Here is a 115343-nt window from a genome sequence, read left to right on the forward strand (position 1 = left end):
TTGTTGTTGGGGTGTGTTTTCTCCCGCTCACCCCCGCTCCCCTCCCCCCCCCCCCGTGTGTGCCGCCCGCCGGCGCCCCGTCACGGTCACCGTGACGGCGCGCGGCCTCGGCGGGCAGTCCGACCCTATAGTCCCCATATGGGCCTTCTGGCATTCGGCGTCCAGTCCGACGAGAAGCCCCTCCTCGAACGCGCCTTCCGCTCCACCCCACACGACATCCGCTGCCTCGACGTCTTCCTGAACCAGGACACCGCCCCCATCGCCACCGGCTACGAGGCCGTCTCCACCAGCGTCAACGCCGGCCTCGCCGCCCCCGTCCTGGAGGTCCTCGCGGCCGGCGGCACGCGGATGATCGCCCAGCGCAGCACCGGCTACAACAACATCGACCTCACGGCGGCCGAACGCCTCGGCCTCACCGTCGCCCGCGTCTCGTCCTACTCCCCGTACTCCGTCGCCGAGTTCGCCTGGACCCTGGCCATGGCGGTGAACCGGCGTGTCGTGCGCGCGGCGACCCGCACCCGTGACTTCGACTTCCGCCTGGACGGCCTGATGGGCCGGGACATGCACGGCCGTACCGTCGGCGTCCTGGGCACCGGCAGGATCGGCGAGGCCTTCACCCGGATCGCCCACGGCTTCGGTATGAGGCTGCTCGGCTGGGACGCCGCCGAGAACCCGGCCTGCGTCGAGCTCGGCATGGAGTACGTCTCCGGGGAGCAGCTGCTCGCCGAGTCCGACCTGGTCAGCCTGCACGTCCCGCTCATGCCCGAGACAGAGCGGCTGATCGACGCCACCGCGCTGAAGGAGATGAAGGACGACGCGATCCTGGTCAACTCCAGCCGCGGCGGCCTGATCGACACCGCGGCCCTCTTCGACGAACTCCGTGCCGGCCGGTTCACCGGTGTCGGCCTGGACGTGTACGAGTCCGAGGCGGGCCTGTTCTTCCTCGACAAGTCGCTGGAGGCCATCGAGGACGACATCCTGGCCCGCCTGGTCACCTTCCCGAACGTCCTGGTCAGCTCCCACCAGGCGTACTACACCGAGGACGCCGTCGGCCAGATCATCGACGCCACGGTGCGCAACGTCCTTGACTACAGCGCCGGCCGCCGCTCGGAGAACGTGCTGGTGCCGCGCAGCTGACCGATCAGCTCGCGCACCACGGCCGCGCCGTTCAGCGAGAGGATCGACTCGGGGTGGAACTGCACCCCGGCGAATGCGTTTCTCGGCGCGCCTCCGGCACGACGCGGACCCCGCAGAGCGTGCACCTCGCCCGAAGCGCTGCGGCTCACCTCAACGCCGTCCGCCGCCAACTGCCGTGCCGCGTCCTCGTCGCAGCGGGCCACGAAGCTGTTGTAGAAGCCGACGGTCTCCGGACGCCCGAACAGGTCCACGGTCGTCTGCGCCCCCTGGTACGGCACCTCCTTCCGCACGATGTCCACGCCCAGCTCGGCCGCGATCAGCTCGTGCCCCAGGCAGACGCCCAGCACCCCGTGCCGGTGCTCCCGGAGCACGGCCGCCGTCAGCCGCCGCAGGAACCGCATCTTCGGATCGGCCGGGTCGGACGGGTCACCGGGCCCCGGGCCCAGCACGACAGGGCCCTCGTGGGCGAGCACCGCCGCCCGCAGCCCCGGCTCGTCGTAGCGCCGGACGGTCACGTCGAGCCCGGCCGCCCCCAGCACATGCGCGAGCATCGCCGTGAAGGTGTCCTCGCCGTCCACGACCAGCGCCTGCCCGGACAACTCCCCGGTCCGCTCCTGCATCCGCAGCCAGAACGGCGCCAGCGCGGCCCGGCGCCCGTCCAGCGCGGCACGCACCCGGGGGTCGTCGGCCAGCCGGGGGCGCGTCCCCTCCGCACGCGGCCGTGACGGTCGTACCCCGAGGGCCGCGAGGACCCCCGCCGCCTTCGCATGGGTCTCCGCGACCTCGCTCGCCGGGTCCGAGCCGCGCACCAGCGTGGCGCCGACGGGCACCCGCAATCGTCCGTCCGCATCGATGTCGGCTGTGCGGATCAGGATGGGGGAGTCCAGGGTCTGGGCGCCGCCGGAGTCCCGGCCGAGCAGGGCCAGCGCACCGGCGTAGTAGCCGCGCGCCACCCCGTCCCGCCCGAGGGGCTCGTACCGCTCGATCACCCGGCAGGCGTTCTGCACCGGCGAGCCCGTGACGGTCGCCGCGAACATGGTCTCCTTCAGGACCTCCCGCACGTCCAGCGAGGACCTGCCGCGCAGCTCGTACTCGGTGTGCGCGAGGTGCGCCATCTCCTTGAGCCGCGGGCCGACCACCACACCCCCCATGTCGCCGACCGTGCACATCATCTTGAGCTCCTCGTCGACGACCATCGACAGCTCCTCGATCTCCTTGCCGTCGGCGAGGAAGCCGAGCAGGTGCTCGGGGGCGGGCCCCTCGGCCGGATAGCGGTAGGTCCCGCTGATCGGGTTCATGACCACCGTGCCGCCGGACATCCGGACATGCACCTCCGGACTGGCGCCGACCAGGGTCCGGTCCCCGGTGTGCACCACGAACGTCCAGTACGCGCCCCGCTCGCCCTCCAGGAGCCGCCGGAACAGCGCGAGCGCGTCCACCCGGCCGAAGCCCGGGATCCGGCCCTCGTAGGTCCGTCGGATCACGAAGTTCGCGCCCTCGCCCCGGCCGATCTCCTCGCGCAGCACCCGGCCGACGATCTCCGCGTACTCCTCGTCGCCGACGTCGAAACCACCGCCCTCGACCCGCACCGGGTGCGCGGGCAGCTGGGCCAGGGCGTCCGCCAGGGGCAGGGTGTGGGTCTCCTCGGGGGTGAGGACCAGCAGGGGCGTGCCGTCGTCGCGGACGTCGAAGCCGCGCTCGCGGATCTGGCGGAACGGGACCAGGGCGAGCCCCTCCTCGGGCAGGTCGGCGAGCCGGTCCCGGGCGGCGACCGGGCCGAGCAGCACCTCCACCGTGTTCTCGTCATGGCCGGGGGTACGGCGCCGGAGCACGGCGAAGGGGCGTTCGTCGTGGAGCAGCTGGGTCAGGTCCATGGTTCCTCTGCCTGGTGAAGGAGGAACGACCCCGGAAACGCCGAAGGCCGCCCCTCGGGCGGCCTTCGCGAAGTGTTGCGTACGCGCAGTCAGTGGGCCGCCGGAGAAGCGGTCCACCACCAGTTCTGGTTCGAAAGCGCGAACATGCGGAAACCCTACCGCACCCCACCCTCTGTCCACAGGACAAGCACTCCGTCTCACCAGTCGAGCCAGGGAAAAAACAGGCGACACGACCCCGTAATGTTTGGGGGGTGACCGTGAACGCTAAGACCAGCCCGAGCGCTGGCAACACCTGGCGAGACCTGCCCGCGGCGCAGCAGCCCGAGTACCCCGACCCCGAGGCTCTGCGCGCAGCGATCGCGGACCTCGAGTCGTATCCGCCGCTCGTCTTCGCGGGCGAGTGCGACCAGCTGCGCGTCCGGATGGCGGCCGTCGCCAAGGGAGAGGCGTTCCTTCTCCAGGGCGGTGACTGCGCCGAGGCCTTCGACGCGGTGTCGGCCGACCACATCCGCAACAAGCTCAAGACCCTCCTCCAGATGGGCGCCGTGCTGACGTACGCGGCGTCGGTGCCCGTGGTGAAGGTGGGCCGGATCGCCGGCCAGTACAGCAAGCCGCGTTCCAAGCCGACCGAGACCCGTGACGGGGTGACGCTGCCGACCTACCGGGGCGACTCCGTCAACGGCTTCGCGTTCGACGAGGCCTCCCGTGTCCCGGACCCCGAGCGGCTGAAGCGGATGTACAACGCGTCCGCTTCCACGCTGAACCTGGTGCGTGCCTTCACCACCGGCGGTTACGCGGACCTGCGCCAGGTGCACGCCTGGAACCAGGACTTCGTGAAGTCCTCCCCGTCGGGCCAGCGCTACGAGCAGCTCGCCCGCGAGATCGACAACGCGCTGAACTTCATGCGGGCCTGCGGCGCGGAGCCCGAGGAGTTCAAGACGGTCGAGTTCTTCTCCTCGCACGAGGCGCTGCTGCTGGACTACGAGTCCGCCCTGACCCGGGTCGACTCGCGCACCGGCAAGCTGTACGACGTCTCGGCGCACATGGTTTGGATCGGTGAGCGCACCCGGCAGCTGGACGGGGCGCACATCGAGTTCGCCTCGAAGATCCGCAACCCGATCGGCCTCAAGCTCGGCCCGACGACCACGGCCGAGGACGCGCTCAGGTACATCGACCGCCTCGACCCGGACCGCGAGCCGGGCCGGCTGACCTTCGTCGTCCGGATGGGCGCGGACAAGGTCCGCGACAAGCTTCCCGAGCTGGTCGAGAAGGTCACCGCCTCGGGTGCCACCGTGGCCTGGGTGACCGACCCGATGCACGGCAACACCTTCGAGGCTGCCTCGGGTCACAAGACCCGCCGCTTCGACGACGTGCTCGACGAGGTCAAGGGCTTCTTCGAGGTCCACAAGACGCTCGGCACCCACCCGGGCGGCATCCATGTCGAGCTCACCGGTGACGATGTCACCGAGTGCGTGGGCGGCGGCGACGAGATCTTCGTCGACGACCTGCACCAGCGCTACGAGACGGCCTGCGACCCGCGCCTGAACCGCAGCCAGTCCCTCGACCTGGCGTTCCTGGTCGCGGAGATGTACAGGGACCAGTGACGGGTTCGGCTGTTACAGCGACGTGAAGTGGGGCGTGGATCACATACGATCCACGCCCCCTCCACTTTTGTTGCCTGCGAGGCGTGGGTAAGGTTAGGTAAGCCTCACCGATTATTCGGGACGGCGCCACTGGTCGATCCCGGCGGGAGGTGAATCCGCGTGTACGTCTGCAGCTGTTTCGGGGTGACCGAAGCGCAGGTCAAGCAACACGCGGAGGACGGGGCGTGCACCCCTCGCCAGGTAGCGTCCGCCTGCAAGGCGGGGACGGACTGTGGTTCGTGCGTCCGCCGGATCCAGGCGATCCTCGGCCGGGGCGCCTGCCCCCGCCGTGAGCCGGCCGACCAGGGCCGCCCGGTGCTCTCCGAGATCGACGGGCTCGGCGGGCTCGACGAGGCGGCCTAGTCTCAGCTGCTCTCGGGCTGCTCGATGATCTGCGAGATGTAGAGCGCCTCACCGAGCTTCTCCACCAGATCCAGCTGGGTGTCGAGGTAGTCGATGTGGTGCTCCTCGTCCTCGAGGATCTCCTCGAAGATGTTCGCGGACGTGATGTCGCCCTTCTCGCGCATCACCTTGATCCCGCGCCTGAGGCGGTCGATCGCCTCCACCTCGATCTGCCTGTCCGCCTCGAACATCTCCTTGACGGTCTGCCCCACCCGCACATGGAACAGCCGCTGGTAGTTGGGCAGCCCCTCCAGGAACAGGATCCGGTCGGTGAGCACCTCGGCGTGCTTCATCTCGTCGAACGACTCGTGCCGGGTGTACTTCGCGAGCTTGTACCAGCCGAGGTTCTCCTGCATCTTCGCGTGCAGGAAGTACTGGTTGATCGCGGTGAGCTCACCGGTGAGCTGCTCGTTGAGGAATTCGATGACCTCGGGGTCGCCCTGCATCGCAGAGGCTCCTTCCGCATGCGTTCCGTCGGGTTCCGTACGGGACTGGGATGTTTGCGGCGCATGATTGCACCGGCATAGAAGATCGTCCAGTAAGTGCGTACTTAGTAGGTAAGGGCATGCTTGGCGTCAGTTACCCGGTTTGTTGACCCTTGAGAAGTCTGCCTGGTCAGATGCACCGCTTGCGGTCTGTCAGGATGGAAGGCATGGGTCATCCGGTGGAGCGCGCGTCTCGAGAAGCGGCAGGGGCCGAGCTTCCGCCGGGACAGCGACTGCAGCGCGGCTGGCCGGTCACCCACTATGGCCCGGTGCCCAGGTTCCGGCCGGAACGCTGGGAGTTCAGGGTCTTCGGCGCCACCGCCGACGCGGGCGCGCACACCTGGAACCACGAGCAGTTCACGGCCCTGCCGTACACCACCGTCGTCGCCGATCTGCACTGCGTGACGAAGTTCAGCATGCTGGGCGCCGAGTGGGGCGGGATCCCGGCGTGGACCGTACTGGAACTCGCTCCGCCCGCCCCCGACGTCACCCATGTGATGGTCTGGGCGGAGTACGGCTTCAGCTCCAACCTGCGCCTCACGGACTTCGCCGCCGAGCGCACGATCTTCGCCACCCACAAGGACGGCGAACTCCTCACCGCCGAGCACGGTTTCCCCGTCCGTCTGGTCGTCCCGCATCTGTACGCCTGGAAGGGCCCCAAGTGGGTCCGCGGCATCGAGTACATGACCGCCGACCGCCGGGGCTTCTGGGAGGAACGCGGCTACCACAACCTCGGCGACCCCTGGAAGGAACAGCGCTACTCCTACCAGGAGGGGCCGGGGGACGGTCCGGAACTCTGAGCCTCCAGCCGGCTAGTGGTGGTACCTGCTGCGCCGCTCGATGGCGCTGCTCGGGGCGGGCCTGCTGCTGGCGGCGGTGCCGCTGGCGGTCGGCTGACCCGGGTGCCGTCAGCCGTCGCGGAGCCGCTTGAGGCGCTCGACGTCCGCCGCGTGCCCCTCCTTGCCGCCGGGCGTCTCGATGATCAGCGGTACGCCCGCGGTCGCCGGGTGGGTCATCAGCGCACGGAACGGATCCTCGCCGATGTGCCCGGCGCCGATGTTCTCGTGCCGGTCCTTGTGCGCGCCGACGACGTCCTTGGAGTCGTTGGCGTGGATGAGCTTCAGCCGCCCCGCGCCGACGGTCTCCACCAGCAGGTCCAGCGTCCGGTGCATCCCGCTCGGCCCGGTCAGGTCGTGCCCGGCGGCGAAGACATGGCAGGTGTCCAGGCACACGCCCAGCTTCGGATGCGCGTCCAGCGCCTCGAAGTACGGCCCGAAGTCCCAGGTCCGCGAGCAGAGCGAGGCGCCCTGCCCGGCGGTGGACTCCAGGAGCAGGAACGGGTCGTCGTCCTGGGTCAGCTCGTCCAGCAGCGGCAGCAGATGCTGCCGTACCTGCTTCAGGGCCACGTCCCTGGCCCGCCCGCCGGTGGCGCTCCCGGTGTGCACCACCACCCCGAGCGCCCCGATGTCCCGGCCGCGCCGCAGCGAGTGCCGCAGCGACTCCACCGACCTCTCCACGGTCGCCTCGGTGTCCGAACCGAAGTTGATCAGGTAGGGGGCGTGCACATACGCCGGGATCGACCCCTCCGTGCAGGCCGCGCGGAACGCCTCGTCCTGCTTCGGGCTGCCGGCCGGGGTGGCCCAGCCGCGCGGGTTGGCGACGAAGACCTGCACGGTCTCGGCCTTCAGCGCACGGGCGTACGACAGCCCCACGGAGTGCAGGCCGCCGGCCACGGGGACATGACCGCCGATGGGATTGCGGGAGGAACCGGACCACGGGGGGCCGGAGGGACGGGACGACTGCGGGGTGCAGGAGGGACGGGACGGGTGACTCTTCACCCGTCAAGGGTGTCACGCCGCGGACCGACCCCCGGTCACCGGACGGTGATCGTGATCGTCGACCCCTTCGGCGCCTGCTCTCCGGCGTCCACCGACTGTTTCTTCACGGTGTCGCCGAACAGCCCGATCAGCCCGCGGTCCTCCTTGACCTGGAAGCCGGACTGCTCAAGCAGTTTGGTCGCGTCGTCGACCGTGGCCCCGACCACGCTCGGCACCTCGACCATCTCCGGGCCCTTCGACAGGGTCAGCGTGACCATGTCGCCCTCGGCGGCCTGTGCGTCGCCCACCGGGGTCTGCCGGGCGACCTGCCCCTGGTCGTACTCGGAGTTGACCTCGCTGGCCGACACGGTCACCTTCAGCCCGGCTTCCAGAAGCTGCTGCCGGGCGTTGTCCAGGTCGTCGCCGGTGACGTCCGGGACGTCGATGGGGGATCCCCTGCTGACGACGAGCGCGATCGCCGACCCCGCGTGCCGCCTGGTCCCGGCCCCGGGATCAGTGGAGATGACCGACCCCTTGGGCACGCTGTCGCTGAACTCCCGAGTCACCATGCCCGGTTCCAGCCCGTCGGCCCTCAGCTGCGCCTTGGCCTGCGCCTGGGTCCGCCCCTGCACATCCGGCACGTTCACCGTCTCGGGACCGTCCGAGATGGTGAGCGTCACCGAGTCGTTGCTGCGGATGCGCTTGCCGGCCGCCGGGTCGGTGCTGATCACCGTGCCCCGCTTCACCGTGTCGCTGTAGGCGTGCTCGACCCTCTTGATGTCCAGCCCGGCCTCCTTCAGCCGCGCGGTGGCCTGCGCTTCGGTCTTCGACAGCAGCGGCGGGACCTTGGTGAACTGCCCGGAGTTGATGTACCAGATCCCGGCCCCGGCGCCGAAGAGGACCAGGACGCCCACGACGAGCGTCACCAGCCCGCGCCGGGACCGGCGGCGGCCCCCATGCCGCCGGTCCGGCACCGGCGGCGCCTCGAACCGGCTGGTGTGCAGGACCCGGTCGTCCGCCTCGTTGACGGGCAGCGGCCGGGGCACGGTCAGCGACCGCGCAATGACACTCGTCCGGTCCTCGGCTATGTCATGCGCCTCCGAGAGCGCCTGCGGCGGTACGGCGTCCAGCTGCTCGTCACCGAGCGCCTCCCGCGTCTCCCGCACCCGGGCCAGCAGCGCGACGGCGTCGTGCGGCCGGACCTCGGGATCACGGGCGGTGCCGAGGGCGACCAGCTCGTCCAGCTCGCAGGCCAGGCCGGGCACGGTGGCGGACGGGGGCGGCACGTCCTCGTGGAGATGCTTGTAGAGAATCACCGCGGGCGAATCCCCGCTGTGCGGCTTCTCCCCGGTCAGCATCTCGTACAGCACGACACCGCACGCGTACACGTCGACGCGCGGATCGGCGGCCCCGCTCTCGACCTGCTCGGGCGCGAGGTACGACACGGTTCCGAGCACGGCGCCCGTGGTGTCGGTGACGCTGTCCACGGACCGCACGAGCCCGAAGTCGGCGACCTTGACCCGCCCGTCGTCCCCTATCAACACGTTCTCGGGCTTCATGTCCCGGTGCACGAACCCGGCGCGGTGCGCGGCGCCCAGCGCGGCCAGGACGGGCTCCAGGATGTCCAGCGCGGCCCGCGGCTGCAGCGCGCCGCGCTCGCGCAGCACGTCACGGAGGGTGCACCCGGCGACGTACTCCATCGCGAGATACACATACGACCTGTCGGCCCCCTGATCGAAGACCTGGACGACGTTCGGGTGGGCCAGCCGGGCGACCGACTTGGCCTCCCGGATGAACCTGTCGACGAACGCCCCGTCGGCTGCGAGTGCCGGATGCATCACTTTCAGGGCGAGCACCCGGTCCAGCCGGACGTCCACGGCCCGGTAGACCGTGGCCATCCCGCCGACGGCGATCCGCGCGTCGACGCGATATCGGCCGTCGAGCACCTGCCCGACGAGAGGGTCCTGAAGGGTCGTGTCCACCCAGCGAGTGTACGAGCCCGACTGCAGCCCCACAGGTGAGACGGCTTTCCCCGCCCGACTGCAGCGCACCTGTGACGCACCGCTCACCCCCGCACACCCCCACACCTGGGGTGGGAGAGTGGGCGGGAATGGGCCGGCGTTCAGAACGCTGGGCGCTCGGGGTCCAGGGCGGCCAGGCCCTCCGTGGGGGACGACGCCTCCGCGAAGTGCCGGAACGGGATCCGCCCCGCCAGCCGGGCCAGCCTCCCCGCCTCCACCCCGGCCCGCATGGCGAACGCCATCCGCTCAGGATCCTGCGCCCGGGTGACCGCCGACGCCAGCATCACCCCCGCACACCCCAGCTCCATCGCCAGCGCCACATCCGACGCCGTACCGGCCCCCGCGTCCAGGATCACCGGCACACGCGCGTGCTCGACGATCAGCCGGAAGTTGTGCGGGTTGCGGATCCCGAGCCCCGACCCGATCGGCGACCCCAGCGGCATCACCGCGGCGCACCCGACGTCCTCCAGCTTCCGGGCCAGTACAGGATCGTCGTTTGTGTACGGCAGCACCGTGAACCCGTCGTCTACCAGCGTCTCCGCCGCGTCCAGCAGCTCGATCGGATCCGGCAGCAGCGTCCGCTCGTCGGCGATGACCTCCAGCTTGATCAGTGAGGTTCCCAGCGCCTCCCGGGCCAGCCGGGCCGTCAGCACGGCCTCGCCGGCGGTGAAGCACCCCGCCGTGTTCGGCAGCACCCGGATCCCCAGCCGCTCCAGGACCGACAGCACGGAGCCCCGTACCCCCGGATCCACCCGCCGCATCGCGACGGTCGTCAGCTCGGTCCCGGACGCGACGAGCGCCCGCTCCAGCACCTCCAGGCTGGGCGCACCCCCCGTCCCCATGATCAGCCGGGACGAGAACGTCGTACCCCCGAGGACAAACGGATCGTCGGCCATGGCTCAGCCTCCCTGCACGGCGGTCAGGACTTCCACGCGGTCACCCTCGGCGAGCCCGGTCGTCGGCCACTCCGTACGCGGTACGACGGTCTCGTTGACCGCCGCGGCCACCCCGGACGGCGCGGCCGTGAGGGACTTCACGAGCGTGTCGAGAGCGATGCCCGGCTCGATCTCCCGGCGCTCCCCGTTGACGGAGATGTTCATGCGGTCTGCTCCACGAGTACGCCAGGGACGGGGCCGAAACGCTTCGGCGAGAACGGACGGGCCTCCTCCGGCAGCTCACCGCCGACCAGCAGCTCCGCCATCACGTCTCCCGTGACCGGCGTGAGCAGCACCCCGTTGCGGTGGTGCCCGGTGGCCAGCAGCAGCCCGTCGAGGCGGGTCGGCCCGAGCAGCGGCGCGTTGTCGGGGGATCCGGGGCGCAGCCCGGCCCGGGTCTCGGTCAGCGGCAGCTCGGTGATGCCGGGCACCAACTCGTGCGCGTCGCGCAGCAGCTCGTAGACACCCCCCGCCGTGACCGTCGTGTCCCAGCCCAGCTCCTCGCTCGTCGCCCCGACGACCAGCTCGCCGTTCTCCCGGGGCACCAGGTAGAGATGGCCGCCGCGCACGACGGCCCTTACGGTCCGGCTGAGGAACGGCGCGTACCGCGCGGGCACGGTCAGCCGGAGCACCTGCCCCTTCACGGGCCGCACCGGTGGCAGCACGTCCTCGGGCACGCCCGCCAGCCGCCCGCTCAGACTGCCGGCGGCGAGCACGACCCGGTCCGCGCCCAGCAGGTCTCCCGCGCGCGTGACGGCACCGGCCGCCCCCTCCCGTACCACCTCCAGGCGCTCGGCCCAGTCGCGGTGGAAGACCACCCCGGCCCGCTCGCACGCCGCCACCAGCGCGGCCGCCAGCCGGCGCGGGTCGATCTGGTGGTCGCCGTCGACCCGCAGCCCGCCGCGCACGCCCGGCGCGAGCATCGGCTCCAGGCGCCGGCACTCCCGCCCGGACAGCCACTCGGAGTCCAGCCCCGACTGCTGCTGGAGGGCGTGCAGCTCACGCAGGTTTGCGCGGTCGTCGGCGTCCAGCGCGACCGCGAGCGTGCCGCAGCGCCGGTAGCCGAGGTCATGGCCGGTCAGCTCGGTGAGCTCGGCGGCGAAGTCGGGATAGCGGCGGGCGGAGGCCAGATTGAGCCCCAGCAGGGTCTGCTCGCCGTAGTGCAGTTCGGTGACCGCGGCCAGCATCCCCGCCGCGACCTGCGCGGCCCCGCCGCCGGGCTCGGGGTCCACCACGGCGGTGGCGAGCCCGCGCTGCGCGGACCGCCAGGCCGTGACCAGGCCGATGATTCCGCCCCCGATGACGAGGACGTCGGACATACGTGTGGACATGGGCGTCCAGCCCCTCCCTTCGCCGGCATGACCCGGATCAGGTTCGTACGGTCGGAGGCCGCCAGCCTCCCTCTCAGCCCGGTGCGTCCGGACTCCCGCGAGTGCTTGTACGTTGGCCACCCTAGTCCGTGCCGCTTTCCGCAGTAAGGGAGCCTCCTTCCGTGGCCAGTTCGCTCGACGGTCTGACACTCGCCCCCGTCGCGGACCAGGCCCCAGGTCAGGTGGGTATCGGCACCCGGTTCGCCTACCACGAGCAGGACGGCGAGATCTGGGCCGACTACGCGGGCGGCGACGTCGTGCGCGGACATCTGGTCGGCACCCGGACGGGGGACCGGCTCGACTTCCGCTACGTCCAGCTGAGGCGGGACGGGACCACCTCGTCCGGACACTGTGTGTCGACGGTGGTCGAGTTGCCGGACGGACGGGTACGGCTGGAGGAGACCTGGGAGTGGGAGTCGCAGCCCGGCGCCGGGACGAGCGTTGTGGAACAGGTCACTCAGCACGCCCCCTGACTGACTCCTTGTCAGTTGTCTATCGTTCCTGACTATGGTGATCAGGTGAGCGAGCAGACGCAGCGACGGGGCACGTCACAGGCGCGACGCGTGGTCGTCGTGGGCGCGGGCATGGCCGGGGTGCAGACCGCCGTGGCCCTGCGCGAGCAGGGGTTCGCCGGCACCGTCACACTGATCGGCGCCGAGCCGCATCAGCCGTACGACCGGCCGCCGCTGTCCAAGGCGGTGCTGCTCGGCAAGGCTGAGGGCTCCGCCTTCGAGGTCGACTTCGAGGCGCTCGGTATCGAACTGACGCTCGGCCGTGAGGCCCTCGGCGTGCGCCCCGCCGACCGTGAGCTGGACACCGAGGCCGGACCGGTGCCGTACGACGTCCTGGTGCTCGCCACCGGTGCCGAGCCGATCACGCTGCCCGGCACCGAGGGCGTGCCCGGCGTCCATCTGCTGCGCACCCTGGACGACGCCGAGCGACTGCGGCCCGTGCTCGCGCGGCAGCACGACGTCGTGGTGGTCGGCGCGGGCTGGATCGGCGCCGAGTTCGCCACCGCGGCCCGGGAGGCCGGCTGCGCGGTGACCGTCGTGGAGGCCGCCGACCGTCCGCTCGCGGGAGCGCTCCCCGCCGAGGTGGCCGCGCCGATGACCGCCTGGTACGCCGACAGCGGCGCCGAACTGCGCACGCACGCGCGCGTGGCGCATGTCGAACCCGGCGCGGTGGTGCTCGACGACGGCTCGCGGGTGCCCGCGGGCGCCGTCGTGGTCGGGATCGGCGCCCGCCCCGCCACCGCCTGGCTGGCCGGCTCCGGCATCGAACTGGGCGCGCACCGGGAAGTGGTCGCCGACGACCGGCTGTGTACCGGCGTCCCGGACGTCTACGCGGTCGGCGACTGCGCCTCCTTCCCGTCCGGCCGCTACGGCGAGCGCCTCCTGGTCCACCACTGGGACAACGCCCTGCAGGGCCCGCGTACGGTGGCCGCCAACATCCTCGGCGAGTCCGGCGCGGTCTACGACCCGGTGCCGTATTTCTGGTCGGAGCAGTTCGGCCGTTTCGTGCAGTACGCCGGCCACCATCCCGTGGCCGACCGCCTGGTCTGGCGCGGTGACCCGTCCGGCCCCGCGTGGACGGTGTGCTGGCTCCGCGAGGACCGCCTGGTAGCTCTCCTGGCCGTGGGCCGCCCGCGTGATCTGGCCCAGGGCCGCCGCCTGATCGAGGCGAACACCCGAATGGACGCCGAGGCCCTGTCCGATCCCGCCCGCCCCTTGAAGAACGCCACTGCAGCGCCCCTCTAGGGGCGCGGGGCCATGACATGTGCGGCTCCGCCAGGTGGGCGCGATCAGCCCCCACAGGGCCGCACCCGAACGACGCCCGTCCCGGCACTACCATCGCGGCCCCCCTGGCGGAACGCCTACCCTGGATCCCGTGACCGAGATTGACGCAAAGATCGATGCTCTCGTCCCCGCCTGGCTCACCCTCCCCGACATCGCAGAGATGCTGGACGTCGAGGTGACGCGCGTGCGGCAGCTGGTCAAGGAGGGCCAGCTCATCGCCGTTCGCCGTGGTGAGAACCGCGCGCTACAGGTCCCCGCCGCCTTCATCGACGGGGACAAGGTCGTCAAGGGCCTGTCCGGAACCTTGACGCTCCTGCGGGACGACGGCTTCACGGACGAAGAAATGCTGGAGTGGCTCTTCACACCTGACGCGAGCCTGCCCGGCACCCCCGCGCAGGCCCTGAGCGAGAATCGCGGCACGGAGGTGAAGCGCCGCGCCCAGGCGCTCGCCGTCTGAGTCAACCAGGACCGACACCACGGGGGACACCGATGACCGACACCGCCCACGCCCAGCTGGCCGACGCCCGTCTCTACCTCTGCACGGACGCCCGCAAGGAGCGGGGCGACCTCGCCGAGTTCCTGGACGCGGTCCTGGCGGGCGGTGTCGACATCGTGCAGCTGCGCGACAAGGGCATGGAGGCCGCCGAGGAGCTGGAGTACCTCGCGGTCTTCGCCGACGCCTGCGCCCGGCACGGCAAGCTGCTCGCGGTCAACGACCGCGCGGACGTGGCCCACGCGGCCGGCGCCGACGTGCTCCACCTCGGCCAGGGGGACCTGCCCGTCACGGCCGCCCGCGCGATCCTCGGCCCGGACGTCCTGATCGGCCGCTCCACGCACGCCGGGTCCGAGGCCGCCGCGGCCGCCGTCCAGGACGGCGTGGACTACTTCTGCACCGGCCCCTGCTGGCCCACGCCCACCAAGCCCGGCCGCCCCGCTCCCGGCCTCGACCTGGTGCGGTACACCGCCGCCCTGGGCACGGACCGCCCCTGGTTCGCCATCGGCGGCATCGACCTGGGCAACCTCGACCAGGTGCTGGACGCGGGCGCCCGCCGGGTGGTAGTCGTCCGAGCGCTCACCGACGCCGACGACCCGGGCGCGGCGGCGGCCGAGTTCGCGAAGCGACTGCGGTCCGTGTAGCTCTTCGACATGACCGTCCGGATACTTGTCCAGTATCCGGACGTGGGGCCGACAATCCGGGCAAATCACCGAGTTCGGTTGGGTGACCGTCCGCCCCTGGCTAACCTGCGAGTATGGCCCTCGGAACCGCATCCACCAGGACTGACCGCGCACGCACCGTGCGTGACATGCTCGCGAGCGGCAAGACCACGTACTCGTTCGAGTTCTCGGCGCCGAAAACCCCGAAGGGCGAGCGGAACCTGTGGAACGCGCTCCGGCGGGTCGAGGCGGTCGCCCCCGACTTCGTCTCCGTGACCTACGGCGCCGGCGGCTCGACCCGCGCGGGCACGGTCAGGGAGACCCAGCAGATCGTCGCCGACACCACGCTCACCCCGGTCGCCCACCTCACCGCGGTCGACCACTCGCTGGCCGAGCTGCGCAACATCATCGGCCAGTACGCGGACGCCGGGATCCGCAACATGCTCGCGGTGCGTGGCGACCCGCCCGGCGATCCGATGGGGGAGTGGGTGGCGCATCCGCGGGGGCTGACCTACGCGGCCGAACTCGTCCGGCTCATCAAGGAGTCGGGTGACTTCTGCGTGGGCGTAGCCGCCTTCCCGGAGATGCATCCGCGCTCCAGCGACTGGGACGCCGACGTCCGGCACTTCGTCGACAAGTGCCGCGCGGGCGCCGACTACGCCATCACGCAGATGTTCTTCCAGCCCGAGTCGTATCTTCGCCTTCGGGACCGGGTTGTCACGGCCGGCTGCGAGACTCCGGTGATTCCGGAAATCCTGCCGGTCACCAGCGTGAAGATGCTGGAACGGTTGCCCAAACTCAGCAACGCGGCCTTCCCGGACGCCCTGAAAGAGCGGATCCTCACAGCCAAGGACGATCCCGCGGCGGTACGCTCCATCGGTATCGAATTCGCCACGGAGTTCTGCGCACGGCTGCTGGCCGAGGGCGTCCCCGGACTGCACTTCATCACGCTGAACAGCTCCACGGCGACGCTGGAGATCTACGAGAACCTGGGCCTGCACCATCCCCCGCGGGCCTAGACCGGCCGCACCGGAGTAGGACACACTGCGTAGCGGTAACTGGGAGAGGGGCGTACATGGGCTGGACGGTCCTCTACGTAGCGTTCGGCATCGTCGCGCTGTGGTTGCTGGGCGAGGTCCTGCTGCAGTACAAGGCGCGGCTGCGCTGGCGCCTGCTCGCCTTCGCCGGCTTCCTCGGGGTCGTGTTCGGTGTCCTGATCCCGTCGGTGATCGTCATCGGTCTGGGCGCGATCGCGTTCGCGGTCGGGCAGACCTACGTCACACTCTCCTTCCGCCGCGGCTTCGAGGCCGGCTGGGCGGTCAAGCGTCCCGGCGCGGACGACGAGGACGGCGGCCCGAGCAAGCGCCGCCGCGGCGAGCCGGACGCGGACCTGGAGGCCACCGACCCGGACCCGGCCGACACCGGGTACGCCGACCAGCAGGCCGCCTACGCCACGGGCGGCAACCCGACCTACGGCGGCGACGACTACGACCGCGACGACGTCTTCTCCCCGGCCCGCGCCAGCGAGCCGACCGCCGCCGAGTCCACGGCGGTGTACGAGCCGCAGCCGATGCCCGACGATACCGGCTCCTACGGCATATACGGCGAGTCCGGCTACGCCACCACCGGCGACCCCGCCTACGCGACCGCCGGCCAGGACCAGGCGTACGCCGCCCAGGGCACCGACCAGAACTACGCCTACGACTACTCCGGCTACGGCCAGCAGCAGTACGGCTACGACGTCAACGGCCAGCAGCAGTACGCCAACTACTCCGACCCGTACATCGGCAACCAGACCTACGGCGGCGCCGGCTACGACCAGTCCTACGGCACCCAGCAGTACGACCAGCAGGGCTACGCCCAGGACCAGTACGGCACCGGCGGCTACGGCGAGACCCCGTCGGGCGGTGTCTGGGTCCCGCAGCAGCGCGCCGACGAGACCTACGGCGGCGAACTCCCGCAGGAGCAGCCGTACCCCTACCAGGGCGACGGGCAGGGCCAGCAGCAGGACCAGCAGCAGGGCCAGCACGGCACCGGGTACGACGAGCAGTACCGTTTCTGACTCTGCCGTTTCTGACGCTGACGTTTTTGAGGCGTCGGCCGCGCCTCACTGGGAGCCGCGGAACTCCGGTCCCTCCACGATCAGTCCGGCCACCAGCGCCCCCGACATACCGGCGTGCGGCAGTCCGCCGCCGGGGTGCGACCAGCCACCCACCGTGAACAGGCCTGACAGATCAGTGGTGTTGGCCGGATGGAGCAGCCCTCCGGCGCCGGCCGCCAGCGCCGGGGGCGGGACCGCCCCGCCGGCCGCGCCGGTCTCCGCCGCGATGTCCGCCGGACTGCGCACCTCCTGCCACAGGACCCGGTCCCGCAGCCCGGGTACGGCACGCTCGGCGACGGTGATCATGTGCTCGGCCCAGCCGGGACCGCCGCTCCCGGCGGGCACCGTCGCGACCAGCGCGACCGCCTCGTGACCCGCGTCCGGGACCAGGGCCGGGTCGTCGGGCCGCAGGACCGTCACCGTCCCGGGCAGGGCAGGCGCCGAGCCGAAGAGGCCGTCCAGCTCCGCGGCACGGTCCGCCGCGTGCACCACGGTCCGGTGAGCGGTCCCCTCCGGCCGCCCGCCCCGCAGCGCCAGCAGCACCGTCAGCCGGCTCGGCAGCCCCTGCCGGGGCGCGGGACCGGCACCGGTCCGTACCGCGGGCCGGCCGAGTGCCTCCGGCGCCATGCCCGCCACCACGAAATCGGCGTCGGCCACCCCGTCGCCGGCCAGCTCCACCCCCGCCGCCCGGCCGTCCTTCTCCAGGACCCCGGTGACCTCCGCGCCGAAGACGAACTCGACCCGGCGCTTCACGCACCGCTCGTACACCGCGCGCGCCAACTCCCTCATGCCGCCGCGCACATACCAGGTGCCGAAGGCGTGCTCCAGGTACGGCAGCACGGCCGCGCTCGCCGGAGTGTCACGGGGGTCGAGGCCGTACGCGAGCGCGTGGCTGTTCAGGAGGGCGGCGAGCCGCTCGTCGCGCAACTCCCAGGCGCCGATCTCGGCGAGCGTGGTCGCCCGGCGCGTGCGCAGCAGCTTCTTGTGCGGCACGGACGGATAGGGCTCGCGCTCGGCCAGCACGGGCCAGTTCGGCCACAGCGGCTCCTCCAGGAGCGGGCGCCTGGTGCGGTCCCAGGCCTCCCGGGCCCGCACCAGGAAGTCGCCCCAGCGCTGTCCGGCGCCCGCCCCGAGGGCCTCGTCCAGGGCGGTGACGACGCCCGCGCGGGAGGCGTTCGGCAGCGCGACGTGGGTGCCGTCCGCGAAGACATGCCGGGCCGACGGGTCGACCTGGACCAGCTCGACCTGGTCCTCCAGCGGCTGCTTGCCGGTCTTGACGAACAGATCGCGGTAGACGGCGGGCAGCGGCAGCAGACCAGGGCCGGTGTCGAAGGCGAACCCGTCGCGCTCGAACCGGCGCACCCCGCCGCCGTACGTCTCCGTACGCTCGTACACCGTCACCCGGTGGCCCGCGACGGCCAGCCGGGCGGCCGCCGCCATGGCGCCCATCCCGGCGCCGATCACCGCAATCCGTCCCATGCCCGCGACTTTATCGACCGCCACTGACAACCCCGCTCGGTGGGCCGTCAGTCCGGTGGTCTGCCCACCTGGGCCGCGAGCCGCCGTTCCTCCCGGCGCTGGGCGCGGCGGCGCCGGAAGCGGCGGATCCGGGAGATCAGGAAGACCAGCAGGATCAGACCGGTGGCCAGCAGCACCGCCGCGATGATCGCCGCCGCCAGCGGGTGGAACATCGCGAACGACACGATCGCGCCGACCCCGAGATCCTCGGCGAAGCTCAGCACGATGTTGCTGAACGGCTCCGGTGAGGTGTTGACCGCCATCCGGGTCCCGGCCTTGACCGTGTGGCTGGCCAGCGCCGTCGAACCCCCGATCAGCCCCGCCGCCACGTCCGACACAGAGCCGCTGTGCCCGGCGAGCAGCGCCCCGACCCAGGCGCCCGCCACCGGCCGGATCACCGTGTGCACGGAGTCCCACACCGAGTCGACGTACGGGATCTTGTCGGCGACCGCCTCGCACAGGAACAGCACGCCCGCGACGATCAGCACCTCGGGGCGCTGCAGCGTCTCGGGGACGTCGTCGCTCACGCCCGTCGCGCCGAAGAGGCCGAGCAGCAGCACCACCGCATAGGCGTTGATTCCGCTGGCCCAGCCGCTGGTGAAGACCAAGGGGAGTACCGACACGGACGCGATCGTAACCAGTCGGCGGCCGCGCGTCCTGGGCCTGAGCGCCCAGAGGTGAGTACGCGTACCTAGAGAGCGAGTTGAGTACGCGCGCGGATGGGCCGCGACCTGCGCGAACGACACAGTGGAGACACGGAAAGGGACGCCAGGTCCGGTACCGCCGACACGGGGCGGCGGAACGGCGAGGGCGCCCTTGACCTCTCCTTCCGCCGACTCGTCGGCGGAAGCGGGACACGGGGGAGAGGGGACCCGGGGGAACAACGGGAAACCGGGGGAACACGGGGGTGCACGGAAGGCGCCGGTCCGACGGCGGCCCGCGGGGGACGCGGCCGCTGAGGGCCGGCGCTTTCATGGGCCCACGCGCGCGTGCGGCCCTCTCGCGTCCACGCGCGCGTGCCGACATCGAAAGGGCTCAGCCCTTCTTCCCGCTCACCCGCCCCTGCAACAGCCGGGAGAGCGCCGCATGGACGTCGTCCAGGGAGCGCTCCGGCTGGAAGGACTTCCAGTCCAGCGCGGCCACCAGCACCATCCCGAACAGCGCGGCCGCCGTCAGCTGGATGTCGATCTCGTCGCTGAACTCGCCGTTCTCCACGCCCTCGCGCAGCACGCCCTCGACCACCGCGACCGCCTGCTGCCGGACCACCATCAGCGTCGACTGCCAGGCCCGGTTGGTGCGCCACAGCTCGGCCACATAGAGCTGGGTGAAGGCCGGGTAGCGGTCGATGAAGACGAGGCCCGCGCGCACCATCGCGTCCAGGGCGTCGACCCGGCTCCCGCCCTCCCGCGCGGTCCGCTCGGCGGCCTCCTTCAGGGAGGCGGTGAGGAGGCCCACGCCGTGCCGCAGCAGCTCCTCGAAGAGGACCGACTTGCTCGCGAAGTTGTAGTAGACCGTGCCCTTCGCGACCCCGGCACGCTCGGCGATCTCGTCCACGGTGGTGGCGGAGAAGCCCTGTTCGGCGATGAGGGTGACGGCCGCCTCGTAGAGCTTCTGCCGGGTGGCTTCACGGCGCGTGCTGCCGCCCGTGGTGCTGCTGCTTTCCATGGTTCTGATTCTCACAGGAACGGTGGCGCCGGCGGGCACGGAAGAGGAGGTCATGGGTGTCCTCACAGGCTCAGTTCAGGGTGCAGCCGGTCCAGCGTCCACACCTGGCGGCGCCGGGCCGACAGGGCGGTGAGCGCGAGCGCGCCCACCGTGAACGCCGTCAGGACGCCGCAGGCCTGCCACACCGGCCCCAGCCCGCCGCCCGTGATCAGCCTTCGCAGCGCTTCCACGATGTAGCTCATCGGCAGGAACGGGTGGATCGCGTTGAAGAAGCCCGGACTGGTCTGCACGGGATATGTGCCGCCCGCCGACGTCAGCTGGAGCATCAGCAGCGCCAGCACCAGGATCCGGCCGGCCGCCCCGAAGTGCGCGTTCAGCCACTGCACGATCGCCGCGAAGCACGCCGCGACCAGGGACAGGAAACCGACCGTCCCGGCCGCGCGGACCATCTGGAGCCCGATCGCCCAGTGCAGTACGGCCATCAGGGCGGCGGTCTGCAGCAACCCGACCGCGACCACCGGCAGCCAGCCCGCCAGCGCGATCCGCCAGGCCGGCGAACCGGCCGCCAGGGCACGCCGGTTGAGCGGCTGGATCAGCATGTAGGCCACCATCGCGCCGACCCACAGGGACAGCGGGATGAAGTACGGCGCGAACCCGGTGCCGTAGTTGGGCGCCTTGTGCAGGTCCTGCGAGGCGAGCTGGACCGGGTCGGCCATCACCCCGGTGCGCTGGTCGCGGTCCTTCTCGCCGTAGTCGGGGATCTTCTCCGCGCCGTCGCGCAGGCCGCCGGCGAGCTTGCCGGAGCCGTCGACGAGCTTGTACATCCCGCCGTTGAGGTCGTAGGCGCCGGTCTCGAGCCTGCCGACGCCCGTGTCCAGGCCGGTCGCGCCGGTCAGGGCGGTGCCCAGGCCGGTGTGCAGCTTCTCGGCGCCCGCGGCGACCTCGGCCGCGCCGTCGTTCAGCTTGTTGATCTTCTTGACGGCGTCGGCGACGTCCTCGGAGAGATGCGGGGCGCGCTCGGCGAGGGCCTCGGCCTGCTGCTGAAGGGTGCCGAGGTCGCCGTCGAGCGTCCTCAGGCCGCCGTGCTGGTCCGCGATCAGCGTATTGAGGTCGTCGGCGACGGCGGCCACGTCGTCGGCCGCGTCCCTGGCCTTCTTCAGGTCGGGGCAGACGGGGTCGTCGAGCAACCCGGCCGAGCAACGCGCCCGGTAGACCTCGTCCAGCGTGCCGGCGGCCGTGTGCGCGGTCTTCGCGGCCGCGGGGGCCGCCTTCACCAGAACGTCCAGGTTGTCGCGGACGGTCCGCGCCGAGTCGGCGACCAGTCGTGCCGTGTCACCGATGGTCTTCTCGTTGTCCTCCAGATACGGGCCGACCTTGCCGTAGACCCCGTTGACCTTGTCCGCGAGGGCCTGGGTGCCGCCCGCGACCTGCTGCGAACCGTCCTCCAGACGCCCCGCGCCCGCGTCCAGCTTCTTGATCCCCTTGGCGAGCTTCCCGCTGCCGGTCTTGGCATCCTTCAGCCCGTCGGCGAGGTCCTCCGAGCCCTTCTTGGCCTTCCCGATGCCACCGGTGAGCGTGTCGGCGCCGTCGGCGGCCCTGACGGTCTGCCCGTGGATGTCGGCGAACGAGATGAAGATGCGGTCCAGGAAGGACCGGGACGCCTTGGTCGACGCGGCCGAGCGCACCTCGCTGAAGACCGTGCGGGAGATCTGCCCGACGATGTAGTTGTTGGCGTCGTTCGTGCGCACCTGGAGCGCGCCAGTCTCCGGTGAGTCGCCCGCGCTGGAGGCGATGCGCGCGCTCAAGTCGGCGGGCATCGTCAGCGACAGGTAGTAGGTGCCGTCCTCGACACCCCGGCGCGCATCGGCCGCGCTCACCTGGTGCCACTCGAACGTCCTGCTGTCCCGCAGCCCGTCGACGATGTCGTCGCCCGCGGTGATCTCCTTGCCGCTCGCCGTCGCCCCCTCGTCGTTGTTCACGAGCGCCACCGGGATGCGGTCCAGCCGGCCGTACGGATCCCAGAACGACCACAGGTAGAGGGCGCCGTACAGCAGCGGCAGCACCAGCAGGGCCACCAGGGCGGCACGGGGCAGCTTCCCCCGTCCGAAGCGCCTGAGCTCAAGCGCGGCCAGTCGCGGCGAGTGCATCGCCGGCCTCCTCCCCGGTTCCGGTGCCTTCCGGCATCCCGGTCTCCTCTTGCTGAGCGGTCCCGGTGCGTACCACGACCGCCCCTTCCAGCGCCTCACCGCACACCGCCACCACGGTCGTCCCGGCCTCGGCGATCGACGCGAACAGCGCCCGCACCTCGGCCCGTTCGGCCGCCGACAGCTTCAGGTCCGCGTCGTCCACGGCCAGCAGTCGCGGCTTGCCGACCAGCGCCAGCGCCACGGACAAGCGCAGCGCCTCGATCCGCTCCAGATCGCGTACGGCGGTCCGGGCGCCCTTCGGCAGCGCCTCCAGGTCGAGCCCGGCGGCGGCCAGGGCGTCGTCGATCAGCTGCCTCGCGCGTGCGGCCCCCTCGGCCCGGGGCCGCAGCAGGGCGCGCAGCGAGTCGCCGAACCGGCGCTGCAGGAGGGCCCGTTCACGCAGGTGCTCGCCGACGGTCAGGGTGGGTTCGAGGTCGGTGACCCCGGCGACGTTGGCCACCGCGCTGATCCGGCGCACGGCCGCCGACTGCATGGGCAGCCGGGCCTCGCCGACGGTCGCGGTGCCCTCGGTGGCCCTCATCCGTCCGGTGAGCGCGAGCAGCAGACAGGTGCGGCCGGAGCCGGACGGCCCCTCGACCGCGATCAGTGCGCCGGGCCCGGCGTCCAGGGAGATCCCCCGGAACGCCCAGCCGCGCGGGCCCTTGAGCCCGAGGCGCTCGGCTGTGACAGATACGCCGTGCACAGGTCCCCCCTGCCTTCTCCGTCTTTTCCGAAATCGGCTTCTTTTTTGAACTGACTGGTCAGTGCAAAAACTAACCCGAACCTGCGATCGAAGCAAAAGCCCAGGTCAGAACGGATTGTCAGTGGCATACCTCACGATGGGCACATACGGCACCCCCGTGTGAGGGAGCCGTCACCCAGACGACAGGAGGTTCGTCATGGCCAACTCCTCAGCGGCCGCCGCCCACCGGCGCCGCGCCACCGGCCCTGCCCCCTCACTGACCGGCCCGGCGAGCGATGTGCACCCCGTGCTCCGCCGGGCCACGGCCCCGCCCGCCGCCCTCGACCTGCTCACCCAGGCCCACGCCACCCTCGACGAGGCCGAGTTGCTCCACACGCCCAACGAACGCTATGCGACCGCCCACCTGGCCGCCCTGCGCACCGCGGCCGCCGTGCTCGCCGCCCGCGCCCGCCCCGAGACCTCGCCCCGGCGCCGGGCCCGCATCCGCAGCGCCTGGGAGGTGCTCCCCGAGGTGGCGCCCGAGCTCACCGAATGGAGTGCCCTGTTCGCCTCCGGCGCCCGCCGCCGTGCCCGCGCCGAAGCGGGCATCCAGGGCGCGGCCAGCCGCCGCGACGCCGACGATCTGATACGGGACGTGGAGATGTTCGTCCGCATCGTCGAGCGGATGCTCATCCTCCAGCCGGTGCTGCCGCAGCCACGCCGACAGGACGGGGAGCGGCCGGACGGCGACCCGGACAGGGGGTTGCCCGACGTGGGGTGACCGGGACCGGAGACGCCCGGCGCGGGGTGACGGGGCCAGGCGGCGGAGGCAATGGGAAAGCAGCGGAGGCAATAGGGTGGAGAGCGCCTGAAGCCTTCCTTCCTCCCGCACCCCGGGCCGGGAAGGCGCCGAGTTCGCGCCGCCGGGCAACAGGCGGTGCCGCGCCGAGGAGTCAACTGCCGTGCCGGACCCCACACGACCCCGCGCCTCTCTTCGTACCGCCGTGGTCTGGGAGGTCCTCCAGGACGCCCTCGACCGCCGGGTCAAGGCCACCGGCCGGGAGACGCTGGACGTCCTCGACACCGGCGGCGGCAGCGGCAAATTCGCCGTACCCCTCGCCCGCCTCGGCCACCGTGTCACCGTCGTCGACCCCAGCCCGAACGCGCTGTTCGCGCTCGAGCGCCGCGCCGCCGAGGCCGGCGTCGCCGACCGGGTCAAGGGCGTCCAGGGCGACGTCCACGGCCTGTTCGACGTGGTCGAGCGCGGCGGCCACGACGTGGTGCTCTGCCACGGCGTCCTGGAGTACGTCGACGACCCGGCCGAGGGCGTGCGCAACACGGTGGCCGCGCTGCGCTCCGAGGGCGTCCTCAGCCTGCTCGCCGCCGGGCTCGGCGGGGCCGTGGTCGCCCGGGCCCTCGCCGGGCACTTCAAGGAGGCCAGGCAGGCCCTCGATGACCCCGACGGCCGCTGGGGCAGCGGGGACCCCATGCCGCGCCGCTTCACCGCCGAGCAGCTCACCGGCCTGGTCGAGGGCGCTGGTCTGGCCGTCGCCGCCGTGCACGGTGTGCGGGTCTTCGCCGACCTCGTCCCCGGCGTCCTGGTGGACACCGAGCCCGGCGCTCTCGACGCCCTGCTCAAGCTGGAGGCCGCCGCGGCCGAGCTCCCGGCCTTCCACGCCGTCGCCACCCAGCTCCATGTGCTCGGCGAGACTCCGGGTGTGGCGGGGGCCTGAGACTCTCCTGAGACGAGCCCGCTGATCAGGGGCTCGGCAGCGGATGGAGTACGCCACAGGCCCCCCGATCGAGGGGTTTGCGCCGTATGATCGAGGCAGACCGCTCGGCATGACGGGTCGGCCGCTGGGGAATGGAAGCCTCAGTGAGCCGGGACGGCCATGGCGGATTCCGGTTGGCCAACTGGCCTAGAGGGGCGGGTTTCACGGGGGCGATTCCCTGCCTATCCTGAAGGGACCCCCCGGGTCGCCCCGGCGACTGCACGATGAGGAGGACGCCGTGCCGCTCTCGGAGCACGAGCAGCGAATGCTTGAGCAGATGGAGCGAGCGCTGTACGCCGAAGACCCCAAGTTCGCGACAGCGCTTGAGGGAAGCGGGCTGCGGACGTACACCCGGCGACGGGTCTACCAGGCGGTCGCCGGCTTCCTCGTGGGTATCGCGCTCCTCATTGCCGGAATGGTCACACTGCAGATCTGGGTCAGCGTGGTGGGCTTCCTCGTCATGCTGGGCTGCACGGTCCTAGCCGTCACCGGCTGGCGCAAGGCTCCCAAGCCCGGCGAGCAGCCCGCGGGAGGCCCGCAGGCCCGCCGCCAGGGCCGGCCGAAGCGCTCCATGATGGACCGCATCGAGGAGCGCTGGCAGCGCCGCCGCGACGAGCAGGGCCACTGAAGCTTCGCCGAACAGGCCGCCGAACAGACCAGAGCGTGACTGAGGGGTGACCACCCAGCGGGTGGTCACCCCTCAGTCACGCCCAACCCCTTTCCGCGAGCCCCTTCCCGGTCAGCCCTGCTGACCCCACGGCTTCCGCAGGGTCGGCCGGACCGATGCCGCCCGCTCCCGCAGCCGTGCCCACCCGGCCGACGCCGCCCACAGCGCGCGCACGGTCGACCGTGGAGCGAACAGCGCCCTCAGCCGCGTGGGGGCGCTGACCGTGCCGCTGAGCGCGGTCGTCACCCGGCGGACGTCGTCCGCGAGCCCCGCCGTCAACCGCGGCCGCGGCGCGTACAGCACCTGTTCGACCGCGTCCGCCACCCGGTGCACCGAGGCTCCGGCGACCGGGTCGAGATGGCCGAGCCGGACGATCCGGGCCGCCGCCCCGCGCGGGGTCTGCGACTCGTCCGGAGGGATGCCGAAGTCCCAGGCCGTGTCAGCCAGTTCCTGCCAGACCGCCAGCGTGTGCGCCGCCACGCCCGCGGGGGTACGGTCGTAGGCCCCGAGCCGGTTGGCACGCACCTGCTGCCGGTAGAGCATCGGCGACAGCGGCACCGCCAGCACAGCGAGACCGGCGAGCGCCCACAGTGCCAGCTGCCACCACGGCGGCCCGCCGTCGCCCCGCTGCACCGTGCTCGCCGCCGACGGGCTCGCGCAGCCGTCCAGCCTGCGCAGCTGGGGCGTGCAGCTCTCGCTCTGCGAGGCCGAGGCCGACGGCGCCGCCGACGCGCCCTTGGAGGGCAGGGCCTCGTCCGGCACCGAGGAGCCGGGGGTGTCCGACACGGTGTAGGACGGGACGGTACCCCGGGTCGGCGTGGGCTCGAACCGGGTCCAGCCCACCCCTTCGAAGTACAGCTCCGGCCAGGCGTGCGCGTCCTTCAGCCCCACCGAGACCGTGCCGTCGGCCTGCGGGGTGCCGGGCGCGAAGCCCACCGCGACCCGGGCCGGGATGCCCAGCGTCCGGGCCATCGCGGCCATCGCGAAGGAGAAGTGCACACAGAAACCGCGCTTCTGCTTCAGGAAGTTCGCGATCGCGCCCTCGCCCCGGCCCACCTCCACCTGGGTGTCGTACTGGAAGCCGCCGTTCACCGCGAAGTAGTCCTGGAGCTTGACCGCCTCCTCGTAGTGGCTCGTCGAGCCCGCGGTGACCGCCTCTGCCGTCCGCGCCACCACCAACGGCAGCGAGGAGGGCACCTTGGTGTACTCCTTCTTCATGGCCGCCGCCGGCTCCGGCGCCGCGGCCAGCTGCTCCGCCGTCGGCCGCACGTCCAGGCTGGTGACCTGGTAGGTCTCACCGCGCGTGTTCTGCCCGTGGTCGCCGACGAGGGTCATCCCCACGGGCTCGTAGCGCCAGGTGCCGGCGACCTTCACCCCGCTCGGCGGGTACGGCATCGGCAGCCAGTCCTGGGCGTACCAGTCGGCGGCCGAGATCGTGGTCCTCACCGTCGCCCGCTTGACGTCACCGCCCAGGCCGGCCGGGGCCGGGAACGTGCCCGGCACGCCGGTGATGTGCCGCTGGGCCGGCTTCCAGGTGGTGCCGTCGAAGTCGTCCAGGGAGACGATCCGCAGATACAGGTCGGAGACGTCGGCGGTGCTGGTCCGTACGGTCAGCACCTGACGGTCCTCGTCCACGTTGAGGCTGTCCCGCAGCGACACCAGCGGGTTGACCGCGGAGATCGTGCCGCCGTTCCCGTTGCCCACGCCGACACCGGTCCCGGTGCCGTCCAGCAGGCCACCCTGGATCGAGGGCATCACGAACGGCACGAACAGGGCGACGCTCAGCACGGCGAAGCCGATCCGGCGTCCGGTGCGCACCGGGGCCACCACGCCGCTCTCCTGGCCGCCCGGGGTGCGCGAGACCCCGCCGAACACCCGGCCCCACTGCGAGAGCCGGTCCCGTCCCTCGGCGAGCAGCAGCAGCAGATAGCCGGCCGCCGCCACCAGGAACCAGAGCCAGTCCGTCGGCCCGTCGGACAGGCCAGCCGCCACCGAGTACAGCGCGAGCAGCGGAAGCCCGGCCGGGGCCGCGCTGCGGAAGGTCACCGCGAGGGTGTCCACGATCAGCCCGATGATCAGCACCCCGCCGATCACCATCAGCCGGATACCCTCCGTCAGGGGCGCGGGTATCGCATACTGGCTGACGTCCAGGGAGCCCTGCTGGAGCAGGTCGGCGAAGTACCGGAAGGTGCCCGGGCCGGGGATCAGCCCGGCGAGCGCGTGGCCCCGGGCGAAGACCAGGGTCAGCATCAGCAGCGTGACCAGGGCCTGCGCGGCCACCGTCAGCGGCCGGGCCAGTGGTACCCGGCGCGCGGCCGCGCCCACGCCCGTCTGGACCGCCACCAGGAACGCCGCCTGGAACAGCCACGTCATCGGCGAGACCAGGGGCAGCAGGGCGCAGGACGCCATCAGCGTCGCCGCCGCCGCGGTCAGGGCAAGCCGGGCCCGTCCGCTCATCACCGCGCCTCCCCGCCCACCGCGGCCTCCGAGACGCGCTCCCGGTCGGCCTGCTGCCACAGCTCGGCCAGCGGGGCGCCGCGCGGCACGCTGACCGCCGTCCAGCCGGCCTCGCGCAGCGTCCGCAGCCCTTCCTCGTGCGTGTTGCCCGGGGCGGGCACGTCGGTGGGCTCGCGCACCCAGGTGTCCGGGTCCAGGACGAAGACGACGGCACCGCCGCTGCGCTGGCGCATCTTCGTGGCCACCGCCGCCTGTTCCTCGTCCAGATCGCCCAGGAACGCCACCAGCAGCCCCTCGTTCCCGCCGCGCAGCACGTCGTAGGCCCGGGACAGGCCCGTGCCGTCCGAGTGGTCGATCACGGCCAGGGTGTCCATCATCAGCCCGGCCGCGTCCACCGTTTCCTGGCCGGAGCCCGCGAAACCGTCGGCCCCCTCGCCGGGCACCGAGCTGCCGGTGTCCGTCAGCAGCCGCACCGAGAAGCCGCGTTCGAGCATGTGGACCAGGACCGAGGCGGCGCCGGAGACCGCCCATTCGAACGCCGAGTCGGGGCCCGCGCCCTCGTAGGCGATGCCGCGGGTGTCCAGCAACACCGTGCAGCGGGCGCGCTGAGGCTGCTCCTCGCGGCGCACCATCAGCTCGCCGTAGCGGGCGGTGGAGCGCCAGTGCACGCGGCGCAGGTCGTCGCCGTACCGGTAGCCGCGCGGGATCACGTCGTCCTCGCCGGCCAGGGCCAGAGAGCGCTGCCGCCCGTCGCCGTACCCCTTCGCCTCGCCGCTGAGCCGGATCCGCGACAGCGGCTCCACGCGCGGGATGACGGTCAGGGTGTCGAACGTCGAGAAGGAGCGGGTCAGTTCGCACATCCCGAACGGGTCGGTCAGGCGCAACTGGAGCGGGCCGAGCGGATAGCGGCCGCGCAGGTCCGAGCGGACCCGGTAGGAGACCTCCCGGCGGCCGCCCGGCTCGACCCGGTCCAGGACGAAGCGGGGGCGCGGGCCGAGGACGTAGGGCACCCGGTCCTGGAGCATCAGCAGGCCGGTGGGCAGCCGCGAGACGTTGTCCATCCGCAGATGGACCCGCGCCTCGCTGCCGGCCGGCACCCGCGAGGGGGAGAGCCGGCGGCTGCCGGCCACCCGGTAGCGGGTGCGGTAGAGCACGGCCGCGCAGATCAGCGGCAGCACGGCGAGGAGCAGCCCGACCCGGCGCAGATCGCTCTGGCCGAGCACGTACGCGCAGATCACCGCCGCGATGCCGGCCGCCAGGAAGGAGCGGCCTCGGGTGGTCAGCCCGGCCAGGGCCGCGCGGACACCGCCCGTCTCCTCGCGGTCGGCCTCCGCCGGGACGCTCATCACAGACTCCGCGGCGGCTGCTGGGGATACGCGGGCACGCCCCGGCCCAGACCGCCGAAGCCGTTCTGCTGCTGAGGAGCCGCCGGCACCGGGGTCTGCTGCAGGATCTCCTGGACGACCTGCTCCGCGGTGCGCCGGTTGAGCTGGGCCTGGGCGGTGGGCAGCAGCCGGTGGGCCAGGACCGCGACGGCGAGCGCCTGCAGGTCGTCCGGCAGCGCGTACTCCCGGCCGCTCAGGGCGGCGGACGCCTTCGCCGCGCGCAGCAGATGCAGCGTGGCGCGCGGGGAGGCGCCGAGTCTGAGATCGGGGTGGGTCCGGGTGGCGGAGACCAGGTCCACCGCGTACCGCCGGACGGTCTCGGCGACATGGACTCCCCGCACGGTCTCGACGAGCTTGACGATGTCGTGCGCGTGCGCCACCGGCTGGAGGTCCTCCAGGGGGCTCGCCCCGCCGTGGATGTCGAGCATCTGCAACTCGGCCTCCACGCTGGGGTAGCCGACCGAGACGCGGGCCATGAAGCGGTCGCGCTGGGCCTCCGGCAGGGGGTAGGTGCCCTCCATCTCGACCGGGTTCTGGGTGGCCACCACCATGAACGGGCTGGGCAGTTCATAGGTCTGCCCGTCGATGGTCACCTGCCGCTCCTCCATCGACTCCAGCAGCGCCGACTGGGTCTTGGGCGAGGCGCGGTTGATCTCGTCGCCGATCACGATCTGGGCGAAGACGGCGCCCGGCTTGAACTCGAAGTCCCGGCGCTGCTGGTCCCAGATGGACACACCGGTGATGTCCGACGGCAGCAGGTCGGGCGTGAACTGGATGCGTCGCACCGAACAGTCGATGGACCGCGCCAGCGCCTTCGCCAGCATCGTCTTGCCCACGCCGGGGACGTCCTCGATCAGGAGATGTCCCTCGGCCAGCAGCACGGTCAGCGAAAGCCGTACGACCTCGGGCTTGCCCTCGATCACACCCTCCACCGAACTGCGGACCCGCTCCACAGTGGCGGTCAGATCAGTAAGGCTCGCTCGATCGTCATAGGTCGTCACCCGGCCCTCCTCGGCCCATCATTGCCCGGGCCGGCGCTCTGTCAGCGGAACCGGCCCACCCCGAAACACGGACACCACGCGTGAATAGTTCCGCGCGACGTCCCACACCGCATTCTTGCTGCCGTTACCGATTCGTGTCACTCGCCTGTGGACAACTGCCCGCACTTTGTCGGTCTTACGGCCTTTCGACCGCGTATTCGACAGCATCTCGACAGGGTGCGGAGGCGGTTTCCGGGGTGGGCGGTCCGTCGGAGCCTCGGTCTCAGGCCGCCTCGACCTCGCGCAGCAGACCGGTGCGGACGTCGAAGACGAAGCCGCGTACGTCGTCGGTGTGCAGCAGGAACGGCGAGGTGCGCACCCGCTGCATGGACTGCCGTACGTCCTGGTCGACGTCCCGGAAGGACTCCACCGCCCAGGCCGGGCGCTGGCCGACCTCCATCTCCAGGTCGGTGCGGAAGTCCTCGGTGAGGGCCTCCATGCCGCAGCCGGTGTGGTGGATCAGCACGATGCTGCGGGTGCCGAGCTTGCGCTGACTGACGGTGAGGGAGCGGATCACGTCATCGGTGACCACACCGCCGGCGTTGCGGATGGTGTGGCAGTCGCCGAGCTGCAGGCCGAGCGCCTTGTGCAGGTCGAGGCGCGCGTCCATGCAGGCCACCACGGCCACGTGCAGCACGGGCCGGGCGTCCATGCCGGGGTCGGTGAAGGCGGCGGCGTATGTGCGGTTGGCGTCGACCAGGCGGTCCGTCACGGTGCCGCCGTCGGTTATGGCGCCTTCGGATCCAGTGGGAGCTGCTGCGGAAGTCGTCATAGACACAACGGTACTGGTCACGGGCGGTCAGGGCCTGCTGTGGGAGGGGACAAAGAACGTCACTGTGGCTTGTTGTGAGCTAACCCACACGGAGGGCAAGCCAGGGCTGTACGGGTGATTCCTTTCCAATGGTGGCCCCCGCCACCATGCCGTACGCGCCGCGCAGGCCGGTTGATTGACCGGGCGACACGGTGGACTAAAGTGACGCGAAGCGGGAGGCGAGGCTCTCCCCGCTGGTGAAATCCCCTGGAGACCCCGGCACGGTGCCCGGGCCGTCTCCCCACGTGCGCGGCGCGCGTACCGAGCGGGCGGGGACCCGGGGGTGCGTATCTCCCGCGCGGACCTGAGAGGCCCCCTTGAGCCAGAGTCGACACGTCCCGGTGATGCTCCAGCGGTGCCTGGATCTGCTGGCACCCGCCCTGGAGCGGCCGGGAAGCGTGGTCGTCGACTGCACCCTCGGCCTCGGCGGCCACAGCGAGGCGCTGCTGACCCGCTTCCCCGAGGCCCGCCTCGTCGCCCTGGACCGGGACAAGGAGGCCCTGCGCCTGTCCGGCGAGCGGCTCGCGCCCTTCGGTGACCGCGCCACCCTGGTCCACGCCGTCTACGACGAGCTGCCCGGGGTACTCGAACGACTCGGCATCGCGCGCGTGCAGGGCGTGCTGTTCGACCTCGGCGTCTCCTCCATGCAGCTCGACGAGGCGGACCGCGGTTTCGCCTACGCCCAGGACGCACCGCTCGACATGCGCATGGACCAGACGACCGGCGTCAGCGCCGCCGAGGTCCTCAACACCTACCCGGCCGGTGACCTCGTGCGCATCCTGTTCGCGTACGGCGAGGAGAAGCAGGCCAAGCGGATCGTCTCGGCGATCGTCCGGGAGCGCGAGAAGGAGCCGTTCAGCAACAGCGCCCGGCTCGTCGAGCTGATCCGGGACGCGCTGCCGCAGGCCGCCAAGCGCACCGGCGGCAACCCGGCCAAGCGCACCTTCCAGGCGCTGCGCATCGAGGTCAACGGCGAACTGGCCGTCCTGGAAAGGGCGATCCCGGCCGCGGTGAAGGCCCTCGCGGTCGGCGGCCGGATCGCCGTACTGTCGTACCACTCGCTCGAAGACCGTCTCGTCAAGCAGGTGTTCGCGGCCGGTGCCGCCACCACCGCGCCGCCCGGGCTGCCGGTCGTGCCCGAGCAGTACCAGCCCCGACTCAAGCTGCTCACACGCGGTGCCGAACTTCCCACGGAGGAAGAGGTCGCCGAGAACCGCAGGGCCGCGCCCGCGCGTCTTCGAGGGGCCCAGCGCATCAGGGAGTCCATTGAATGAGCGGCGTGAGCACGCGGGGTTTCCGGACCCACCGGAGGACACGTGAGTAGGAAACCCGAGCTGAAAGGGCGGGCCGCCCGGCTCGCGCGGCTCCTTCCGACCGGCCGGGCCAACCAGGCCGCCCGCACCCCGTTCGTCCTGCTCGTCGTCCTGTTGCTCGCCGGCGGCCTGATCGGCCTGCTCGTGCTGAACTCGGCGCTCAGCGAGGGCTCGTTCAGACTCGACGACCTGCAGAAGCAGACCAAGAGCCTCACCGACGAGGAACAGGCGCTGCAGCGGGACATCGACGCCTACTCCGCTCCCGACGCCCTCCAGCGCCGGGCCCGCGAGCTCGGCATGGTCCCCGGCGGCGACCCGGCCTTCCTCGGCCCCGACGGCACCGTCAAGGGCGTCCCCAGCCCCGCCGCCCTCCAGCAGAACACCCAGCCGCGCGCTCCCGAGGTCATCGGCACCCCGTCCGTCGCCGTACCGACGCCGGACGTCTCCGCGCCGGTGAACGTACCGACACCCGCGCCGGTCACAACGCCGGTGACGACCCCGGCGCCGGCACTCCCGCCCGTGACCCCGACCACGACCCCCGGCAGGTGACGGAAGTGCCAGACACTTCTGGAGAAAGGCAATCGCCGCGCCGCCGTGTGCCCGGCCCCGCCAAGCCGCCCCGCCCCCGGGAGCCCCGGGGCGCGGTCCGGCGCGGGCCGGGCCCCGGCCCCGGCGCCCGCCCGGTCCGCCGCCCGAGCGCGCCGCGGCCCCCGGCCCAGCGCCCGCTGCTGCTCGGCAGCCCCCGCCCCCGGCTGCGCATGGTCGGCTTCGCCCTGACCCTGGTGCTGCTGGTCTTCGTCGGACGGCTGCTCCAGGTCCAGGCCGTCGACGCCAGCGCGTACGCCGCGAAGGCCGAGCAGAACCGGTACGTCGTGCACACCCTGGCCGCCGAGCGCGGCGGGATCACCGACCGCAACGGCGTGGCGCTGGCGATCAGCGAGGACGCGTACGACATCACCGCCGACCCCACGATGTTCACCAGAAAGCAGCTCAAGGTGGACGACGGCCCCGAGCAGGCCGCCGCGCTGCTCGCCCCGATCCTCGGCAAGAACCAGGCCGACCTCGTCAAGCTGCTGCTGCCCGAGAACAGGGAACTGCGCTACGTCCGGCTCGCCGCCCGGCAGACCCCGCAGGTCTGGAAGCAGATCAAGGACCTGAAGACCGCCCTCACCAACAAGGCCGGGGCCGACAAGAACACCGTCAACGTGCTGGCCGGTGTCTTCGCCGACCCCAGCAGCCAGCGCGTGTACCCGAACGGCGATCTGGCCGCCGGGATACTGGGCTGGGTCAACGCCGACGGCAAGGGCGGCGGCGGTATCGAGCAGCAGCTCGACAAGCAGCTGACCGGCAAGGACGGCAAGATCCGCTACGCCCAGTCCGGCGGGCGAGAGGTGCCCACCGCGGGCTCCACGGAGACCCCGGCCGTGGCCGGCTCCGACGTCGAGCTGACCATCGACCGCGACATCCAGTGGGCCGCGCAGAACGCCATCACCGAGCAGGTGAAGAAGTCCAGGGCGGACCGCGGCTATGTGGTCGTCCAGGACACCAGGACCGGACAGATCCTGGCGATGGCCAACTCGCCCGGCTTCGACCCGAACGACCTGTCGACGGCCGACGCGGCCGCGATGGGCAACGCGGCCCTCCAGGACGCCTACGAGCCCGGCTCCACCGCCAAGGTGATGTCGATGGCGGCCGTCCTGGAGGAGAACGCCGCCACCCCGCTCACGCATGTGGTGGTGCCCAACCGGCTGCACCGCGGCGACCGGCTCTTCAAGGACGACATCGACCACGCGACCTGGTACCTCACGCTCAACGGCGTGCTCGCCAAGTCCAGCAACATCGGCACCATTCTCGCGACCGGCCAGCTGGGCAAGACCCAGGAGCAGGCCAACCAGGTCCTCTACTCGTATCTGCGCAAGTTCGGCATCGGCGGCTATACCGGGCTCGGCTTCCCCGGCGAGACGAGGGGGATCCTGGCAGCCCCGGACAAGTGGTCGACCTCGCAGCAGTACACGATTCCTTTCGGCCAGGGTTTCTCCATCAACGCCATGCAGGCGGCCTCCGTCTACTCGACGATCGCCAACGGCGGAGTCCGTGTCGAGCCGACCCTGGTACGCGGATCCAAGGGTGCCGACGGCCGCTTCACCCCGGCCGCGCAGCCCAAGAAGACCCGCGTGGTCAGCGAGAAGACGGCCAAGACCGTCGCCCAGATGCTGGAGTCCGTCGTGGGCGACGAGCAGGGCACCGGCGCCAAGGCGGCCATCCCCGGCTACAACGTCGCGGGCAAGACCGGCACCGCCAACCGAGTGGATCCTGCCACCGGCAGATACCGCGGCTACACCTCGTCGTTCGCCGGGTTCGCGCCCGCGGACAATCCTCGCATCACCGTTTACTGCTCCATCCAGAACGCCACCGCCGGCAGCTACTTCGGCGGCCAGATCTGCGGCCCGATCTACAAGCAGGTGATGGAGTTCGCCCTCAAGACCCTCCAGATCCCTCCGACCGGCGCCAGGGCGGCGAACCTGCCCGTCGACTACAAGCCCTGATCAGCGCCTCAGCTTTTCGGAAAGACCACCAGGAACGAGCCCGTGACAACGATCACCCCCGATCCCGGGAACCACCGGGCCCCACGCCCCTCACTTCGCTCCGGAGCGGGTGCGCCGGGTACGCTCACCGCCGTGCCACACGCTGATCAGTCCCAAACCACCCAGAAGGGCGCTTCCGTGACATATCCGGGGCCGCCCAGGCCGGTTCAGGTCTCCGCCACACCCCTCGCGGAGCTCGCCGATCAGCTGGGCGCCGCCGAACCGGACATCACGGAGAACACAGCGGAGGTCACGGGCATCACCCACGACTCGCGCGCGGTCCGCCCGGGCGACCTGTACGCCGCCCTGCCGGGCGCCCGTCTGCACGGCGCCGACTTCGCCGCCCAGGCCGCAGGCCTCGGCGCGGTCGCCGTGCTGACCGATCCGACGGGCGCCGAACGCGCCGCCGCGACCGGCCTGCCGGTCCTGGTCGTCGACGACCCGCGCACGCGGATGGGCGAACTCGCGGCCACGATCTACGGCCACCCGGGCCGCGACCTGCTCCAGATCGGCATCACCGGCACGTCCGGCAAGACCACCACGGCCTACCTGGTCGAGGGCGGCCTGAAGCGCACGCGCAGCACGGGACTCATCGGCACCGTCGAGATGCGCATCGGCGACGACCGCATCAAGTCCGAGCGCACCACCCCCGAGGCAACCGACCTCCAGGCCCTGTTCGCCGTCATGCGCGAGCGTGGCGTCGAGGCGGTCGCCATGGAGGTCTCCAGCCACGCCCTGGTCCTCGGCCGGGTCGACGGCTGCGTCTTCGACATCGCCGTCTTCACCAACCTCAGCCCGGAACACATGGAGTTCCACTCCGACATGGAGGACTACTACCGGGCCAAGGCACAGCTGTTCACCCCGAAACGCAGCAAACGCGGGGTGGTCAACGTCGACGACGAGTACGGCCGCAGGCTCGCCCGGGAAGCCACCGTCCCGGTCGTCACCTACTCCGCCGAGGGCCACCCCGACGCCGACTGGCAGGCCACGGACGTCCACATCGGCCCCATGGACTCGACGTTCACCGTCATGGGGCCCGAGGGCGTCCGGATCGCCGCCAAGTCGCCGCTGCCGGGCCCATTCAACGTGGCCAACACCCTCGCCGCGATCGTCGCCCTCGCCGCCGCGGGCCTCGACCCGCAGACCGCGGCCGACGGCATCGCCGCCGTCCCGGGCGTCCCGGGCCGCCTGGAGCGCGTGGACGCCGGACAGGCCTACCTCGCGGTCGTCGACTACGCCCACAAGACGGACGCCGTCGAGTCGGTCCTCAAGGCCCTGCGCAAGGTCACCAAGGGCCGGCTGCACATCGTCCTCGGCTGCGGCGGCGACCGCGACAAGACCAAGCGGGCCCCGATGGGCGCCGCCGCGGCCCGGCTCGCCGACACGGCAGTACTGACCTCCGACAACCCCCGCTCCGAGGACCCGCTCGGCATCCTCGCCACCATGCTCGCCGGCGCGGCCTCGGTACCCGCCCACGAGCGTGGCGAGGTGGTCCTCTTCGAGGAGCGGGCCGCCGCGATCGCCGCGGCCGTCGCCCGCGCACACCCCGGCGACACCGTGCTGGTCGCCGGCAAGGGCCACGAGCAGGGCCAGGACATCGCCGGCGTGGTCCGTCCCTTCGACGACCGCCAGGTGCTTCGCGAAGCTATCCAGAAGACCCAGGGATGAACTTGTGATCGCCCTCTCCCTCGCCGAGATCGCAGCAGTCGTCGGCGGGCAGACGCATGACATACCGGATCCATCCGTCCAGGTCACCGGCGAGGTCGTCCGGGACTCCCGCGAGGCGGGCCCTGGCAGTCTGTTCGCCGCCTTCGTGGGCGAACGCGTGGACGGCCACGACTTCGCCGCCCAGGTCGTCGAGCAGGGCGCGGTCGCCGTTCTGGCGTCCCGACCCGTCGGCGTGCCCGCGATCGTCGTGGACGACGTCCAGAGCGCCCTCGGCGCCCTCGCCCGCCATGTCGTACGACGGCTCGGCGCGACCCTCGTGGCCCTGACCGGTTCGGCCGGCAAGACCAGTACCAAGGACCTCATCGCGCAGGTGCTGCGCACCAAGGCGCCGACCGTGTTCACGCCCGGCTCGCTCAACAACGAGATCGGACTGCCGCTGACCGCCCTGTCCGCCACCGGGGACACGAAGTTCCTGGTGCTGGAGATGGGCGCCCGCGGCATCGGCCACATCCGCTACCTGACGGATCTGACGCCCCCGAAGATCGGCCTGGTCCTCAACGTCGGCACCGCCCACATCGGCGAGTTCGGCGGCCGGGAGCAGATCGCCCAGGCCAAGGGCGAGTTGGTGGAGGCCCTGCCCTCGGTCGAGGACGGCGGCACCGCGATCCTCAACGCGGACGACCCGTTGGTGCGGGCCATGGCCTCCCGTACCAAGGCGAAGGTGGTCCTTTTCGGAGAGTCGGCCGAAGCGGACGTACGCGCCGAGAACGTACGACTCACGGACACGGGACAGCCCGCGTTCAGCCTTCACACACCCTCCGGTGCAAGCGATGTGACCATGCGCCTGTACGGTGAGCATCACGTGTCGAACGCGCTCGCCGCGGCCGCCGTCGCCCATGAGCTGGGCATGTCCGCGGAAGAGATCGCCACCGCGCTCTCCGAGGCTGGCTCCCTCTCCCGCTGGCGTATGGAGGTCACCGAGCGCCCGGACGGCGTGACCATCGTCAACGACGCCTACAACGCCAACCCCGAGTCCATGCGAGCCGCGCTGCGCGCGCTGGCGGCCATGGGCAAGGGGCGCCGCACGTGGGCGGTGCTCGGCAAGATGGCCGAGCTCGGGGACGAGGCGCTCGCCGAGCACGACGCGGTCGGACGGCTCGCCGTCCGGCTCAATGTCGGCAAGCTCGTCGCGGTCGGGGGCGTGGAAGCCTCCTGGCTGCAACTGGGCGCATATAACGAGGGTTCGTGGGGTGAGGAGTCGGTGCACGTGTCCGACGCACAGGCGGCGGTCGACCTGTTGCGCAGCGAGTTGCGCCCGGGGGACGTCGTCCTCGTGAAGGCGTCACGGTCAGTGGGCCTGGAGAGCGTTGCCCAGGCGCTCGTGGAGTCCGGTGCCGAGGGTGTTGATGCCCGATGATGAAGCAGATCCTCTTCTCGGGCGTCATCGGTCTCTTCCTGACGCTGATCGGCACTCCGCTGCTGATCAAGCTCCTCGCCCGCAAGGGCTACGGCCAGTACATCCGTGACGACGGCCCGCGTGAGCACGCCAGCAAGCGCGGTACACCGACGATGGGCGGTATCGCCTTCATCCTGTCGACGGTCGCCGCCTACTTCCTGTCCAAGGTGATCACCGGCTACGCCCCGACCTACTCGGGTGTGCTGGTGCTCGGCCTGATGTGCGGGATGGGCCTGGTCGGCTTCCTGGACGACTACATCAAGATCGTCAAGCGGCGTTCGCTGGGTCTGCGCGCCAAGGCGAAGATGGCCGGCCAGCTGATCGTCGGTATCGCCTTCGCGGTGCTGTCGCTGCAGTTCGCCGACGCCCGCGGCAACACCCCGGCCTCCACCAAGCTGTCGTTCATCACGGACTTCGGCTGGTCCATCGGCCCGGTGCTGTTCGTGGTCTGGGCGCTGTTCATGATCCTGGCGATGTCGAACGGCGTGAACCTGACCGACGGTCTGGACGGTCTCGCCACCGGCGCCTCCGTGCTCGTCTTCGGCGCCTACACGTTCATCGGTGTCTGGCAGTTCCAGGAGTCCTGCGCCAACGCGCAGACGCTCACCAACCCGGCCGCCTGTTACGAGGTGCGCGACCCACTGGACCTCGCGGTCATCGCCTCCGCGCTGATGGGCTCCTGCCTGGGCTTCCTGTGGTGGAACACCTCGCCGGCCAAGATCTTCATGGGCGACACCGGTTCGCTCGCGCTCGGCGGTGTCCTCACGGGCCTGGCGATCCTCTCCCGCACCGAGCTGCTCGTGGCCATCATGGGCGGTCTGTTCGTCCTCATCACCATGTCGGTCGTCATCCAGGTCGGCTCCTTCCGGCTCACCGGCAGGCGCGTCTTCCGGATGGCGCCACTCCAGCACCACTTCGAACTCAAGGGCTGGTCCGAAGTCCTCGTGGTGGTCCGCTTCTGGATCATCCAAGGTATCTGTGTGATCGTCGGGCTCGGCCTCTTCTACGCGGGATGGGCAGCGGACAAGTGACCTCCTCGGTGTCCCCGGAATTCCACGGCACGCACGTCACCGTCGCGGGGCTAGGCGTCTCCGGCGTCCCGGCGGCGAAGGTGCTGCACGCGCGTGGGGCGATCGTCACGGTCGTCAACGACGGCGACGACGCACGCGCGCGTGAACAGGCCGCGGAGCTGGAGACGCTCGGCATCACCGTGCGTCTCGGCGACGGGGCGACCCTGCCGGAGGGCACCGAGCTGATCGTCACCGCGCCCGGCTGGAAGCCGGACAAGCCGCTGTTCGCGGCGGCCCGGGCGGCCGGCATCGAGATCTGGGGCGATGTCGAACTCGCCTGGCGGCTCAGGGGCCCTGGCGCGGCCCCCTGGCTGGCCGTCACGGGTACGAACGGCAAGACCACCACCGTCCAGATGCTGGCGTCGATCCTGAAGGCGGCGGGCCTGCGCACGGCCGCCGTCGGCAACATCGGCGTCTCGCTTCTCGACGCGGTCCTCGGCGACGAGGAGTACGACGTCCTGGCTGTCGAGCTGTCGAGCTATCAGCTGCACTGGGCGCCCTCCCTGCGCGCCCACTCGGCGGCCGTGCTCAACCTCGCCCCCGACCACCTCGACTGGCACGGCTCCATGGAGGCGTACGCCAAGGACAAGGGCCGTATCTACGAGGGCAACCGGGTCGCCTGCGTCTACAACGTCGCCGACAAGCTCACCGAGGAGCTGGTGCGCGAGGCCGACGTCGAGGAGGGCTGCCGGGCCATCGGCTTCACCCTCGGCACCCCGGGACCCTCCCAACTCGGCGTCGTGGAAGGCATCCTGGTCGACCGCGCCTTCGTCGAGAACCGGCAGCAGAACGCCCAGGAGCTGGCCGAGGTCTCCGACGTCGACCCGCCCGCCCCGCACAACATCGCCAACGCCCTTGCCGCGGCGGCGCTCGCGCGCGCCTTCGGCGTGCCCCCCAGGGCCGTACGGGACGGGCTGCGCAACTTCACCCCGGACGCCCACCGCATCGCGCACGTGGCCGACGTGGACGGGGTCGCGTACATCGACGACTCCAAGGCCACCAACACACATGCGGCGGAAGCCTCGTTGGCGTCATATGAGTCGATTGTATGGATTGCGGGCGGTCTTGCGAAGGGCGCGACCTTCGACGAACTGGTCGCCAAGTCGGCAAAGCGACTTCGCGGTGTGGTGCTGATCGGCTCCGATCGCGCCCTCATCCGGGACGCCCTCGCGCGACACGCGCCGGAAGTACCCGTCGTCGACCTCGACCGGACCGACACTGGGGCGATGCTCGTGGCGGTCCAGGAGGCGCGGCGACTCGCTGTTGCCGGAGACACGGTGCTGCTGGCACCTGCTTGTGCCTCCATGGACATGTTCGCCAACTACAACAAGCGCGGTGACGCGTTCGCTCAGGCTGTACGCGAACTCGGCGCCTGACCCGGCCGCCTGCCGGGCGACCTTGGGAGGGACGCGTGGGACGGTCGACGTTCAGCGGAGGCGTTGATGCCCGGTAGCCGCACCGGCAGGCCGCCCGTACAGCGTGCAGTCCGCAGGCCCGCCGCCCCCCGCGCGTCGCGCGAGAATCCGCTGCGACAGTTCTACACGCGCGCCCACCGGGCCTGGGACCGGCCGCTGACCGCGTACTACCTGATCCTCGGCGGCAGTCTGCTGATCATCGTGCTGGGTCTGGTGATGGTCTACTCGGCCTCCCAGATCACCGCGCTGCAGATGTCGCTGCCGGGCTCCTTCTTCTTCCGCAAGCAGTTCCTGGCCGCCTGTATCGGGGGTGTGCTGCTGTTGGTCGCGTCCTGCATGCCGGTGAAACTGCACCGGGCGCTCGCCTACCCGATCCTCGCCGGTGCCGTGTTCCTGATGGTCCTGGTGCAGGTGCCGGGGATAGGGATGTCGGTCAACGGCAACCAGAACTGGATCTCCCTGGGCGGCTCCTTCCAGATCCAGCCCAGCGAGTTCGGCAAGCTCGCCCTGGTGCTCTGGGGCGCCGACCTGATGGCGCGCAAGCAGGAGAGGCGGCTGCTGACCCAGTGGAAGCACATGCTGGTGCCGCTGGTCCCGGTCAGCTTTCTGCTGCTCGGCCTGATCATGCTCGGCGGCGACATGGGGACCGCGATCATCCTGACCGCGATCCTGTTCGGTCTGCTGTGGCTGGCGGGGGCACCGACCAGGCTGTTCGCCGGGGTACTGTCGATCGCCGGCGTGCTCGGTATGATCCTCATCAAGACCAGCCCCAACCGTATGGCCCGGCTCGCCTGTATCGGCGCCACCGAGCCCAAGACCGGCGTCGCGGACTGCTGGCAGGCGGTTCACGGCATCTACGCCCTGGCCTCCGGCGGACTCTTCGGTTCCGGACTCGGTGCGAGTGTGGAAAAATGGGGCCAACTCCCCGAAGCCCACACCGACTTCATCTTCGCCGTCGCCGGTGAGGAACTGGGCTTGGCGGGGACGCTGTCGGTACTGGCCCTCTTCGCGGCTCTAGGCTATGCGGGTATCCGCGTGGCCGGACGCACGGAGGACCCCTTCGTGAGGTACGCCGCGGGAGGCGTGACCACCTGGATCACCGCACAGGCGGTGATCAACATCGGTGCGGTACTCGGCCTGCTGCCGATCGCCGGCGTCCCCCTCCCGCTGTTCTCCTACGGAGGCTCCGCCCTGCTGCCGACCATGTTCGCCATCGGGCTGCTGATCGCCTTCGCGCGCGACGAGCCCGCTGCGCGGGCGGCGCTTGCGGCGCGGCAACCTCGCTTTGGTAGAAAGCGGGGGGCTGGGAGCCCTGCGGGGCCTCGGAGATGGAACACGATGCGACGGCGCGCCTCGGCGGCGCGCTCGTCCGGAGAGCGGTGAATTTCGGTGCATGTCGTACTCGCTGGTGGGGGGACCGCCGGCCACATCGAGCCCGCGCTCGCCCTCGCGGACGCCCTGCGCAGGCAGGACCCCACCGTGGGGATCACGGCCCTGGGCACGGAACGCGGCCTTGAGACCAAGCTGGTGCCGGAGCGCGGTTACGAGCTCGCCCTGATCCCGGCGGTGCCACTGCCCCGCAGGCCCACCCCTGAACTGATCACCGTCCCGGGCCGGCTGCGTGGCACCATCAAGGCGGCCGAGCAGATCCTCGAGCGCACCAAGGCGGACTGCGTCGTCGGCTTCGGCGGCTATGTCGCCCTGCCCGGCTATCTCGCCGCCAAGCGCCTCGGCGTGCCGATCGTGATCCACGAGGCCAACGCCCGTCCGGGCCTCGCCAACAAGATCGGCTCCCGGTACGCCGCGCGGGTCGCCGTCTCCACCCCGGACAGCAAACTGCGCGACGCCCGCTACATCGGCATCCCGCTGCGCCGCTCCATTTCCGTCCTGGACCGCGCCGCTGCCCGCCCGGAGGCCCGGCACCGTTTCGGTCTCGATCCCAACCTGCCCACGCTGCTGGTCTCCGGCGGCTCCCAGGGCGCCCGCCGTCTCAACGAGGTCGTCCAGCAGGTCGCGCCCTGGCTGCAGCAGGCCGGCGTCCAGATCCTGCACGCGGTCGGCCCGAAGAACGAACTGCCGCAAGTGCACCAGATGCCGGGGATGCCCCCCTATGTCCCGGTAGGTTACCTGGACCGGATGGACCTCGCGTACGCCGCGGCCGACATGATGCTCTGCCGCGCCGGCGCGATGACCGTCGCCGAACTCTCCGCGGTCGGGCTCCCGGCCGCCTATGTCCCGCTGCCCATCGGCAACGGCGAACAGCGGCTGAACGCCCAGCCGGTGGTCAAGGCCGGCGGCGGTCTGCTGGTCGACGACGCGGAACTCACCCCGGAGTGGGTGCAGCAGAACGTCCTGCCCGTGCTCGCCGATCCGCACCGGCTGTACGAGATGTCCCGCGCGGCAAGCGAGTTCGGCCGCCGGGACGCCGACGACCTGCTCGTCGGCATGGTGTACGAGGCGATCGCCTCAAGTCGTTAGGCCGTATGACGAAAGGCAAGTGAGCAGCGTGGCCGGACCGACCACCGCCCAGCGCGGTGAACGCCAGCAGGAGTCGTCCGGCCCGCCGCCCGCCCGGCGATGGAGGAACCGCCGCTTTCGTACGATCGTCATTCTGGTCCTGGGAGTTGTGTTCCTGGGTTCCGGTTCCGTCTGGCTGCTGTACGGCTCCCCGTGGCTGCGCTTGCGGCATGTCTCCGTCTCCGGCACGGCCGTGCTGACGCCCGGGCAGGTGCGGGAGGCCGCCGACGTCCCGGTCGGAGCGCCGCTGATTTCCGTCGACACCGATGGCATCGAGGCCCGACTGCGCCGGAAACTGCCTCGAATTGACGCGATTGACGTCGTCCGTTCCTGGCCCCGTGGAATCGGGCTGAAAGTGACCGAGCGCACTCCGGTTCTGCTCATTGAAAAGGGCGGAAACTTCATCGAAGTGGACAAGGAAGGCGTCCGGTTCGCCACGGTTTCGCAGGCGCCGAAAGGCGCTCCGGCACTGGAATTGACTCTGTCCCGGTCGGGTTCGGCCACCGCGAGCCTGCGCCGTTTCGGCACCGACCGGCTGGTGCGGGAAGCGGTCGAGGTCGCGGGCGACATTCCGGCCGCCGTCCGCCGGGACACCCGAACCCTCAAGGTCCGTTCCTACGACGACATCACGCTGGAGTTGAGCGGCGGCCGCACGGTCGAGTGGGGCAGTGTCGAGAACGGCGCCGCCAAGTCGCGCACGCTCACCGCTCTCATGAAAGCCGCTTCCGGTGCGCGGCACTTCGACGTGAGCGTTCCCACCGCCCCTGCGTCATCGGCGAGTTGACGCACATCAGCGCAGGCCAGCACCCTGGTTGGGCACTGCTACGGCTGATCACATAGGGTGAAAAGAAAAACGGGAGGTTCGGCGTGTTCGTTGAACGGGCGCCACTTGTCGACTTAGTGTCCTGTTCAGAAGACTTCAGGGAACAGACACACTGGTAACCCTAAACTTCAGGGTTAGGGTTCGGGTCGGCGCTACGGACCGTCCCAATCGGCATCTGCCGTTCCACGCGGGCATCGCATGAGGACGGCAACGTAATTCGAGGCGAGAGGCCTTCGACGTGGCAGCACCGCAGAACTACCTCGCAGTCATCAAGGTCATCGGTGTCGGCGGCGGTGGTGTCAATGCCATCAACCGGATGATCGAGGTCGGTCTCAAGGGCGTCGAGTTCATCGCCATCAACACCGACGCACAGGCGCTGTTGATGAGCGACGCCGACGTCAAGCTCGACGTCGGCCGTGAACTCACCCGGGGACTCGGCGCCGGCGCCAACCCGGCCGTCGGCCGCAAGGCCGCCGAGGACCACCGCGAGGAGATCGAGGAGGTCCTCAAGGGGGCCGACATGGTCTTCGTGACGGCCGGTGAAGGCGGCGGCACCGGCACCGGCGGCGCACCCGTCGTGGCCAACATCGCGCGCACGCTGGGCGCCCTCACCATCGGCGTGGTCACGCGCCCGTTCACCTTCGAGGGCCGGCGCCGCGCCAACCAGGCCGAGGACGGCATCGCGGAGCTCCGCGAAGAGGTCGACACCCTCATCGTCATCCCGAACGACAGGCTGCTGTCCATCTCGGACCGCCAGGTCTCGGTGCTGGACGCCTTCAAGTCGGCCGACCAGGTCCTGCTCTCCGGTGTCCAGGGCATCACCGACCTCATCACCACGCCCGGTCTGATCAACCTCGACTTCGCCGACGTGAAGTCCGTCATGTCCGAGGCCGGCTCGGCCCTCATGGGCATCGGCTCGGCCCGCGGCGACGACCGCGCGGTGGCCGCCGCCGAGATGGCGATCTCCTCGCCGCTCCTGGAGGCATCCATCGACGGCGCCCGGGGCGTCCTGCTCTCCATCTCCGGCGGCTCCGACCTCGGCCTGTTCGAGATCAACGAGGCCGCCCAGCTGGTCAGCGAGGCCGCCCACCCCGAGGCCAACATCATCTTCGGCGCGGTGATCGACGACGCCCTCGGCGACGAGGTCCGCGTCACGGTCATCGCGGCCGGCTTCGACGGGGGCCAGCCCCCGGCCCGCCGGGACAACGTCCTCGGCTCGTCGTCGGCCTCCGCCCGCCGCGAGGAGCCCGCTCCGGCGCGGCAGCCCGAGTCCCGCCCGTCCTACGGCTCGCTCGGCAGCGTGACCCCGAAGGAGGAGGCGGAGCCGGTGCCCGAGCCGGTGGCCGACATCCCGGTGGCCCCGCCGGTCCCGCCGTCGCGCTCCTACACGGACAGCGCGGCCGAGGAACTGGACGTACCGGACTTCCTCAAGTGATCCTTCAGACGTGATAGGACAGCGCGAAACCGTGAGCGGCGCGCACTTCGCCTTCACCGACAGGTGGGGCGGGGTGAGCGCCGCTCCGTACGAAGAGCTCAACCTGGGCGGGGCGGTCGGCGACGACCCCGACGTGGTACGGACCAATCGAGAACTCGCCGCCAAGTCGCTCGGCCTGGAACCCGGCCGGGTCGTCTGGATGAACCAGGTCCACGGAAACGACGTGGCCGAGGTCGAGGGACCGTGGACCACCCGGCTCACGCCCGAGGTCGACGGGCTGGTGACCGCGGTCCGGGGGCTGGCCCTCGCCGTGCTGACCGCCGACTGCGTGCCGGTCCTGCTGGCCGACCCGGTGGCCGGAGTGGCCGCCGCCGCCCATGCCGGACGGCCGGGCATGGTGAAGGGGATCGTGCCCGCCGCGATCGACGCCATGGAGTCGCTCGGCGCCGACCCGGCCCGGATCGTCGCCCGCACCGGACCCGCCGTCTGCGGACGGTGCTACGAGGTGCCGGACGCGATGCGCGCCGAAGTCGCCGCCGTCGAGCCGACGGCGTACGCCGAGACCAGCTGGGGTACTCCGGCGGTCGACGTGAGCGCCGGTGTGCACGCGCAGCTCGCGCGCGCCGGGGTGCTCGACAGGGCGCAGTCGCCGGTGTGCACGCTGGAGTCGGGCGATCACTTCTCGTACCGCCGCGACCGCACCACCGGGCGGCTGGCGGGCTATGTATGGCTGGACTGATGGGGCATGACAGACCGTAAGACCGAACTCGCCGTAAATCTGGCGAAAGTGGAGGAGCGGATCGCCGCCGCGTGTGTGGCGGCCGGGCGCGAGCGGGAGGAGGTGACCCTGATCGTGGTCACCAAGACCTATCCGGCGAGCGATGTGCGGATCTTGTCAGAACTCGGCGTACGTCATGTCGCGGAGAACCGGGACCAGGACGCCGCCCCCAAGGCTGCCGAATGTGCGGATCTACCCCTGACTTGGCACTTTGTTGGTCAATTGCAGACCAACAAAGTGCGATCCGTGGTCGGTTACGCGGATCTCGTGCAGTCCGTCGATCGTTCCAAGCTCGTCGAGGCACTCTCGAAAGAGGCGGTGCGAGCCGGGCGCGAGGTGGGGTGTCTCCTCCAGGTCGCGCTCGACGCGGGTGCGAGCGGAAGAGGGGAGCGCGGTGGCGTGGCGCCGGGCGGAATCGAAGAGTTGGCCGAGCTCGTCGCCGGATCGCCGGGACTGCGGCTCGGCGGACTGATGACCGTCGCTCCGCTCACCGGGGAGTACGCGGGGCGCCAACAGGCGGCGTTCGAGCGGTTGATGGATTTGTCGACCGACCTGCGCCGAGCCCATCCGGCTGCGAACATGGTCTCGGCAGGGATGAGTGCGGACCTTGAGGATGCCGTGGCCGCCGGGGCGACACATGTGCGCGTCGGCACTGCGGTACTCGGAGTCCGCCCCAGGCTCGGGTAACGTCGCCAAGAAGTCGGACCACAGCAGAAAATATGGTCAATGTGGCCCAAGGCGGGCGCAACGACCACGTGGATCGCGGGACTTGGCAGTCGTCACCGATCCACCACAGAGCGGAGGACTCAGAGCATGGCCGGCGCGATGCGCAAGATGGCGGTCTACCTCGGCCTCGTGGAGGACGATGGTTACGACGGCCGCGGATTCGACCCCGACGACGACTTCGAGCCCGAACTGGACCCGGAGCCCGAGCGGGACCATCGACGGCATGAGCCGTCGCACCAGTCCCACAGCGCACACCAGTCCCAAAGGGACGATTCGGTACGAGTAGTACAGCCGTCGACGCCGCGCGAACCGGTGTCGCATTCCGCTTCGCTATCCGCGGAATCGGGACGCCCGGCGCGTATCGCCCCCGTGGCGTCCATCACACAAGAACGCGCAAGCCTGGAGAAGAGCGCACCGGTGATCATGCCCAAGGTCGTGTCGGAACGAGAGCCTTACCGGATCACCACGCTTCACCCTCGGACCTATAACGAGGCCCGTACCATCGGGGAACACTTCCGTGAGGGCACCCCGGTGATCATGAATCTGACTGAGATGGATGACACAGACGCGAAGCGACTTGTCGACTTTGCGGCCGGTTTGGTGTTTGGTCTTCACGGCAGCATCGAGCGGGTGACGCAGAAGGTGTTCCTGTTGTCGCCTGCTAACGTCGATGTCACGGCGGAGGACAAGGCCCGCATCGCAGAGGGCGGGTTCTTCAACCAGAGCTGAGACACAACACCGGTACGAGGCATGAAACAGGGGAGAGGGAAGCACGAACCATGAGCGTGTTCCTGGATGTGATCTACATCGCGCTGATGTGCTTCCTCATCGTGCTCATCTTCCGGTTGGTCATGGACTATGTGTTCCAGTTCGCCCGCTCATGGCAGCCCGGCAAGGCGATGGTGGTCGTACTTGAGGCCACCTACACTGTCACCGATCCACCGCTCAAGCTTCTGCGGCGGTTCATCCCGCCGCTGCGTCTCGGGGGCGTGGCGCTCGACCTGTCCTTCTTCGTACTGATGATCATCGTCTACATCCTGATCGCGATCGTTGGTCGGCTGTGATGAGCGATGTGACCTACCGTCTTGCCGATGCCGACGACTACGTTGAGGTGAAGAGATGCCGTTGACCCCCGAGGACGTGCGGAACAAGCAGTTCACGACCGTCCGCCTCCGAGAAGGCTATGACGAGGACGAGGTCGATGCCTTCCTCGATGAGGTCGAAGCCGAACTGACGCGCCTGCTCCGCGAGAACGAGGACCTGCGCGCCAAACTGGCCGCGGCCACGCGCGCTGCTGCCCAGAACCAGCAGAACATGCGCAAGCCTCCGGAGCAGCAGGACCAGCAGGGCGGTATGCCTCAGCAGGGCGGTATGCCCCAGCAAGGCGGTATGCCCCAGCAAGGCGGCATGCCCCATCAGGGTGGAATGCCTCAGCAGGGCATGCGAGGACCGGGCGCTCCGGTGCCCGCCGGCATATCGGGCCCGCCGCAGCAGCAGATGGGTGGCCCCATGGGCGGCCCCCCGCAGCTGCCGAGCGGTGCCCCACAACTGCCGGCCGGTCCCAGTGGCCAGGGCGGTCCCCAGGGCCCCGGTCCGATGGGTCAGGGCCCGATGGGTCAGGGTCCGATGGGCCAGGGCGGTCCGGGTATGGGCCAGGGCGGTCCGGGTATGGGCCAGGGCCACGGCCCCATGGGTCAGGGCATGGGCCAGGGCCCGATGGGTGGCCAGCCGCCCATGCAGCAGCAGATGGGCGGCCCCATGGGCGGTCCGATGGGCGGCCCCGGTCAGGGCCCCGGTGGCGACAGCGCCGCCCGAGTCCTCTCGCTGGCCCAGCAGACCGCCGACCAGGCGATCGCCGAGGCCCGCTCCGAGGCCAACAAGATCGTCGGCGAGGCCCGCAGCCGCGCCGAGGGTCTGGAGCGTGACGCCCGTGCCAAGGCGGACGCGCTGGAGCGGGACGCGCAGGAGAAGCACCGCGTCGCCATGGGCTCCCTGGAGTCCGCGCGCGCCACGCTGGAGCGCAAGGTCGAGGACCTGCGTGGCTTCGAGCGCGAGTACCGCACGCGTCTGAAGTCGTACCTGGAGTCGCAGCTGCGTCAGCTGGAGACCCAGGCCGACGACTCCCTGGCGCCGCCGCGCACCCCGGCCACGGCTTCCCTCCCGCCGTCCCCGGCGCCCTCCATGGCCCCGGCCGGCGCGAGCGCCCCGTCCTACGGTGGCAACCAGCCGATGGGCGGCGGTCCGTCTCCCGCTCCGCCGTCCTACGGCGGCCAGCAGCAGATGACGCCGGCGATGACCCAGCCGATGGCACCGGTACGCCCGCAGGGCCCGTCCCAGATGGGCCAGGCGCCGTCCCCGATGCGCGGCTTCCTCATCGACGAGGACGACAACTGACGGCGGGCGCATAGCACGCCGTAGGCGTCGGCAGAGCACAACAGGGCGGGCCCCGGATACATTTCCGGGGCCCCGCCCTGTTTTATGCGTGGTCGTAGACGCCCTTACGCGTGTTGAGCAGATGCCCACAGGGCCGCGGGGAACCGCGCACGGTGCGGGCTCCGACCCGCGGAGACGAGAAAGGGCCCGTTCCCCACGCGGGGAACGGGCCCTTACCTCATCCGCGGAGGCGTTACGCCTTACGCAGACGGAACGTCAGGGACAGCCCCTCGTCCACGAACGGCTCCCCATAGCTGCCGTCGGCCTCGCCCTGCCCGAAGTCGGTCGCCAGCACCTCGTCGGCGATCAGCGGCGTGTGTTCCGCGAGCGCCGCGATCACCGCCGGGTCCGTGGACACCCACCGCAGCGCGATCCGGTCGGCCACGTCCAGCCCGCTGTTCTTGCGCGCCTCCTGGATCAGCCGGATCGCGTCGCGGGCGAGCCCTGCCTGGCGCAGCTCCTCCGTGATCTCCAGGTCGAGCGCGACGGTCGCACCGGAGTCCGACGCCACCGACCAGCCCTCACGCGGCGTCTCCGTGATGATCACCTCGTCCGGCGCCAGCGTCACGGTCTCGCCGTCGACCTCCACCGACGCCGTGCCCTCGCGCAGCGCCAGCGACAGCGCGGCCGCGTCCGCCGCGGCGACCGCCTTCGCCACGTCCTGCACCCGCTTGCCGAACCGCTTGCCCAGCGCCCGGAAGTTGGCCTTGGCCGTGGTGTCCACCAGCGAGCCGCCCACCTCGGACAGGGACGCCAGCGAGGAGACGTTCAGCTCGTCGGTGATCTGTGCGTGCAGCTCCGGGTCGAGCGCGTCGAAGCCCACGGCCGCGACCAGCGCCCGGGACAGCGGCTGACGCGTCTTGACGCCCGACTCCGCGCGCGTGGCCCGGCCGAGCTCCACGAGCCGTCGTACCAGAAGCATCTGCCGGGACAGCTCCGGGTCGATCGCGGACAGGTCCGCCTCCGGCCAGGAGGACAGGTGCACCGACTCCGGCGCGCCCGGGGTCACCGGCACCACCAGGTCCTGCCACACCCGCTCGGTGATGAACGGGGTCAGCGGGGCCATCAGCTTGGTGACGGTCTCCACCACCTCGTGCAGCGTGCGCAGCGCGGCCTTGTCGCCCTGCCAGAAGCGACGGCGCGAGCGACGGACGTACCAGTTGGAGAGGTCGTCGACGAACGCGGACAGCAGCTTGCCGGCGCGCTGGGTGTCGTAGGCCTCCAGCGCCTGGGTCACCTGGTCGGTGAGCGCGTGCAGTTCGGAGAGCAGCCAGCGGTCAAGGAGCGGGCGGTCGGCCGGGGCCGGGTCCGCCGCGCTCGGCGCCCAGTCCGACGTACGGGCGTACAGCGCCTGGAAGGCGACCGTGTTCCAGTAGGTCAGCAGCGTCTTGCGGACGACCTCCTGGATGGTGCCGTGCCCGACGCGGCGGGCCGCCCACGGGGAGCCGCCGGCCGCCATGAACCAGCGCACCGCGTCCGCGCCGTGCTGGTCCATCAGCGGGATCGGCTGCAGGATGTTGCCCAGGTGCTTGGACATCTTGCGGCCGTCCTCGGCGAGGATGTGACCCAGGCAGACCACGTTCTCGTACGACGACTTGTCGAAGACCAGCGTGCCGACCGCCATGAGGGTGTAGAACCACCCTCGCGTCTGGTCGATCGCCTCGGAGATGAACTGGGCCGGGTAACGGCTCTCGAACAACTCCTTGTTCTTGTACGGGTAGCCCCACTGCGCGAAAGGCATCGAACCCGAGTCGTACCAGGCGTCGATGACCTCCGGCACGCGCGTGGCCGTCTTCTGGCACTGCGGGCACGCGAAGGTGACCTCGTCGATGAACGGGCGGTGCGGGTCCAGGCCCGACTGGTCGGTGCCGGTCAGCTCGGTCAGCTCCGCGCGGGAGCCGACCACGGTGAGGTGGTCGTCCTCGCAGCGCCAGATCGGCAGCGGGGTACCCCAGTAGCGGTTGCGGGACAGCGCCCAGTCGATGTTGTTGTTCAGCCAGTCCCCGTACCGGCCGTGCTTGACGGTGTCCGGGAACCAGTTGGTCTTCTCGTTCTCCTCAAGGAGACGGTCCTTGATCGCCGTCGTGCGGATGTACCAGGACGGCTGCGCGTAGTAGAGCAGTGCGGTGTGACAGCGCCAGCAGTGCGGGTAGCTGTGCTCGTACGGCAGGTGCTTGAAGAGGAGGCCGCGCTGCTTCAGGTCCTCGGTGAGCTTTTCGTCGGCCTTCTTGAAGAAGACACCGCCGACCAGCGGGACGTCCTCCTCGAAGGTGCCGTCCGGGCGGACCGGGTTCACCACCGGCAGGCCGTAGGCGCGGCAGACCTTGAGGTCGTCCTCACCGAAGGCGGGGGACTGGTGGACCAGACCCGTACCGTCCTCGGTCGTTACGTATTCGGCGTTGACGACGAAATGTGCCGGTTCCGGGAACTTTACGAGCTCGAACGGACGTTGATAGGTCCAGCGCTCCATTTCGGCGCCGGTGAAGGTCTGGCCCGTCGTCTCCCAGCCCTCGCCGAGTGCCTTGGCGAGAAGCGGCTCGGCGACGACGAGCTTCTCCTCGCCGTTCGTCGCCACGACGTAGGTGACGTCGGGGTGTGCGGCGACCGCCGTGTTGGACACCAGGGTCCAGGGGGTGGTCGTCCACACCAGGAGCGCGGCCTGGCCTGCGAGCGGACCGGAGGTGAGCGGGAAACGGACGTACACGGAGGGGTCGACGACCGTCTCGTAGCCCTGCGCCAGCTCGTGGTCGGACAGGCCGGTGCCGCAGCGCGGACACCAGGGGGCGACGCGATGGTCCTGGACCAGCAGACCCTTGTTGAAGATCTCCTTGAGCGACCACCAGACCGACTCGATGTACTCGGGGTCCATCGTCACGTACGCGTCGTCGAGGTCGACCCAGTAGCCCATGCGGGTCGTCAGCTCGGAGAACGCGTCGGTGTGGCGCAGCACGGACTCGCGGCACCTGGCGTTGAACTCGGCGACGCCGTACGCCTCGATGTCGGGCTTGCCGCTGAAGCCCAGCTCCTTCTCGACCGCCAGCTCCACGGGCAGGCCGTGGCAGTCCCAGCCGGCCTTGCGGGCCACGTGGTAGCCGCGCATGGTGCGGAAGCGAGGGAAGACGTCCTTGAAGACACGCGCCTCGATGTGGTGGGCGCCGGGCATGCCGTTGGCGGTGGGCGGGCCCTCGTAGAACACCCACTCGGGGCGGCCCTCGGACTGCTCCAGGGTCTTGGCGAAGATCTTCTGCTCGCGCCAGAAGTCGAGCACGGCGTGCTCAAGGGCGGGCAGGTCGACCTGTGCGGGCACCTGGCGGTACGTCGGCGCTGTCATCTGCGAGCTTCCTCCAACGGACTTGCTGCCTTCCGTCGGAGGGACGAGAGCCTTGTCTTTCGTACGCCGTGTGCGGCGCGCTCCCGCGGTACCACCCTCCTTGGCTCCCCGGGCGCCGTACGCGCCGGTGAGCCCCCTCATTGGGGTCGCGAAGCCGGTTCTACTCGCCCTGGGGCTTTCTTCCGGCGGCTCCGGGGTGATCTTCACGTCGCGCTCGCCCCCGGGCTTCCACCGTCCCCGGGTCGCTCTGGGCTGCGTACGCCGCTACTCGTCCCCATCCACGCTTCTCGCTCCGCCCAGTGTACGGCGCCGCGAGGACAGCGGCCGACCCGTTTTGCGGGCACCGGCGGCGCCGGGCCGTCCACCTGCCGAGATGACCCGAATGGCGCGGTACGCGTGTTCGTATCCTGGGATGCCTGGCTCGGCGGATTACCGCGCGGGGAGCTGGGCACAACGCATGCATACCTGCTGCGTGGGGGGTGCGGGGCAGGCTCATCGGGCGGCGTGCCCCGTTGCCGCGGGACTCGAGTCGATTTATCGTCCCAGCACGATTCGCGTGCAAGATCACAATATGTGAAGGGGCCGCGGCCATGGTGGCGAAGAAGACCGCCGTACAGCAGTCGGCGTCCGGCCGGTCCAGGGGCGCGGCTGCCTCCGGCGGTGACACCAAGGGGGGCGGCGCAAAGAGGAGCACGCGCGCGGGGGCGACGGCTGAGAAGGCCGTGAAGAGGGCCTCGGGCTCCGATACGGGAGCGTCGGCACCTGCGAAGAAGGCCGCGGCGACGAAGACCGCGGCGGCGAAGAAGGCCGTGCCGAAGAAGGCCATGGCTGAGAAGGGCGTGGCGGGGAAAACGGCCGGTGAGAAGGACGCCGCCGCCAGGAAGACGGCCGCAAAGAAGACGCCGGTGAAGAAAGCGGCCGAGAAGCCGGCCGCCGAGACGAAGGCGGGCGAGAAGTCGGCCGTCGCGACGAAGGTGGCTGGGAAGAAGGCGACCGCGGTTGCCAAGGGCACCGCGGAGAAGTCGGAGAAGAGCGCGTCCAAGGCCGCGGCGACGAAGACCGCGGCGGCGAAGAGCACGGCCAAGAAGAGCACGGCCAAGAAAGCGGGCGCGGCGCGGGCCGCGAAGCAGACGGGAGCCACGACGGTGGTTGCGAAGAAGACCCCTGGCACGGCCACTGCGGCGGCGGAGACCGCCGTCCCCAAGGCGCGGGTCGCCACGGCGGCTCCGGGCGAACTCGCGGTGCGTCCGGGCGAGGACCCGTGGACGCCGGAGGAGGTCGAGGAGGCGCGCACCGAACTGATGGCCGAGGCGCTGCGGCTGCGCACCGAGCTCGACGCGTCCGACAGCGCCCTGGCCGGCCTGATGCGGGACTCCGGGGACGGTGCAGGTGACGACCAGGCCGACACCGGCACCAAGAACATCACCCGCGAACACGAGCTGGCCCTGGCCGCCAACGCGCGCGAGATGCTCGAACAGACCGAGCGGGCCCTGGAGAAGCTGGACGCGGGGACCTACGGACTCTGCGAGAACTGCGGGAATCCCATCGGGAAGGCCCGCATGCAGGCCTTCCCGAGGGCGACTCTGTGTGTCGAATGCAAGCAGAAGCAGGAACGCCGCTACTGAGCATCGGGGTCGCGTGGGGCGTGCCGTAGTCTCGTCCCGAGCAGGCACCTAGGTTGAGGGACTCACGTGGCAGAGGCGGAGCGCATCATCGGTACGCCGGACACTCCGGACGACGGCGGTGAGGAGACGGCGACGCCCGGCGTGTCCGGCGCAGAGCAGCGCCGGGTTGTGGATGAACGGCGGCCCGGGCGCGGGCGCCGGATCGCCGTGCTGTTCGCGGTGGCCGCCTTTGCGTACGCCCTCGACCTGGTCAGCAAGATGATCGTGGTGGCGAAGCTGGAGCATCACGCGCCGATCCAGGTCATCGGCGACTGGCTCGAGTTCCACGCGATCCGCAATCCGGGCGCGGCCTTCGGGTTCGGCGGAGCCTTCACGATCATCTTCACGGTGATCGCGGCGGCCGTGATCGCCGTGATCTTCCGCCTGGCCCGCAAGCTCTACAGCTTCCCCTGGGCGGTCGCCCTCGGCCTGCTGCTGGGTGGCGCGCTCGGCAACCTCACCGACCGGATCTTCCGCTCGCCCGGCGTCTTCGAGGGCCAGGTGGTCGACTTCATCGCGCCCAAGGGGTTCGCGGTGTTCAATCTGGCCGACTCGGCGATCGTCTGCGGCGGCGTACTGATCGTCCTGCTCTCCTTCCGCGGCCTGGACCCGGACGGGACCGTCCACAAGGACTGACCGGGGGCCGGAGGGGCTTGCGTACGGGGCTGTCGGTGGTGTCCGGCATACTCGACGGGTGAGCACGATTCCCGAGATCCGAACCCTGCCCGTGCCCGACGGCCTGGAGGGCGAGCGCGTCGACGCCGCCATCTCCCGGATGTTCGGCTTCTCCCGCACCAAGGCGGCCGAGCTGGCGGCGGCAGGCAAGGTCCAGGTCGACGGCGCGGTGGTCGGCAAGTCGGAGCGGGTGAGCGGCGGCTCCTGGCTGGAGGTCGAGATGCCGGTGGCGCCCGCCCCCGTGCAGATCGTCGCGGAGCCCGTCGAGGGCATGGAGATCGTGCACGACGACGATGACGTGGTCGTGATCGTCAAGCCGGTCGGCGTGGCCGCGCACCCCTCGCCGGGCTGGACCGGCCCGACCGTCATCGGCGGTCTGGCGGCCGCCGGCTACCGCATCTCCACCTCCGGCGCGGCCGAGCGCCAGGGCATCGTGCACCGCCTCGACGTCGGCACCTCCGGCCTGATGGTGGTGGCCAAGTCGGAGCGCGCGTACACCTCGCTGAAGCGCCAGTTCAAGGAGCGCACGGTCGACAAGCGCTACCACACGCTTGTGCAGGGCCACCCCGACCCGACCAGCGGCACCATCGACGCCCCGATCGGCCGCCACCCCCAGCACGATTACAAGTGGGCGGTCACGGCCGACGGCAAGCCCTCCGTGACCCACTACGACCTCATCGAGGCGTTCCGCGCGGCCTCCCTGCTCGATGTGAAGCTGGAGACCGGCCGCACCCACCAGATCCGCGTCCACATGGCCGCGCACCGCCACCCCTGCGTCGGCGACCTGACCTACGGCGCCGACCCCACGCTCGCCAAGCGGCTGCGCCTGACCCGCCAGTGGCTGCACGCGGTCCGCCTCGGCTTCGAGCACCCCGGGAGCGGTGACTGGGTCGAGTTCGAGAGCGACTACCCGGCCGACCTGCAGAAGGCGCTGGACCAGGTCCGCGAGGAGACCTACGGATGAGCACGCGCGCGTACGAGGTGCGGGTCGCCGAGGATCTCGCCGACCTCGAGGCGTGCTTCGCCGTGCGCAAGCAGGTGTTCGTCGTCGAGCAGGGCGTCCCCGAGGACTTGGAGTACGACGAGTACGACGCCTCGGCCCTGCATGTGCTCGCGCTCCGCGAGGACGGCGTACCGCTCGGCACCGGCCGGCTGCTGTACGGCGAGACGGCCGCGGAGAAGACCGACGGCGATCTGTCCCTCGGCTCCCTGGGCCGGCTCGCTGTCTCCCAGGAGGCCCGTGGCCTCGGCATAGGCGTGGCCCTGGTCCGGGCCATCGAGGACGCCGCACGCGCGCGTGGCCTGACCGCGGTCGACCTGCACGCGCAGACGCACGCGCTGGGCTTCTACGAGCGGCTGGGCTACGAGCCCTACGGTCCGGAGTACGAGGAGGCGGGCATCGCGCACCGGGGGATGCGGCGCGGGCTGTAGCGCGGAGCATGCTTCAACGCCGCATGGCACGCTTGAGGCTGCTGTGTGATCGTCGAGTCCCGGAGCGCTGGCCGTGGATCAGTTGGCCCTGTTGTTCGTGCTGCTGCTCGGGGCCCTGGTGAGCGTCCCGGTGGGGGACCGGCTGGGGCTGCCGGCGCCCGTGCTGGTGACCCTGTTCGGGATCGTCCTCGCGGTGGCCGACTTCGTGCCGAACGTGAACATCCCGCCCGAGCTGATCCTGCCCGGCCTGCTGCCACCGCTGCTCTACGCCGCCGTGCGCCGGACCTCCTGGCGGCAGTTCGCGGCCAACATCCGGCCGATCTTCCTGCTCGCCGTGGCGCTGGTCTTCGTCACCACGGCGTGCGTGGCGGTCGTCGCCCACGCGATCGTGCCCGGGCTGCCGATCGCCGCCGCCGTGGCCCTGGGCGCGCTGGTCGCTCCGCCCGACCCGGTCGCCGCGACCGCCGTCGCCGGGCAGCTCGGGCTGCCGCGCCGGCTGGTGTCGATCCTGGAGGGTGAAGGCCTCTTCAACGACGTCACGGCCATCGTCCTCTACCACGTGGCGATCGCCGCCGCGGTCAGCGGCACGTTCTCGCCCTGGCGGGCCGCCCTGGACTTCCTGCTGTCCGCCGTGGTCGCGCTCGCCGTGGGGCTGGCGCTCGGCTGGGGCGCGAACAAGCTCATGGACGTGCTCGGCGACGCCACCCTCCAGATCGGCCTGACCCTGCTCGTCCCTTACGCCTCCTACGTCCTCGCCGAGGAACTGCACGGCTCCGGGGTGCTCGCCGTGCTCACCACCGCGCTGTTCATCTCCGAGTACGCCACCGACGCCGACGACGTGATGACCCGCCTCGCCGGATACACCTTCTGGGACATCGTCGACACGCTCGTCACCGGCGTCGCGTTCGGGCTGATCGGTCTGGAACTGCACAACGCGATCCGTACGGCGTCCGGCCGCTGGGGCGAGCTGCTGGGCTGGGCGGCGGCGATCGTGGGCGTGGTCGTCGTGGTCCGGCTGGTGTGGCTGCTGCCGGCGACCTGGCTGACCAAGCGGCTGCACGCCCGGCGGGACTACGACGAGGAGATCCCGACCAGCTGGCGGGAGACCATCGTGATGTGGTGGTCCGGGATGCGCGGGGTGGCGTCGGTGGCGCTGGCCCTGGCCATTCCGCTCAAGACCGACGACGGAACCCCCTTCCCGGACCGGAACGAGATCGTCTTCATCGCGTTCGGTGTGATCATGGCGACCCTGGTGCTCCAGGGGCTGACCCTGCCGTGGCTGGTGAAGCGGCTGAGGGTACGGGCCGACACCGAGCAGGAGAAGGAGTTCGAGAAGGAACTTGCGGTTCGGGCGGCGAAGGCGGCACGGCGCCGGCTGAAGGAGATCGAGCAGGTCGAGGACCTGCCGGAGGACGTGTCGGAGCAGATGCTGCGGCGGGCCTTCGAGATCGGGTTCCGGATCAGTCCCGAGGTGGTGGAGGACGAGCGGCGCGAGGGGCACGAGAAGCGGGCGAAGCGGTTGAAGCGGTTGCGGCGGATCCAGCAGGAGATGCTGAGCGCGGCGCGGCACGAGGTGCTGGCGGCGCGGAGCGAACCGGGGGCGGATCCGGAGGTCGTGGACCGGGTGCTGCGGCACCTCGATGTGCGCAGCTTGCGGTGAGCCGGCTCCCCAGCCGTCAGCGCATGGTGATGGTCGTACGAATGTAGGAGTGCTGTGGACAACCGGAAGCGGGGTCGGCGGTGCGCTCGTAGTCTCGGATCATGGCTCGGAACATTGTGATCAGTGGTGGAGCAACAGGGATCGGGCTCGCCGCGGCGCGGGTGTTCGCCGCCGACGGGGATGATGTGCTGCTGCTCGGGCGGCGCAGAGAGGCGCTGGAGAAGGCCGGGGTGCCGGGGGCGGTCTGGTATGCCGCCGATCTGACCGAGCCGGCCGAGGTGCGGGGCGTGGCGCGGTACGTCGCCGACGAGTTCGGGACCGTGGACGTGCTCATCCACAGCGCCGGAGGAAACGCGGCCTTCGCGCCAGACGCGGAGGCCGGCGATCCGCTCGACGCGGTGGCCCGCACCTGGACGGGCAACTTCCGGCAGAACACGCTGACCGCCGTCCTGCTCACGGAGGCGCTGAAGAGCCGGCTCGCCGACCCCGGCGGACGGGTGCTGTTCCTCAGCTCCATTGCCGCGTACCGGGGCTCGGGGACCGGGTCCTACGCCGCCGCCAAGGCCGCCCTGCACCCGTACGCCCACGGTCTCGCCCGGGAGCTGGGGCCGCACGGGGTCACCGTGAACGTGGTCGCGCCCGGGTACATCGAGGACACCGAGTTCTTCGGCGGCCCGGTCGAGGAGACGCGGCGGGAGCAACTCGTCGCCGAGACGTCGACCGGGCGGGCCGGCATACCCGGTGACGTCGCCGCCACCCTGCACTGGCTGGCCTCCCCGGCCGCCGGGCACATCACCTCGCAGGTCATCCAGGTCAACGGCGGCGCCGAGCGCGGCCACTGACGGGACGGGGCAGCCGTAGGGCGCGGTCAGCCGCGACCGGTGCGGGGCGGCTCGTGCAGGCGCCGGCCTGCCGTCACCCCGTCCTGGGAGGGGATGATCCCGCCCGGCGGCAGGACCGCGTCGGCGGTGTTGACCCGGGGCAGGGCGTAGGGGTGCTCGGCGGTCAGCCAGGTGATCATCTGCTCGCGGACGGTCACCCGGACCGTCCAGATGTCGTCAGCGTCCTTGGCGGTCACCAGGGCCCGCACCTGGAGGGTGTTCGGGGTGGAATCGGTGACCGCCAGACCGTAGTTCCGTCCGTCCCAGGCCGGGCACTCGCGCACGATGTCCCGGAGCTTCTCGCGCATCGGCTCGATCGGCGCCGAGTGGTCGAGGTGCCAGTAGACGATCCCGGTCATCTGCGGGGTACCCCGGGACCAGTTCTCGAAGGGTTTGGAAGTGAAGTACGACACCGGCATGGTGATCCGGCGCTCGTCCCAGGTCCGTACCGTCAGAAAGGTCAGGGTGATCTCCTCGACCGTGCCCCACTCGCCGTCCACGACGACCGTGTCGCCCAGACGGACCATGTCGCCGAAGGCGATCTGCAGACCCGCGAACATGTTCGCCAGCGTGGACTGGGCGGCCACACCGGCGACTATGCCGAGGATTCCGGCGGAGGCCAGCAGCGAGGCGCCGGCCGCGCGCATCGCCGGGAAGGTCAGCAGCATCGCCGCCACGGCCACCACCCCGACGACCGCCGCCACCACGCGCATGATCAGCGACACCTGGGTGCGCACCCGGCGGACCCGGGCCGCGTCGGTGTGGCCGCGGGCGTAGCGGGTGTACGAGGACTCGACGATCGCCGCCGCGATCCGCACCACCAGCCAGGCGGCCGACCCGATCAGCACCAGGGTGAGGATCTGGCCGACGGCGACCCGGTGCCCCAGCAGCACCTCGGCCTGGTCGTAGGAACCTCTGAGCAGGGCCGAGCACAGCACCAGCTGGTAGGGGATGCGGGCGCGGCGCAGCAGACCCCACAGCGGGGTCTCGTTGTGCCGTGCGTCGGCCTTGCGCAGCAGCAGGTCGGTCGCCCAGCCGATCAGCAGGGTGAGGACGACGGCGCCGCCGACCACGATCAGCGGGCGGAGTACGTTTTCCAACTCCATGGGTCCGAACGTAACCAGATCGACGGGGTCCTGAACATGCAGACCGGTGTCAGGGGCGTCACAAGTGCGGTCGGTACCGGCTGGCACCATGGGCGCATGAACATCATGCTCTTTCACTCGACCTATGGCCTCAGGCCCGCGGTGCGCGAGGCCGCGGACCGGCTGCGTGCCGCGGGGCACGAGGTGTGGACGCCGGACCTCTTCGAGGGGCACACGTTCGACACGGTCGAGGAGGGCATGGAGTTCAACGAGTCGATCGGCAAGGACGAGCTGCTGAAGCGGGCCGTGCTGGCGGCGGCGCCGTACTCGGAGCGCGGGCTGGTGTACGCGGGGTTCTCGCTGGGCGCCTCGATCGCGCAGACGCTGGCGCTGGGTGACCAGCGGGCACGTGGGCTGCTGCTTCTGCACGGCACGTCGGACATCGCGGCGAACGCCTCGGTGGACGAGCTGCCGGTGCAGCTGCATGTGGCCGAGCCGGACGCCTTCGAGACCGACGACTGGCTGAGCGCCTGGTATCTGCAGATGGGCCGGGCCGGCGCCGATGTGGAGATCTACCGGTACGCGGGCGCCGGGCACCTCTACACCGACCCCGGTCTCCCGGACTACGACGAGGAGGCCGCCGAGGCCACCTGGCGGGTGGCGCTCGGCTTCCTCGACACGCTGTAGGTGAGGGCTACACCGGGTCGTAGGTGCGCTCGACCTTCTGGGTGCCGCTGCGGGTGCGGTACGAACGCGCCCAGGACGAGGTCGCGTCGGCCTTCGTCTTGTCGGAGAGGACGTAGTAGTCCATCTGCGCCCGGGCGGCGGTGATGTCCAGGACGCCGTAGCCGTGGCGGTCGGTGTCGACCCAGTGCACATGGCGGTTGGCCAGCTGGATGATCGGCGCGGCCACGGTGGAGACGGCGCCCGGGGAGACCTTGAGGATGTCGTCCAGGTTGTCCGAGGTCACCGAGGTGACCACGAACTCCGTGGCGGCCGAGGCGGAGAGCGGGTAGGTCCCGGCGTCCACCGGCACGTCGTTCGCCCACGCCATGTGGATGTCGCCGGTCAGGAACACCGTGTTGCCGATCGCGTTGGAGCGCAGGTGGGCCAGCAGCTCGCGGCGGTCGTCGGTGTAGCCGTCCCACTGGTCGGTGTTGAGGGCGAGGCCGTCCTGCGGCAGCCCGAGCAGCTTGGCGAGCGGCTTGAGCAGGTCGGCGGAGAGCGAGCCGATGGCGAACGGCGAGATCATCACCGAGTTGCCGACCAGCCGCCAGGTGGTGTCGGAGGTCTTCAGGCCGGCCTTCAGCCAGTCGAGCTGGGCGCGGCCGGTGATGGTGCGGTCCGGGTCGTCGACCGAGCCGCTGCCCGTGGAGACCTGCTGCGAGCGGAAGGAGCGCAGGTCGAGCAGGGAGAGGTCGGCGAGCTTGCCGAAGCGCAGCCGGCGGTAGGTGGTGCCGGCGATGGCCGGGCGGACCGGCATCCACTCGAAGTAGGCCTGCTTGGCGGCGGCCTGACGGCCCGTCCAGGTGCCTTCGGTGCCCTCGGTGTGGTTCTGGGCGCCGCCGGACCAGGAGTCGTTGGCGAACTCGTGGTCGTCCCAGATCGCGATGACCGGCGCCTTGGCGTGCAGGGCCTGCAGGTCGGCGTCGGTCTTGTACTTGCCGTGCCGGGTGCGGTAGTCGGCGAGGGTGGTGATCTCATGGGTGGGCGCGTGCCGGCGGACCACGGTGTCACGGGTGCCGTACTCGCCGGTGCCGTACTCGTAGATGTAGTCGCCGAGGTGCAGCCAGGCGTCCAGGTCGTTGCGGGCGGCCAGGTGACGGTAGGACGCGAAGTAGCCGGCCTCCCAGTTGGCGCAGGAGACCACGCCGAAGCGCAGGCCGGAGACGGAGGCGTCGGCCGCCGGGGCGGTGCGGGTGCGCCCCACCGGGGAGTCCGTGCCGCCGGCCGAGAAGCGGAACCAGTAGTCGGTGGCCGGGGCGAGACCGCGGATGTCGGCCTTGACCGTGTGGTCGGAGGCGGCGGTCGCGGTGGCGGAGCCGCGGGAGACGACGTTCGTCAGCGCCTTGTCGGTGGCGACGACCCAGCTGACCTCGGTGTCGGCGCCGGCACCGGAGCCGGGGGTGGCGTCGGCGGTCGGCGTCACCCGGGTCCACAGCAGGACGCCGTCGGGCAGCGGGTCGCCGGAGGCGATGCCGTGCAGGAAGGCGGGGGTGTCCGAGGCCGCCCGGGCCGGCAGCGCGGCGGCGAACGGGGCGGCCAGGACAGCGGTCGCCGCCGCGGCCTTGACGACCGTACGGCGGCGGGGGGAGAGGGAGTTGGCGCCCTCGGAAGACTGTGTTGATCTGTTTCGACTGGTCACGGCCGATCAGGTTACTGACCAGTATGGACAAGAGCGGGCGAACCTGTGAAAGTTCGCCTGCTCTTCACTCGGGGCCGGGAGTTCCGCTTGGCGTCAGGCCTTGAGGGCCGCGTCCACCACGGAGTTGAAGTCCGCGACCGTCATCGGCGGGTTGCCGCTGGAGCCGGTCGTGAGCATCTTGCCGTTCATGACGAAGCTCGGGGTGCCCGTCACGCCGTCCTTGTTGGTGTCGAAGGTCTTCGACATGGCCAGCGCCCACGCGTCGTACTTGCCGGACTTCACCGCGTCCTGGAAGGACTTGTTGTTCTTCAGCGCCGGGACCGTGTTGGCGACCTCGATGAGGTAGCTGTCGTTCTTGAACTTGTCGGTCGTCTCCTGGGGGTGCCACTTCGCCGAGTAGAGCGCGGTCTTGTACTCCAGGAACGCCTCCGGGCTGACGTTCAGCGCGGCGCCCATGGCGCTCATCGCGTTCTTGGAGCCCTCGCCGTTGGTGCCGATCTTGCCCTTGCCCAGCGAGTCGCCGTCGATGAACGTGCCGCCGATGTACTGGATCTTGAACTTGCCGTCGTCGATGTCCTTCTGCACCGTGGGGCCGACCGTCTGCTCGAACTGGGCACAGATCGGGCAGCGCGGGTCCTCGTAGACCTTGAGGGTCTTCTTGGCGGTGGACTTGCCGATCACGACGGTGGTGCCGTCGGTGCCCGTGGTGTTAGCCGGGGCGACGACCTTGGCGGCCTTCTCGTCCTCCCAGTAGCCGGGCTTGTTGGCCTGGACGACGGCGTAACCTATGCCGCCGGCCGCGGCCAGCACGGCCACGACCGAGCCGGCCACGATGACCTGGCGCTTGACCTTGGCCCGCTTGGCCTGCTTCTCGCGCTCGACGCGCAGTCGCTCCCGGGCCGCGTTCTTGGCGGACTGGCTGTTCCGCTGGCTCATGATGGTGATCTCCCTATGGGACGCGCACATGTCGTGCGCGGGATACGTGTGGGGACTCGTCGTGCTCGGACGAGGACGAGGACGAGGACGTGCTCGGGCGAGGGCGCTTATGCGAAGGCGCTCAGGCGACGGCGAGAGCGAGCGCCCGGGAGCACGGCGGTCCACGCCGTCCCAGGGAGTGCACGAGGAGCAGATCGCGGGCGGCGGCCGTGCGCGGCGCCGGGCGCGGCAGCCGTCGTACCGGAACCAGCCGGACCGCGCCCGCGGCGAACGCGAGGAGCAGCGGGCGGAAGGTGGTGGCGGCGATCGCGCGCAGCAGCTGGGTCAGGGCGCGCTCGCCGCGACGCAGCCAGGCGGCGGCCAGCAGGCCGACGCCGACATGCGCCGCGAGCAGCAGCCAGGCCGCGGCCGGGTCGGCGTGGGCGAGCGCCGCGGCGGCCCGGGAGCCGTCGGTCATCTGGGCCAGCGGGGTGCCCACCGTGCCGCCCCGGCACAGCACGTCGAGGCCGACCGCGCGCAGCGGGCCCGCGATGGGGCCGCCCGCCCGGCCGTAGCAGGCGTGCTGGCCGGTGGTGAAGACCGTGTCGGCGGCCAGTTCCAGCGGGATCAGCAGGGCCGCGATCCGGCCGAAGCCACGCTCGCGGCCCGCCAGCGCGTACGCCGTGACGAACACGCCGACGGCGACCGCGGCCACCGTCGTGACCGGCAGCGGGGCCCGGGACAGCAGTACGTGCGACGCGGTGCTGAGCGTCACGACGAAGGCCGTGAACAGCGCCGCGCGCACGGCTCTGAGCTGGGTCCCGGATATGTCCATAGCGGTGGAGAGTCTGTCACGTACTCATGTAAGGGACCCCTAAAAGAGCCCTGTGAATCCGCGAAGGTTACAGCCCTGGAATGCGGCCGTTGCGGAAGAGGTCGACGAAGATCTGGTGGTCGGCACGCGCGCGTGCGCCGTAGCTGTGCGCGAAGTCCACAAGGAGCTGATCGAAGCCCGCGCCCTCATCGGAGTCCGCCGCGATCGCCGCGTCGATGGCCCGCTCGGTGGAGAACGGCACCAGGGACTCGCCGGACTGGTCGTCGGCCGCCGAGTGCATCGACGCCGTGGCCCGGCCGAGGTCCGCGACGACCGCCGCGATCTCCTCCGGATCGTCGATGTCGCTCCAGTCCAGGTCCACCGCGTACGGCGACACCTCGGCGACCAGCTGCCCGGCGCCGTCCAGCTCGGTCCAGCCCAGCCACGGGTCGGCGTGCGCCTGCAGGGCGCGCTGGGAGATCACCGTGCGGTGCCCCTCGTGCTGGAAGTAGTCCCGGATCGCCGGGTCCGTGATGTGCCGGGAGACGGCCGGGGTCTGGGCCTGCTTGATGTAGATCACCACGTCGTTCTCCAGGGCGTCCGTGTGGCCCTCCAGGAGGATGTTGTACGACGGCAGGCCGGCCGAGCCGATGCCGATACCGCGGCGGCCGACGACGTCCTTGACGCGGTAGGAGTCCGGGCGGGACAGGGACGACTCCGGAAGCGTCTCCAGATAGCCGTCGAAGGCCGCCAGCACCTTGTAGCGGGTGGCCGCGTCCAGCTCGATGGAGCCGCCGCCGGAGGCGAAGCGGCGCTCGAAGTCACGGATCTCCGTCATCGAGTCCAGCAGCTCGAAGCGGGTCAGCGAGCGGGCCGCGCGCAGCGCGCCGAGCAGCGGGCCCTCGGCGGTGTCCAGGGTGAACGGCGGCACCTCGTCGCTCTTCGCGCCGGTCGCCAGCGCGTGGATCCGCTCCCGGTACGCGCCCGCGTACACCTCGACCAGCTCGGTGATCTGCTCGTCGCTGAGCGCCTTCGCGTACCCGATCAGCGCGATGGAGGCGGAGAAGCGCTTCAGGTCCCAGGTGAAGGGGCCGACGTAGGCCTCGTCGAAGTCGTTGACGTTGAAGACCAGGCGGCCGTTGGAGTCCATGTACGTGCCGAAGTTCTCCGCGTGCAGGTCGCCGTGGATCCACACGCGCGAGGTGCGTTCGTCCAGGAACGGGCCGCCGCGCTTCGACCCGAACTCTTTGTTCGCAGTCACGTCGTGGTAGAAGAGCCCCGCCGTGCCCCGGTAGAAGGCGAAGGCCGAGGCCGCCATCTTCCGGAACTTCACGCGGAACGCGGACGGGTCGGCGGCCAGGAGCTCGCCGAAGGCGGTGTCGAAGACGGCGAGGATCTCCTCGCCGCGCTGCTCGTCGTTGAGCTGGGGGACCGACATCGCTGGGTGCCTCCTGGTACGGGTGGTGCCTGACGTATGGGGCGGAACTCTTACGGTTCCCTTACTGGATCTGGCGGGATCTCTCACTGGGATCTCCCGCTCGGACCAACGTGCGAAGGTCCGGGGGAGTGCCCGTGCGGCGCCCGCTTTCCTCGCATGAAGGTACGCGGGGTGGTACGCGAATTGTCAGTGCCGAGGCATAGGATTTCGCCGTCCCACCAGACTGTCCGCAGTCGGTCCGCAGCCGGTCGGAAGATCGTCGACGCACGTTTCCTTTGGAGGCCGAAACCGTGTCAAAGCCGCCCTTCACGCACCTGCACGTCCACACCCAGTACTCGCTGCTGGACGGTGCCGCGCGGCTGAAGGACATGTTCAACGCCTGCAACGAGATGGGCATGACGCACATCGCCATGTCCGACCACGGCAACCTCCATGGTGCGTACGACTTCTTCCACACTGCCCAGAAGGCCGGAATCACCCCGATCATCGGGATCGAGGCCTATGTCGCCCCCGAGTCCCGGCGCAACAAGCGCAAGATCCAGTGGGGCCAGCCGCACCAGAAGCGGGACGACGTCTCCGGTTCCGGTGGTTACACCCACAAGACGATGTGGGCCGTGAACAAGACCGGCCTGCACAACCTCTTCCGGCTCTCCTCCGACGCCTACGCCGAGGGCTGGCTGCAGAAGTGGCCCCGGATGGACAAGGAGACCATCGCCCAGTGGTCCGAGGGCATCGTCGCCTCCACCGGCTGCCCCTCCGGCGAGCTCCAGACCCGGCTGCGCCTCGGCCAGTACGACGAGGCCCTGAAGGCGGCCGCCGACTACCAGGACATCTTCGGCAAGGACCGCTACTTCCTGGAGTTGATGGACCACGGCATCGAGATCGAGCACCGGGTCCGCGACGGCCTCCTGGAGATCGGCAAGAAGCTCGGCATCCCCCCGCTGGTCACCAACGACTCGCACTACACGTACGCGCACGAGGCGACCGCCCACGACGCACTGCTGTGCATCCAGACCGGCAAGAACCTCTCCGACCCCGACCGCTTCAAGTTCGACGGCACCGGCTACTACCTGAAGTCCACGGACGAGATGTACGCCATCGACTCCTCGGACGCCTGGCAGCAGGGCTGCGCCAACACGCTCCTCGTCGCCGAGATGGTGGACACCACCGGCATGTTCGAGAAGCGCGACCTGATGCCCAAGTTCGACATCCCCGAGGGCTACACCGAGGTCAGCTGGTTCAAGGAGGAGGTCCGCCGCGGCATGGAGCGCCGCTTCCCCGGCGGCATCCCCGACGACCGCCAGAAGCAGGCCGACTACGAGATGGACGTCATCATCCAGATGGGGTTCCCCGGCTACTTCCTCGTGGTCGCCGACTTCATCATGTGGGCCAAGAACAACGGCATCGCGGTCGGCCCCGGCCGAGGCTCCGCGGCCGGCTCGATCGTCGCCTACGCCATGGGCATCACCGACCTCGACCCGATCCCGCACGGTCTGATCTTCGAGCGGTTCCTCAACCCCGAGCGCGTCTCCATGCCCGACGTCGACATCGACTTCGACGAGCGCCGGCGCGTCGAGGTGATCAGGTACGTCACGGAGAAGTACGGCGCCGACAAGGTCGCCATGATCGGCACCTACGGCAAGATCAAGGCCAAGAACGCCATCAAGGACTCCGCGCGCGTGCTGGGCTACCCGTACGCGATGGGTGACCGCCTCACCAAGGCGATGCCCGCCGACGTCCTCGGCAAGGGCATCGACCTGGACGGCATCACCAACCCCTCGCACCCGCGCTACAACGAGGCGGGCGAGATCCGCGGGATGTACGAGAACGAACCGGACGTCAAGAAGGTCATCGACACCGCCAAGGGCGTCGAGGGCCTGGTCCGGCAGATGGGTGTGCACGCGGCCGGCGTGATCATGTCCAGCGAGCCCATCGTCGACCACGCCCCGATCTGGGTGCGGCACACCGACGGCGTGACCATCACGCAGTGGGACTACCCGCAGTGCGAGTCGCTCGGCCTGCTGAAGATGGACTTCCTCGGCCTGCGCAACCTGACGATCATGGACGACGCCGTCAAGATGGTGAAGTCCAACAAGGGCATCGACCTCGACCTGCTGGCCCTGCCGCTCGACGACCCGAAGACCTTCGACCTCCTCCAGCGCGGCGACACCCTCGGCGTCTTCCAGTTCGACGGCGGCCCCATGCGCTCGCTGCTGCGCCTGATGAAGCCCGACAACTTCGAAGACATCTCCGCCGTGTCGGCGCTCTACCGTCCCGGCCCGATGGGCATGGACTCGCACACCAACTACGCGCTGCGCAAGAACAAGCTCCAGGAGATCACCCCGATCCACAAGGAGCTGGAGGAGCCCCTGCAAGAGGTCCTGGCCGTCACCTACGGCCTGATCGTCTACCAGGAGCAGGTGCAGAAGGCCGCCCAGATCATCGCGGGCTACTCGCTCGGCGAGGCCGACATCCTGCGCCGCGTGATGGGCAAGAAGAAGCCCGACGAACTGGCGAAGAACTTCGTCCTCTTCCAGAAGGGCGCCCGGGACAAGGGCTACAGCGACGAGGCGATCCAGGCCCTGTGGGACGTGCTGGTCCCCTTCGCCGGCTACGCGTTCAACAAGGCCCACTCGGCCGCGTACGGCCTGGTCTCCTACTGGACCGCGTACCTCAAGGCGAACCACCCCGCCGAGTACATGGCCGCCCTGCTGACGTCCGTGAAGGACGACAAGGACAAGTCGGCGATCTACCTCAACGAGTGCCGCCGCATGGGCATCAAGGTGCTCCCGCCGAACGTCAACGAGTCGGTGCACAACTTCGCGGCCCAGGGCGACGACGTGATCCTGTTCGGCCTGGAGGCCGTGCGCAACGTCGGTACGAACGTGGTCGAGTCGATCATCAAGAGCCGTAAGGCCAAGGGCAAGTACGCCTCCTTCCCCGACTACCTCGACAAGATCGACGCGGCCGCCTGCAACAAGCGGACCACGGAATCGCTGATCAAGGCGGGCGCGTTCGACACCCTGGGGCACACCCGCAAGGGCCTCACCGCGCAGTACGAACCGATGATCGACAACGTGGTCGCGGTCAAGCGCAAGGAGGCCGAGGGCCAGTTCGACCTCTTCGGCGGGATGGGCGAGGAGACCAGCAGCGAGCCCGGCTTCGGACTCGACGTGCAGTTCACCGAGGAGGAGTGGGACAAGACCTATCTGCTCGCCCAGGAACGGGAGATGCTCGGTCTGTACGTCTCCGACCACCCGCTCTTCGGACTGGAGCACGTGCTCTCCGACAAGGCCGACGCGGGCATCTCCCAGCTCACCGGCGGCGAGCACGCCGACGGCGCGGTCGTCACCATCGGCGGCATCATCTCCGGTCTCCAGCGCAAGATGACCAAGCAGGGCAACGCCTGGGCGATCGCCACCGTCGAGGACCTCGCGGGCTCCATCGAGTGCATGTTCTTCCCGGCGACCTACCAGCTGATCTCGACCCAACTCGTCGAGGACGCGGTCGTGTTCGTCAAGGGCCGCCTCGACAAGCGCGAGGACGTGCCCCGCCTGGTGGCGATGGAACTGGCGATCCCGGACCTGTCAGCCGCGGGCGCCAACGCGCCGGTGGTTCTCACCATCCCGGCCACCCGGATCACCCCGCCGATGGTCAGCCGCCTCGGCGAGATCCTCAACCACCACAAGGGCGACAGCGAGGTCCGGATCAAGCTCCAGGGGCCGACCAAGACGACCGTGCTGCGCCTCGACCGGCACCGGGTGAAGCCGGACCCGGCCCTGTTCGGCGACTTGAAGGTCCTGCTCGGCCCGTCCTGCCTGGCCGGCTAGGTTCCGGTCCTACGCGCACGGAAGGGGCGCACCCGGTACGGGTGCGCCCCTTCCGTGCGCCGGGGCTTCAACAGCCCTGAGGGACCTGGTGAGTCCGCTCAGTTGTGGCCGAAGCGCTTCTGCTGCTTACGGGCAACATCCGCGGGGCTGCCCTGTATGTGCGACACCGGCGAGTCGTGGGACTCCGTCGGCGTACGCTGCGCGTGCTCGTGGGCCTGCTCGGCCTGCGGCGCCCGGTTCTGGGAGCCACCCTGCTTGCGGTTCTTGTTCTTGGCCATGGTGATCTGCCTCCTGTGGGGGATCTAGGGGCCGAATTCAGATTCACATAGCCTGACAACAGACGCATTTCGGATAATTACCGTCCGTAACAGGGTTTGTCGGAGAGCGAGGTGCCGAAACGCCACGCCGAAGATCGAGTTCGGGCCGTTAACCCCCGCGCCGTCGGGCAGACTCGAAGGAAGCCCCGAAAGCAAACCTCCCGGAAAGAGGGTGAGTCGCGTGGACCGCTGCATCGTCCTGGTGGACGCCGGGTATCTGCTGGGTGCCGCCGCCAGTCTCCTCGCCGGTGAGCCCTCCCGATCCCGGATCACCGTCGACCACGCCGCGCTCATCCAGGCGTTGCGCGACCGCGCGGAATCCGACACCGAGCGTCCACTGCTGCGCATCTACTGGTTCGACGGCGCCCCCGACCGCGTCCCGCAACCCGAGCACCGCCGGCTGCGGGTGATGCCCCGGGTGACCGTCCGGCTCGGTGCCCTCACCCGCAGCGACGGACGCTGGGCCCAGAAGGGCGTGGACGCGGCCATGCACGCCGAGCTGACCGAACTGGCCCGCAACCGCGCCTGCTCCGACGTCGTCCTGGTGACCGGCGACGGCGATCTGCTGCCTGGCATGATGGCCGCCAAGGAGCACGGGGTCGCCGTACACCTGTGGGCCGTGCAGGCCGCCGACGGGGACTACAACCAGTCCGAGGACCTGGTCGCGGAGGCCGACGAGCGGCGCGTCCTCGACCGGGCGTGGATCATCCAGGCGGTACGGGCCAAGGAGCTGACCGGGGTCTGTGCGCCGCCGCCGGCGCCGCGGCCGGAGATCGCCGCGATCCTCTCCGCGCCACTGCCCGACGCGGGGCTGGCGGCCGGGGCCGAGCGTGGGTCCGAGGAGGCCGAGCGGGCCCCCGCGGCGAGCGCGGCGGAGAACGGGACGGCCGAGCGGGTGCCGGCGTCCAAGGGGGTGCCCACGCCGAAGGACCTCGCCGCGCTGCGGGCGCCCGGGGGGCCCGTGGCGCAGCCGGTCCAGCATCCGGCGACCACGGCGACGACGGCGACCCTGCGGTGGTCCTCCGACAAGGGGTGGGTGGACCGGCCAGGGGCGGTCGCGGAGCCGGCGGAGGCCGGCTCCATGCCGACGCTGGCACAGCTGACGACGGCGGAGCAGCGGTGGGCCGACCGGGAGGAGGACATCACCACGGTCGGCGGGGATCCGTACGAGGTCGGGCAGGTGTTCGCACGGCGGTGGATCTCGCGGCTCGGCGACCAGAACCATGTGCAGAAGCTGTCCGGGATGTATCCGCGGATTCCGCATCGTATCGACGGGGAGCTGCTGCGGTACGCGGCCCGGTTCGGGTTGCTGGCGCACAAGGACGACCAGATCGACGAGCATGACCGGTACGCCATTCGGGCGGGGTTCTGGAGAGAGATCGATGTGCCGGCGGGGGCGGCCGAGCATGCGCCGGCCGAATGACTGACGGGACCGCGGACTCGCGGGGGTGCTAGCCGAGGCGCCCCAAAGGCGAGTAAACGGGGCCGACCCCGTAGTCTCGTCCCTTGTGAGTACGGGCGTGGGTCGGGCACTTCGGCAGCAGAGCGACGTGGTGTGTGCCGTGCGTGGGCTGGCCAAGACCTACGCCGCGGTCAAAGGGCGCCGTGGGGCTCCCGCGGTGCCCGAGGTCCGGGCCACCGACGGGGTGGACCTCGATGTCCGGCGCGGGGAGATCTTCGGGCTGCTCGGGCCGAACGGGGCCGGCAAGTCGACCCTCGTACGGCAGCTCACCGGGCTGCTGCGGCCCGACGCCGGCACCGTCGAAATCCTCGGGCACGACATCGTGCGGCATCCGGAGCGGGCCGCGCGGATCCTCGCCTATCTCGGACAGGAGTCCAGCGCCCTCGACGAGCTGACCGTGTCCCTGGCCGCCGAGACCACCGGGCGGCTGCGCGGTCTGGACGTACGGGAGGCCCGCGCCGAGCGGGACGCCGTGATCGAGGAGCTGGGACTCGGTCCCCTCGCCGCACAGGTGATCAAGAAGCTCTCCGGAGGGCAGCGGCGGCTGGCCTGTTTCGCCGCGGCGCTGGTCGGGGAACGGCCGTTGCTGGTGCTCGACGAGCCGACGACCGGGATGGATCCGGTCGCCCGGCGGGCCGTGTGGGCCGCCGTCGACCGGCGGCGGGCCGAGCACGGCGCGACCGTCGTCCTGGTCACCCACAATGTCATCGAGGCCGAGACGGTCCTCGACCGGGTCGCCGTGCTCGACCAGGGGCGGGTCATCGCCTGCGACACCCCGGCCGGGCTCAAGGAACGGGTCGCCGGCGAGGTGCGGGTCGAACTGGTGTGGCGGGAGCGGGCCCCACTGGACGTGCCCGAGGTGGCCGTCCTGCGCGAGCGTGCCGTCGAGTCCGGCCGGCGCTGGACGCTGCGCCTCGCGCCGGAGGAGGCGCGTGCCGTCGTCGGTACGGTGACCGGCGGGGCCGCCTTCGCCGCCCTCGACGACTTCACGCTCGCCACGCCCAGCCTGGAGGACGTCTATCTGGCGCTGGGCGGCGCCGCACGGCAGGGGCTGGTGAAGGCGTGAGCATGAACGCCGGGGCGACCGGGCCCGAACGGAAAGGCGCGGCGGCCGTACGTGCCGTGGTTGCCGTTGGGAAGAGGAGCAGCGCGACGTGAGTGTCGTACCCGCGGAGGTTCTGCCGGGCGGTGCCCTGGCCCTGGAGGAGACGGCGCCGGGCCCGGCGGCGGAACTGGGCCCGCGTGCGCGTCTGTGGCCGTCGCTGGTGGCCGTCTACCGGGCGCAGCTGTCCCGCGCCCGGGTGGCGCGCATCCCGCTGCTGTTCGTCGCGACCTTCCAGTCCGTCGGCATCATGATCATGATGCGTGGTGTGGTGCACAGCCGGGGCGAGGCCCAGTCCGTGGTGGCGGGGGCGTCGGTGGTCGTCGTCGCCTATGTGGCCCTGAACCTGCTGGCGCAGTACTTCGGGCAGCTCCGGGCGAGTGGTGGCCTCGACCACTACGCCACGCTGCCGGTGCCGCCGGCCTCCGTGGTGCTCGGGGCGGCCGCGGCGTACGCCTCCTTCACCGTGCCGGGGACGCTGGTGACGGCCGTCTTCGGGTGTGTGCTGTTCGGGCTGCCGCTGGGCAACCTGTGGATTCTCCTCGCCGTGATCCCGCTGGCGGGAGCGGCCCTGTCCGGGCTCGGCGCCGCCTGCGGGCTGCTCGCGCCTCGGCCTGAACTCGCCACGCTGCTGGGGCAGTTGGGTATGTCGGCGGCGCTGCTGCTCGGTGTACTGCCGCCGGACCGGATGCCGGGGATCATCCAGCTCGCGCGTGACCTGCTGCCTTCGACGTACGGCGTGGAGGCCTACGCACGGACCTTCGGGGCGCATCCCGACTGGGCCGTCGTCCTCGTTGACCTGGGCGTGTGTGCCGGGGTGGGGCTCGTCTCGCTGGCCGTCGCCACCTGGGCGTACCGCCGGGCCGCCGTCCGGTGACGCGCCGCACAGGCCGGCCTGGCACGATGTCAGAGTGACCGCACCGTTGACGCCGCCTCCGCCACCGCACGACCAGTCCTCGCATCAGGCCTGGCAGGCGCCGCCGCCTGCCGGGATGGTCGAAGGAGCGTACGGACAGGACGGTCCCGGGATGAAGACCGAACTGCGTCAGGCCGCGGTGATCGTCCTCGCGGTGGCGGTGAGCGGTGTGCTGCTCGGGCTGCTGTGGCTGTGGCTGGCGCCGCATATTCCGCTGGTGGGGGACCACTCCGGCCAGAAATGGGTGGTCTACCTCAAGGACACCGAGGGGGAGCAGGCGGCGGGGGTGGACGGGACGTTCACGCTGCTGGCGCTGGCGTTCGGCGCGGTGAGCGCGGGCGCGGCGTTTCTGTGGCGGCGGCCCGGGGGTGTGCCGCTGGTGGTGGCGCTGGGGCTCGGCGGGCTGCTCGGGTCGCTGCTGGCGTGGCGGGTCGGGGTGTGGCTGGGGCCGGAGCAGGACGTGATCGCCCATGCGAAGGCCCTGGGGAAGGGAGTCACGTTCTCGGCGCCGCTGAAGCTGGGGGCGAAGGGGGCGTTGCTGGCGTGGCCGTTGTCGGCGTTGCTGGTGCATCTGGGGCTGACGGCGCTGTTCGGTCCCCGGGATCCGGAGCCGCCGTACGAGGAGGGGCCGTACGCGGCTCCGCCGGCGTAGGTTTTCCCGCCCCCGCCGGGCTGCTCAGGGGCGGGCGTCGAGATGTCACACACGCCCGATGGGTGCCAGGGTCGCCCCGGTCAGCTTCGCCAGGGACATCGGGGACAGCTCGACCTCCAGGCCCCGGCGGCCCGCCGAGACGCAGATGGTGGGGTGGGACGACGCCGACGCGTCCAGGACCGTGGGGAGCTTCCTGCGCTGGCCCAGCGGGGAGATGCCGCCCCTGACGTAGCCCGTCGTGCGCTCGGCCAGCACCGGGTCCGCCATCGCCGCGCGTTTGCCGCCGACCGCCGTCGCCAGGGCCTTCAGGTCCAGGCTGCCGGCCACCGGCACCACCGCGACCGTGAGCGTGCCGTCCACCTCCGCGACCAGGGTCTTGAAGACACGGTCGGGGGACACGCCCATCGCCTCCGCCGCCTCCTCGCCGTAGGACGGGTGGGAGGGGTCGTGGTCGTAGGAGTGGACGGCGAAGTCCACGCCCGCCGCGGTCAGGGCCACCGTCGCCGGCGTGCCTCCGGACTGCTGCTGTTTCTTGTTCGGCTTCTTCGGCATGGCAGGGACCCCGGCTCAGTTCAGGCTCGTCGGCGCCCGCGTCAGCTCCGCCGCGGGCAGTGACGGCAGGTTCCGGATGATCGCCGTCTCGGAGCGAAGGAGTTTCAGCTCGTCGCGGAGCCGGGACGCCGTGTCGGGAGCCTGGAGCAGACGCTGCTTGGTGGGGATGTCGTGCATCATCGCCGCCGCGACCAGGTAGGAGACGACGGACGGTTCGTCGGGGAGGTCGACGCCCGTCGACAGCGAGCGTTCCCGCGCTCCCGCCAGGCGCTTCTGGTACTGGCGGAAGGCACGCAGGACCCCCTCCGCCAGCGCGCCCGCCTCGTCGCCCTGTTCCTCCGGCAGCTCCTCCAGTTCCGCCGTCAGGAACGGGCCCGACGCGTCGACGGAGAGCAGCCGCACCCGGCTCGTCCCCGTCGCCAGCACCTCGAACGTGCCGTTCGCCCGCTCCCGGATCGTCGCCGCGTCCGCCACACAGCCCACCCGGTGGAAGGACTTGAGAGGGTCGGGTCCGAAGCCGGCCGCCGGGCCCCTGTCGGGCTGGGCCGTCGGATCCGGCATGCCCGGTCCGCTCGGTGCCACCTCGTGGCCGTCGCGGATCGCCACGACGGCGAACCGGCGCGGTTCCTCCTCGGGGGTCTTCTGCAGGTCGCGCATCATGGCGCGGTAGCGCTCCTCGAAGATGTTCAGCGGCAGCACCAGCCCCGGGAACAGCACCGAGTTCAGCGGGAAGAGGGGAAGACGGACGGTGGTCACGGCGCCACAGCCTAGTGGTCATCGGCGGGAACATGTCCGCCGTGCTCGCCCTGTGGGCGCCCCGCGCTCCTCGGCGAGGGGACCAGTCCGGTCTCGGGGAGCGGTTCCGTACCGGCCAGCAGGTGCGTGCGCAGCCGTACGAAATGGCCCAGCGGGTCCTCGGACAGGCGGCCCCAGGGGAACGACGTGACGTACGGGCCGATCAGGTGCAGCTGGGTGCGGGCGGCCTCCCAGCGTTCGAGCCGGACCAGGAGGTACATCAGCTTGTTGCGGATCTCGGCCGGCCAGGGGTCGGCCGCCGGGAACCTGGCGGAGAGGGCGATCGCCCGGTCGGCCGCCGCGTCCAGGCGGCCGGGCGGCACCACGGGGCCGCAGCCGTCGGTCAGATAGGCGAAGGCCGCGCGGGCCGGCAGGGCCTGTACGAGGGAGTCGGCCGGGGCGTCCTGGGCGGCCAGGTCGGCAAAGTCGAAGCACTCGCCGTGCGAGCCGTGCCAGTACGTGCCCAGATAGCGCAGGGCCGCCACATGGCAGCCGTAGTGGTGCGGGGCGCGGCGGACCGCCGCCTCCCACAGCTCCTCGAAGTACTTGTGACCGGCGTTGGAGCCGCGTGCGTGGTCCAGCGCCACCCGCCACGGCACCGGGTCCCGGTCGTCGCCGCGTGCCGCTGCCGTGATCAGGGGACTCACCGCGCGTAGCAACTCGGTCCGGGCCGGGGAGGGCCAGGCCTGGTCCACCGCCAGCTGGGCCCGCAGCAGCAGCAGGTCCGGGTCGTGCGGGGCGGCCGTGGACCAGTCGCCCAGCCATTCGGCCCGGGAGCGGGCGAAGAGGGCGAGCCGGTGCACATACCGGTCCCGTGCCTCCCACTCGGCCGTGGCCCTGGTGCCGGCCAGCAGTCGGGCGGCCGGCTGGTACTCGCCCTGGCCGGCCGCGACCAGCGCGGGGGCGAGGCGCTCGTCGGGCGCGTCGAGGAGTACCTCGTCGTCGGCCGGCAGCAGCGGGCCGAGGGCGGGGCGCGGGGTGGTCCTTGCCGTCCGTGCGGAACGGAACAGCGCGCGCAGTGAAGCCATGGTCTCGCCATTGAAAGTCCGCAGGTCGAGCATGCGCCAGACCGCCAGGCGAATTCCGTGAAAGTTGTACGACTTTGGGTCAAGGGCAGGTAAAAGGTGACTGTTGCTCGTCTGTTAGTCACCTGTCGGACGTGCGCCTCGTGCCGTCCACCGGACACGCCTGGCTGCCAGGCTCCTAGCCGCGCCTCAGCAGCCGCGTAGCCCCCGCCGCCACCGTCGTCGCCAGGATCCAGCCCAGCAGGATCATCACGGCGGCCGCCCACTGCCAGCCGCCGCTCAGACGCCACTGGCCGGCCTGGCCCAGATCGATCACCGGCAGCAGCAGATCGAGGACGAACAGCGCCGGATCCCAGACCGGGTGCCCGCCGGAGCTCATCGGCGGGTGCGGGGCGTGTGCGAAGGCGAGCGTGCCCGCCGCCCACAACACCGCCATCCACACCGCCGCCCGGCCCGGCCGGTAACCGTAGGCCACGGTCAGGTCCTGTGCGTACCCCCAGAACTTGGCGGCGACCGGCAGCGTCTCGCGGCGCCGGCGCTGCTTGGCGAGCTGCACCTCGCGCGCGTCCTCGTCCTCGCCGGCGGCCCGCAGTACGGTCGCGAGCCGCTCGTACGGCTCCGGGTTGTACTCGGCGGTCGCCGCCGCCACCCAGTCGAGCCGCCGGGTCAGCGGGAACGGACCACGCGGGACCAGGTTCTCGTAGGCGAACCCGCCCATGTGCAGCCGCCCGGGGCCCGGCCAGCTGGTCGCCCGGTCCACCAGGTTCACGGTCCGGGCTCCCGACAGCACCACCCGGCCGCGCTGCGGTTCCTCCCCGAGGAACCGCACCTCCGGCGCCTGCACCCGGAGCAGCGACAGCTCCTGGTCGTCCGTGAAGGTGAACCGCGCCCGCTCCAGGTCGACTGCGTCCCCGAACCGCCCGTCGTCCAGCCGTATCCCGCCCTGGCACTCGAACCGCTGGATCCGCGTCCCGCGCGCCGGTGTCGTGCCGCTCCGCCAGGGGCCGCCCACCCCGGCCGGGGTCAGATACAGGGTGCGGCCGACGGTCAGCTGGGGCGCGTTCAGCGCGAACCGCCCGTTGGGGTTGCGCAGCCGGGCCCCGCGCAGGCTCAGCGAGACGCCCACCTTGGCGCTGCGCAGGCTCAGCTCCCCGTACGACTCCAGGAGCTCCGCCTGCAGATCCTGCCCCACGGTCATGCCGTCCGCCGCGATCGACCGTCCGCTGCGGTCCCGGTACGCCACCGCCTGGTTCAGCAGCAGATCGGTGCCGATGTGCGCGTCGGACAGCCGGACCCCGCCCAGGAAGCGGCAGCGCGGCAGATGCAGATCGCCCTCGGTGCGCACCCGGGCCGCCTCCAGGCGCGGCACCGCGCAGTCCACGAACCGCGCGGTCGTGAAATGAGCCTCCGGCAGCAGGACCTCGTCGTCGAAACGGCAGCCGCGCAGCTCGACGTACGGCGTGACCGTGCCGCCCGCCAGGTCCAGGGTGCCGGTGATCCGCACGCCGACCAGCTTCAGCGAGGGCACCCGGCCCGCGAGCGCCGGCGGCCCGTCGAGCAGCAGCCAGCAGACGATCCGCGCCCGCACGCTCCGCTCCGGCCCCCACGGATGGCCGCCGTGCGGATCGTCCAAGCGCGCGTCGCCGCCGCTCAGGTCGTACACACTGCCGTTGCGGAAGGCCTGCCACATCCCGGCCTCGGCAGCGGTCAGATCGTCCGGCAGTTCCCCGTCCCGGACCCCCTCGGTCACGGCTCTTCCTTCTTCCTCAGCTACTCGTCAGTCATGTGTTCGCCCAGCGGTGATGCCCGGTCAGTCACCGCTCGAACACAAGAAGTGCTGTGCTCTCTGGGGGGACACCCCCAGGCCCCCGCGATCTTCCGGGTCCGGCCAGGCTATGTACCGGCCGTTGGCTCACGCTCTGTATCAGCCATTGATACGCGCGAACGGGTCCCGAGTGCCGTCTGAGAGAATTGGTTACGTGATCTCCCGAATCGATCTGCGCGGCGACGCCCTCCCCGAGGGCCCCGCCCTGCGCGACCTGCTGCCCCGAGCCGACTTCGACGTCTCGGCCGCCCTGGAGAAGGTGCGTCCGGTCTGCGAGGCCGTGCATCATCGGGGTGACGCGGCGCTGATCGATTTCGCCGAGAAGTTCGACGGGGTCACCCTGGAGCAGGTGCGGGTGCCCGCCGAGGCCCTGGCCAAGGCCCTGGACGAGCTGGAGCCGGCCGTGCGCGCGGCCCTGGAGGAGTCCATCCGACGCGCCCGTCTCGTCCACCGCGAGCAGCGTCGTACGACCCACACGACCCAGGTCGTGCCCGGCGGCTCCGTCACCGAGAAGTGGGTGCCGGTCGAGCGGGTCGGGCTGTACGCGCCCGGCGGCCGGTCGGTCTACCCGTCCTCCGTGATCATGAACGTCGTGCCCGCTCAGGAGGCCGGGGTCGAGTCGATCGCCCTCGCCTCGCCAGCGCAGGCCGAGTTCGGCGGCCTGCCGCACCCGACGATCCTCGCCGCCTGCGCCCTGCTCGGCGTCGACGAGGTGTACGCCGCCGGCGGCGCCACCGCCGTCGCGATGTTCGCGTACGGCACCGAGTCCTGCCCGCCCGCCAACATGGTCACCGGCCCGGGCAACATCTGGGTCGCCGCCGCCAAGCGCTACTTCACCGGCAGGATCGGCATCGACGCCGAGGCCGGCCCCACCGAGATCGCGGTCCTCGCGGACGCCACCGCCGACCCGGTGCACATCGCCTCCGACCTGATCAGCCAGGCCGAGCACGACCCGCTCGCCGCCGCCGTCCTGGTCACCGACTCCGTCGAACTCGCGGACGCCGTGACGAAGGAGCTGGAACCGCAGGTCGCGGCCAGCAAGCACATCGACGACCGGATCGTCCCGGCGCTCGGCGGCAAGCAGTCCGCGATCGTCCTGGTCGACGGCGTCGAGGAGGGCCTCAGGGTCGTCGACGCGTACGGCGCCGAGCACCTGGAGATCCAGACCGCCCAGGCTTCTCAGGTGGCCGATCGCGTCAAGAACGCCGGCGCGATCTTCATCGGCCCCTGGGCGCCCGTCTCCCTCGGTGACTACGCCGCCGGGTCCAACCACGTGCTGCCCACCGGCGGCTGCGCCTGCCACTCCTCCGGCCTGTCCGTCCAGTCCTTCCTGCGCGGCATCCACGTCGTCGACTACACGAAGGACGCGCTGGCCGAGGTCGCGCATCACGTGGTCACGCTGGCGGAGGCGGAGGACCTGCCGGCACACGGCGCGGCGATCAAGGCCAGGTTCGGCTGGAAGGTACCCGAGGGCAAGTGACAGGCATCGACGATCTCCCCGTACGGGACGAGCTTCGCGGCAAGTCCCCCTACGGCGCGCCCCAGTTGGACGTGCCGGTACGGCTGAACACCAACGAGAACCCCTACCCGCTGCCCGAGCCGCTGGTCGAGCGGATCGTGGAGCGGGTGCGCGAGGCCGCCCGTAACCTGAACCGCTACCCCGACCGGGACGCGGTCCAGCTCCGCACCGAGCTGGCCAAGTACCTGACGAAGACCGGCAACCACCCGCTCGGCCTGGAGAACGTCTGGGCGGCCAACGGCTCCAACGAGGTCATCCAGCAACTGCTGCAGACCTTCGGCGGACCGGGTCGTACGGCGATCGGCTTCGAGCCGTCGTACTCGATGCACTCGCTCATCTCGCGCGGCACGGGCACGGGCTGGATCTCCGGCCCCCGCAGCGACGACTTCACGATCGACACCGAGGCCGCCACCCGCGCGATCGCCGAGCACAAGCCCGACGTCGTCTTCATCACCACCCCCAACAACCCGACGGGCAACGCGGTGCCGCCCGAGACGGTCCTCGCGCTGTACGAGGCGGCGCAGGCGGCCCGGCCGTCCATGGTGATCGTCGACGAGGCGTACATCGAGTTCAGCCACGGCGACTCGCTGCTTCCGCTGCTCGAAGGTCGGCCGAATCTCGTCGTCTCGCGGACCATGTCGAAGGCCTTCGGCGCGGCCGGCCTGCGCCTCGGCTACCTCGCCGCGCACCCCGCGGTGGTGGACGCCGTGCAGCTCGTACGGCTGCCCTACCACCTGTCGGCGATCACCCAGGCGACCGCGCTGGCCGCCCTGGAGCACACGGATACGCTGTTGATGTACGTCGAGCAGCTGAAGACCGAGCGGGACCGGCTGGTGAGCGAGCTGCGGGCGGGCGGGTTCGAGGTCACCGAGTCCGACGCCAACTTCGTGCAGTTCGGGCGGTTCGAGGACCCGCATCTGGTCTGGCTGAAGATCCTCGACCGGGGAGTCCTCGTCCGGGACAACGGCGTGCCGGGCTTCCTGCGGGTGTCGGCCGGAACCCCCGAAGAGAACGACGCGTTCCTCGACGCGGTACGTGAAGTCAAGAAGGAGCTGGACGCATGACCCGCGTAGGGCGCGTGGAGCGCACCACCAAGGAGACCTCGGTGCTGGTCGAGCTCGGCCTCGACGGCACCGGCAAGACCGACATCGCCACCGGCGTCGGCTTCTACGACCACATGCTCGACCAGCTCGGCCGGCACGGTCTGTTCGACCTCACCGTGAAGACCGACGGCGATCTGCACATCGACTCGCACCACACCATCGAGGACACCGCCCTCGCCCTCGGCGCCGCCTTCAAGCAGGCCCTCGGCGACAAGGTGGGAATCTATCGATTCGGGAACTGCACGGTTCCCCTGGACGAGTCCCTCGCCCAGGTCACGGTCGACCTGTCCGGCCGCCCGTACCTCGTGCACACGGAGCCGGAGAACATGGCGCCGATGATCGGCGAGTACGACACCACCATGACCCGGCACATCCTGGAGTCCTTCGTGGCCCAGGCACAGGTCGCCCTGCATGTGCACGTGCCCTACGGGCGCAACGCGCACCACATCGTGGAGTGCCAGTTCAAGGCGCTCGCGAGGGCGCTGCGCTACGCCTCCGAGCGCGACCCGCGCGCGGCCGGCATCCTCCCCTCGACGAAGGGCGCGCTGTAAAGCCATGACCGGGCTGTCCACCCTACTGATCGTCGTCGGCCTCTTCCTGGTCGGCGGAATCATCTCCTTCGCCAAGCAGAAGATGCCCACCAGCCTGATCGTGCTGCTCTCGATCGGCGCCGCGATGTGCCTGGTGGCGGGCGTCATGAGGCTGGAGGTGTGGAATTGAGCGGATCCGCGAAGAAGGTCGTCGTCTTCGACTACGGCTTCGGGAACGTCCGGTCCGCCGAGCGGGCCCTCGCCCGCGCCGGGGCGGACGTCGAGATAACGCGTGACTTCGACAGGGCGATGAACGCGGACGGCCTGCTGGTGCCCGGCGTCGGTGCCTTCGCCGCCTGCATGAAGGGCCTGCGCGCGGCCCGCGGTGACTGGATCATCGACCGCCGGCTGTCCGGCGGGCGGCCGGTGATGGGCATCTGTGTCGGCATGCAGATCCTGTTCGCGCGCGGCATCGAGCACGGCGTGGAGACCGAGGGCCTCGACGAGTGGCCCGGCTCGGTCGAGCCGCTCCAGGCCGAGATCGTGCCCCACATGGGCTGGAACACGGTCGACGTGCCGGCCGGCTCCGAACTGTTCGCGGGCCTGGAGGCCGGCGCGCGGTTCTACTTCGTGCACTCCTACGCCGTCCAGGACTGGGCGCTGGAGACGCACAACTCCTCGCTGCGAGCCCCGCTCGTGACCTGGTCGACGCACGGCAAGCCGTTCGTGGCCGCCGTGGAGAACGGCGCCCTGTGGGCCACCCAGTTCCACCCCGAGAAGTCCGGCGACGCCGGCGCCCAGCTCCTCACCAACTGGATCGGAACACTGTGAGCAAGCTCGAACTCCTCCCCGCCGTCGACGTCCGCGACGGCCAGGCCGTCCGGCTCGTGCACGGCGAGTCGGGAACCGAGACCTCCTACGGCTCCCCCCTTGAGGCCGCCCTCGCCTGGCAGCGGTCCGGCGCCGAGTGGCTGCACCTGGTCGACCTGGACGCCGCGTTCGGCACCGGCGACAACCGCGAACTGATCGCCGAGGTCGCCGAGGCGATGGACATCAAGGTGGAGCTGTCCGGCGGTATCCGGGACGACGCCTCGCTGGCGGCCGCCCTCGCCACCGGCTGCCGCCGGGTGAACCTCGGCACGGCCGCCCTGGAGGCCGCGGAGTGGGTCGCCAAGGTCATCGCCGAGCACGGCGACAAGATCGCGGTGGGCCTGGACGTCAAGGGCACGACCCTGCGCGGCCGCGGCTGGACCCGCGACGGCGGCGACCTGTACGAGACGCTGGCGCGCCTCGACCAGGAGGGCTGCGCGCGGTACGTCGTCACCGACATCGCCAAGGACGGCACCCTCCAGGGCCCGAACCTGGAGCTCCTGAAGAACGTCTGCGCGGCGACGGACCGGCCGGTCGTGGCCTCCGGCGGCGTGTCGTCGCTGGACGACCTCCGCGCGCTGGCCGAGCTGGTACCCCTCGGTGTCGAGGGCGCCATCGTCGGAAAGGCGCTGTACGCCAAGGCGTTCACCTTGGAAGAAGCACTGGAGGCAGTGTCTCGATGACGTCAGAAGCCGTACGGCGCGTACAGAGCGGAAGTCCCTGGGAAGAGTCCTTCGGGTTTGCACGCGCCGTGGCGGCCGGCGACCGTGTGCTGGTGGCCGGTACGACGTCCTTCAAGGGCACCGTGCTGTACGGGGAGGGCGACCCGTACGAACAGGCCCGGGTGGCCTTCGGGGCGGCCCTGGAGGCGATCGCCGAGTTCGGGCTCGGACCCGAGTCGGTGATCCGTACCCGGCTGTATCTCTCCCACGCGCGGGACCTGGACGCGGTGGGACGCGCCCACAAGGAGGCCTTCGACACGGTGCGCCCGGTGACCACGTTCCTCGTGGTGACCGGCTTCGTCGACCCGCGCATCCTGGTCGAAGCAGAGCTAGAGGCATACAGAGGAGCCGTGGATTCATGACCCTGGCGGTCCGAGTCATCCCCTGCCTGGACGTGGACAACGGCCGGGTCGTCAAGGGCGTCAACTTCCAGAACCTGCGCGACGCGGGCGACCCGGTCGAGATGGCCAAGGTGTACGACGTGGAGGGCGCCGACGAGCTGACCTTCCTGGACATCACCGCGTCGTCCGGCGACCGCGAGACCACCTACGACGTGGTGCGCCGCACCGCCGAGCAGGTCTTCATCCCGCTGACCGTCGGCGGCGGCGTGCGCACGGCCGAGGATGTCGACAAGCTGCTGCGGGCGGGTGCCGACAAGGTGGGCGTCAACACGGCGGCGATCGCCCGCCCGGACCTCATCCGTGAGATCGCCGAGCGCTTCGGCCGCCAGGTCCTGGTCCTGTCGGTGGACGCCCGCCGCACCGAGTCCGGCTCCTTCGAGGTCACCACCCACGGCGGCCGCCGAGGCACCGGCATCGACGCGGTCGAGTGGGCGCACCGGGCGGCCGAGCTGGGCGCGGGGGAGATCCTCCTCAACTCGATGGACGCGGACGGCACCAAGGACGGCTACGACCTGGAGATGATCACGGCCGTCCGCAAGCACGTCACCATCCCGGTCATCGCGTCCGGCGGCGCGGGCAAACTGGCGGACTTCGCCCCGGCCGTCGGGGCGGGCGCGGACGCGGTCCTCGCCGCCTCCGTCTTCCACTTCGGCGACCTGCGCATCGGCGAGGTCAAGCAGGCACTGCGGGAGGCCGGGCACCCCGTACGGTGACCCTGCGCAGTCTTGGCCCGGTGCCCCCAGGTGGGACACCGGGCCCTTTTGCCGCACGATCCGTGGCCGGCAAGGCGACCGCCTCACACTCGCCGCACCGGTCGACGAGGCGGTCCCGCTCAGCCCTTCGGCTGGGCCAGCTGGATCAGGTTGCCGACCGTGTCGTCGAGGACGGCCGCGATCACCGGGCCCTGTTCCTGCGGCTCGTGGGTGAAGTGGACGCCTAGGGCGCGCAGGCGGTCGTACTCCGCCTGGATGTCGTCGACCGAGAAGACGATGGCCGGGAGGCCCGCCTCGTACACGGCCTTGCGGTACGGGTCCGCGATGGGGCCCTGGCCGGGCTCCAGAAGCAGCTGGAGGTCCGGCTGGGCGCCGCCGGGCGCGCCGACCGTGATGAACAGGGTGCCGCCGCCCAGGTCCACCTGGGTGCGGGTCTCGAAGCCGAGGACGTCCGTGTAGAAGGCGTGCGCTTTCGGCACGTCGTCCACGTACACGTTCGTCATCGCGACCTTGATCATCGTCGCTCCTCAGATGCCCAGCTGCTTGGACTCGTGCAGCTTGGCGATCGCGTTCTCGTCGCCGTCCAGCACGACCTTCGCCGCGTTCTGCCGGCCGAAGGCGAACATCAGCAGCTCGGAGGGCTCGCCCGTCACCGTCACCACCGGGGCGCCGCGATGCGCCACGGCGGTCTGGCCGTCCGGGCGGCGCAGCACCAGGCCTGTCGGCACACCCCGGCCCAGCAGCCGGGCGGTGCGCTCCAGACGGGACCACAGGGCGTCCTGGAAGACGGGGTCCAGCTCGCGCGGCGTCCAGTCCGGCTGGGCGCGGCGCACGTCCTCCGTGTGGACGTAGAACTCCACCGTGTTGGCCGCCTCGTCGACCTGCTTGAGCTGGAACGGCGAGAACCGCGGCGGGCCGGTACGGATCAGCTGGATCAGTTCCTCGTACGGCTTCGCGGTGAACTCGGCCATCACCTTCTCCAGGCGTGGCGCGAGCTGCTTGATCAGCGCGCCCCCGGCCGCGTCGGGCCGGCGCTCGCGCACCACCACGTGCGCGGCCAGATCACGGGTCAGCCAGCCCTCGCAGAGGGTCGGCGCCTCGGGGCCGGTGGTCTCCAAGAGGTCGGCGAGCAGAAGCCGTTCACGCTTGGCGAAGGTCGACATGGAGCCAGCCTACGGCCCCACGCACGGTCCGGACAGTGGACACGGGTCCGTGACTGTCGGTGCCGCGCGGCACAATGGCACTCATGACCAGTACGACCGGTACGCCCCCGCCCAGCGCCCTCGCCCCGGAGATCGCCGCCCGCCTCAAGCGCAGCGCCGACGGGCTGCTCCCCGCCATCGCCCAGCAGTACGACACCGGCGAGGTACTGATGCTCGGCTGGATGGACGACGAGGCGCTGCATCGCACCCTCACCACCGGCCGCTGCACGTACTGGTCGCGCAGCCGCCGGGAGTACTGGGTCAAGGGCGACACCTCCGGCCACTTCCAGTGGGTAAGGTCCGTCGCCCTCGACTGCGACGCCGACGCCGTGCTGGTCAAGGTCGACCAGGTGGGCGCCGCCTGCCACACCGGCGACCGCACCTGCTTCGACGCCGACGTGCTCCTCAAGGACGGCGCCGGTTCCGGCGTCCCCGCCTCCGATCAGTAAGGTCTGCCGTCATGGACCTAGAGACCTTCCGCAAGCTGGCGACCGACCGGCGTGTCATCCCGGTCACCCGCAAGCTTCTCGCCGACGGCGACACCCCGGTCGCGCTCTACCGCAAGCTCGCCGCGGAGCGTCCCGGCACCTTCCTGCTGGAGTCCGCGGAGAACGGCCGCACAGCCTTTCAATGGTCCCGCTACTCGTTCGTGGGCGTCCGCTCCTCGGCCACCCTCACCACTCGTGACGGCCAGACCCACTGGCTCGGCGCCCCGCCGGTCGGCGTCCCCGTCGACGGCGACCCGCTGGCCGCCCTGCGCGCCACCATCGAGGCCCTGCACACCCCGCACGCGGAGGATCTGCCCCCGTTCACCGGCGGCATGGTCGGCTACCTGGGCTACGACATCGTGCGCCGCCTGGAGAAGATCGGCCCGGGGGAGCGGGACGACCTCAAGCTGCCCGAACTGACCATGCTCCTCACCAGCGACCTCGCGGTGATGGACCACTGGGAGGGCTCGGTCCTGCTGATCGCCAACGCGATCAACCACAACGACCTCGACACGGGCGTCGACGAGGCCCACGCCGACGCGATCGCCCGCCTCGACGCCATGGAGGCCGACCTCTCCCGCCCGGTCGCCCAGCCCCCGGCCGCCCTGCCCCCCTCCGAACTCCCCGAGTACACCGCCCTGTGGGGCGGCCCCGACTTCCAGGTCGCGGTCGAGGACATCAAGGAACGCATCCGCGCGGGCGAGGCCTTCCAGGTCGTCCCCTCGCAGCGCTTCGAAACCCCGTGCACGGCCAGCGCGCTGGACGTCTACCGCGTCCTCAGGGCCACCAACCCCTCGCCGTACATGTACCTGTTCCGCTTCCCCCTCGGGGACGGAGGTGCCTTCGACGTCGTGGGATCCAGCCCGGAGGCCCTCGTCAAGGTCGAGGACGGGCGGGCCATGGTCCACCCCATCGCCGGCACCCGGCCGCGCGGGGCCACCCCCCGGGAGGACCAGGAACTCGCCGACGAGCTGATGGCCGACCCCAAGGAGCGCGCCGAGCACCTGATGCTCGTCGATCTCGGGCGCAACGACCTGGGCCGGGTCTGCGAACCGGGCTCCGTCGAGGTCGTCGACTTCATGTCCATCGAGCGGTACTCGCACGTCATGCACATCGTCTCGACGGTCACCGGCAAGGTCGCCGAGGGCCGCACCGCCTTCGACGTCCTCACCGCATGCTTCCCGGCCGGCACCCTCTCCGGCGCCCCCAAGCCGCGGGCGATGCAGATCATCGACGAACTGGAGCCGTCCAGAAGGGGGTTGTACGGCGGCTGCGTCGGCTACCTGGACTTCGCCGGCGACTCCGACACCGCCATCGCCATCCGTACCGCCCTCCTGCGGGACGGCACGGCGTACGTCCAGGCGGGCGCGGGGATCGTCGCCGACTCGAACCCGGTCGCGGAGGACGAGGAGTGCCGCAACAAGGCGGCGGCGGTCCTGCGAGCGGTGCACACGGCCAACAGACTGGGCAAGTAGGGCGCTTCTCACGCAACCCCGGGTGACAGTTCGCCCGGGGTTCAAGCCATAGTGGAGTACGTGACTGCTGTTCCTCACTCCCGTTCCGAAGCCGCCGCACACGCCGGGTCCGGCCGCCGCAGCCTTGCCGTCGCCCTGTTGTTCGGTGCGCTCGGCGTGGCCGTGGCCCTGCTGGCCAGCCGGCAGCGCTGGGCGGAGGGCACCGCGACGGTGGCGGGTGGCGCCTTCCCGCTGACCGCCAGGGGCAGCGACGTCACGGGCGTCCCCGCGGCCCTCGCCATAGTGGGCCTCGCCGCGCTCGTCGCCGTCTTCGCCGTCCGCAAGGCCGGCCGCTTCCTGGTCTCCGGGCTCCTCGCGCTCTCCGGCGCCGGCATCGTCGTCGCCGCCCTGCTGGGCGCCTCCGACGGCTCCGCGCTGGACGAGAAGGCCGCCGAGGCCAGCGGCGACACGTCCGCCACGGTCGCCGCCCTCAGCCACACCGGCTGGCCGTACGTCGCCGCGGCCGGCGGTGCGCTCATCCTGGTCGCCGGACTGCTCGCGCTGCGCTACGGCCGCCTCTGGCCCGCCATGTCCGGCCGCTACGAGCGCGGCACGGGTGCGCAGCGGCCCCGCCGCGCCCCCAAGCCGGTCGACCCGGACCGCCCCGAGGACATCTGGAAGGCCCTGGACCGCGGCGAGGACCCCACCGGCGCCTAGGCACCCCCCCCGTGCCCCGATGTGGCGCATCAGACGCGTGCGATGGGCCACCCCCGCTCACGGCACGCGTGCGCGTACGGGACAATGGTGGACGAGCGTCCGGAACGGACCCGTACGAGCGCGGCCACGGACGGCACGTACGACACGCACCAGCTAACGAGGAGCAAGTCATGGCGGGCAGCAGCCACGGTCACACCCCGGCCGCCTGGACCGGCGTCACCATCGCCTTCATCGGATTCTGCGTCGCGGGCGCCTTCATGGTGATGGCGCAGCCGGTGGGCTTCTGGGCCGGCATGGTGATCGTGGTCCTCGGTGGTGTGGTCGGCATGATCATGAGTGCCATGGGCCTCGGCATGCCGAAGCAGAGCGGCGCGCTCTCGCACACCACCGCCCCGGCCGCCACCCCCGAGCCGGCCACCGCCGAGAGCTGATCGGCGGCGCTTTCCCGTGGGGCGCCCCGGGACATCGGGCCGCCCCACGCGCGCGTGTGCCGACCGTACGGGGCACAATGCGAGGCGTGAACGCCGACATTCCCAGCGCAGCCACCCCGGCGAAGCCCTCCCTGCGGGGACGGCTGGCCGTGCCCGCGGGGGTGATGGCCGCCGTCGTCGGGGCCTTCGCCTACGTCGGCTCGGTCGACCCCAACCAGCCCGGCCACTACCCGGTCTGCCCCCTCTACCGGCTCACCGGCCTGTACTGCCCCGGCTGCGGCGGCCTGCGCAGCGCGCACGCGTTCATCCACGGCGACTTCCTGGCCGCGCTGCGGGACAACGCGGCGGGCGTGGCCGCCTATCTGGCCTTCGCCGTCGTCTGGGCCGTCTGGGTGGTGCGTGCGGTACGCGGCCGGCCCGCCCGGATCGAGCTCAGGCCGGTGCCGATGTGGACTCTCGGTGCGTTGGTGCTCGTCTTCACCGTGGTGCGGAACCTGCCCTTCGCCGACTGGTTGCATCCTTGATCAAGTGGTGAAATGTCCAGGTAGTGGGACCGCCGTCAGCTGGATGCGAGGCCTGCGCCGTCCTCCGGATACCATCGCAGTGACCATGAGTTTTGGCCCATGGGATTCTGACCGCCTGGAAGAACCGTCCGGAAGGGGGCCGCTCGCGTGAGTGTGCTCGACGAGATCATCGACGGAGTCCGTGCCGACCTCTCGGAGCGGCAGGCGCGCGTCAGCCTCGACGAGCTCAAGGAGCGCGCGGCGAAGGCGCCCGCGGCCAAGGACGGCGTGGCCGCACTGCGCGGTGACGGCGTCAAGGTGATCTGCGAGGTCAAGCGCTCCAGCCCGTCGAAGGGCGCGCTGGCCGCGATCGCCGACCCGGCCGGGCTCGCCGCGGACTACGAGGCAGGAGGCGCGGCCGTCATCTCGGTCCTGACCGAGCAGCGCCGCTTCGGTGGCTCGCTGGCCGACCTGGAGGCGGTCCGGGCCCATGTGGACATCCCGGTCCTGCGCAAGGACTTCATCGTCACGTCGTACCAGCTGTGGGAGGCCCGGGCGTACGGCGCCGACCTCGCGCTGCTGATCGTCGCCGCCCTCGACCAGCCGGCCCTGGAGTCGCTGATCGAACGCGCGGTCTCCATCGGCCTCACCCCGATCGTGGAGGTCCACGACGAGGACGAGGCCGAGCGCGCGGTGGACGCCGGCGCCAAGGTGATCGGCGTCAACGCGCGCAACCTGAAGACCCTGGAGGTCGACCGCTCCACCTTCGAGCGGATCGCCCCGGAGATCCCCGACACCGTCGTCAAGGTCGCCGAGTCCGGCGTCCGCGGCCCGCACGACCTGATCGCGTACGCCAACGCGGGCGCCGACGCGGTCCTGGTCGGCGAGTCCCTGGTGACGGGCCGCGACCCCAAGTCGGCGGTGGCCGACCTGGTGGCGGCGGGCGAACACCCGGCACTGCGCCACGGCCGCCCCTGATCGCCCGGTAGGGTTGAACCGATGACTCTCACCGTGACGACCGTGGACCGGTATGCCCGCCTCGCGCGCGGCTGCCGCCCGAGGGGCTGCCGAGCCCCGGCGCGGCGCGTCCACGGCCGCCGCGTGCGGTATGTCATCGGTGACGAGCCGGGGCAAGTGAACGGCATGCGATGGCAGCGGCCGGCCTGTAGGGCGCGGGGCTGTATCTGAATATGCGACTCCGTCGCGTGGGCGCGACCAGCCACGACGGGCTCGCAGCCGACTGACAACCCCACGCCCCACGGCGAATAGTGTCTATCCACGCACTCACCGTGAGGTTTCCGCATGCCCAGCGACTACTTCTTCCCTGATCCCACCGGTCAAGTCCCGAGCGCCGAAGGCTACTTCGGCGCCTTCGGCGGCAAGTTCATCCCCGAGGCACTCGTCGCCGCCGTGGACGAGGTCGCCGTCGAGTACGACAAGGCCAAGCACGACCCCGAGTTCGCCCGGGAACTCGACGACCTGATGGTCAACTACACCGGCCGCCCCAGCTCCCTCACCGAGGTCCCCCGCTTCGCGGAACACGCGGGCGGCGCCCGGATCTTCCTCAAGCGCGAGGACCTCAACCACACCGGCTCTCACAAGATCAACAACGTGCTCGGCCAGGCCCTGCTCACCAAGCGCATGGGCAAGACCCGGGTGATCGCGGAGACCGGCGCCGGCCAGCACGGCGTCGCGACGGCCACCGCCTGCGCCCTGTTCGGTCTCGACTGCACCATCTACATGGGCGAGATCGACACCAGGCGCCAGGCGCTCAACGTGGCCCGGATGCGCATGCTCGGCGCCGAGGTCATCGCAGTGAAGTCCGGCAGCCGCACTCTGAAGGACGCCATCAACGAGGCGTTCCGCGACTGGGTGGCGAACGTCGACCACACCCACTACCTCTTCGGTACGGTGGCCGGCCCGCACCCCTTTCCGGCCATGGTCCGCGACTTCCACCGGGTCATCGGCGTCGAGGCCCGCCGCCAGCTCCTGGAGCGGGCCGGCCGGCTCCCCGACGCGGCGATCGCCTGCGTCGGCGGCGGCTCCAACGCCATCGGCCTCTTCCACGCCTTCATCCCCGACGAGGGCGTCCGCCTCATCGGCTGCGAGCCGGCGGGGCACGGCATCGAGACCGGCGAGCACGCTGCCACTCTCACCGCCGGCGAGCCGGGCATCCTGCACGGTTCCCGGTCCTACGTCCTCCAGGACGACGAGGGCCAGATCACCGAGCCGTACTCGATCTCGGCCGGTCTGGACTACCCCGGCATCGGCCCGGAGCACTCCTACCTCAAGGACTCCGGCCGCGGTGAGTACCGCGCGGTCACCGACGACGCGGCCATGCAGTCCCTGCGCCTGCTGTCCCGCACAGAGGGCATCATCCCGGCCATCGAGAGCGCGCACGCCCTCGCCGGCGCCCTGGAGGTCGGCAAGGAGCTAGGCAAGGACGGGCTGATCGTCGTCAACCTGTCCGGCCGCGGCGACAAGGACATGGACACCGCCGCGCGCTACTTCGGGCTGTACGACACCGACGCCGAGGTCGCCGCCGACGCCACCGACACCGCCGAGATCGAAGGGGACGCGAAGTGAGCGGGAACCTTGAGTTGCTGTCCGACACCCTCGCCGGTGCCAAGGCCGAGGGACGTGCGGCTCTGATCGCCTACCTTCCGGCCGGGTTCCCGACCGTGGCCGGCGGCATCGAGGCCATCAAGGCCGTCCTGGACGGCGGCGCGGACATCATCGAGGTCGGGCTGCCGCACAGCGACCCGGTCCTCGACGGGCCCGTCATCCAGACCGCCGATGACATCGCCCTGCGCGGCGGCGTCAAGATCGCGGACGTCATGCACACGGTCAAGGAGGCCTACACGGCCACCGGCAAGCCGATCCTCGTCATGACGTACTGGAACCCCATCGACCGCTACCGCGTCGAGCGCTTCACCGCCGAGCTGGCCGAGGCCGGCGGCGCGGGCTGCATCCTGCCCGACCTGCCCGTCCAGGAGTCGGCCCTGTGGAGGGAGCACGCCGAGAAGCACGGCCTCGCGACGATCTTCGTCGTGGCGCCGAGCAGCAAGGACGAGCGGCTCGCGCAGATCACGGCGGCCGGCAGCGGCTTCGTCTACGCGGCCTCCCTGATGGGCGTCACCGGTACCCGTGCGTCGGTCGGCGCGCAGGCCCAGGACCTGGTGGAACGCACCCGGGCCACCGGCACCGAGCTGCCCGTCTGCGTCGGCCTCGGTGTCTCCGACGCGGCCCAGGCCGCCGAGGTCGCCGGCTTCGCAGACGGCGTGATCGTCGGCTCGGCCTTCGTGAAGCGGATGCTGGACGCGCCGGACGACGCGGCCGGCGTGGCGGCCGTCCGGGAACTCGCCGGTGAGCTGGCGAAGGGCGTACGCCGACAGGCGTAACGGAACACCGCGGAACATTCGGTCACCCGAACGGGTGGACCTGGGACCGGGGAGGCGCGGTGCGCCTCCCCGGTTCGTTCTGGGGGTGTGAGCGAGAAGAATCGTGACGGAAAGCGGACAGCCCGCGAGCGGCTCGCGGCCGAACGCGAGAAGCAGAAGGCCGCGGAGAAGCGAAGGCGCACGCTGATCGTGGGCGCGAGCGTCGTCTGTGTCCTGGGCCTGGCGGCGGTGATCGGCGTGATCGCCGCGAACGCGGGCAAGGACAAGGGCAGCCAGAGCTCGGGCCCGGTCGTGGCGCCCTCGGGCGCGCAGGGCAAGGACAGCCTCGCGATCCCGGTCGGCAAGGACGGCGCCAAGGCGACGCTCACCGTCTGGGAGGACTTCCGCTGTCCGGCCTGCCAGGCCTTCGAGACGGCGTACCGCTCCACGCTCCACGAGCTGACCGACTCCGGCAAGCTCAGGATCGAGTACCACCTGGCCACACTGATCGACGGCAACCTCGGCGGCAGCGGCTCCCGGCACGCGGCCAACGCGGCGGCCTGCGCCCAGGACGCGGGCAAGTTCCGCGACTACCACGACGTGCTGTACGAGAACCAGCCCAAGGAAACCGACGACGCCTTCGCGAACAACGCCAAGCTGATCGAGCTGGCCGGCAAGGTCGACGGGCTGGACACGCCGGCGTTCCAGAAGTGTGTCAACGACGGCACGCACGACGCCTGGGTGGCGAAGTCCAACCAGGCCTTCCAGGCGGGCAAGTTCGGCGGCACCCCGACCGTCCTGCTCGACGGCAAGAACATCTACCAGGACCAGACCATGACCCCGGCCAAGCTGAAGCAGCTCGTGGAGGACGCCAACAAGGGGTGAGCGGGACAAGAATTTCTCCCGCCCCTGTTATGGAGCCGTAGCCGGGCCAGTTGCCGTCGGCCCGGTCCGGCACGGTAGCGTCGACCCTGCCATGGAAACACTTGCCTACATTCCCAGCCCTTCGCGCGGAGTGATCCATCTCGGTCCCATTCCGCTGCGTGGCTACGCCCTCTGCATCATCATCGGTGTCTTCGTAGCCGTCTGGCTCGGAAACAAGCGCTGGATCGCCCGGGGCGGGCGGTCCGGCACTGTGGCCGACATCGCGGTCTGGGCCGTACCGTTCGGCCTGGTCGGCGGACGTCTCTACCACGTGATCACGGACTACCAGCTGTACTTCAGCGAGGGCCGTAACTGGGTCGACGCGTTCAAGGTGTGGCAGGGCGGGCTCGGTATCTGGGGCGCTATCGCGCTCGGTGCGCTGGGCGCGTGGATCGGCTGCCGGCGCCGGGGCATCCCGCTGCCGGCCTACGCCGACGCCATCGCCCCCGGCATCGCCTTCGCCCAGGCGATCGGCCGCTGGGGCAACTGGTTCAACCAGGAGCTGTACGGCCGCGAGACGCATCTGCCGTGGGCCCTGCACATCACCTCCTCCGAGGGAGGCCGGGTCCCCGGCTACTACCACCCGACGTTCCTGTACGAGTCGCTGTGGTGCATCGGCGTCGGCTTCCTCGTCATCTGGGCCGACCGCCGCTTCAAGCTGGGGCACGGGCGGGCGTTCGCGCTGTACGTCGCCGCGTACTGCGTGGGCCGCGGCTGGATCGAGTACATGCGCGTCGACGACGCCCACCACATTCTCGGCCTGCGGCTCAACGACTGGACCGCGATGGTCGTGTTCCTGCTCGCGGTGGTGTACATCGCGCTGTCCGCGAAGAAGCGGCCGGGCCGGGAGCCGGTCGTCGAGCCGGGCGTCTCCGACGGTGAGGCCGACGGGGACACTGAGGCCGACGGTACGGCTGAGGCTGCTGAGGGTTCCGAAGCCGAGGAGGCTCCCGAGGCCGAGGCATCCGAAAGGCCGGCCGAGCACGAGGCCGAGGCCGAGCACGAGGCCGGGTCGGGGACCAAGAAGAGCTGACCTGCGCGATACGACGAAGAGGGCGCCCGGGACCAAATCGGGCGCCCTCTTCGTGCGGTGGAAGGAGCTCGTCGGCCGGAAGGAAATCAGCGGCGGTTCACCAGGGAGAGGGTTCTGCGGGCCGCTGCTACCACCGCCGCGTCGATGAAGCTGCCGTCCGGGAGGGCCTGGGCGCCCTGTTCCATGGTGGCCGCCTTGACGATCTTCTCGGCCTGTTCCAGTTCGGCCTCCGTGGGGAGGTAGGCCCGTGCGATGATCGGGAGCTGGCGGGGATGGATGGCGGCGCGGCCCAGGAAGCCCAGGGCGCGGCCATGGGCGCAGGAGGCGGCCAGGCCCTTGAGGTCACGGGTGTCGGGGTGCACCGACTGGGGCGGTGGGGCGAGGCCCGCGGCACGGGCGGCGACCACGATCCGGGAACGGGGCCAGTCGAGGCCGGTGTCGTCGCGTACACCCAGGTCAGCCTGCAGATCCGCCTCCCCGAGCGAGATACCCCACAGGGCGGGGTCGGCGGTGGCGATGGCGTAGGCGTGTTCGATGCCGAGGGCCGATTCGAGGAGGGCGTAGAGGGGGAGGGTGGTGGTCCGGGCCGCGACGTGGTGGATGTCGCCGGGGCCGGTCACCTTGGGGATGCGCAGGCCGGCGAGGCCGGGAAGACCGAGCAGGGCCTGGAGGTCGGTCTCGGCCCAGGGGGTGTCCAGACTGTTGGTCCGGACGTGGACCGGGACCGGCTGGGGGTGGGTGAGCAGGTCGGCGGTGGCGGCGCGGGCGTAGTCCTTGCGGTCGGGGGCGACGGCGTCCTCCAGGTCGATCACCACCACGTCCGCGCCCGAGGCCAGCGCCTTGGCGACGACATGCGGCCGGTCTCCTGGGACGTACAGCCAGGTCAGCGGGAAGGGTGCGGGGGTCATACGGCGCCCTCCTCGCGCAAGGCCAGCAGCTGGTCCGGGGTCAGGCCCAGTTCGGTGAGGACCTCGTCCGTGTCGGCGCCGTGCGGACGCCCGGTCCAGCGGATCGCGCCGGGCGTGGAGGAGAGCCGGAAGAGGACGTTCTGCATGCGCAGCGGCCCCAGTTCGGGGTCGGGGACGGTGGTGATCGTGTCCAGCGCCAGGTACTGCGGGTCGTCCATCACGTCCCGGACGTCCTGGATGGGGGCCACCGCCGCCTCCGCCTTCTCGAACTCGGCCAGCACCTCGGCGCGGGAGCGGGTGGCGATCCAGTCGCCGACGGCCGCGTCGAGGACGTCGGAGTGCGCGGCCCGGTCGGCGCCGGTCGCGAACCACGGCTCGTCGATCAGCTCCGGGCGCCCGACCAGCCGCAGTACGCGTTCCGCGATCGACTGGGCCGAGGTGGAGACGGCGACCCAGGTCCCGTCCGCCGTGCGGTAGGTGTTGCGCGGGGCGTTGTTGGCGGAGCGGTTGCCGGTGCGCTTCTGGACGTAGCCGAGCTGGTCGTACCAGGTGGGCTGGGGGCCGAGTACGGTGAGGATCGGTTCGATGATCGCCATGTCGACGACCTGGCCCTCGCCGGTGCGGTCCCGGGCGGCGAGCGCGGTCATCACGGCGTACGCGGTCGCCAGTGCCGCGATCGAGTCGGCGAGCCCGAACGGGGGCAGCGTGGGCGGGGCGTCCGGTTCGCCGGTGATCGCGGCGAACCCGCTCATCGCCTCGGCGAGCGTGCCGAAGCCCGGGCGGTGGGCGTACGGGCCGAACTGGCCGAAGGCGGTGACCCTGGTCAGGATCAGCCGGGGGTTGGCGGCGGAGAGTTCCACCCAGCCGAGGTCCCACTTCTCCAGGGTGCCGGGACGGAAGTTCTCGATGATCACGTCGGCGGTGGCGGCGAGCCGGAGCAGGGTGGCGCGGCCACCGGGCTTGGACAGGTTGAGGGTGATGGCGCGCTTGTTGCGGCCGAGGAGCTTCCACCACAGGCCGACGCCCTGTTTGGCCGGGCCGTGCCCCCGGGAGGGGTCGGGCTTGGCCGGATGCTCGACCTTGATGACCTCGGCGCCGAAGTCACCGAGCAGGGTGGCGGCGAGGGGGCCGGCGAAGAGGGTGGCGAGGTCGAGGACGCGCAGGCCGGCGAGGGGCTGGGGCTGTGTTGTCGTACTCATGCGGTGTACTGGGCCTCGATTTCTGGACGGTACGGCATGGATGTCGACGCGCCCTCCCGCTGCACGGCGAGCGCGGCCGCGGCGGCCGCCCAGGACAGGGCGTCGCGGACCGGCTTCTCCTCGGCGAGGGCGACCGCGAGGGCGCCGACGAAGGTGTCGCCCGCGCCTGTGGAGTCGACGGCGGTCACCCGGGGCGCCGGGATGACGAGGGGCGCGGCGTCACGGGTGAGATAGAGGCTGCCGGCCGCGCCCAGGGTGACGACGACCTGCGGTACCAGGCTGAGCAGGGCGGTGGCCGCGTCGCGCGGGTCGGTGCGGTCGGTGAGGGCGGCGGCCTCGCGCTCGTTGAGCACCAACAGGTCGATGTTGTCGAGGAGTTCGGACGGGAGGGGGCGGGCGGGGGACGGGGTGAGGATGGTCCGGACGCCGTGCCGGCGGGCGGCCTGCGCACCGGCGACGACGGCGGGCAGCGGGATCTCCAGTTGGAGGAGCAGGGTGTCGGCGGAGGCGATGACGCCCTCGTCGCCGGGGGCGAGATGGTCGACGGTGCCGTTCGCGCCGGGCATCACGACGATCGCGTTGCCGCCCTCGTCGTCCACGACGATGTGCGCGGTGCCGGAGGGGCCTTCGATCGTGCGGAGCGAGTCGGTGTCCACGCCGGAGTGTTCGAGGGCGTCCCGCATCCGGGCGCCGTAGGCGTCGTGGCCGACCGCGCCGATCATTGAGACGGTGGCGCCGGCGCGGGCGGCGGCGATCGCCTGGTTGGCGCCCTTGCCGCCGGGGACCGTACGGAACTCCCGTCCCGTCACGGTCTCGCCGAGTTGCGGGGCCTTCTCGACGTACGCGACGAGGTCCATGTTGGTGCTGCCGAGTACGGCGATATGGGTCATGGGCGGGTCGCCTCCAGACGGGTGAGGTGGGCGAGGGTGTCGAAGCCGGTGCCGTCGAAGCCGGCGACGGAGGTGGCGAGTCGGTTCTTGAGCGGGGTAGTCCAGCGGTCGGGGAGGGCGTCGGGGTCGCCGGCGAGCAGCCCGGCGACGGAGCCGGCGGTCGCTCCGTTGGAGTCGGTGTCCCAACCGCCGCTCACCGCGCGGGAGACGGAGCCGGTGAAGTCGCCGTTGGCGTGGGTGAGGGCGGCGGCGATCAGGGCGGTGTTGGGGATGGCGTGCACCCAGTGGTGGGTGGCGGAGTGGATGGCGTGGAGTTCGTCGACGACGGTGTCGAAGTCGTCGTGGGTGCCGGCGAGTCGGATCGCGTGGTCGATGGCGTGTGCGAGCCGGGAGCTGGGCGGGACGACGGTGCTGCCGGTGTGCAGGCAGGCGTGGATGTCGTGGGTTCCGGTGGCGGCGGTGGCGATGGTGGCCGCCGTGAACATCGCCGCGTAGACGCCGTTGGCCGTGTGGGTGAGGGTGGCGTCGCGATGGGCCTGTTCGGCCGCGGCGGCTGGGTCGCCGGGGTTGGTCCAGCCGTGCACGTCGGCGCGGATCAGGGCGCCGATCCACTCGCGGAAGGGGTTGCGGTGGCGGGCGGTGTGCGGGGGTTCGACGCCGGAGAGGAGGTTGCGGTAGGCGACGCGCTCGGCGGTGAAGGTGCGGCCGGCGGGGAGTTCGTCCAGCCAGAGGGCGGCTACGTCGCCGGTCGTGAAGCCTCTGGTGTGGCGTTGGAGCAGGAGGACGTTGAGGAGGGGGTAGTTGAGATCGTCGTCCTCGGGCATGCCGTCGATGTTCTCGACGAGGGAGGTGGCGGCGGAGCGGCGGTTCCAGGGGTGGGCGCAGAGGAGGGCGGCGGGGACGCCGCGGGCCGTGAAGTAGTGGTTCAGGGGCCAGTTGCCTGCGGCACGGGCGAGTTCGCGGATGGCGTGGAGGGGGAGTTTCTCGACGGGTTTGCCGAGGAGGCAACCTGTGGCCCGGCCGAGCCAGGCGGCTTCGTAGGCGCGGGTGGGTGGGGGCAGGGGACGTGCCCCGTCAGGGCCGCGGGGAACTGCGCGATCGGCCACATCGTGCCCGCACTCGTATGACGGTCCGCACCGCCCTCCCCGCGGCGCGTTCGGCCACTCGGGACACAGCGCCTTGATCTCGTCCAGATCCGTCGGCTCGTTCAACCGGCTCGGCAGGTCCGCGAGTTCGTCCAGCAGGTCCTCCGCCAGCCGGCGCAGATAACGCGACGCCCGGTCCGGCGACGCGCCCGCCCGGCTCGGCGCCTCCGCACCGCCCGCCGCCCGCCAGCGGGCCTCGACGGCGCCGGGCTCCCGGCCGTCCTGCCGGGCCTGGCGGATCTCGTGGCCCAGCAGATCTTCCGGCTGGACCCAGGTCAGGCGGAGCATCCCGCGCCCCCGAGGCGAGCGAAGGATTGCTCGTGGGCGCGCCGCAGGGCCGTGTCGCGGGTGAAGATCTCCCTGGTCACGGCGGTCAGCGTGCGGGGCGGCTCCCAGAGGTCGAGGCGGCTCGCCTCGGCGACCCGCTTCGACCACTCCTCCGGCACGGCGGAGCCCATCGCACCGGCGATCGCGCCCGCCATCGTGGCGATCGAGTCGCAGTCCCGGCCGTAGTTGACGGAACCGAGGACGGCCTGGCGGTAGTCACCGTCGGCCACCAGCAACATGCCGAGCGCAACGGGGAGTTCCTCGATGGCGTGGAGGCGGGAGGGGCGGCGGGCGCCGAGGGAGGGGGCGCGGTAGTCGGGGCCGACCGTGTCGTAGGGGGTGATCGCGTCACGGAGGGGGGTGAGAGCCGATTCGAAGTCGGTGTGGTGTGCGGCCACTTCACAGACCGCTTCGATCGCGGTTCGCGTGCCGTCCTTCGCCAGGGACAGGCACACGGTGACGACGGAGTCCGGTGTCGCCCCCGGCGCGGCCGCCGCCGCCACCGCCGCCGCGAAGACGCCCGCCGCCTCCCGGCCGTACGACGACTGGTGGGCGCCCGCGATGTCCAGGGCCTCGGCGTACGCGGCACGCGGGTTCGCCGCGTTGACCAGGCCGACCGGGGCCATGTACATGGCCGCGCCGCAGTTGACGATGTTGCCGGCGCCGGCCTCGCGGGGGTCGACATGGCCGTAGTGGAGACGGGTCGCCAGCCACTTCTCGGCGAGGAAGACACGGTGGAGCAGGAGGGCTTCCGCCTCCAGCTCCGGGATCCAGCGGGGGGTGGTCATCAGGTCGGGGACCAGATGGTCGGCGATCGCGTACGCGCTGAGGTGGTCGCGGACGCGGTCGTACACCCGTACCAGCGCGTGGGTCATCAAGGTGTCGTCGGTGATGTGTCCATCACCCTTGTGGTACGGGGCGATGGGGCGGGCGGTGCGCCAGGCGTCGCCGTTCCAGGGGCCGACGATGCCGTGGACGCGGCCGCCGTGGCGTTCGAGGATCTGGTCGGGGGAGTAGCCCTCGACCGGGCCGCCGAGGGCGTCGCCGACGGCGGCCCCGACGAGGGCTCCGGTGATCCGTTCGTCCAGCGAAGCTCCGGCGTTTTCTTGTCTTTTGGGCGTCATGCACCGAATCATCCACCTGGATGGGCCGGTTGTGTGGCTTCCAGAAGTTCGGCGAGTTCCACCAGGTCGGTGCCGGTGAGGCGGGGGAGGGCGCAGCCGGAGAGGGTGCGGCAGGCGTCCCGCCAGGGCGGCGGGATCGAGTCGCCGCCGCCGAGGGCGCCGGTGAGGGCGCCGGCCAGAGCGGGGGCCGAGTCGGCGACCCGGGAGAGACAGGCGGCGGCGGGGACGGCCTCGGCGATCCGGCCGCGCGCGGCGGTGGCGAGGGCGAGGGCCACCGGGACGGTTTCGGCGGCGGCGATGCCGTAGCTGTAGACATGGTCGACGATTTGGTGTTCGAGAAGGGGGACGAGGGCGAATGCCGTGTCCGCTGGGCCGGTGAGGGCCAGGGCGTGGCGGGCGTTGCGGCCGATCTCGGTGGCCTCGGGGAGTTCGGCGAGCGCGGCGGCGACGCAGGTCTCCACCTCGGCGCCGACGAGGGCGAGCGCGAGGGCCGCCGCCATGGCACGGGCGCCGTGCACTCCGTCGCCGTCCTGGGTGTAGCGGGCGTCGAACTCGGCGAGGTCGGCGGCGCGTTGGGGGTCGCCGGGGTGGGCGACGGCGAGTGCGCAGGCGCGGACGCAGGCGGCGTCGTCGAAGTAGTGCGGGTTGTCGTGGCCGGTGGCGGGCGGGCGCAGGCCGGTGGCGAGGTTGCCGAGGCCGGCGCGGACGGAGATACGGGCTCGCAGGGGGAGGACGGCCGACTCGATCTCGGGGGCGCGTTCCGCCGCGGCGGCGACCTCGGAGGCGACGGCGGTCCAGGTGAGGTCGATGGCGGCGCGGGTACGGAGCTCACGGCTGAGGTCGGCGAGGGCGGTGTCGTCGCCGGCGCGCAGGACGGCTTCCGCGGCGAAGGCCGCCCACTCGGCGTCGTCGGACGGGCCCAGGCAGAGTGGCTCGGGGGGCTGGTTGAGGGCGATGGGGACGGGGAGGGTGGTGGTCGCGTTCTGCTCGGCGAAGGTGTCCAGTTCGCGGGTGAGACGGCGGGTCCACTCCGGCATACGGGCGGCGCGGTGCCGGGCGGCGGGCCAGCCGGCGGCGTCGCCTGCGGCAAGGCCGAGCAGGAGGCCCTCGACACGACGCCGGTTCACCGCTGGACCTCGCTGCAACTGACGCCAAGAGGGCTCCGCCCCCTCGCCCGCCCACCACTCGACTCGGTCGGCAGAGGGGCTGGCGTCGTGGGGCGGGGCTCGGTCGGCAGAAGGGCCGGCGTCGAGGGTTGCGGCTCGGTCGGCAGAGGGGCCGGCGTCGAGGGTTGCGGCTCGGTCGGCAGGGCGGCCGGGGCGGAGAGTCGCTCGGCCGGCAGAGGGGCCGGGGCGGAGAGTCGCTCGGCCGGCAGAGGGGCCGGCGTCGAAGATTGCGGCCCGGTCCGTGTCGCCGCCCGTGTCGCCGCCCCCGTCAGCAGTTCGGCCACCTCCAGCACATGCTGCCCGGCCATCGACGGCAGGCAGCTCCCGCGCGCCGGTCCGATCGCCGCCGCCCACTCCGCCGGGATCGCCCCCTCTCCCCGCGTCGCCCCCGCCAGCGCGCCGGCCACCGCGGCCGTCGTGTCCGCGTCGCGCCCCATGTTGACGGCCGTCAGCACCGCGTCCCGGAAGTCGCCGTCCGCCGCCGCGTACGCCCCGAAGGCCAGGGCCACCGCCTCCGGGGCCAGGTCGGTCCACGGGTATCCGCCGATGACGACCGCCGAGCGGACCGCCCGCTCACCCCGGTGGGCCACCGCGACCGCCCGGCGCAGGGAACGCGCCGTCCACGAGTCGTCCGGCACCACCGCCAGCGCGGCCGCCACCACCGCCGTCGGAGGCGCTCCCGCCATCGCCGCCGCCACGCCCGCCGCCACCGCCTGGCCGCCGTAGATGCCCTCGCCCTCGTGGCTCACCGCACCGTCGATCGCCACCAGGCGGGCCGCCTCGGCGGGCCGGCCGGCCGCGAAGACGCCGAAGGGCGCCGCGCGCATGGCCAGGCCGTCGCTCCAGGCGTGCCGGTGCTGGGCGGAGATGGGGGCGGCGAGGCCCCGGCGGAGGTTCTCCAGGGTGCCGCGCTCGCTGAATCCGGCGCCCCTGAAGGGGCCCTCGGCGCGGTCGGCGATCCACTCGTGCCAGGCCGCCTCGACATGGGCGGGTGTGAGGGCCGAGCCGTGGCGGGCGAGGAGGAGGCCGGAGAAGATCGCGTACTCGGTGTCGTCCGTCCCCGAGGGGGTGTCGCTCACGTAGCCCGTGATGCGGCCCCAGCGGGCGCGGATCTCGGAGGGCTTCATGTTCTCCGCCGGCGCCCCGAGCGCGTCGCCCACGGCCAGGCCCAGCAGCGCACCCCGTGCCCGGTCGTGCAGCTGGGAGGCGCGCTCGTCGGGGGCGGGGAGCGGCGGGGTGCAGACGATCGATGACATGGGCGGGCCTCTCCGGGAGGGGTCTCGCGCCGGGGCGCGGAACCGTTTGCGGATGTGTCCCACCAACGGCGGTTGACCGCAGCCTGAAAGGCCTCCACATCACCCGGTCGACATCTGTGCACTACTTAGCACAAGTGAGCGGAGAAGGGTAAAGCCGCAGGTTAGCCGAGCCTTTCCTTGCTGGTGGTGAGGAATGGTGAGGCGTAGTGTCCATGTTGTCAAAAGATAGAACTCGTCCAAACTTAGCTTTGCCTCAGCTTATTCGAGGCTCGTCCGAGACCTTCTGGGGGACCCACATGGCCGTCATCGACACTCAGGCCACGCTGCACGAGGCGCACCGCGACAACCACACCCACCGTGATGTGAACGGAGGGTGGCTGCGGCCCGCCGTCTTCGGTGCCATGGACGGGCTCGTCTCCAACCTCGCCCTGATCACCGGCGTCGCCGGCGGGGCGGTCAGTCATCAGACCATCGTCATCACCGGGCTCGCGGGGCTCGCCGCCGGCGCCTTCTCCATGGCGGCCGGCGAGTACACCTCCGTCGCCTCGCAGCGCGAGCTCGTCGAGGCCGAGCTGGACGTGGAGCGGAGGGAGCTGCGCAAGTACCCGCAGGACGAGGAAGCCGAGCTTGCCGCGCTGTACGAGGCCAGAGGGGTCGAGGCGTCGCTCGCGCGGGAGGTCGCCCGGCAGCTGTCCGCCGACCCGGAGCAGGCCCTGGAGATACACGCCCGCGAGGAGCTCGGCATCGACCCCGGTGACCTGCCCTCGCCGCTCGTCGCCGCCGTGTCGTCCTTCGGTTCGTTCGCGCTGGGCGCGCTGCTGCCCGTGCTGCCGTATCTGCTCGGCGCCGCCGCGCTCTGGCCGGCCCTGCTGCTGGCGCTCGTCGGGCTGTTCGGCTGCGGTGCCGTGGTGGCCAAGGTCACCGCACGGAGCTGGTGGTTCAGCGGTCTGCGGCAGCTCGCACTGGGTGGCGCCGCGGCCGGTGTGACGTACGCCCTGGGCAGCCTGTTCGGAACCGCCGTAGGATAGGTCGATTGGTACTTATGCGTTGGACCGCATAAGTACCCGTTACCCGCTGGTTTCGAGCGCTTAACCACTGGGCATGAGCCGTAAGCACCGCAGGCAAGGACGCCTGACGTGCATCTGTGGGGTGACGACGACGCTCACCCCGCCCCCCCCGCGGACCAATGGACACGGATCTGTCCGGATCGGTCCCCCACCACCTTCACCGCCTGAGCGGTACCGCGCCGTAAACCCCTGCGGCGTCCGCATGTTGGAACGGTGTATCCAGTTCCCGAGAACCGCTCCATCATGTAACCTGCGTGAAATTTCGCAACAATAAACGCAGAGGGCCAGCGTCGTCCCTCGGCACCTGCTATACGCCACTGACGACGACGGGAGAGCCGATGCGTACGCCGCGCCAGCCGTCCCAGCACTCCACGAATGGCCAGAACTGGTCGTTCATGGATGCTCGCCCTGCTGCGCAGGGTATGTACGACCCCCGCAACGAGCACGACGCCTGCGGCGTCGGCTTTGTGGCCACCCTCACCGGCGAGGCGAGCCACACGCTGGTCGAGCAGGCACTCACGGTTCTGCGCAACCTGGAGCACCGCGGCGCGACCGGCTCCGAGCCCGACTCCGGTGACGGCGCGGGCCTCCTCTCCCAGGTGCCCGACGCCTTCCTCCGCGAGGTGGCCGGATTCGAACTGCCGCCGGCCGGCTCGTACGCCGTCGGCATCGCCTTCCTGCCCGAGGACGGCATCCAGGACGCCGTCTCGAAGATTGAGACGATCGCGGGCGAGGAGGGCCTCACCGTCCTCGGCTGGCGCGAGGTTCCGGTCGCCCCGGAGCTGCTCGGCGCCACCGCCCGCTCCACGATGCCGGTCTTCCGGCAGATCTTCGTGACCGACAGCGCCAGCGAGGGCATCGCGCTGGACCGCCGGGCCTTCGTGCTGCGCAAGCGCGCCGAGCGCGAGGTGGGCATCTACTTCCCCTCGCTGTCCGCCCGGACCATCGTCTACAAGGGCATGCTGACCACCGGCCAGCTGGAGCCCTTCTTCCCGGACCTGTCCGACCGCCGCTTCGCGTCCGCGATCGCGCTCGTGCACTCCCGGTTCTCCACGAACACCTTCCCGTCGTGGCCGCTGGCGCACCCGTACCGGTTCGTCGCCCACAACGGTGAGATCAACACCGTCAAGGGCAACCGCAACTGGATGGTCGCCCGCGAGTCCCAGCTCCTGTCCGACCTGTTCGGCCCGCAGGAGAAGCTGGACCGCGTCTTCCCGATCTGCACGCCCGACGCCTCCGACTCGGCGTCCTTCGACGAGGTGCTGGAACTCCTGCACCTCGGCGGCCGTTCGCTGCCGCACTCCGTGCTGATGATGATCCCGGAGGCGTGGGAGAACCACGACTCCATGGACCCGGCCCGGCGCGCCTTCTACCAGTTCCACTCCACGATGATGGAGCCCTGGGACGGCCCGGCCTGTGTCACCTTCACCGACGGTTCCCAGGTCGGCGCCGTTCTCGACCGCAACGGTCTGCGCCCCGGCCGGTACTGGGTCACCGACGACGGCCTGGTCGTCCTCGGCTCCGAGGTCGGCGTCCTCGACATCGACCCCGCCAAGGTCGTCCGCAAGGGCCGGCTGCAGCCCGGCCGGATGTTCCTCGTCGACACCGTCGAGCACCGCATCATCGAGGACGACGAGATCAAGGCGACCCTCGCCGCCGAGCAGCCGTACGCGGAGTGGATCGAGGCCGGCGAGATCGAGCTGGGCGACCTGCCCGAGCGCGAGCACATCGTGCACACCCATGCCTCGGTCACCCGCCGCCAGCAGACCTTCGGCTACACCGAGGAGGAGCTGCGCGTCCTCCTCGCGCCGATGGCCAAGGCCGGCGCCGAGCCGATCGGTTCCATGGGCACCGACTCGCCGATCGCGGCGCTGAGCGAGCGCCCGCGGCTGCTGTTCGACTACTTCACCCAGCTGTTCGCGCAGGTCACCAACCCGCCGCTGGACGCGATCCGCGAGGAGCTGGTCACCTCCCTGCGCTCCTCGCTCGGCCCGTCCGGCAACCTGCTGGAGCCGACCGCCGCGTCCTGCCGCTCCGTCCTGCTGCCGTTCCCGGTGATCGACAACGACGAGCTGGCCAAGCTCATCCACATCAACGCCGACGGCGACATGCCCGGCTTCAAGGCCGCGACCCTGTCCGGCCTGTACCGGGTCTCCGGCGGCGGTGACGCCCTCGCCGCGCGGATCGACGAGATCTGCGCCGAGGCCGACGCGGCCATCGAGAACGGCGCCCGCCTGATCGTCCTGTCGGACCGGCACTCGGACGCCGAGCACGCGCCGATCCCGTCGCTGCTGCTCACCGCGGCCGTCCACCACCAGCTCATCCGCACCAAGCAGCGCACCCAGGTGGGCCTGCTGGTCGAGGCCGGCGACGTCCGCGAGGTCCACCACGTCGCCCTGCTGATCGGCTTCGGCGCCGCCGCGGTCAACCCGTACCTGGCCATGGAGTCCGTCGAGGACCTGACCCGCGCGGGCACCTTCCTGCCGGGCATGGAGTCCGAGCAGGCCATCCGCAACCTGATCTACGCCCTCGGCAAGGGCGTCCTGAAGGTCATGTCCAAGATGGGCATCTCGACGGTCGCCTCCTACCGCGGCGCCCAGGTCTTCGAAGCCGTCGGTCTCGAAGCGGGCTTCGTCGACAAGTACTTCAACGGCACCGCCTCCAAGATCGGCGGCGTCGGCATCGACGTCATCGCCCAGGAGGTCGCCGCCCGCCACGCCAAGGCCTACCCGGCCTCCGGCATCGCGCCGGCCCACCGCGCCCTCGACATAGGCGGCGAGTACCAGTGGCGCCGCGAGGGTGAGCCGCACCTGTTCGACCCGGAGACGGTCTTCCGCCTCCAGCACTCGACGCGCGCCAACCGCTACGACATCTTCAAGAAGTACACGGACCGGGTGAACGAGCAGTCCGAGCGCCTGATGACGCTCCGCGGCCTGTTCGGCTTCAAGTCCGACAGGCAGCCGATCTCCATCGACGAGGTCGAGCCCGTCTCCGAGATCGTCAAGCGCTTCTCCACCGGCGCCATGTCGTACGGCTCCATCTCGCGCGAGGCCCACGAGACCCTCGCCATCGCCATGAACCAGCTGGGCGGCAAGTCCAACACCGGTGAGGGCGGCGAGGACCCGGACCGTCTCTACGACCCGGCGCGGCGCAGCGCCGTCAAGCAGGTGGCGTCCGGCCGGTTCGGCGTGACCTCCGAGTACCTGGTCAACGCGGACGACATCCAGATCAAGATGGCCCAGGGTGCCAAGCCCGGCGAGGGCGGCCAGCTGCCCGGCCACAAGGTCTACCCGTGGATCGCCAGGACTCGGCACTCCACCCCGGGCGTCGGCCTGATCTCCCCGCCGCCGCACCACGACATCTACTCCATCGAGGACCTGGCCCAGCTGATCCACGACCTCAAGAACGCGAACCCGCAGGCGCGGATCCACGTCAAGCTGGTCTCGGAGGTCGGCGTCGGCACGGTCGCGGCCGGTGTGTCCAAGGCACACGCGGACGTGGTGCTCATCTCCGGCCACGACGGTGGTACGGGTGCCTCGCCGCTCACCTCGCTGAAGCACGCGGGCGGCCCCTGGGAGCTCGGCCTCGCCGAGACCCAGCAGACGCTGCTGCTCAACGGCCTGCGGGACCGGATCGTCGTCCAGACCGACGGCCAGCTGAAGACCGGCCGTGACGTGGTCATCGCCGCGCTGCTCGGCGCCGAGGAGTTCGGTTTCGCGACCGCGCCGCTCGTCGTCTCCGGCTGCATCATGATGCGCGTCTGCCACCTCGACACCTGCCCGGTCGGCGTCGCCACCCAGAACCCGGTGCTGCGCGACCGCTTCACCGGCAAGGCCGAGTACATCGTGAACTTCTTCCGGTTCATCGCCGAGGAGGTCCGCGAGATCCTCGCCGAGCTGGGCTTCCGCACCATCGAGGAGGCCGTCGGCCACGCGGAGGCGCTCGACGTCACCCGCGCCGTCGACCACTGGAAGGCCCAGGGCCTGGACCTGGCCCCGCTCTTCTACGTGCCCGAGCTGCCCGAGGGCGCGGCGCTGCACCAGACCGTCCCCCAGGAGCACGGCCTGGAGAAGGCCCTGGACAACGAGCTGATCAAGCTCGCCTCGGACGCCCTGGCCGCCTCCAGCGCCACCGACGCCCAGCCGGTGCGCGCCCAGGTCAAGGTGCGCAACATCAACCGCACGGTCGGCACCATGCTCGGCCACGAGGTGACGAAGAAGTTCGGTGGCGCGGGTCTGCCCGACGACACCATCGACATCACCTTCACCGGCTCGGCCGGCCAGTCCTTCGGCGCCTTCCTGCCGCGCGGTGTCACGCTCCGCCTGGAGGGCGACGCCAACGACTACGTCGGCAAGGGCCTCTCCGGCGGCCGGGTCATCGTGCGCCCCGACCGGAACGCCGACCACCTCGCCGAGTTCTCCACGATCGCGGGCAACACCATCGCGTACGGCGCGACCGGCGGCGAGCTGTTCCTGCGCGGTCGTACCGGCGAGCGGTTCTGTGTCCGCAACTCCGGTGCCCTGGTGGTCTCGGAGGGCGTGGGCGACCACGGCTGCGAGTACATGACCGGCGGTCACGCCGTGGTCCTGGGCGAGACGGGCCGTAACTTCGCGGCCGGTATGTCCGGTGGCATCGCGTACGTCATCGACCTGGACCGCGACAACGTCAACGCCGGCAACGTGGAGGCCGTCGAGGCCCTGGACGACGCGGACAAGCAGTGGCTGCACGACGTGGTGCGCCGCCACGCCGAGGACACCGGCTCCACGGTCGCCGAGAAGCTGCTCGCCGACTGGGACACGGCCGTGCAGCGGTTCAGCAAGATCATCCCCAGCACGTACAAGGCAGTGCTCGCCGCCAAGGACGCCGCCGAGCGAGCGGGTCTCTCCGAGACCGAGATCACCGAGAAGATGATGGAGGCGGCGATCAATGGCTGACCCGAAGGGCTTCCTGAACCACGGCCGTGAGGTCGCCCCGACCCGTGCCGTCACCGAGCGCGTCCGGGACTGGAACGAGGTCTACGTCCCCGGCTCTCTGCTGCCGATCATCAGCAAGCAGGCCAGCCGGTGCATGGACTGCGGCATCCCGTTCTGTCACAACGGCTGTCCGCTGGGGAACCTGATCCCCGAGTGGAACGACTTCGCCTACCGCGAGGACTGGACGGCGGCCTCGGAGCGCCTGCACGCGACCAACAACTTCCCCGAGTTCACGGGGCGGCTGTGCCCGGCCCCGTGCGAGTCGGCGTGTGTGCTCGGCATCAACCAGCCGGCCGTCACCATCAAGAACGTCGAGGTCTCGATCATCGACAAGGCGTGGGACGCGGGCACCGTCGCCCCGCAGGCTCCCGAGCGCCTGTCCGGCAAGACCGTCGCCGTGATCGGCTCGGGCCCGGCCGGTCTGGCCGCCGCCCAGCAGCTCACCCGGGCCGGCCACACGGTCGCCGTCTACGAGCGCGCCGACCGCGTCGGCGGCCTGCTCCGCTACGGCATCCCCGAGTTCAAGATGGAGAAGCGGCACATCAACCGCCGTATCGAGCAGATGCGCGCGGAGGGCACCCGCTTCCGTACCGGTATCGAGATCGGCCGCGACCTCAAGGCGACCGACCTGAAGAAGCGGTACGACGCGATCGTCATCGCCGCCGGCGCCACCACCGCCCGTGATCTCCCCGTCCCCGGGCGGGAGCTCAAGGGCGTCTACCAGGCGATGGAGTACCTGCCCCTGTCGAACAAGGTCCAGGAGGGCGACTACGTCACCTCCCCGATCTCGGCCGAGGGCAAGCACGTGGTCGTCATCGGCGGTGGCGACACCGGCGCCGACTGTGTGGGCACCGCCCACCGCCAGGGCGCGGCCTCGGTCACCCAGCTGGAGATCATGCCCAGGCCGGGCGAGGACCGGGCGCCGCACCAGCCGTGGCCGACCTTCCCGATGCTCTACAAGGTCACCTCGGCGCACGAGGAGGGCGGTGAGCGGGTCTACTCCGTCTCCACCACCCACTTCGAGGGCGACGAGGACGGCAACGTCCAGTGGCTGCACCTCACCGAGGTGGAGTTCATCGACGGCAAGCTGACCCCGAAGCCGGGCACCGAGCGCAAGATCCCGGCCCAGCTGGTGGCGCTGGCCATGGGCTTCACGGGCACCGACCGGGTCAACGGCCTGGTCGAGCAGTTCGGCCTGGACCTCGACGAGCGCGGCAACATCGCCCGCGACACCGACTTCCAGACCAATGTGCCGGGTGTCTTCGTCGCCGGCGACGCGGGCCGCGGCCAGTCCCTGATCGTCTGGGCGATCGCGGAGGGCCGCTCGGCCGCCAAGGGCGTCGACCGCTTCCTGACCGGAGCGAGCGAACTCCCGGCCCCGATCCGCCCGACGGACCGCTCGCTGATGGTCTGAGGTACGCCTCAACAGACGTCCCGTACAAAGGCGTGCGGGCGGGTTATCTGGGGGGATACCCCCAGACCCCCCATCTCGCGGCGCCTGCCCGCCAGTCCCCGACCGGACGACTGGGCAGGCGCCGTGGCATATCGGCGATCAAGTAACCTCTGTCTTCTGACGAGGAGTTGGGGGAGCACGGATGGCCGCGATCAGTCTCAGCAAGGTGGAGCAGTCCGCGCCCGCCCTCGTCGACGCCTACCGGAGCGCCGGGATCTCCCTCACCAAACACGGACTCGACGGACTCCGGGCCGCCGTCTACCTGGTCGTCGACTACTCCGGTTCCATGAAGCCGTACTACGCCGACGGCAGTGTGCAGGCCCTCGCCGACCGGGTGCTGGCCCTCTCCGCGCACCTGGACGACGACGGCCGGGTCCCCGTCGTCTTCTTCTCCAGCGACATCGACGCGGTCACCGACATCAGGCTCGCCGAACACCAGGGCCGTATCGAGAAGATCGTGGCCGGGCTCGGGCACATGGGCAAGACCAGCTACCACCTGGCCATGGACGCCGTCATCGACCACTACCTCGACAGCGGCGCCACCGCGCCCGCCCTGGTCGTCTTCCAGACCGACGGCGGCCCGATCAACAAGCCCGCCGCCGAACGCTACCTGTGCAAGGCGGCGAAGCTGCCGCTGTTCTGGCAGTTCGTCGGCTTCGGCGACGCGCACAGCAAACAGTTCGACTTCCTGCGCAAACTCGACGAGCTGCCGGTGCCGGGCAAGCGGGCGGTGGACAACGCGGGCTTCTTCCACGCCGGTTCGGATCCGATGAAGGTGCCGGACGGGCAACTGTACGACCGACTCGTCGGCGAGTTCCCGCAGTGGCTGGCGGCGGCGCGGGCGGCGGGCATCGTACGAGCCGACTGACCCGACCGACTTTACTCGCCACCGTTGGCTGTCGGGGCCCTGTCATGCCACCCTGAGGGGTGATCCGGCGGGGAGGCGACGCGACGTATGGACGACGCAGCACGAACGGTGAACGGCCAGGCAAGGGCGGGGAGTTCCACGGGCTCCGCGAGCGCTGCGGGTTCCCCGGGTTCCATGGGGTCCACACGCAGGGCGGACCCCCCGGGCAAGGGTGAGAAACTCGCGGACTGGGCCGACGGGCGGCTCGGGATCTACGCCCTGGCCAAGGCCAACATGCGCAAGGTGTTCCCGGACCACTGGTCCTTCATGCTGGGCGAGGTCTGCCTCTACAGCTTCCTCATCCTGATCCTCACCGGTATCTACCTCACCCTCTTCTTCGAGCCCAGCGGCGCCGAGGTCGTCTACCACGGCTCCTACGGGCCGATGAACGGCATCATCATGACCAAGGCGTACGAGTCGACGCTGCACATCAGCTTCGACGTGCGTGGCGGACTGCTGATCCGGCAGATCCACCACTGGGCGGCGCTGGTCTTCGTCGCCGGGATGGTCGTCCACATGATGCGGGTGTTCTTCACCGGCGCCTTCCGCAAGCCCCGCGAGGTCAACTGGCTGTTCGGCTGGACCCTGCTGTTCCTCGCCATCCTCACCGGCCTGACCGGCTACTCGCTCCCCGACGACCTGCTCTCCGGCACCGGCGTCCGGTTCGCCGACGGCGCCATCCTGTCGATCCCGATCGTCGGGTCGTACATCTCGATGTTCCTGTTCGGCGGGGAGTTCCCGGGCCACGACATCATCTCCCGGTTCTTCCCGATCCACGTCCTGCTGCTCCCCGGGATCATGCTCGGCCTGGTCGTGGCCCATCTGATCCTGGTCTTCTACCACAAGCACACCCAGTACCCCGGGCCCGGACGCGACCAGAAGAGCGTCGTCGGCATGCCCTTCCTGCCGGTCTACATGGCCAAGGCCGGCGGCTTCTTCTTCCTCACCTTCGGCATCCTCGCGATCATCGGCGGCATCGCCACCGTCAACCCGGTGTGGGCCTTCGGTCCCTACCGCCCGGACCTGGTGACCACCGGCGCCCAGCCCGACTGGTACCTCGGCTTCTCCGAGGGGCTGATCCGCGTGATGCCCGGCTGGGAGGTCAACGCCTGGGGCCACACCCTGGCGCTGGGTGTCTTGATCCCCTTCTCGCTCTTCCCCCTCTTCCTCCTGGCCATCGGGGTCTACCCGTTCATCGAGGCGTGGATCACCGGCGACAGACGCGAGCACCACATCCTCGACCGGCCGCGCAACGCTCCCGTGCGTACCGGACTCGGCGTGGCCTGGCTCAGCGTGTACTTCGTGCTGCTGATCGGCGGCGGCAACGACATCGTCGCCACCCATCTCGGTCTCTCCATCAACTCGATCACCTGGTTCGTCCGGATCTCCGTCTTCGTCGTCCCCGTGCTCGCCTTCATCACCACCAAACGCATCTGCCTCGGCCTGCAGCGCCGGGACCGCGACAAGGTGCTGCACGGCAGGGAGACCGGCCTCATCAAGATGCTTCCGCACGGCGAGTACATCGAGGTCCACGAACCCCTCAGCCAGGCAAGCCTGTTCGTCCTCACCCAGCACGAGCAGAACCCGCCGTACGAGCTCGGCCCGCTGGAGGACGCCAACGGGGTACGGCGAAAGGTCACGGTCGGGCAGCGGGTACGGGCGAGCTTGGCGAAGGCGATGTTCGGCCCGGACACGCATATCCCGAAGCCGACGAGGGGGGAGTACAAGGAGGTCACGAGCGGAGAGCACCACTGACCGCCGCGTGGGCGCGATCAGCCACGACCGGACCGCGGTCTGGTTACGGCCGCAGAACCCCGCTACTGCACTCCTCCTGCGTCCCCCAAGCACCCCGCAGCGCCCGCGCCTTGGTCAGCCAGAGCGAAAGGCCGTACTCCGCCGTACAACCGATCGCCCCATGCAACTGCAGCGCGGGCCCGGCACTCACACACGCCGCCTAACAAGCCGCCAGCTTCGGCGCGGCCACATCCGGCGGGGCCAACGTCACGGCAGCCCCGAAGACCAGCGGCCGGGCGAACTCCTCCCGTACCCGGATGACCGAGCGTACGTTCGCCGAGACCATGGCCGCCCCCGGCGCCGGCTTCGACGCCACGGCACCGCAGAACGTGTCCCCGCTCGTGGTCTGGCCGGGCTCCGCCGCGAGCGCCGGAGTCACCGGGCGGGTGTTCTAGACCGAGGGCGGCCGGATCACCGTCATGGAGGGCCGGCAAGCGGGGCCGACCGCCGACAAGCGCGCCCGCCGGACGCCGGCCGAGGCGGGGGAGACAGCACGGAAACTGCTGGCCGAGGCGGCGACGCCGGGGCCGGTGTACGGGACGTGACCGGACACCCCCTAGGTGTCGCACTCCAGCACCGTCCGGCACAGTGAGCACCGCGCCCGTACCCGGCCCCGCACCGGCACCCTGATCCGCTGGTGGCAGGTCGGGCACGGGAACGAGACCCGCAGCCGGCCGTCGCCGTCGGGGGTGAAGGTGTAGGGGGCGCCGGACGGTGGGCCCGGGGCCCCGGGGGCGTGGCGGCGGTCCCGGGCGTAGCGGCGGCGGCCCGCCCAGCCCGCCGCGGTCAGCGGCGGCTGCTCCTCGTCCTGGCGGGCCCGGACCATGCCTTTCTCGTACGCCGTGTAGGCCTGCGGGCTGGTGAACCATACGGACGGGTCCTCGTGGAAGGCGAGGGAGCGCTTGGCCAGGACGTAGCCGAACTCCTCAGGGGTGAGGTAGCCGAGCTTCTGGGACGCCTCACCGTGCTCCCGGTAGGCGTCGAGCAGCAGCCAGCCCGCGCCCAGGTAGGTGGTCGCGGTGTCCGTGAGGATCTCGTTCTCCGGGGTGCTCGGGAAGGACAGGTCCAGCCGGTGCAGATAGACGTGCATCACCTCGTGGGCGAGGGCCGCGCCGATGTCCCTGCGGTGGGTGCGGAAACGGTCGTTCAGCTCGACGAAGTACTCGGGGCCCGCGGTGAGTTCGATGTTCGCGGCATGGGTCATGTCCCGGAAGCCGACGATCATCCGGGCCTCCGGCAGCCGGAAGTGCCGGACGATCTCGTGGGCGACCCGCTGTGCGCCGAGGTAGAGGTCGTCGGTGTCGCAGAACGCGACGTCGGCGGGGGGCACGCTGGTGGCGAAGGTCTGGACGGTGTCGTACGACAGGCGCCGGTACAACGCCGTGATGGCGGCCCGCACCGTGTCCAGGTGCGGGTAGCCGTGTTCTACGGGGCCGCCGTTCGCCACGTCCTTACCCCCACAGACGCCGCCGGAGCTTTTTTCCACTGTATGCGGGGGTGGGGGATTTCGGTGCGTGGCGGACCGTTGTTCGTCAGGCGCGTGCCGGTGGGGGTTGATCGCGCAGTTCCCCGCGCCGCTGGAGGGGCGCCATCCCGACCGTTCCTTGATCAGTGTCCTCGAGCTCCAGGACCCACACCTCGTTCTCGCCCTCCCTCAGGACCGGCCCGGGCACATACAGCGACTCCTGCGGTCCCGCCGACCCGTAGCGGCCCACATTGAAGCCGTTGACCCAGACCAAGCCCCTCGTCCAGCCGGGGAGTTCCACGCGCGCGTCCCCGGCACCGTGAACCGTCACCGTCCCCCGGTAGAGCCCGGGCGCGCCGTCCTCCGGCAGAGAACCGAACGGGACCGCCGCCACACCGCCCTCGAACGCGTCCAGATCGAGCCCACGCGCGCGTACCCCGTGCAGGAACTGGCGTTCGTGCAGGAGGCCGCCGGTGATGCCCTTCGTCTCGCCCGTGCGGGGGCCGTAGTTGACGCGGCCCAGGGACTCCACCCACTCCACCCGCGCCGGGCCGGCGACCGGTTTCCTGAGCTGGGGTTCCTCCTCGGTGAGTACGCCGGCCCGCTCCCCGTCGACGTACACGACGGCCAGATCGCGCAGCCCCCGCGCGGTGAGCGGATACGGCTGGCGGGGTCCCGGCACGCCCGCCTCGTAGCGGACCAGGCCCCGGCCGATGCCCAGCTCCTCGAAGGTGGGCGGGACGGCGTGGACGCGTTCCGGGCCACCGAGCGCGTCCAGGACGGCGGCCAGGGGCGCCCAGCCGGTCATCTCCACGTCCGTCGCCGAGACCAACACGGGCGGCGCGGGCGGCGGTTCGGGCAGCGGCTCGGCGTGATACTCGGCCAGCACCTCCCGGAAACGCCAGAACTTCTCCGTCGGGCGCACTCGTCGATCGGCGCGTCGTAGTCGTACGACGTCACGTCCGCCTCCAGCGGGCCCTCGTGCAGCTCGCCGCCGGGCCGGTTGGTGCCCGCCCAGCCGGCGAAGTTGGTGCCGCCGTGCGCCATGTAGACATTGACCGACGCCCCGCACTCCAGGATCTCCCGCAGTGCCGCCGCCGCGTCCTCGGCGTCCCGTACGACGTGCTCGCCGCCCCAGTGGTCGAACCAGCCGCACCAGAACTCCATGCACATCAGCGGGCCCCGCGGCTGGTGCCGGCGCAGCGTCTCGAAGGCCACGCGCGCGTGGGAACCGAAGTTCACCGTCGCCAGCAGCCCGGGGACCGAACCGCCGGTGAGCATGTGGTCCTCGGGGCCGTCCGAGGTGACCAGCGGCACCGTGACGCCCTCGGCGCGCAGCAGGCCGGTGAGGTGGGCCAGATAGTCGGCGTCGGAGCCGTAGCTGCCGTACTCGTTCTCGACCTGGACCATGATCACCGGGCCGCCCCGGTCCAGCTGCCGGGGCACGACCTCGGACAGCAGGTGATGGAACCAGTGGTCCACGTACCGGAGGAAACGCCCGTCACGCGTGCGTGCCCGTGCGCCCAGCTCGCCCGTCACCCAGTGCGGCAGACCGCCGTTCTCCCACTCCGCGCAGATGTACGGTCCCGGGCGCACGATCGCCCACAGGCCCGCGTCCCGCGCCGCGTCCAGGAAGCGGCCGAGGGCCTGGACGTCCGCGAAAGAGCCCCGGCGTGGCTCGTGCAGGTTCCACGGGACGTACGTCTCCACGCAGTTCAGCCCCATGGCGCGCAGCAACGCCAGCCTGTGACCCCACTGCTCCTCGTGCACCCGGAAGTAGTGCAGCGCGCCGGACAGCAGCCGCAC

Annotated in this window: 102 protein-coding genes, 3 pseudogenes and 1 riboswitch (1 of these 106 running past the window's edge); of the genes and pseudogenes, 65 read left to right on the forward strand and 40 right to left on the reverse strand. The window is 71.0% G+C overall.

All coding sequences use genetic code 11. The features are described 5' to 3' along the window. Positions 1-138 precede the first annotated feature (138 nt). Positions 139-1137 carry a 2-hydroxyacid dehydrogenase gene (locus ABZ396_RS08970; protein WP_358921151.1) on the forward strand — a complete coding sequence of 333 codons (999 nt, stop codon included), beginning with the start codon at positions 139-141 and terminating at the stop codon, positions 1135-1137. Here ABZ396_RS08970 and ABZ396_RS08975 read toward each other — a convergent pair. Both ABZ396_RS08975 and ABZ396_RS08980 read right to left on the reverse strand, forming a co-directional pair. Next, positions 1089-3011, reverse strand: coding sequence for an anthranilate synthase family protein (locus tag ABZ396_RS08975; RefSeq protein WP_358921153.1), 1923 nt, complete (start codon positions 3009-3011; stop codon positions 1089-1091). The genes ABZ396_RS08970 and ABZ396_RS08975 overlap by 49 nt on opposite strands. An 89-nt stretch (positions 3012-3100) precedes the next feature. After that, on the reverse strand, positions 3101-3157 hold the full coding sequence (locus ABZ396_RS08980) for a trp operon leader peptide (protein WP_111582571.1): 57 nt from the start codon (positions 3155-3157) through the stop codon (positions 3101-3103). Positions 3158-3262: 105 nt separating this feature from the next. Between ABZ396_RS08980 and ABZ396_RS08985 the strand changes: the two genes are divergently transcribed. Both ABZ396_RS08985 and ABZ396_RS08990 read left to right on the forward strand, forming a co-directional pair. Further along, on the forward strand, positions 3263-4615 hold the full coding sequence (locus ABZ396_RS08985; RefSeq protein ID WP_358921155.1) for a class II 3-deoxy-7-phosphoheptulonate synthase: 1353 nt from the start codon (positions 3263-3265) through the stop codon (positions 4613-4615). Between the two features lie 159 nt (positions 4616-4774). Next, a complete protein-coding gene (locus tag ABZ396_RS08990) occupies positions 4775-5017 on the forward strand; it encodes a (2Fe-2S)-binding protein (protein ID WP_358921157.1) in 243 nt (80 codons plus the stop codon). A 2-nt stretch (positions 5018-5019) separates the two neighbouring features. Here ABZ396_RS08990 and bfr read toward each other — a convergent pair whose 3' ends face one another. Beyond that, positions 5020-5502, reverse strand: coding sequence for a bacterioferritin (gene bfr, locus ABZ396_RS08995; RefSeq protein ID WP_358921159.1), 483 nt, complete (start codon positions 5500-5502; stop codon positions 5020-5022). Between the two features lie 206 nt (positions 5503-5708). Here bfr and ABZ396_RS09000 point away from each other — a divergent pair, with 206 nt between their 5' ends. After that, a complete protein-coding gene (locus ABZ396_RS09000; protein WP_358921161.1) occupies positions 5709-6341 on the forward strand; it encodes a sulfite oxidase-like oxidoreductase in 633 nt (210 codons plus the stop codon). Between the two features lie 108 nt (positions 6342-6449). Here the strand turns inward: ABZ396_RS09000 and ABZ396_RS09005 are convergent, their stop codons facing one another. The 5 genes from ABZ396_RS09005 to thiO form a co-directional block, all read right to left on the reverse strand. Then, positions 6450-7292, reverse strand: coding sequence for a deoxyribonuclease IV (locus ABZ396_RS09005; protein ID WP_358921203.1), 843 nt, complete (start codon positions 7290-7292; stop codon positions 6450-6452). Between the two features lie 122 nt (positions 7293-7414). Continuing rightward, positions 7415-9340, reverse strand: a complete 1926-nt coding sequence (pknB, locus tag ABZ396_RS09010) for a Stk1 family PASTA domain-containing Ser/Thr kinase (RefSeq protein ID WP_358921162.1) — start codon at positions 9338-9340, stop codon at positions 7415-7417. Between the two features lie 140 nt (positions 9341-9480). Next, the gene (locus ABZ396_RS09015; RefSeq protein ID WP_358921164.1) at positions 9481-10275 is read right to left on the reverse strand and encodes a thiazole synthase; all 795 of its coding nucleotides are present in this window, start codon (positions 10273-10275) and stop codon (positions 9481-9483) included. Between the two features lie 3 nt (positions 10276-10278). Next, positions 10279-10479 (reverse strand): sulfur carrier protein ThiS, encoded by a 201-nt coding sequence (gene thiS / locus ABZ396_RS09020; protein WP_358921166.1) that lies wholly within the window; start codon positions 10477-10479, stop codon positions 10279-10281. Next, complete coding sequence (thiO, locus tag ABZ396_RS09025) at positions 10476-11645, reverse strand: glycine oxidase ThiO (protein WP_358921168.1); 1170 nt, start codon at positions 11643-11645, stop codon at positions 10476-10478. The genes thiS and thiO overlap by 4 nt, the downstream gene beginning before the upstream one ends. Further along, positions 11643-11754, reverse strand: a riboswitch (TPP riboswitch). (Overlaps the previous gene by 3 nt.) Positions 11755-11806: 52 nt before the next feature. Between thiO and ABZ396_RS09030 the strand changes: the two genes are divergently transcribed. The 6 genes from ABZ396_RS09030 to ABZ396_RS09055 all read left to right on the forward strand — a co-directional run bounded on the left by ABZ396_RS09030 (position 11807) and on the right by ABZ396_RS09055 (position 16697). Beyond that, a complete protein-coding gene (locus ABZ396_RS09030; RefSeq protein WP_358921170.1) occupies positions 11807-12157 on the forward strand; it encodes a hypothetical protein in 351 nt (116 codons plus the stop codon). A gap of 45 nt (positions 12158-12202) precedes the next feature. After that, entirely contained in the window at positions 12203-13441 is a 1239-nt protein-coding gene (locus ABZ396_RS09035) for an FAD-dependent oxidoreductase (protein WP_358921172.1), read from the forward strand. A gap of 130 nt (positions 13442-13571) precedes the next feature. Next, positions 13572-13937: an Rv2175c family DNA-binding protein gene (locus ABZ396_RS09040; RefSeq protein ID WP_358921173.1), complete on the forward strand. Its 366-nt coding sequence runs from the start codon at positions 13572-13574 to the stop codon at positions 13935-13937. Positions 13938-13969: 32 nt separating this feature from the next. After that, complete coding sequence (gene thiE / locus ABZ396_RS09045; RefSeq protein WP_358921175.1) at positions 13970-14617, forward strand: thiamine phosphate synthase; 648 nt, start codon at positions 13970-13972, stop codon at positions 14615-14617. A gap of 113 nt (positions 14618-14730) precedes the next feature. Then, positions 14731-15654, forward strand: a complete 924-nt coding sequence (gene metF / locus ABZ396_RS09050; RefSeq protein WP_358921177.1) for a methylenetetrahydrofolate reductase [NAD(P)H] — start codon at positions 14731-14733, stop codon at positions 15652-15654. Positions 15655-15710: 56 nt separating this feature from the next. Further along, positions 15711-16697, forward strand: a complete 987-nt coding sequence (locus tag ABZ396_RS09055) for a hypothetical protein (protein WP_358921179.1) — start codon at positions 15711-15713, stop codon at positions 16695-16697. A 45-nt stretch (positions 16698-16742) separates the two neighbouring features. Here ABZ396_RS09055 and ABZ396_RS09060 read toward each other — a convergent pair whose 3' ends face one another. From ABZ396_RS09060 to ABZ396_RS09080, 5 genes are all read right to left on the reverse strand, one after another. Beyond that, positions 16743-18215, reverse strand: a complete 1473-nt coding sequence (locus ABZ396_RS09060) for an NAD(P)/FAD-dependent oxidoreductase (protein ID WP_358921181.1) — start codon at positions 18213-18215, stop codon at positions 16743-16745. A gap of 47 nt (positions 18216-18262) precedes the next feature. Next, positions 18263-18877, reverse strand: a complete 615-nt coding sequence (locus ABZ396_RS09065) for a DUF4126 domain-containing protein (protein WP_358921183.1) — start codon at positions 18875-18877, stop codon at positions 18263-18265. Between the two features lie 412 nt (positions 18878-19289). Then, the gene (locus ABZ396_RS09070; RefSeq protein WP_358921185.1) at positions 19290-19919 is read right to left on the reverse strand and encodes a TetR/AcrR family transcriptional regulator; all 630 of its coding nucleotides are present in this window, start codon (positions 19917-19919) and stop codon (positions 19290-19292) included. Between the two features lie 62 nt (positions 19920-19981). Continuing rightward, entirely contained in the window at positions 19982-22066 is a 2085-nt protein-coding gene (locus ABZ396_RS09075; protein ID WP_358921187.1) for a YhgE/Pip domain-containing protein, read from the reverse strand. Next, on the reverse strand, positions 22038-22808 hold the full coding sequence (locus ABZ396_RS09080; RefSeq protein ID WP_358921189.1) for an ATP-binding cassette domain-containing protein: 771 nt from the start codon (positions 22806-22808) through the stop codon (positions 22038-22040). Before ABZ396_RS09080 ends, ABZ396_RS09075 begins: the two co-directional genes overlap by 29 nt. A 196-nt stretch (positions 22809-23004) precedes the next feature. On the opposite strand from ABZ396_RS09080, the gene ABZ396_RS09085 reads away from it, so the two are divergent. The 3 genes from ABZ396_RS09085 to ABZ396_RS09095 all read left to right on the forward strand — a co-directional run bounded on the left by ABZ396_RS09085 (position 23005) and on the right by ABZ396_RS09095 (position 25187). Next, positions 23005-23568: an SAV_6107 family HEPN domain-containing protein gene (locus tag ABZ396_RS09085; RefSeq protein WP_358921191.1), complete on the forward strand. Its 564-nt coding sequence runs from the start codon at positions 23005-23007 to the stop codon at positions 23566-23568. A 181-nt stretch (positions 23569-23749) separates the two neighbouring features. Next, complete coding sequence (locus ABZ396_RS09090; protein ID WP_358921193.1) at positions 23750-24520, forward strand: methyltransferase; 771 nt, start codon at positions 23750-23752, stop codon at positions 24518-24520. A gap of 277 nt (positions 24521-24797) precedes the next feature. Beyond that, positions 24798-25187, forward strand: coding sequence for a DUF3040 domain-containing protein (locus ABZ396_RS09095; protein WP_358921195.1), 390 nt, complete (start codon positions 24798-24800; stop codon positions 25185-25187). Between the two features lie 111 nt (positions 25188-25298). Here the strand turns inward: ABZ396_RS09095 and ABZ396_RS09100 are convergent, their stop codons facing one another. The 4 genes from ABZ396_RS09100 to ABZ396_RS09115 form a co-directional block, all read right to left on the reverse strand. Then, on the reverse strand, positions 25299-27683 hold the full coding sequence (locus ABZ396_RS09100) for a DUF3488 and transglutaminase-like domain-containing protein (protein ID WP_358927040.1): 2385 nt from the start codon (positions 27681-27683) through the stop codon (positions 25299-25301). Further along, complete coding sequence (locus ABZ396_RS09105) at positions 27683-29029, reverse strand: DUF58 domain-containing protein (RefSeq protein WP_358927039.1); 1347 nt, start codon at positions 29027-29029, stop codon at positions 27683-27685. The genes ABZ396_RS09100 and ABZ396_RS09105 overlap by 1 nt, the downstream gene beginning before the upstream one ends. Further along, the gene (locus ABZ396_RS09110) at positions 29029-30069 is read right to left on the reverse strand and encodes a MoxR family ATPase (RefSeq protein ID WP_358927038.1); all 1041 of its coding nucleotides are present in this window, start codon (positions 30067-30069) and stop codon (positions 29029-29031) included. The genes ABZ396_RS09105 and ABZ396_RS09110 overlap by 1 nt, the downstream gene beginning before the upstream one ends. A gap of 262 nt (positions 30070-30331) precedes the next feature. Continuing rightward, complete coding sequence (locus ABZ396_RS09115) at positions 30332-30880, reverse strand: carbonic anhydrase (protein WP_358927037.1); 549 nt, start codon at positions 30878-30880, stop codon at positions 30332-30334. Positions 30881-31236: 356 nt separating this feature from the next. On the opposite strand from ABZ396_RS09115, the gene rsmH reads away from it, so the two are divergent. The 16 genes from rsmH (at position 31237) to ABZ396_RS09195 (ending at position 49099) form a co-directional block, all read left to right on the forward strand. Beyond that, a complete protein-coding gene (rsmH, locus tag ABZ396_RS09120) occupies positions 31237-32193 on the forward strand; it encodes a 16S rRNA (cytosine(1402)-N(4))-methyltransferase RsmH (RefSeq protein WP_358927036.1) in 957 nt (318 codons plus the stop codon). Between the two features lie 42 nt (positions 32194-32235). Beyond that, positions 32236-32781 carry a septum formation initiator family protein gene (locus ABZ396_RS09125; RefSeq protein ID WP_358927035.1) on the forward strand — a complete coding sequence of 182 codons (546 nt, stop codon included), beginning with the start codon at positions 32236-32238 and terminating at the stop codon, positions 32779-32781. 5 nt (positions 32782-32786) lie between these two features. Beyond that, positions 32787-34778 (forward strand): penicillin-binding protein 2, encoded by a 1992-nt coding sequence (locus ABZ396_RS09130; RefSeq protein WP_359184220.1) that lies wholly within the window; start codon positions 32787-32789, stop codon positions 34776-34778. Between the two features lie 42 nt (positions 34779-34820). Beyond that, on the forward strand, positions 34821-36485 hold the full coding sequence (locus ABZ396_RS09135) for a UDP-N-acetylmuramoyl-L-alanyl-D-glutamate--2,6-diaminopimelate ligase (protein WP_358914202.1): 1665 nt from the start codon (positions 34821-34823) through the stop codon (positions 36483-36485). A gap of 4 nt (positions 36486-36489) precedes the next feature. Then, positions 36490-37902, forward strand: coding sequence for a UDP-N-acetylmuramoyl-tripeptide--D-alanyl-D-alanine ligase (murF, locus tag ABZ396_RS09140; protein WP_358914203.1), 1413 nt, complete (start codon positions 36490-36492; stop codon positions 37900-37902). Then, positions 37902-38972 (forward strand): phospho-N-acetylmuramoyl-pentapeptide-transferase, encoded by a 1071-nt coding sequence (mraY, locus tag ABZ396_RS09145; protein ID WP_358914765.1) that lies wholly within the window; start codon positions 37902-37904, stop codon positions 38970-38972. Before murF ends, mraY begins: the two co-directional genes overlap by 1 nt. Then, positions 38954-40387 carry a UDP-N-acetylmuramoyl-L-alanine--D-glutamate ligase gene (gene murD / locus ABZ396_RS09150; RefSeq protein WP_358914204.1) on the forward strand — a complete coding sequence of 478 codons (1434 nt, stop codon included), beginning with the start codon at positions 38954-38956 and terminating at the stop codon, positions 40385-40387. The genes mraY and murD overlap by 19 nt, the downstream gene beginning before the upstream one ends. Positions 40388-40453: 66 nt before the next feature. Then, positions 40454-41809 carry a putative lipid II flippase FtsW gene (gene ftsW / locus ABZ396_RS09155; RefSeq protein WP_358914206.1) on the forward strand — a complete coding sequence of 452 codons (1356 nt, stop codon included), beginning with the start codon at positions 40454-40456 and terminating at the stop codon, positions 41807-41809. Between the two features lie 6 nt (positions 41810-41815). After that, entirely contained in the window at positions 41816-42904 is a 1089-nt protein-coding gene (gene murG / locus ABZ396_RS09160) for an undecaprenyldiphospho-muramoylpentapeptide beta-N-acetylglucosaminyltransferase (protein WP_358914208.1), read from the forward strand. Positions 42905-42932: 28 nt separating this feature from the next. Beyond that, the gene (locus ABZ396_RS09165; RefSeq protein WP_358914767.1) at positions 42933-43727 is read left to right on the forward strand and encodes an FtsQ-type POTRA domain-containing protein; all 795 of its coding nucleotides are present in this window, start codon (positions 42933-42935) and stop codon (positions 43725-43727) included. Positions 43728-44004: 277 nt separating this feature from the next. Continuing rightward, positions 44005-45201, forward strand: a complete 1197-nt coding sequence (gene ftsZ / locus ABZ396_RS09170; RefSeq protein ID WP_358914210.1) for a cell division protein FtsZ — start codon at positions 44005-44007, stop codon at positions 45199-45201. Positions 45202-45211: 10 nt separating this feature from the next. Further along, positions 45212-45940, forward strand: coding sequence for a peptidoglycan editing factor PgeF (gene pgeF / locus ABZ396_RS09175; RefSeq protein ID WP_358914212.1), 729 nt, complete (start codon positions 45212-45214; stop codon positions 45938-45940). 6 nt (positions 45941-45946) lie between these two features. Then, complete coding sequence (locus ABZ396_RS09180; RefSeq protein ID WP_358914214.1) at positions 45947-46666, forward strand: YggS family pyridoxal phosphate-dependent enzyme; 720 nt, start codon at positions 45947-45949, stop codon at positions 46664-46666. A 126-nt stretch (positions 46667-46792) separates the two neighbouring features. Further along, positions 46793-47434 carry a cell division protein SepF gene (sepF, locus tag ABZ396_RS09185; RefSeq protein WP_358914216.1) on the forward strand — a complete coding sequence of 214 codons (642 nt, stop codon included), beginning with the start codon at positions 46793-46795 and terminating at the stop codon, positions 47432-47434. A gap of 50 nt (positions 47435-47484) precedes the next feature. After that, the gene (locus ABZ396_RS09190) at positions 47485-47769 is read left to right on the forward strand and encodes a YggT family protein (RefSeq protein ID WP_046729537.1); all 285 of its coding nucleotides are present in this window, start codon (positions 47485-47487) and stop codon (positions 47767-47769) included. Between the two features lie 55 nt (positions 47770-47824). Then, positions 47825-49099, forward strand: coding sequence for a DivIVA domain-containing protein (locus tag ABZ396_RS09195; RefSeq protein ID WP_358914218.1), 1275 nt, complete (start codon positions 47825-47827; stop codon positions 49097-49099). 232 nt (positions 49100-49331) lie between these two features. Here ABZ396_RS09195 and ileS read toward each other — a convergent pair whose 3' ends face one another. Continuing rightward, positions 49332-52469: an isoleucine--tRNA ligase gene (gene ileS, locus ABZ396_RS09200; RefSeq protein WP_358914220.1), complete on the reverse strand. Its 3138-nt coding sequence runs from the start codon at positions 52467-52469 to the stop codon at positions 49332-49334. Positions 52470-53059: 590 nt separating this feature from the next. Here ileS and ABZ396_RS09205 point away from each other — a divergent pair. From ABZ396_RS09205 to ABZ396_RS09230, 6 genes are all read left to right on the forward strand, one after another. Continuing rightward, complete coding sequence (locus tag ABZ396_RS09205) at positions 53060-54094, forward strand: TraR/DksA family transcriptional regulator (protein ID WP_358914222.1); 1035 nt, start codon at positions 53060-53062, stop codon at positions 54092-54094. Positions 54095-54160: 66 nt separating this feature from the next. Further along, positions 54161-54769: a signal peptidase II gene (locus ABZ396_RS09210; RefSeq protein WP_358914224.1), complete on the forward strand. Its 609-nt coding sequence runs from the start codon at positions 54161-54163 to the stop codon at positions 54767-54769. A gap of 58 nt (positions 54770-54827) precedes the next feature. Next, entirely contained in the window at positions 54828-55772 is a 945-nt protein-coding gene (locus tag ABZ396_RS09215) for an RluA family pseudouridine synthase (protein WP_358914226.1), read from the forward strand. Beyond that, positions 55769-56239, forward strand: coding sequence for a GNAT family N-acetyltransferase (locus ABZ396_RS09220; protein ID WP_358914228.1), 471 nt, complete (start codon positions 55769-55771; stop codon positions 56237-56239). Before ABZ396_RS09215 ends, ABZ396_RS09220 begins: the two co-directional genes overlap by 4 nt. A gap of 73 nt (positions 56240-56312) precedes the next feature. Then, positions 56313-57899 carry a Na+/H+ antiporter gene (locus tag ABZ396_RS09225; RefSeq protein WP_358914230.1) on the forward strand — a complete coding sequence of 529 codons (1587 nt, stop codon included), beginning with the start codon at positions 56313-56315 and terminating at the stop codon, positions 57897-57899. 101 nt (positions 57900-58000) lie between these two features. Then, positions 58001-58741 carry an SDR family oxidoreductase gene (locus ABZ396_RS09230; RefSeq protein ID WP_358914232.1) on the forward strand — a complete coding sequence of 247 codons (741 nt, stop codon included), beginning with the start codon at positions 58001-58003 and terminating at the stop codon, positions 58739-58741. Positions 58742-58767: 26 nt separating this feature from the next. Here ABZ396_RS09230 and ABZ396_RS09235 read toward each other — a convergent pair whose 3' ends face one another. Next, positions 58768-59880: a mechanosensitive ion channel domain-containing protein gene (locus ABZ396_RS09235; RefSeq protein ID WP_358914769.1), complete on the reverse strand. Its 1113-nt coding sequence runs from the start codon at positions 59878-59880 to the stop codon at positions 58768-58770. Positions 59881-59982: 102 nt separating this feature from the next. Here ABZ396_RS09235 and ABZ396_RS09240 point away from each other — a divergent pair, with 102 nt between their 5' ends. Then, positions 59983-60552 carry a dienelactone hydrolase family protein gene (locus ABZ396_RS09240; RefSeq protein WP_358914233.1) on the forward strand — a complete coding sequence of 190 codons (570 nt, stop codon included), beginning with the start codon at positions 59983-59985 and terminating at the stop codon, positions 60550-60552. 7 nt (positions 60553-60559) lie between these two features. On the opposite strand, the gene ABZ396_RS09245 is transcribed toward ABZ396_RS09240, so the two are convergent. The 4 genes from ABZ396_RS09245 to ABZ396_RS09260 all read right to left on the reverse strand — a co-directional run bounded on the left by ABZ396_RS09245 (position 60560) and on the right by ABZ396_RS09260 (position 65397). After that, positions 60560-62230 (reverse strand): alkaline phosphatase D family protein, encoded by a 1671-nt coding sequence (locus tag ABZ396_RS09245; protein ID WP_358914235.1) that lies wholly within the window; start codon positions 62228-62230, stop codon positions 60560-60562. Between the two features lie 93 nt (positions 62231-62323). Continuing rightward, complete coding sequence (locus ABZ396_RS09250; RefSeq protein ID WP_358914237.1) at positions 62324-63166, reverse strand: thioredoxin domain-containing protein; 843 nt, start codon at positions 63164-63166, stop codon at positions 62324-62326. A 121-nt stretch (positions 63167-63287) separates the two neighbouring features. Next, on the reverse strand, positions 63288-63980 hold the full coding sequence (locus tag ABZ396_RS09255; RefSeq protein WP_358914239.1) for a hypothetical protein: 693 nt from the start codon (positions 63978-63980) through the stop codon (positions 63288-63290). Between the two features lie 67 nt (positions 63981-64047). Next, positions 64048-65397 carry a DUF2252 domain-containing protein gene (locus ABZ396_RS09260; protein ID WP_358914241.1) on the reverse strand — a complete coding sequence of 450 codons (1350 nt, stop codon included), beginning with the start codon at positions 65395-65397 and terminating at the stop codon, positions 64048-64050. 290 nt (positions 65398-65687) lie between these two features. On the opposite strand from ABZ396_RS09260, the gene dnaE reads away from it, so the two are divergent. Beyond that, on the forward strand, positions 65688-69227 hold the full coding sequence (gene dnaE / locus ABZ396_RS09265; RefSeq protein WP_358914242.1) for a DNA polymerase III subunit alpha: 3540 nt from the start codon (positions 65688-65690) through the stop codon (positions 69225-69227). 98 nt (positions 69228-69325) lie between these two features. Here dnaE and ABZ396_RS09270 read toward each other — a convergent pair whose 3' ends face one another. Next, the gene (locus ABZ396_RS09270; protein ID WP_358914244.1) at positions 69326-69505 is read right to left on the reverse strand and encodes a hypothetical protein; all 180 of its coding nucleotides are present in this window, start codon (positions 69503-69505) and stop codon (positions 69326-69328) included. Positions 69506-69725: 220 nt separating this feature from the next. On the opposite strand from ABZ396_RS09270, the gene ABZ396_RS09275 reads away from it, so the two are divergent. The 4 genes from ABZ396_RS09275 to ABZ396_RS09290 all read left to right on the forward strand — a co-directional run bounded on the left by ABZ396_RS09275 (position 69726) and on the right by ABZ396_RS09290 (position 73676). Continuing rightward, positions 69726-70967: an NYN domain-containing protein gene (locus ABZ396_RS09275; protein WP_358914246.1), complete on the forward strand. Its 1242-nt coding sequence runs from the start codon at positions 69726-69728 to the stop codon at positions 70965-70967. A gap of 130 nt (positions 70968-71097) precedes the next feature. Then, a complete protein-coding gene (locus tag ABZ396_RS09280) occupies positions 71098-72072 on the forward strand; it encodes an ABC transporter ATP-binding protein (RefSeq protein ID WP_358914771.1) in 975 nt (324 codons plus the stop codon). 88 nt (positions 72073-72160) lie between these two features. After that, on the forward strand, positions 72161-72985 hold the full coding sequence (locus ABZ396_RS09285) for an ABC transporter permease (protein ID WP_358914248.1): 825 nt from the start codon (positions 72161-72163) through the stop codon (positions 72983-72985). Positions 72986-73019: 34 nt separating this feature from the next. Next, on the forward strand, positions 73020-73676 hold the full coding sequence (locus ABZ396_RS09290) for an AAA family ATPase (protein WP_358914250.1): 657 nt from the start codon (positions 73020-73022) through the stop codon (positions 73674-73676). 45 nt (positions 73677-73721) lie between these two features. Here the strand turns inward: ABZ396_RS09290 and ybaK are convergent, their stop codons facing one another. The 4 genes from ybaK to ABZ396_RS09310 all read right to left on the reverse strand — a co-directional run bounded on the left by ybaK (position 73722) and on the right by ABZ396_RS09310 (position 77798). Next, positions 73722-74228 (reverse strand): Cys-tRNA(Pro) deacylase, encoded by a 507-nt coding sequence (gene ybaK / locus ABZ396_RS09295; RefSeq protein ID WP_358914252.1) that lies wholly within the window; start codon positions 74226-74228, stop codon positions 73722-73724. 15 nt (positions 74229-74243) lie between these two features. Next, the gene (locus tag ABZ396_RS09300; protein ID WP_358914253.1) at positions 74244-74984 is read right to left on the reverse strand and encodes an LON peptidase substrate-binding domain-containing protein; all 741 of its coding nucleotides are present in this window, start codon (positions 74982-74984) and stop codon (positions 74244-74246) included. Positions 74985-74995: 11 nt separating this feature from the next. Further along, complete coding sequence (locus ABZ396_RS09305; RefSeq protein ID WP_358914254.1) at positions 74996-76051, reverse strand: hypothetical protein; 1056 nt, start codon at positions 76049-76051, stop codon at positions 74996-74998. Positions 76052-76226: 175 nt separating this feature from the next. After that, on the reverse strand, positions 76227-77798 hold the full coding sequence (locus ABZ396_RS09310) for an oxidoreductase (RefSeq protein ID WP_358914256.1): 1572 nt from the start codon (positions 77796-77798) through the stop codon (positions 76227-76229). A 229-nt stretch (positions 77799-78027) separates the two neighbouring features. Between ABZ396_RS09310 and hisD the strand changes: the two genes are divergently transcribed. The 8 genes from hisD to hisF are packed head-to-tail and all read left to right on the forward strand — an operon-like array spanning position 78028 to position 83731. Further along, a complete protein-coding gene (gene hisD / locus ABZ396_RS09315) occupies positions 78028-79353 on the forward strand; it encodes a histidinol dehydrogenase (RefSeq protein ID WP_358914257.1) in 1326 nt (441 codons plus the stop codon). Further along, on the forward strand, positions 79350-80456 hold the full coding sequence (locus ABZ396_RS09320) for a histidinol-phosphate transaminase (protein WP_358914259.1): 1107 nt from the start codon (positions 79350-79352) through the stop codon (positions 80454-80456). Before hisD ends, ABZ396_RS09320 begins: the two co-directional genes overlap by 4 nt. After that, entirely contained in the window at positions 80453-81046 is a 594-nt protein-coding gene (gene hisB, locus ABZ396_RS09325; protein ID WP_358914261.1) for an imidazoleglycerol-phosphate dehydratase HisB, read from the forward strand. Before ABZ396_RS09320 ends, hisB begins: the two co-directional genes overlap by 4 nt. A gap of 4 nt (positions 81047-81050) precedes the next feature. Next, positions 81051-81215, forward strand: coding sequence for a hypothetical protein (locus ABZ396_RS09330; RefSeq protein WP_358914263.1), 165 nt, complete (start codon positions 81051-81053; stop codon positions 81213-81215). Beyond that, on the forward strand, positions 81206-81856 hold the full coding sequence (gene hisH / locus ABZ396_RS09335) for an imidazole glycerol phosphate synthase subunit HisH (protein WP_358914265.1): 651 nt from the start codon (positions 81206-81208) through the stop codon (positions 81854-81856). Before ABZ396_RS09330 ends, hisH begins: the two co-directional genes overlap by 10 nt. Next, positions 81853-82578, forward strand: a complete 726-nt coding sequence (gene priA / locus ABZ396_RS09340) for a bifunctional 1-(5-phosphoribosyl)-5-((5-phosphoribosylamino)methylideneamino)imidazole-4-carboxamide isomerase/phosphoribosylanthranilate isomerase PriA (protein ID WP_358914267.1) — start codon at positions 81853-81855, stop codon at positions 82576-82578. The genes hisH and priA overlap by 4 nt, the downstream gene beginning before the upstream one ends. Continuing rightward, the gene (locus ABZ396_RS09345; protein ID WP_358914269.1) at positions 82575-82979 is read left to right on the forward strand and encodes a RidA family protein; all 405 of its coding nucleotides are present in this window, start codon (positions 82575-82577) and stop codon (positions 82977-82979) included. The genes priA and ABZ396_RS09345 overlap by 4 nt, the downstream gene beginning before the upstream one ends. Continuing rightward, complete coding sequence (gene hisF / locus ABZ396_RS09350; RefSeq protein ID WP_358914271.1) at positions 82976-83731, forward strand: imidazole glycerol phosphate synthase subunit HisF; 756 nt, start codon at positions 82976-82978, stop codon at positions 83729-83731. The genes ABZ396_RS09345 and hisF overlap by 4 nt, the downstream gene beginning before the upstream one ends. Before the next feature lie 119 nt (positions 83732-83850). Here hisF and ABZ396_RS09355 read toward each other — a convergent pair whose 3' ends face one another. Continuing rightward, entirely contained in the window at positions 83851-84249 is a 399-nt protein-coding gene (locus ABZ396_RS09355) for a VOC family protein (RefSeq protein ID WP_358914273.1), read from the reverse strand. Positions 84250-84258: 9 nt separating this feature from the next. After that, complete coding sequence (locus ABZ396_RS09360; protein WP_358914275.1) at positions 84259-84894, reverse strand: TIGR03085 family metal-binding protein; 636 nt, start codon at positions 84892-84894, stop codon at positions 84259-84261. An 83-nt stretch (positions 84895-84977) separates the two neighbouring features. Between ABZ396_RS09360 and hisI the strand changes: the two genes are divergently transcribed. The 10 genes from hisI (at position 84978) to lgt (ending at position 93863) form a co-directional block, all read left to right on the forward strand. Then, complete coding sequence (gene hisI / locus ABZ396_RS09365) at positions 84978-85382, forward strand: phosphoribosyl-AMP cyclohydrolase (RefSeq protein WP_358914277.1); 405 nt, start codon at positions 84978-84980, stop codon at positions 85380-85382. An 11-nt stretch (positions 85383-85393) separates the two neighbouring features. Further along, entirely contained in the window at positions 85394-86896 is a 1503-nt protein-coding gene (locus ABZ396_RS09370) for an anthranilate synthase component I (RefSeq protein ID WP_358914279.1), read from the forward strand. Positions 86897-86947: 51 nt separating this feature from the next. Then, the gene (locus tag ABZ396_RS09375) at positions 86948-87592 is read left to right on the forward strand and encodes a TIGR02234 family membrane protein (protein WP_358914281.1); all 645 of its coding nucleotides are present in this window, start codon (positions 86948-86950) and stop codon (positions 87590-87592) included. A gap of 170 nt (positions 87593-87762) precedes the next feature. Continuing rightward, entirely contained in the window at positions 87763-88023 is a 261-nt protein-coding gene (locus ABZ396_RS09380) for an HGxxPAAW family protein (protein ID WP_358914283.1), read from the forward strand. A gap of 77 nt (positions 88024-88100) precedes the next feature. After that, positions 88101-88547, forward strand: a complete 447-nt coding sequence (locus tag ABZ396_RS09385) for a DUF2752 domain-containing protein (RefSeq protein ID WP_358914285.1) — start codon at positions 88101-88103, stop codon at positions 88545-88547. Between the two features lie 147 nt (positions 88548-88694). Beyond that, a complete protein-coding gene (trpC, locus tag ABZ396_RS09390) occupies positions 88695-89504 on the forward strand; it encodes an indole-3-glycerol phosphate synthase TrpC (RefSeq protein ID WP_358914287.1) in 810 nt (269 codons plus the stop codon). A 324-nt stretch (positions 89505-89828) separates the two neighbouring features. Further along, the gene (gene trpB, locus ABZ396_RS09395; protein WP_358914289.1) at positions 89829-91112 is read left to right on the forward strand and encodes a tryptophan synthase subunit beta; all 1284 of its coding nucleotides are present in this window, start codon (positions 89829-89831) and stop codon (positions 91110-91112) included. Next, positions 91109-91927, forward strand: a complete 819-nt coding sequence (trpA, locus tag ABZ396_RS09400; protein WP_358914290.1) for a tryptophan synthase subunit alpha — start codon at positions 91109-91111, stop codon at positions 91925-91927. The genes trpB and trpA overlap by 4 nt, the downstream gene beginning before the upstream one ends. 87 nt (positions 91928-92014) lie before the next feature. Then, positions 92015-92791, forward strand: coding sequence for a thioredoxin domain-containing protein (locus tag ABZ396_RS09405; protein WP_358914292.1), 777 nt, complete (start codon positions 92015-92017; stop codon positions 92789-92791). Between the two features lie 91 nt (positions 92792-92882). Next, a complete protein-coding gene (gene lgt, locus ABZ396_RS09410) occupies positions 92883-93863 on the forward strand; it encodes a prolipoprotein diacylglyceryl transferase (protein WP_358914294.1) in 981 nt (326 codons plus the stop codon). An 86-nt stretch (positions 93864-93949) separates the two neighbouring features. On the opposite strand, the gene ABZ396_RS09415 is transcribed toward lgt, so the two are convergent. The 7 genes from ABZ396_RS09415 to ABZ396_RS09445 are packed head-to-tail and all read right to left on the reverse strand — an operon-like array spanning position 93950 to position 101878. Further along, on the reverse strand, positions 93950-94771 hold the full coding sequence (locus ABZ396_RS09415; protein WP_358914296.1) for a CoA ester lyase: 822 nt from the start codon (positions 94769-94771) through the stop codon (positions 93950-93952). Continuing rightward, positions 94768-95970 carry a CoA transferase gene (locus ABZ396_RS09420; RefSeq protein WP_358914297.1) on the reverse strand — a complete coding sequence of 401 codons (1203 nt, stop codon included), beginning with the start codon at positions 95968-95970 and terminating at the stop codon, positions 94768-94770. The genes ABZ396_RS09415 and ABZ396_RS09420 overlap by 4 nt, the downstream gene beginning before the upstream one ends. Then, a complete protein-coding gene (rbsK, locus tag ABZ396_RS09425; protein ID WP_358914299.1) occupies positions 95967-96860 on the reverse strand; it encodes a ribokinase in 894 nt (297 codons plus the stop codon). The genes ABZ396_RS09420 and rbsK overlap by 4 nt, the downstream gene beginning before the upstream one ends. Then, entirely contained in the window at positions 96857-98293 is a 1437-nt protein-coding gene (locus tag ABZ396_RS09430) for an ADP-ribosylglycohydrolase family protein (RefSeq protein ID WP_358914301.1), read from the reverse strand. The genes rbsK and ABZ396_RS09430 overlap by 4 nt, the downstream gene beginning before the upstream one ends. Continuing rightward, positions 98281-99456 carry an ADP-ribosylglycohydrolase family protein gene (locus tag ABZ396_RS09435; RefSeq protein WP_358914303.1) on the reverse strand — a complete coding sequence of 392 codons (1176 nt, stop codon included), beginning with the start codon at positions 99454-99456 and terminating at the stop codon, positions 98281-98283. Before ABZ396_RS09435 ends, ABZ396_RS09430 begins: the two co-directional genes overlap by 13 nt. A gap of 8 nt (positions 99457-99464) precedes the next feature. After that, on the reverse strand, positions 99465-100583 hold the full coding sequence (locus ABZ396_RS09440; protein WP_358914305.1) for an ADP-ribosylglycohydrolase family protein: 1119 nt from the start codon (positions 100581-100583) through the stop codon (positions 99465-99467). Beyond that, the gene (locus ABZ396_RS09445; protein ID WP_358914307.1) at positions 100580-101878 is read right to left on the reverse strand and encodes an ADP-ribosylglycohydrolase family protein; all 1299 of its coding nucleotides are present in this window, start codon (positions 101876-101878) and stop codon (positions 100580-100582) included. Before ABZ396_RS09445 ends, ABZ396_RS09440 begins: the two co-directional genes overlap by 4 nt. Before the next feature lie 296 nt (positions 101879-102174). Between ABZ396_RS09445 and ABZ396_RS09450 the strand changes: the two genes are divergently transcribed. The 5 genes from ABZ396_RS09450 (at position 102175) to ABZ396_RS09470 (ending at position 112033) form a co-directional block, all read left to right on the forward strand. Next, the gene (locus tag ABZ396_RS09450; RefSeq protein ID WP_358914309.1) at positions 102175-102906 is read left to right on the forward strand and encodes a VIT1/CCC1 transporter family protein; all 732 of its coding nucleotides are present in this window, start codon (positions 102175-102177) and stop codon (positions 102904-102906) included. Between the two features lie 377 nt (positions 102907-103283). Further along, positions 103284-107879: a glutamate synthase large subunit gene (gene gltB / locus ABZ396_RS09455; protein ID WP_358914311.1), complete on the forward strand. Its 4596-nt coding sequence runs from the start codon at positions 103284-103286 to the stop codon at positions 107877-107879. Then, complete coding sequence (locus ABZ396_RS09460; RefSeq protein ID WP_358914313.1) at positions 107872-109332, forward strand: glutamate synthase subunit beta; 1461 nt, start codon at positions 107872-107874, stop codon at positions 109330-109332. The genes gltB and ABZ396_RS09460 overlap by 8 nt, the downstream gene beginning before the upstream one ends. Positions 109333-109513: 181 nt before the next feature. Next, entirely contained in the window at positions 109514-110239 is a 726-nt protein-coding gene (locus ABZ396_RS09465) for a VWA domain-containing protein (protein WP_358914315.1), read from the forward strand. Between the two features lie 174 nt (positions 110240-110413). Then, entirely contained in the window at positions 110414-112033 is a 1620-nt protein-coding gene (locus tag ABZ396_RS09470) for a cytochrome bc complex cytochrome b subunit (RefSeq protein WP_358914317.1), read from the forward strand. 43 nt (positions 112034-112076) lie between these two features. Here the strand turns inward: ABZ396_RS09470 and ABZ396_RS09475 are convergent. Beyond that, positions 112077-112328 (reverse strand): annotated as a pseudogene (locus ABZ396_RS09475) (acyl-CoA dehydrogenase family protein); the annotation flags it as partial. Between ABZ396_RS09475 and ABZ396_RS09480 the strand changes: the two are divergent. Then, positions 112309-112617, forward strand: a pseudogene (locus ABZ396_RS09480) (short-chain dehydrogenase); the annotation flags it as partial. The pseudogenes ABZ396_RS09475 and ABZ396_RS09480 sit on opposite strands and share 20 nt — an antisense overlap. 11 nt (positions 112618-112628) lie before the next feature. Here the strand turns inward: ABZ396_RS09480 and ABZ396_RS09485 are convergent. Together ABZ396_RS09485 and ABZ396_RS09490 are read right to left on the reverse strand one after the other, a co-directional pair. Next, positions 112629-113519: a hypothetical protein gene (locus ABZ396_RS09485; protein WP_358914319.1), complete on the reverse strand. Its 891-nt coding sequence runs from the start codon at positions 113517-113519 to the stop codon at positions 112629-112631. A gap of 85 nt (positions 113520-113604) precedes the next feature. Then, positions 113605-115343: pseudogene (locus ABZ396_RS09490) on the reverse strand (beta-galactosidase family protein) (it continues 51 nt past the right edge of the window).

Source organism: Streptomyces sp. NPDC005866 (assembly GCF_040629895.1).
In the GTDB taxonomy this organism is placed as follows: domain Bacteria; phylum Actinomycetota; class Actinomycetes; order Streptomycetales; family Streptomycetaceae; genus Streptomyces.

Excerpts from the sequence above, each read along its gene's own strand:
- ABZ396_RS08970 (WP_358921151.1), top strand. The coding sequence starts at position 139 with ATGGGCCTTCTGGCATTCGGCGTCCAGTCCGACGAGAAGCCCCTCCTC.
- ABZ396_RS08975 (WP_358921153.1), bottom strand. The coding sequence starts at position 3,011 with ATGGACCTGACCCAGCTGCTCCACGACGAACGCCCCTTCGCCGTGCTC.
- bfr (WP_358921159.1), bottom strand. The coding sequence starts at position 5,502 with ATGCAGGGCGACCCCGAGGTCATCGAATTCCTCAACGAGCAGCTCACC.
- ABZ396_RS09000 (WP_358921161.1), top strand. The coding sequence starts at position 5,709 with ATGGGTCATCCGGTGGAGCGCGCGTCTCGAGAAGCGGCAGGGGCCGAG.
- ABZ396_RS09015 (WP_358921164.1), bottom strand. The coding sequence starts at position 10,275 with ATGGCCGACGATCCGTTTGTCCTCGGGGGTACGACGTTCTCGTCCCGG.
- thiS (WP_358921166.1), bottom strand. The coding sequence starts at position 10,479 with ATGAACATCTCCGTCAACGGGGAGCGCCGGGAGATCGAGCCGGGCATC.
- thiO (WP_358921168.1), bottom strand. The coding sequence starts at position 11,645 with ATGTCCACACGTATGTCCGACGTCCTCGTCATCGGGGGCGGAATCATC.
- thiE (WP_358921175.1), top strand. The coding sequence starts at position 13,970 with ATGACCGACACCGCCCACGCCCAGCTGGCCGACGCCCGTCTCTACCTC.
- metF (WP_358921177.1), top strand. The coding sequence starts at position 14,731 with ATGGCCCTCGGAACCGCATCCACCAGGACTGACCGCGCACGCACCGTG.
- ABZ396_RS09055 (WP_358921179.1), top strand. The coding sequence starts at position 15,711 with ATGGGCTGGACGGTCCTCTACGTAGCGTTCGGCATCGTCGCGCTGTGG.
- ABZ396_RS09060 (WP_358921181.1), bottom strand. The coding sequence starts at position 18,215 with ATGGGACGGATTGCGGTGATCGGCGCCGGGATGGGCGCCATGGCGGCG.
- ABZ396_RS09070 (WP_358921185.1), bottom strand. The coding sequence starts at position 19,919 with ATGGAAAGCAGCAGCACCACGGGCGGCAGCACGCGCCGTGAAGCCACC.
- ABZ396_RS09075 (WP_358921187.1), bottom strand. The coding sequence starts at position 22,066 with ATGCACTCGCCGCGACTGGCCGCGCTTGAGCTCAGGCGCTTCGGACGG.
- ABZ396_RS09085 (WP_358921191.1), top strand. The coding sequence starts at position 23,005 with ATGGCCAACTCCTCAGCGGCCGCCGCCCACCGGCGCCGCGCCACCGGC.
- ABZ396_RS09100 (WP_358927040.1), bottom strand. The coding sequence starts at position 27,683 with ATGAGCGGACGGGCCCGGCTTGCCCTGACCGCGGCGGCGGCGACGCTG.
- ABZ396_RS09105 (WP_358927039.1), bottom strand. The coding sequence starts at position 29,029 with ATGAGCGTCCCGGCGGAGGCCGACCGCGAGGAGACGGGCGGTGTCCGC.
- ABZ396_RS09115 (WP_358927037.1), bottom strand. The coding sequence starts at position 30,880 with ATGACGACTTCCGCAGCAGCTCCCACTGGATCCGAAGGCGCCATAACC.
- mraY (WP_358914765.1), top strand. The coding sequence starts at position 37,902 with ATGAAGCAGATCCTCTTCTCGGGCGTCATCGGTCTCTTCCTGACGCTG.
- murD (WP_358914204.1), top strand. The coding sequence starts at position 38,954 with ATGGGCAGCGGACAAGTGACCTCCTCGGTGTCCCCGGAATTCCACGGC.
- ftsW (WP_358914206.1), top strand. The coding sequence starts at position 40,454 with ATGCCCGGTAGCCGCACCGGCAGGCCGCCCGTACAGCGTGCAGTCCGC.
- ABZ396_RS09180 (WP_358914214.1), top strand. The coding sequence starts at position 45,947 with ATGACAGACCGTAAGACCGAACTCGCCGTAAATCTGGCGAAAGTGGAG.
- sepF (WP_358914216.1), top strand. The coding sequence starts at position 46,793 with ATGGCCGGCGCGATGCGCAAGATGGCGGTCTACCTCGGCCTCGTGGAG.
- ABZ396_RS09190 (WP_046729537.1), top strand. The coding sequence starts at position 47,485 with ATGAGCGTGTTCCTGGATGTGATCTACATCGCGCTGATGTGCTTCCTC.
- ABZ396_RS09195 (WP_358914218.1), top strand. The coding sequence starts at position 47,825 with ATGCCGTTGACCCCCGAGGACGTGCGGAACAAGCAGTTCACGACCGTC.
- ileS (WP_358914220.1), bottom strand. The coding sequence starts at position 52,469 with ATGACAGCGCCGACGTACCGCCAGGTGCCCGCACAGGTCGACCTGCCC.
- ABZ396_RS09205 (WP_358914222.1), top strand. The coding sequence starts at position 53,060 with ATGGTGGCGAAGAAGACCGCCGTACAGCAGTCGGCGTCCGGCCGGTCC.
- ABZ396_RS09220 (WP_358914228.1), top strand. The coding sequence starts at position 55,769 with ATGAGCACGCGCGCGTACGAGGTGCGGGTCGCCGAGGATCTCGCCGAC.
- ABZ396_RS09230 (WP_358914232.1), top strand. The coding sequence starts at position 58,001 with ATGGCTCGGAACATTGTGATCAGTGGTGGAGCAACAGGGATCGGGCTC.
- ABZ396_RS09240 (WP_358914233.1), top strand. The coding sequence starts at position 59,983 with ATGAACATCATGCTCTTTCACTCGACCTATGGCCTCAGGCCCGCGGTG.
- ABZ396_RS09250 (WP_358914237.1), bottom strand. The coding sequence starts at position 63,166 with ATGAGCCAGCGGAACAGCCAGTCCGCCAAGAACGCGGCCCGGGAGCGA.
- ABZ396_RS09255 (WP_358914239.1), bottom strand. The coding sequence starts at position 63,980 with ATGGACATATCCGGGACCCAGCTCAGAGCCGTGCGCGCGGCGCTGTTC.
- ABZ396_RS09260 (WP_358914241.1), bottom strand. The coding sequence starts at position 65,397 with ATGTCGGTCCCCCAGCTCAACGACGAGCAGCGCGGCGAGGAGATCCTC.
- ABZ396_RS09270 (WP_358914244.1), bottom strand. The coding sequence starts at position 69,505 with ATGGCCAAGAACAAGAACCGCAAGCAGGGTGGCTCCCAGAACCGGGCG.
- ybaK (WP_358914252.1), bottom strand. The coding sequence starts at position 74,228 with ATGCCGAAGAAGCCGAACAAGAAACAGCAGCAGTCCGGAGGCACGCCG.
- ABZ396_RS09305 (WP_358914254.1), bottom strand. The coding sequence starts at position 76,051 with ATGGCTTCACTGCGCGCGCTGTTCCGTTCCGCACGGACGGCAAGGACC.
- hisB (WP_358914261.1), top strand. The coding sequence starts at position 80,453 with ATGACCCGCGTAGGGCGCGTGGAGCGCACCACCAAGGAGACCTCGGTG.
- ABZ396_RS09330 (WP_358914263.1), top strand. The coding sequence starts at position 81,051 with ATGACCGGGCTGTCCACCCTACTGATCGTCGTCGGCCTCTTCCTGGTC.
- ABZ396_RS09345 (WP_358914269.1), top strand. The coding sequence starts at position 82,575 with ATGACGTCAGAAGCCGTACGGCGCGTACAGAGCGGAAGTCCCTGGGAA.
- hisF (WP_358914271.1), top strand. The coding sequence starts at position 82,976 with ATGACCCTGGCGGTCCGAGTCATCCCCTGCCTGGACGTGGACAACGGC.
- ABZ396_RS09355 (WP_358914273.1), bottom strand. The coding sequence starts at position 84,249 with ATGATCAAGGTCGCGATGACGAACGTGTACGTGGACGACGTGCCGAAA.
- ABZ396_RS09360 (WP_358914275.1), bottom strand. The coding sequence starts at position 84,894 with ATGTCGACCTTCGCCAAGCGTGAACGGCTTCTGCTCGCCGACCTCTTG.
- hisI (WP_358914277.1), top strand. The coding sequence starts at position 84,978 with ATGACCAGTACGACCGGTACGCCCCCGCCCAGCGCCCTCGCCCCGGAG.
- ABZ396_RS09370 (WP_358914279.1), top strand. The coding sequence starts at position 85,394 with ATGGACCTAGAGACCTTCCGCAAGCTGGCGACCGACCGGCGTGTCATC.
- ABZ396_RS09380 (WP_358914283.1), top strand. The coding sequence starts at position 87,763 with ATGGCGGGCAGCAGCCACGGTCACACCCCGGCCGCCTGGACCGGCGTC.
- ABZ396_RS09385 (WP_358914285.1), top strand. The coding sequence starts at position 88,101 with ATGCGAGGCGTGAACGCCGACATTCCCAGCGCAGCCACCCCGGCGAAG.
- trpB (WP_358914289.1), top strand. The coding sequence starts at position 89,829 with ATGCCCAGCGACTACTTCTTCCCTGATCCCACCGGTCAAGTCCCGAGC.
- lgt (WP_358914294.1), top strand. The coding sequence starts at position 92,883 with ATGGAAACACTTGCCTACATTCCCAGCCCTTCGCGCGGAGTGATCCAT.
- ABZ396_RS09415 (WP_358914296.1), bottom strand. The coding sequence starts at position 94,771 with ATGACCCCCGCACCCTTCCCGCTGACCTGGCTGTACGTCCCAGGAGAC.
- ABZ396_RS09420 (WP_358914297.1), bottom strand. The coding sequence starts at position 95,970 with ATGAGTACGACAACACAGCCCCAGCCCCTCGCCGGCCTGCGCGTCCTC.
- rbsK (WP_358914299.1), bottom strand. The coding sequence starts at position 96,860 with ATGACCCATATCGCCGTACTCGGCAGCACCAACATGGACCTCGTCGCG.
- ABZ396_RS09430 (WP_358914301.1), bottom strand. The coding sequence starts at position 98,293 with ATGCTCCGCCTGACCTGGGTCCAGCCGGAAGATCTGCTGGGCCACGAG.
- ABZ396_RS09435 (WP_358914303.1), bottom strand. The coding sequence starts at position 99,456 with ATGACGCCCAAAAGACAAGAAAACGCCGGAGCTTCGCTGGACGAACGG.
- ABZ396_RS09445 (WP_358914307.1), bottom strand. The coding sequence starts at position 101,878 with ATGTCATCGATCGTCTGCACCCCGCCGCTCCCCGCCCCCGACGAGCGC.
- ABZ396_RS09450 (WP_358914309.1), top strand. The coding sequence starts at position 102,175 with ATGGCCGTCATCGACACTCAGGCCACGCTGCACGAGGCGCACCGCGAC.
- gltB (WP_358914311.1), top strand. The coding sequence starts at position 103,284 with ATGCGTACGCCGCGCCAGCCGTCCCAGCACTCCACGAATGGCCAGAAC.
- ABZ396_RS09460 (WP_358914313.1), top strand. The coding sequence starts at position 107,872 with ATGGCTGACCCGAAGGGCTTCCTGAACCACGGCCGTGAGGTCGCCCCG.
- ABZ396_RS09465 (WP_358914315.1), top strand. The coding sequence starts at position 109,514 with ATGGCCGCGATCAGTCTCAGCAAGGTGGAGCAGTCCGCGCCCGCCCTC.
- ABZ396_RS09470 (WP_358914317.1), top strand. The coding sequence starts at position 110,414 with ATGGGGTCCACACGCAGGGCGGACCCCCCGGGCAAGGGTGAGAAACTC.